Annotated in this window: 86 protein-coding genes (2 of these 86 cut by a window edge); 45 read left to right on the top strand and 41 right to left on the bottom strand. The window is 50.7% G+C overall.

All coding sequences use genetic code 11. From position 1 onward, the window contains the following. Both Kalk_RS17920 and Kalk_RS17925 read left to right on the top strand, forming a co-directional pair. Positions 1-728, top strand: the 3' portion of a protein-coding gene (locus Kalk_RS17920; RefSeq protein ID WP_101895554.1) for a sugar phosphorylase. It extends 1,009 nt beyond the left edge of the window; only the last 728 of its 1,737 coding nucleotides appear in the window; the start codon falls outside the window, past its left edge; its stop codon occupies positions 726-728. A gap of 53 nt (positions 729-781) precedes the next feature. Continuing rightward, positions 782-1,918, top strand: a complete 1,137-nt coding sequence (locus Kalk_RS17925; RefSeq protein WP_101896387.1) for a BaiN/RdsA family NAD(P)/FAD-dependent oxidoreductase — start codon at positions 782-784, stop codon at positions 1,916-1,918. A gap of 30 nt (positions 1,919-1,948) precedes the next feature. Here the strand turns inward: Kalk_RS17925 and Kalk_RS17930 are convergent, their stop codons facing one another. The 3 genes from Kalk_RS17930 to Kalk_RS17935 form a co-directional block, all read right to left on the bottom strand. Beyond that, positions 1,949-2,587: a TetR/AcrR family transcriptional regulator gene (locus Kalk_RS17930; protein WP_101895555.1), complete on the bottom strand. Its 639-nt coding sequence runs from the start codon at positions 2,585-2,587 to the stop codon at positions 1,949-1,951. Between the two features lie 64 nt (positions 2,588-2,651). Further along, entirely contained in the window at positions 2,652-2,954 is a 303-nt protein-coding gene (locus tag Kalk_RS21545; RefSeq protein WP_233716700.1) for a hypothetical protein, read from the bottom strand. Between the two features lie 119 nt (positions 2,955-3,073). After that, positions 3,074-4,234 (bottom strand): bifunctional 3-(3-hydroxy-phenyl)propionate/3-hydroxycinnamic acid hydroxylase, encoded by a 1,161-nt coding sequence (locus Kalk_RS17935; RefSeq protein ID WP_233716702.1) that lies wholly within the window; start codon positions 4,232-4,234, stop codon positions 3,074-3,076. Between the two features lie 114 nt (positions 4,235-4,348). Between Kalk_RS17935 and Kalk_RS17940 the strand changes: the two genes are divergently transcribed. The 4 genes from Kalk_RS17940 (at position 4,349) to Kalk_RS17955 (ending at position 8,157) form a co-directional block, all read left to right on the top strand. Then, on the top strand, positions 4,349-5,443 hold the full coding sequence (locus Kalk_RS17940) for a VOC family protein (RefSeq protein ID WP_407656784.1): 1,095 nt from the start codon (positions 4,349-4,351) through the stop codon (positions 5,441-5,443). 14 nt (positions 5,444-5,457) lie between these two features. Next, on the top strand, positions 5,458-6,420 hold the full coding sequence (locus tag Kalk_RS17945; protein ID WP_101895557.1) for a fumarylacetoacetate hydrolase family protein: 963 nt from the start codon (positions 5,458-5,460) through the stop codon (positions 6,418-6,420). Positions 6,421-6,618: 198 nt separating this feature from the next. Beyond that, the gene (locus Kalk_RS17950) at positions 6,619-7,059 is read left to right on the top strand and encodes a carboxymuconolactone decarboxylase family protein (protein ID WP_267892402.1); all 441 of its coding nucleotides are present in this window, start codon (positions 6,619-6,621) and stop codon (positions 7,057-7,059) included. A 39-nt stretch (positions 7,060-7,098) separates the two neighbouring features. After that, positions 7,099-8,157 (top strand): amidohydrolase family protein, encoded by a 1,059-nt coding sequence (locus Kalk_RS17955; protein ID WP_101895559.1) that lies wholly within the window; start codon positions 7,099-7,101, stop codon positions 8,155-8,157. Here Kalk_RS17955 and Kalk_RS17960 read toward each other — a convergent pair. Continuing rightward, positions 8,154-9,014, bottom strand: a complete 861-nt coding sequence (locus tag Kalk_RS17960) for a PA4780 family RIO1-like protein kinase (protein WP_101895560.1) — start codon at positions 9,012-9,014, stop codon at positions 8,154-8,156. The two genes, Kalk_RS17955 and Kalk_RS17960, sit on opposite strands and share 4 nt — an antisense overlap. 154 nt (positions 9,015-9,168) lie before the next feature. Then, positions 9,169-10,305: a zinc-binding dehydrogenase gene (locus tag Kalk_RS17965; RefSeq protein WP_101895561.1), complete on the bottom strand. Its 1,137-nt coding sequence runs from the start codon at positions 10,303-10,305 to the stop codon at positions 9,169-9,171. A gap of 282 nt (positions 10,306-10,587) precedes the next feature. On the opposite strand from Kalk_RS17965, the gene Kalk_RS17970 reads away from it, so the two are divergent. Next, complete coding sequence (locus Kalk_RS17970) at positions 10,588-12,408, top strand: PilZ domain-containing protein (protein ID WP_101895562.1); 1,821 nt, start codon at positions 10,588-10,590, stop codon at positions 12,406-12,408. 7 nt (positions 12,409-12,415) lie between these two features. Here Kalk_RS17970 and Kalk_RS17975 read toward each other — a convergent pair whose 3' ends face one another. Then, positions 12,416-12,847, bottom strand: a complete 432-nt coding sequence (locus Kalk_RS17975; protein WP_101896388.1) for a group I truncated hemoglobin — start codon at positions 12,845-12,847, stop codon at positions 12,416-12,418. 5 nt (positions 12,848-12,852) lie between these two features. Then, on the bottom strand, positions 12,853-13,707 hold the full coding sequence (locus tag Kalk_RS17980) for a DUF3034 family protein (RefSeq protein ID WP_101895563.1): 855 nt from the start codon (positions 13,705-13,707) through the stop codon (positions 12,853-12,855). Positions 13,708-14,076: 369 nt separating this feature from the next. Between Kalk_RS17980 and Kalk_RS17985 the strand changes: the two genes are divergently transcribed. Genes Kalk_RS17985 through Kalk_RS18000 form a run of 4 tightly spaced genes read left to right on the top strand, consistent with a single transcriptional unit; the run spans position 14,077 to position 18,353 of the window. Then, entirely contained in the window at positions 14,077-14,769 is a 693-nt protein-coding gene (locus Kalk_RS17985; RefSeq protein ID WP_101895564.1) for a DUF3348 family protein, read from the top strand. After that, positions 14,766-16,898 carry a DUF802 domain-containing protein gene (locus tag Kalk_RS17990; RefSeq protein ID WP_101895565.1) on the top strand — a complete coding sequence of 711 codons (2,133 nt, stop codon included), beginning with the start codon at positions 14,766-14,768 and terminating at the stop codon, positions 16,896-16,898. Before Kalk_RS17985 ends, Kalk_RS17990 begins: the two co-directional genes overlap by 4 nt. Continuing rightward, positions 16,898-17,539, top strand: a complete 642-nt coding sequence (locus Kalk_RS17995) for an OmpA family protein (protein WP_101895566.1) — start codon at positions 16,898-16,900, stop codon at positions 17,537-17,539. The genes Kalk_RS17990 and Kalk_RS17995 overlap by 1 nt, the downstream gene beginning before the upstream one ends. After that, the gene (locus Kalk_RS18000; RefSeq protein ID WP_158643566.1) at positions 17,532-18,353 is read left to right on the top strand and encodes a DUF2894 domain-containing protein; all 822 of its coding nucleotides are present in this window, start codon (positions 17,532-17,534) and stop codon (positions 18,351-18,353) included. Before Kalk_RS17995 ends, Kalk_RS18000 begins: the two co-directional genes overlap by 8 nt. Here Kalk_RS18000 and Kalk_RS18005 read toward each other — a convergent pair. The 4 genes from Kalk_RS18005 to ppnP all read right to left on the bottom strand — a co-directional run bounded on the left by Kalk_RS18005 (position 18,350) and on the right by ppnP (position 24,398). After that, entirely contained in the window at positions 18,350-20,695 is a 2,346-nt protein-coding gene (locus Kalk_RS18005) for a bifunctional diguanylate cyclase/phosphodiesterase (protein WP_101895568.1), read from the bottom strand. The two genes, Kalk_RS18000 and Kalk_RS18005, sit on opposite strands and share 4 nt — an antisense overlap. Continuing rightward, positions 20,685-21,353, bottom strand: coding sequence for a cupredoxin domain-containing protein (locus Kalk_RS18010; protein ID WP_101895569.1), 669 nt, complete (start codon positions 21,351-21,353; stop codon positions 20,685-20,687). The genes Kalk_RS18005 and Kalk_RS18010 overlap by 11 nt, the downstream gene beginning before the upstream one ends. Positions 21,354-21,467: 114 nt before the next feature. After that, a complete protein-coding gene (locus Kalk_RS18015; RefSeq protein ID WP_101895570.1) occupies positions 21,468-23,777 on the bottom strand; it encodes an efflux RND transporter permease subunit in 2,310 nt (769 codons plus the stop codon). Positions 23,778-24,116: 339 nt separating this feature from the next. Beyond that, positions 24,117-24,398 carry a pyrimidine/purine nucleoside phosphorylase gene (gene ppnP, locus Kalk_RS18020; RefSeq protein WP_101895571.1) on the bottom strand — a complete coding sequence of 94 codons (282 nt, stop codon included), beginning with the start codon at positions 24,396-24,398 and terminating at the stop codon, positions 24,117-24,119. A 154-nt stretch (positions 24,399-24,552) separates the two neighbouring features. On the opposite strand from ppnP, the gene Kalk_RS18025 reads away from it, so the two are divergent. Then, on the top strand, positions 24,553-25,794 hold the full coding sequence (locus Kalk_RS18025) for an NADH:flavin oxidoreductase/NADH oxidase family protein (protein ID WP_101895572.1): 1,242 nt from the start codon (positions 24,553-24,555) through the stop codon (positions 25,792-25,794). A gap of 89 nt (positions 25,795-25,883) precedes the next feature. Here Kalk_RS18025 and Kalk_RS18030 read toward each other — a convergent pair whose 3' ends face one another. Both Kalk_RS18030 and Kalk_RS18035 read right to left on the bottom strand, forming a co-directional pair. Then, positions 25,884-26,663: a DUF481 domain-containing protein gene (locus tag Kalk_RS18030; RefSeq protein ID WP_101895573.1), complete on the bottom strand. Its 780-nt coding sequence runs from the start codon at positions 26,661-26,663 to the stop codon at positions 25,884-25,886. 75 nt (positions 26,664-26,738) lie between these two features. Continuing rightward, positions 26,739-27,584, bottom strand: a complete 846-nt coding sequence (locus Kalk_RS18035) for a crotonase/enoyl-CoA hydratase family protein (RefSeq protein WP_101895574.1) — start codon at positions 27,582-27,584, stop codon at positions 26,739-26,741. Positions 27,585-27,697: 113 nt separating this feature from the next. Here Kalk_RS18035 and Kalk_RS18040 point away from each other — a divergent pair, with 113 nt between their 5' ends. Then, positions 27,698-28,513, top strand: coding sequence for a DUF2797 domain-containing protein (locus Kalk_RS18040; protein WP_101895575.1), 816 nt, complete (start codon positions 27,698-27,700; stop codon positions 28,511-28,513). A gap of 51 nt (positions 28,514-28,564) precedes the next feature. On the opposite strand, the gene ccoM is transcribed toward Kalk_RS18040, so the two are convergent. Both ccoM and Kalk_RS18045 read right to left on the bottom strand, forming a co-directional pair. Further along, entirely contained in the window at positions 28,565-28,696 is a 132-nt protein-coding gene (gene ccoM / locus Kalk_RS21710) for a cytochrome c oxidase subunit CcoM (protein ID WP_324772560.1), read from the bottom strand. Positions 28,697-28,770: 74 nt separating this feature from the next. Beyond that, the gene (locus tag Kalk_RS18045) at positions 28,771-30,660 is read right to left on the bottom strand and encodes a golvesin C-terminal-like domain-containing protein (RefSeq protein WP_158643567.1); all 1,890 of its coding nucleotides are present in this window, start codon (positions 30,658-30,660) and stop codon (positions 28,771-28,773) included. Positions 30,661-30,703: 43 nt separating this feature from the next. On the opposite strand from Kalk_RS18045, the gene Kalk_RS21270 reads away from it, so the two are divergent. Continuing rightward, a complete protein-coding gene (locus tag Kalk_RS21270; RefSeq protein ID WP_158643568.1) occupies positions 30,704-30,952 on the top strand; it encodes a hypothetical protein in 249 nt (82 codons plus the stop codon). 118 nt (positions 30,953-31,070) lie between these two features. Here Kalk_RS21270 and Kalk_RS18050 read toward each other — a convergent pair whose 3' ends face one another. The 3 genes from Kalk_RS18050 to Kalk_RS18060 all read right to left on the bottom strand — a co-directional run bounded on the left by Kalk_RS18050 (position 31,071) and on the right by Kalk_RS18060 (position 35,071). After that, positions 31,071-32,363, bottom strand: a complete 1,293-nt coding sequence (locus Kalk_RS18050; RefSeq protein WP_101895577.1) for a PilT/PilU family type 4a pilus ATPase — start codon at positions 32,361-32,363, stop codon at positions 31,071-31,073. Positions 32,364-32,510: 147 nt separating this feature from the next. Beyond that, complete coding sequence (locus tag Kalk_RS18055; RefSeq protein WP_233716705.1) at positions 32,511-34,460, bottom strand: MFS transporter; 1,950 nt, start codon at positions 34,458-34,460, stop codon at positions 32,511-32,513. Then, on the bottom strand, positions 34,457-35,071 hold the full coding sequence (locus tag Kalk_RS18060; protein WP_101895579.1) for a TetR/AcrR family transcriptional regulator: 615 nt from the start codon (positions 35,069-35,071) through the stop codon (positions 34,457-34,459). Before Kalk_RS18060 ends, Kalk_RS18055 begins: the two co-directional genes overlap by 4 nt. Before the next feature lie 94 nt (positions 35,072-35,165). On the opposite strand from Kalk_RS18060, the gene Kalk_RS18065 reads away from it, so the two are divergent. Both Kalk_RS18065 and Kalk_RS18070 read left to right on the top strand, forming a co-directional pair. Continuing rightward, positions 35,166-35,825, top strand: coding sequence for an esterase/lipase family protein (locus tag Kalk_RS18065; protein WP_101895580.1), 660 nt, complete (start codon positions 35,166-35,168; stop codon positions 35,823-35,825). A gap of 21 nt (positions 35,826-35,846) precedes the next feature. After that, positions 35,847-36,341 carry a CYTH domain-containing protein gene (locus tag Kalk_RS18070; protein WP_101895581.1) on the top strand — a complete coding sequence of 165 codons (495 nt, stop codon included), beginning with the start codon at positions 35,847-35,849 and terminating at the stop codon, positions 36,339-36,341. Here Kalk_RS18070 and Kalk_RS18075 read toward each other — a convergent pair. After that, complete coding sequence (locus Kalk_RS18075; RefSeq protein WP_101895582.1) at positions 36,338-36,712, bottom strand: hypothetical protein; 375 nt, start codon at positions 36,710-36,712, stop codon at positions 36,338-36,340. The two genes, Kalk_RS18070 and Kalk_RS18075, sit on opposite strands and share 4 nt — an antisense overlap. 75 nt (positions 36,713-36,787) lie before the next feature. On the opposite strand from Kalk_RS18075, the gene Kalk_RS18080 reads away from it, so the two are divergent. Further along, entirely contained in the window at positions 36,788-37,834 is a 1,047-nt protein-coding gene (locus tag Kalk_RS18080; RefSeq protein ID WP_101895583.1) for an AraC family transcriptional regulator, read from the top strand. 25 nt (positions 37,835-37,859) lie between these two features. Here Kalk_RS18080 and Kalk_RS18085 read toward each other — a convergent pair whose 3' ends face one another. Beyond that, on the bottom strand, positions 37,860-39,221 hold the full coding sequence (locus Kalk_RS18085) for a cytochrome P450 (protein ID WP_101895584.1): 1,362 nt from the start codon (positions 39,219-39,221) through the stop codon (positions 37,860-37,862). A 292-nt stretch (positions 39,222-39,513) separates the two neighbouring features. On the opposite strand from Kalk_RS18085, the gene Kalk_RS18090 reads away from it, so the two are divergent. Then, positions 39,514-41,325 (top strand): S8 family serine peptidase, encoded by a 1,812-nt coding sequence (locus Kalk_RS18090; protein ID WP_101895585.1) that lies wholly within the window; start codon positions 39,514-39,516, stop codon positions 41,323-41,325. Positions 41,326-41,337: 12 nt separating this feature from the next. Here Kalk_RS18090 and Kalk_RS18095 read toward each other — a convergent pair whose 3' ends face one another. Then, entirely contained in the window at positions 41,338-43,623 is a 2,286-nt protein-coding gene (locus Kalk_RS18095) for an efflux RND transporter permease subunit (protein ID WP_101895586.1), read from the bottom strand. Between the two features lie 92 nt (positions 43,624-43,715). Here Kalk_RS18095 and Kalk_RS18100 point away from each other — a divergent pair, with 92 nt between their 5' ends. The 9 genes from Kalk_RS18100 to Kalk_RS18140 all read left to right on the top strand — a co-directional run bounded on the left by Kalk_RS18100 (position 43,716) and on the right by Kalk_RS18140 (position 74,134). After that, complete coding sequence (locus Kalk_RS18100; protein WP_101895587.1) at positions 43,716-44,489, top strand: thioesterase II family protein; 774 nt, start codon at positions 43,716-43,718, stop codon at positions 44,487-44,489. A gap of 362 nt (positions 44,490-44,851) precedes the next feature. Beyond that, positions 44,852-46,966: an AMP-binding protein gene (locus Kalk_RS18105; RefSeq protein ID WP_101895588.1), complete on the top strand. Its 2,115-nt coding sequence runs from the start codon at positions 44,852-44,854 to the stop codon at positions 46,964-46,966. A 94-nt stretch (positions 46,967-47,060) separates the two neighbouring features. Then, a complete protein-coding gene (locus Kalk_RS18110; protein WP_101895589.1) occupies positions 47,061-58,118 on the top strand; it encodes a type I polyketide synthase in 11,058 nt (3,685 codons plus the stop codon). A gap of 67 nt (positions 58,119-58,185) precedes the next feature. Beyond that, positions 58,186-62,829, top strand: a complete 4,644-nt coding sequence (locus tag Kalk_RS18115; RefSeq protein WP_101895590.1) for a type I polyketide synthase — start codon at positions 58,186-58,188, stop codon at positions 62,827-62,829. Next, complete coding sequence (locus tag Kalk_RS18120; RefSeq protein ID WP_101895591.1) at positions 62,826-69,059, top strand: condensation domain-containing protein; 6,234 nt, start codon at positions 62,826-62,828, stop codon at positions 69,057-69,059. Before Kalk_RS18115 ends, Kalk_RS18120 begins: the two co-directional genes overlap by 4 nt. A 24-nt stretch (positions 69,060-69,083) precedes the next feature. Beyond that, positions 69,084-71,471 (top strand): hypothetical protein, encoded by a 2,388-nt coding sequence (locus Kalk_RS18125; RefSeq protein ID WP_158643569.1) that lies wholly within the window; start codon positions 69,084-69,086, stop codon positions 71,469-71,471. Beyond that, positions 71,464-71,916 (top strand): hypothetical protein, encoded by a 453-nt coding sequence (locus Kalk_RS18130; protein ID WP_101895593.1) that lies wholly within the window; start codon positions 71,464-71,466, stop codon positions 71,914-71,916. The genes Kalk_RS18125 and Kalk_RS18130 overlap by 8 nt, the downstream gene beginning before the upstream one ends. Beyond that, positions 71,888-73,348 (top strand): hypothetical protein, encoded by a 1,461-nt coding sequence (locus Kalk_RS18135; RefSeq protein ID WP_101895594.1) that lies wholly within the window; start codon positions 71,888-71,890, stop codon positions 73,346-73,348. Before Kalk_RS18130 ends, Kalk_RS18135 begins: the two co-directional genes overlap by 29 nt. A 12-nt stretch (positions 73,349-73,360) precedes the next feature. After that, positions 73,361-74,134: an outer membrane lipoprotein-sorting protein gene (locus Kalk_RS18140; RefSeq protein ID WP_101895595.1), complete on the top strand. Its 774-nt coding sequence runs from the start codon at positions 73,361-73,363 to the stop codon at positions 74,132-74,134. Positions 74,135-74,196: 62 nt separating this feature from the next. On the opposite strand, the gene Kalk_RS18145 is transcribed toward Kalk_RS18140, so the two are convergent. Beyond that, positions 74,197-75,270 carry an AraC family transcriptional regulator gene (locus Kalk_RS18145; protein WP_101895596.1) on the bottom strand — a complete coding sequence of 358 codons (1,074 nt, stop codon included), beginning with the start codon at positions 75,268-75,270 and terminating at the stop codon, positions 74,197-74,199. 464 nt (positions 75,271-75,734) lie between these two features. Between Kalk_RS18145 and Kalk_RS18150 the strand changes: the two genes are divergently transcribed. Then, positions 75,735-77,162, top strand: coding sequence for a WS/DGAT/MGAT family O-acyltransferase (locus Kalk_RS18150; protein ID WP_101895597.1), 1,428 nt, complete (start codon positions 75,735-75,737; stop codon positions 77,160-77,162). 173 nt (positions 77,163-77,335) lie between these two features. Further along, on the top strand, positions 77,336-78,511 hold the full coding sequence (locus tag Kalk_RS18155) for an esterase/lipase family protein (protein ID WP_101895598.1): 1,176 nt from the start codon (positions 77,336-77,338) through the stop codon (positions 78,509-78,511). Here the strand turns inward: Kalk_RS18155 and dinB are convergent. Further along, positions 78,508-79,566 (bottom strand): DNA polymerase IV, encoded by a 1,059-nt coding sequence (gene dinB / locus Kalk_RS18160; protein WP_101895599.1) that lies wholly within the window; start codon positions 79,564-79,566, stop codon positions 78,508-78,510. The two genes, Kalk_RS18155 and dinB, sit on opposite strands and share 4 nt — an antisense overlap. A gap of 127 nt (positions 79,567-79,693) precedes the next feature. Between dinB and lexA the strand changes: the two genes are divergently transcribed. After that, complete coding sequence (gene lexA / locus Kalk_RS21715) at positions 79,694-80,329, top strand: transcriptional repressor LexA (RefSeq protein WP_324772600.1); 636 nt, start codon at positions 79,694-79,696, stop codon at positions 80,327-80,329. A gap of 131 nt (positions 80,330-80,460) precedes the next feature. On the opposite strand, the gene Kalk_RS18170 is transcribed toward lexA, so the two are convergent. From Kalk_RS18170 to Kalk_RS18180, 3 genes are all read right to left on the bottom strand, one after another. Then, on the bottom strand, positions 80,461-81,477 hold the full coding sequence (locus Kalk_RS18170; protein ID WP_101895600.1) for a response regulator: 1,017 nt from the start codon (positions 81,475-81,477) through the stop codon (positions 80,461-80,463). Positions 81,478-81,665: 188 nt separating this feature from the next. Next, positions 81,666-82,538, bottom strand: a complete 873-nt coding sequence (locus Kalk_RS18175) for a response regulator (RefSeq protein WP_101895601.1) — start codon at positions 82,536-82,538, stop codon at positions 81,666-81,668. 93 nt (positions 82,539-82,631) lie between these two features. Beyond that, positions 82,632-83,003, bottom strand: a complete 372-nt coding sequence (locus Kalk_RS18180; RefSeq protein WP_101895602.1) for a DUF4112 domain-containing protein — start codon at positions 83,001-83,003, stop codon at positions 82,632-82,634. 73 nt (positions 83,004-83,076) lie between these two features. On the opposite strand from Kalk_RS18180, the gene Kalk_RS18185 reads away from it, so the two are divergent. Further along, positions 83,077-84,231: a serine hydrolase domain-containing protein gene (locus Kalk_RS18185; protein ID WP_158643570.1), complete on the top strand. Its 1,155-nt coding sequence runs from the start codon at positions 83,077-83,079 to the stop codon at positions 84,229-84,231. Here Kalk_RS18185 and Kalk_RS18190 read toward each other — a convergent pair. The 4 genes from Kalk_RS18190 to Kalk_RS18205 form a co-directional block, all read right to left on the bottom strand. After that, a complete protein-coding gene (locus Kalk_RS18190; protein ID WP_101895604.1) occupies positions 84,228-84,512 on the bottom strand; it encodes a CDGSH iron-sulfur domain-containing protein in 285 nt (94 codons plus the stop codon). The two genes, Kalk_RS18185 and Kalk_RS18190, sit on opposite strands and share 4 nt — an antisense overlap. Continuing rightward, complete coding sequence (efpL, locus tag Kalk_RS18195; RefSeq protein ID WP_101895605.1) at positions 84,505-85,071, bottom strand: elongation factor P-like protein EfpL; 567 nt, start codon at positions 85,069-85,071, stop codon at positions 84,505-84,507. The genes Kalk_RS18190 and efpL overlap by 8 nt, the downstream gene beginning before the upstream one ends. A gap of 74 nt (positions 85,072-85,145) precedes the next feature. Next, a complete protein-coding gene (locus Kalk_RS18200; RefSeq protein ID WP_101895606.1) occupies positions 85,146-86,366 on the bottom strand; it encodes a hypothetical protein in 1,221 nt (406 codons plus the stop codon). Positions 86,367-86,651: 285 nt separating this feature from the next. After that, positions 86,652-87,887, bottom strand: coding sequence for a DUF445 domain-containing protein (locus Kalk_RS18205; RefSeq protein ID WP_101895607.1), 1,236 nt, complete (start codon positions 87,885-87,887; stop codon positions 86,652-86,654). A gap of 323 nt (positions 87,888-88,210) precedes the next feature. Between Kalk_RS18205 and Kalk_RS18210 the strand changes: the two genes are divergently transcribed. Continuing rightward, positions 88,211-88,954, top strand: a complete 744-nt coding sequence (locus Kalk_RS18210) for a DUF1418 family protein (protein WP_158643571.1) — start codon at positions 88,211-88,213, stop codon at positions 88,952-88,954. On the opposite strand, the gene Kalk_RS18215 is transcribed toward Kalk_RS18210, so the two are convergent. Both Kalk_RS18215 and Kalk_RS18220 read right to left on the bottom strand, forming a co-directional pair. After that, entirely contained in the window at positions 88,955-89,311 is a 357-nt protein-coding gene (locus tag Kalk_RS18215) for a hypothetical protein (protein ID WP_101895609.1), read from the bottom strand. Positions 89,312-89,315: 4 nt separating this feature from the next. Further along, on the bottom strand, positions 89,316-89,684 hold the full coding sequence (locus tag Kalk_RS18220) for a phasin family protein (protein ID WP_101895610.1): 369 nt from the start codon (positions 89,682-89,684) through the stop codon (positions 89,316-89,318). 230 nt (positions 89,685-89,914) lie between these two features. On the opposite strand from Kalk_RS18220, the gene Kalk_RS18225 reads away from it, so the two are divergent. Continuing rightward, entirely contained in the window at positions 89,915-90,325 is a 411-nt protein-coding gene (locus tag Kalk_RS18225) for a YkvA family protein (RefSeq protein WP_101895611.1), read from the top strand. A gap of 101 nt (positions 90,326-90,426) precedes the next feature. Next, complete coding sequence (locus Kalk_RS18230; RefSeq protein ID WP_101895612.1) at positions 90,427-91,239, top strand: ParA family protein; 813 nt, start codon at positions 90,427-90,429, stop codon at positions 91,237-91,239. A gap of 8 nt (positions 91,240-91,247) precedes the next feature. Here the strand turns inward: Kalk_RS18230 and Kalk_RS18235 are convergent, their stop codons facing one another. Beyond that, a complete protein-coding gene (locus Kalk_RS18235; protein ID WP_101895613.1) occupies positions 91,248-91,988 on the bottom strand; it encodes a lipoprotein intramolecular transacylase Lit in 741 nt (246 codons plus the stop codon). A gap of 182 nt (positions 91,989-92,170) precedes the next feature. Between Kalk_RS18235 and Kalk_RS18240 the strand changes: the two genes are divergently transcribed. The 5 genes from Kalk_RS18240 (at position 92,171) to Kalk_RS18260 (ending at position 97,414) form a co-directional block, all read left to right on the top strand. Next, positions 92,171-93,184 (top strand): alpha/beta hydrolase, encoded by a 1,014-nt coding sequence (locus Kalk_RS18240; protein WP_101895614.1) that lies wholly within the window; start codon positions 92,171-92,173, stop codon positions 93,182-93,184. Positions 93,185-93,288: 104 nt separating this feature from the next. Further along, a complete protein-coding gene (locus tag Kalk_RS18245) occupies positions 93,289-93,801 on the top strand; it encodes a hypothetical protein (RefSeq protein WP_101895615.1) in 513 nt (170 codons plus the stop codon). 92 nt (positions 93,802-93,893) lie between these two features. Next, on the top strand, positions 93,894-95,564 hold the full coding sequence (locus Kalk_RS18250) for a TIGR03545 family protein (RefSeq protein ID WP_101895616.1): 1,671 nt from the start codon (positions 93,894-93,896) through the stop codon (positions 95,562-95,564). Between the two features lie 4 nt (positions 95,565-95,568). Continuing rightward, a complete protein-coding gene (locus Kalk_RS18255; RefSeq protein WP_101895617.1) occupies positions 95,569-96,459 on the top strand; it encodes an ATP-binding protein in 891 nt (296 codons plus the stop codon). A 412-nt stretch (positions 96,460-96,871) separates the two neighbouring features. Further along, positions 96,872-97,414: a 3'-5' exonuclease gene (locus Kalk_RS18260; RefSeq protein ID WP_199767959.1), complete on the top strand. Its 543-nt coding sequence runs from the start codon at positions 96,872-96,874 to the stop codon at positions 97,412-97,414. Between the two features lie 138 nt (positions 97,415-97,552). Here the strand turns inward: Kalk_RS18260 and Kalk_RS18265 are convergent, their stop codons facing one another. Next, positions 97,553-100,501: an insulinase family protein gene (locus tag Kalk_RS18265; protein ID WP_101895618.1), complete on the bottom strand. Its 2,949-nt coding sequence runs from the start codon at positions 100,499-100,501 to the stop codon at positions 97,553-97,555. A gap of 151 nt (positions 100,502-100,652) precedes the next feature. Between Kalk_RS18265 and Kalk_RS18270 the strand changes: the two genes are divergently transcribed. Then, positions 100,653-101,528 (top strand): metallophosphoesterase, encoded by an 876-nt coding sequence (locus Kalk_RS18270; RefSeq protein WP_101895619.1) that lies wholly within the window; start codon positions 100,653-100,655, stop codon positions 101,526-101,528. A 2-nt stretch (positions 101,529-101,530) separates the two neighbouring features. Beyond that, positions 101,531-102,157 carry a type 1 glutamine amidotransferase family protein gene (locus Kalk_RS18275; protein ID WP_101895620.1) on the top strand — a complete coding sequence of 209 codons (627 nt, stop codon included), beginning with the start codon at positions 101,531-101,533 and terminating at the stop codon, positions 102,155-102,157. Here the strand turns inward: Kalk_RS18275 and Kalk_RS18280 are convergent. Continuing rightward, a complete protein-coding gene (locus Kalk_RS18280; protein ID WP_101895621.1) occupies positions 102,154-102,858 on the bottom strand; it encodes a hypothetical protein in 705 nt (234 codons plus the stop codon). The genes Kalk_RS18275 and Kalk_RS18280 overlap by 4 nt on opposite strands. Positions 102,859-103,127: 269 nt before the next feature. Next, positions 103,128-103,778: a Crp/Fnr family transcriptional regulator gene (locus Kalk_RS18285; protein WP_101895622.1), complete on the bottom strand. Its 651-nt coding sequence runs from the start codon at positions 103,776-103,778 to the stop codon at positions 103,128-103,130. Between the two features lie 174 nt (positions 103,779-103,952). Between Kalk_RS18285 and xthA the strand changes: the two genes are divergently transcribed. The 3 genes from xthA to Kalk_RS18300 are packed head-to-tail and all read left to right on the top strand — an operon-like array spanning position 103,953 to position 107,761. After that, complete coding sequence (gene xthA / locus Kalk_RS18290; RefSeq protein WP_101895623.1) at positions 103,953-104,762, top strand: exodeoxyribonuclease III; 810 nt, start codon at positions 103,953-103,955, stop codon at positions 104,760-104,762. A 5-nt stretch (positions 104,763-104,767) separates the two neighbouring features. Beyond that, positions 104,768-107,239: a DNA polymerase II gene (locus tag Kalk_RS18295; RefSeq protein ID WP_233716707.1), complete on the top strand. Its 2,472-nt coding sequence runs from the start codon at positions 104,768-104,770 to the stop codon at positions 107,237-107,239. Positions 107,240-107,284: 45 nt separating this feature from the next. Then, entirely contained in the window at positions 107,285-107,761 is a 477-nt protein-coding gene (locus Kalk_RS18300; RefSeq protein ID WP_199767960.1) for a chemotaxis protein CheX, read from the top strand. Here the strand turns inward: Kalk_RS18300 and Kalk_RS18305 are convergent. The 5 genes from Kalk_RS18305 to Kalk_RS18325 all read right to left on the bottom strand — a co-directional run bounded on the left by Kalk_RS18305 (position 107,758) and on the right by Kalk_RS18325 (position 113,783). Next, complete coding sequence (locus Kalk_RS18305; protein WP_101895624.1) at positions 107,758-108,621, bottom strand: acyl-CoA thioesterase; 864 nt, start codon at positions 108,619-108,621, stop codon at positions 107,758-107,760. The two genes, Kalk_RS18300 and Kalk_RS18305, sit on opposite strands and share 4 nt — an antisense overlap. Before the next feature lie 104 nt (positions 108,622-108,725). Beyond that, positions 108,726-110,813 (bottom strand): TRAP transporter large permease subunit, encoded by a 2,088-nt coding sequence (locus Kalk_RS18310; RefSeq protein ID WP_158643572.1) that lies wholly within the window; start codon positions 110,811-110,813, stop codon positions 108,726-108,728. 340 nt (positions 110,814-111,153) lie between these two features. Beyond that, complete coding sequence (locus Kalk_RS18315; RefSeq protein ID WP_101895626.1) at positions 111,154-112,173, bottom strand: putative solute-binding protein; 1,020 nt, start codon at positions 112,171-112,173, stop codon at positions 111,154-111,156. A gap of 113 nt (positions 112,174-112,286) precedes the next feature. Then, on the bottom strand, positions 112,287-113,222 hold the full coding sequence (locus tag Kalk_RS18320; RefSeq protein ID WP_158643573.1) for a hypothetical protein: 936 nt from the start codon (positions 113,220-113,222) through the stop codon (positions 112,287-112,289). 342 nt (positions 113,223-113,564) lie between these two features. Further along, on the bottom strand, positions 113,565-113,783 hold the full coding sequence (locus Kalk_RS18325; RefSeq protein WP_101895628.1) for a hypothetical protein: 219 nt from the start codon (positions 113,781-113,783) through the stop codon (positions 113,565-113,567). Positions 113,784-113,873: 90 nt separating this feature from the next. On the opposite strand from Kalk_RS18325, the gene dinG reads away from it, so the two are divergent. Beyond that, positions 113,874-115,343 carry the 5' portion of an ATP-dependent DNA helicase DinG gene (dinG, locus tag Kalk_RS18330; protein ID WP_101895629.1) on the top strand. It continues 666 nt past the right edge of the window, so 1,470 of the gene's 2,136 nt are visible here — the first part of the coding sequence; it begins with the start codon at positions 113,874-113,876; the stop codon falls past the right edge of the window.

A 115,343-nucleotide genomic window follows, 5' to 3' on the forward strand; every position in this document is an offset into this window, starting at 1 on the left:
TCAATTTTATTGCGTCCCACGATGGTGTGGGCTTGCGGCCAACCGATGGCCTGCTACAAGATCAGGAAAAGAATGAACTGATCAGCACCATGCAGCAGTTTGGCGGGCGCGTTGCCTATCGGCGTGCCAGTGAAGGCGTCGATAAACCTTATGAGATGAACATCAGCTTATACGATGCCCTTAAAGGCACCATTGAACACGGCCCGGATAAATGGCAGTTACAGCGGTTTGTGTGTGCTCATGCGATTATGTTAGCGTTAGAGGGTATACCTGCTATTTATATTCACAGCATGTTGGGAACGGAAAACGATTACGCCCGCATGGAAAATACCGGCCGAAACCGTTCTATAAATCGTAGTCAGTGGGATGTCGGCCAGTTGGAAGAGGCATTGGCAAATAAGTTCAGCCATCATAGCAAGGTGTTTGAACAGCTTAGTAATTTGATCACCATTCGAAAAAAACAAACAGCCTTTCACCCCAACGCCACCCAGTTTACTCTGCATCTTGGTTTGCAGATATTTGGCTTTTGGCGGCAAAGTATGCGTCGTGAGCAGTCCATTTTCTGTATTTTTAATGTCAGCTCTGAAACCCAGCAGATAGCCTTAAGTGATATCAACTTGATTGGTACAGATAACTGGACCGATTTGATCTCAGGGCTAGAAATAGAGGATCAAGCAGGAATGCTGACACTAACCCCATATCAGGCCCTGTGGTTGTCGAACAAGTGAGCAAAACACATTCCTATGATGTAGTGGTGGTGGGTGGCGGTGCCGCTGGCTTAATGTGTGCTGCTCTGGCAGCCCGGCGAGGCAAGCGAGTAGCGGTGTTGGAGCGCACCTCGAAAGTCGGCAAAAAAATCCTCATGTCGGGGGGAGGGCGCTGTAACTTCACTAATATGTACACCGAGCCCGATAATTATATCTCTGCCAATCCGCACTTTTGTAAATCGGCTCTCAGCCGCTATACCCCCTGGGACTTTATCGGGCTGGTCTGTCAATATGACATTCCATATCATGAAAAAAAGCTCGGTCAGTTGTTCTGTGATAATAGCGCCAAAGACATTCTTGATATGTTGTTAGCAGAATGCGCCCAGTTCGGAGTGGATGTTCACACCTATTGTGAAATTCATTCGTTGCAGGAGAACAACGGTTTTCGAATTGACAGCAATCGGGGAACCTACTGCGCTGAAGCCGTTGTGATCGCCACCGGAGGGTTGTCTATTCCCACCATGGGGGTGACGCCGTACGGATACGAGGTGGCGGTGCAATTTGGGCTGTCGGTCTTGCCAACCCGAGCCGGACTGGTGCCCTTCGTATTCACCGATGCCATCAAAACCCTGTGTAATGAACTCAGTGGTGTGTCTCTGGACACTCTCACCAGCAACCAGCAGGCCGCTTTTAGAGAGAATATCCTGTTTACTCACCGTGGGTTAAGTGGCCCTGCCATACTGCAGATATCGTCTTACTGGCTGCAAGGGGAGACGGTGGACATTAACCTGCTGCCTGATGAAAGTGCGGATGATTGGTTAACTCAGTACAAAATCAGTGATCCAAAGAGTCTGTTGAAAACAGTGTTGGGCCAGCGCTTACCAAAAAAACTGGTCGCTGAGTTGGAAAAGCAATGGTGGCCCCAGGATGCCCGCAAGCCACTGGCTGAATTCTCGAATCAACAATTGTTGCAAATTCAGAAGCAGCTTCAGGGCTGGGCCTTGAAACCGGCGGGCACTGAGGGGTATCGCACCGCCGAGGTAACGCTGGGTGGGGTGGATACCGATGAGCTTTCATCAAAATCCATGGAGAGCAAGAACAAAAGCGGACTGTATTTTATTGGCGAGGTAGTGGACGTGACCGGTCATCTGGGCGGGTTTAATTTTCAATGGGCTTGGGCATCGGCTTATGCGGCTGCCATGGATCTTTAATAAAGGGTGAAAGATGAAATGGCGCCATGATCAAGAGGATGGCGCTTCGGCTTGTCTGGGTAAGTTCATGGCTGTGATTTTGTCTGCAGATGATGTGCTCATCCCGAGTCCCATTAAAACCATTTTAACTATGATTCGCTCAAAATTCGGTGCAGCTAATCCATCCACAATGGTGGTCATGGCGCCAATGGTGACCGATGCCACCAACGTCATGGCCGCAGCCTCGCACTCATAAGTGAAAAGTTTTTGATTTTTTGCTGTCTGCAAATCCTTTCTCAGGTTAAATGCAACGGCGGATCTCATTCCGCGGTCCAATTGGAAAACGCGGATGACGGATCGTGCCCAGTCGGCATCCTCCTCTGCTTTGCGCATAAATACTCTGATGCCAATCGAGACTCTGTGTGCCCCATTTTCAACAGCTTCACTTAGTATGGAAATCTGGCGTGAGAGGTCTTCGGCCAACTCTAACCCTACAGCCTCTAGCACTTCTTCGCGGGTGCGAAAATAGTTATACACGGTTCCATTCGAGACGTTGGCTTCGATAGCCAGCTCTTTAAGTGCCAGCTCACCAATTCCTTTTTGCGCATATATACGCAGTGCCGCTTCCACCAGAGCCTGACGGGTACGGGCCTTCTTTTTGTGGCCGCGGGTCAGTGGTTCTTTTGCCACGGAGTTACCTCTGGCGCATTCGCCGCTAAAAATTCAAAGCTGTCAATATTGACACATTTTCACTTTAAAGCATATCCAGGCTTTCAGTAATAATGGCTTTTGCATGGTGTGGTTGCCCCATATGCATTACAACGCGGTCGGGTCTAACCACGACTAAGCAGCCTTGAGGTGTGTCGGGTAAAAGCCCGTTACCTAAGGATTCGGCAAAGGGTGTGGATGCGTTGTTCGCTTGTCCGCGCATGCCCAGATGTAGAAATTCGCCACCGGCCGCTTCCCATTTCTGACGCGTTGTACTATCGAGGCCCAGGCATGGATCAACCCCCAGACCTACCAGTGTCAGTGCATCGCCAAGTGCATCATCACTCAAGCAAATTGTGTGATTTTTCCGAGTATAGTCCTGGGGTAGCTGAGCTCCAGAATGCAGTTTGCCCATTCTACAGCCCGGTTTGAATAAACCCTGTTTGAAGCGATTGGCTGGTTTGATCCTTAGCTCTTCCAGGTAGCTGCGAGCGGGGGGAAAATGTTAATTGTACGCATCATGCCGTGGATCGCCATGGCGCGGGGTTTGTTGCGTGGCATGACCAGTTGTCCCATCATCTTTGCCAGGTTGATCATTTGATTGGCGTGTGGACGTCGCTCCTGATCATAGCTCATAAGGATGTGTGGTCGCGCTTGTTCCTTTATGACCCAAGCCAACTTCCATGCAAGATTGGCCGCATCCCGCAGGCCAGCCACAAGCCCTTGTCCAACAAAGGGTGGCGTAATATGAGCGGCGTCACCGATGAGAAAAGTACGATCCAGCTGGAAGCGGCTGCAGCAGCGAGCATGGAATCGATATACCGCCTGCCGCTCAATGGTCAACTCTTCGGAGGGGATCCAGGGTGACAGCAGTTCTGCCAGTTTTTCTGGCCGTTCCATTTCCGCGGCGGTTTCGCCTGGTTGTAACATGAACTCCCAGCGTTCACGCCCGCCGGGCGCAGGCATGTGTGGAGTAGGTCGTCGCGGATCGCAATTGAATTCCACATGATCAATGGCTTTGTTTTCCCTTCGGTTGGCATCGACAATCAGCCAGTCCTCTGAGTACGTTTGTCCTTTGAAATCCTGCCCGATCAACGTGCGGACGGTTGAGCTGGCCCCATCTGCTCCCACTAGATATCTTGAAGATACGGTTTGGGCGCAGCCATGGGAATCCAAAATTTCGGCGGTCACTGCATTGCTGGACTGTTTTAGGCTCACCAGCTCCACTTCACTGCGAATTGCTACGCAGTCGTACTGGGAAACCTGCTTGCGTAAGGCCTGCTCCAAGTCCGGTTGATAAAACGTTATCAGTTTGGGGTGTCCATCTATCGTGCCGCCGGTGTTAACCCGTCCAAACTGTCCGATATAAGGGCAGTGCATTTTGACTTCCTGAATACCTATACGCCCAAAGCTTTGATCGTTCAAACCGACCATTTGCAGGATTCTTAAGGCTTCGTTATCCAGAGCAATAGCCCTTGGCATGAGAACAATATCTTTTGTTTTGTCGATTACCAGTGTGCGAATGCCGTAACGGCCTAAGAGCGCAGCGATCGCAGCACCAACAGGGCCGTATCCCACGATCATGACGTCAAATAGTTCGGAATCAGCGTTGGGAGAGAGAGTATCCATAAAAAGTCCAATCAGTAGTAACGGTAAGCTGAGATGGTATGCATTGTTTGTATATTGACATTAATCTCAATATTGATCAATATGTCATAAATTGGTGCGGTAGATTGCATCCAAATGAGAAAGGGACATGAAAATATGAATCGGTTTACTACGCCTCAGCCCTCCAGGCACAACAGTCCTACCACGAGGGCACAGAAGCTCGCGTATCTGAAATTTGAGTGCCAAGATCTTGATCGTGCGGAGCGGTTTTTGACAGATTTTGGTCTGAGTGTTGCGCTAAGAACGCCGGAATTGCTTTATATGCGCACCGCAGATTCTGAACCATTTTGTTATGTGGCGAAAAAATCGGATAAATCCGCTTTCACTGGTTTTGGTTTGCACGTGGCCTCTCGGAGCGACCTAATAAAACTAAGCCACCTCGATGAGGCATCAGCTTTGACTTGGACAACCCAGCCAGGTGGTGGTGAAATCGTACAGCTACAAGATCCTTCTGGTTTTATTGTTGATGCCATTTACGGACAAGAGCCGGTACCAACACTGACGCACCGGCCTGCTTTGAGCTTCAACTTTGAACAAAAGATGGAGCGAATCAACAACACTCAGCGCCCCCCTGTATCCGTACCGGAGGTTCTGAAGCTTGGCCATGTCGTGATGGAAGTTGCGAAATTTCAGCAAAGCTGTGGTTGGTATACACGGCATTTTGGCTTCATTCCCAGTGATGTGCAGCTGCTTCCGGATGCAACGCCAGCTGTGGTGTTTTTACGGCTGGATCTGGGTGACACACCTACCGATCATCATACCCTCGCCATAGCTCAAGGCTTTATGCCAGCGTATAGCCACAGCGCATTCGAACTAGTAGATGCAGATGCCGTGGGAATGGGCCAGCGCATTCTGCGTGAGCGAGGCTGGCGCCATGCCTGGGGAATCGGTCGTCATATACTTGGGAGTCAAATATTTGATTACTGGCAGGATTCTTGGGGTAACAAGTTTGAGCATTACTGTGATGGTGATCTGTTTACTGCAGATGTTGAGATGGGCATTCACCCGGTAAGTCGAGAAGCAATGTCGCAATGGGGGCAGCCTATGCCCCGAAGTTTTACCAAACCTAAACTGACACCTAAAGCGATAAGAGCACTGATTCATAATGTTCGTTATAGCCCTGATCTCTCAGTGCGCAAATTGATTTCACTTGCCAAAATTTTTACTTAAGTTAGGAGTGTTCTATGCCCACCAATATCGTGAGGTTCGAAGCTGGAGTGAATAGTAAATGGGGGCTGCTACGAAAGGGTAGGGTCCATGAGCTTGATATTCCATGCACAACAACAGCTGAATTACTATCACTCGGTGTGGAGACCATTCATCAATCGGTAGTTGGAGGGGGGAGCGGTGTTGATATTGAAAAGCTCAAACTGTTGTCTCCCGTCACAGCCCCTGCAAAAGTGCTTTGCCAAGGTGCGAACTATCGGCAGCACATGATTGATTCTGGAATGGATCCGGATGAGAAAACCTACAACATGTTTTTCACCAAGTCCACTGCGTCAATAACGGCACCTGTCGGCGTGATTTCGAAGCCAAAATTCGTTCGCTTGCTGGATTATGAAATTGAATTAACGTTGGTGTTGGGTAAGAAAACTAACGGGGCCCTAAAGATAAATAGAGAAAACCTGCATGAATATGTCGCCGGAATTTGTATCGGTAATGATGTTTCTGCTCGTGACGTACAAATTCCCCAGATGCAGTTTCATAAAGGTAAAAGCTACCGAACATTCTGTCCTTTGGGCCCTGTGCTTTGTCTGCTTAGTAAGAATGAAATGCACTATCTAGATGAATTGCAGCTCCAACTTACGGTAAACGGTGAAGTTCGTCAGCAGGATTCCACCGCTAACTTGGTATTTAAACCAGCGGATACCTTGGAGGAATATTCACAGATCCACGATTTTGAACCGGGTGATGTCCTGCTGACAGGAACACCATCCGGTTGTGCTTTGGGGCTTCCATCGCCGACCTTGGTAAAGGTTTCTGGTTTGTTGCCAGAGGCAAAGCGCTGGGAGCTATTTTTGAAAATGCAGCTAAAAAGGCCTCAATACCTGAGCGTGGGCGACAAAATTGAAAGCACTATTAAAAGCAGCGATGGGGTTATAGATTTAGGCAGGCAACAACATGTAGTTGAATGTGCTTATGATTAAGCCAAATTTTGGTTGTTGGGGATGTAGATGAGTGTGAAGTTCAATAGTCAGATGGCGCCTCCTGGGGGGTGGGTATCACATGATTCAGCCAGGTTGCCTCCTGTATCTCGTAAGGCAGCCAGGCCTTCTATAAAGGTATTTATATCCGCAGTTGAGAAAATAGGAAAACTTGATGCGGAAAACCTTTGGTTGATGTTAATGCATAACCCGCGGGTGCTGCGTGGAATGATGTATATGGCGTCGAAACTAATGCCTTTTGGTGAGTTGGATCGGATCGATACAGAGCTTGTGATTTTACGAGTAGCCTGGAACTGCCGATCACGTTATGAGTGGGGGCAGCATGTTGATTTAGGGTTGCGCGCGGGCTTAACCATCGATGACATCATATGCATTGCAGAGGGCCCAGATACTATGGGCCTTGGCAAAAACCAGGTTGTGTTATTGCAAGCGTGCGATGAATTTCACAGGGATAGGGCCATTAGTGATGCAGTGTGGTTGAAATTAAGTGAGCGTTTCAATAAAAGGCTCATGCTCGAGCTGTTGTTTCTTATGGGGTTCTATGAAGGATTGGCCGGAGTGCTCAACAGCACCGGGCTGGTTTTGGATGATTCTCTGGAATCAAAGTTAAACTCGCTTTAGATGAACCAATAATAAATTAAAAGCGTGTGAGGGGTGGGCATGAATAGGAGAGAATTATTCAAAACAACGTTAGCGGTTGGGGCGGTCGCAACGCTTGATTCTAACCTGTCCGGTTGTTCTGGAGCAGGTGCAAATAAGATTGATGTTCATCACCATGCATTGCCTGATTTCTACTTGCGGGAGCTGCAAAGGCGAGGGGTATCGAATACCGGAGTTGCTTTCCCCAATTGGACTCCGCAAAAGTCTCTTAACGTCATGGACTTCAACAATATAACGGCTTCTGTTTTGTCGCTGTCCGCGCCCGGTACCTATTTTGGTGATGCAGCTGGCGCATTGAGTTTGGCACGCCAGGTGAATGAGTACTTGGCAGGTTTGACAGTTAACAATCCTGCAAGATTTGGTTTCTATGCAACGTTGCCGATGCCACTGGTGGATGAATCAGTGAATGAGGCGGTATATGCGTTAGATGTATTACAGGCTGACGGAGTGTGTTTGTTAACAAATTCTGATGGGGTTTACCTCGGTGATTCTACCCAGGATGACATTCTGGCCGTGTTGAATGATCGGGGTGCAACAGTATTTGTTCATCCTAACAACCATACGACGACTGATTTGTTGGGTTTGGATGTGCCGGTTTTTGCTGTGGAGTTTGTTATCGATACGACCCGAGCGGTGTCAAATATGGTATGGAATGGAACATTCGAAAGATTTCCGAATATAAAATGGATACTTGCCCATGCTGGTGGCACCATTCCTTATGTGGCTTGGAGGCTGTCGCTACTTGATCTTAAATTTCCTGAACTCCGTGAGCGTTCACCGCAAGGATCACTCAGCTATCTGAAAAAACTGTATTTCGATACGGCGCTATCGCCAACTGAAAACTCGCTTTACCCGACGATCAATCAGTTCGGAGTCGATAATATTGTGCTCGGAACGGATTACCCTTTCGCGCCAGCAGCGCTGGTTCCGGTTGAACTCGCGGAGTTGAATCTTTCAGCCGCTAAACTCAAGGCACTCCAAGGTGGCGGCCTTGCCAAGATATACGAGAACGGCTACAAGCTGTTTCCTAGGTTACAGAGGAGACATTTTGGCCCTTAGTCTCTTGCTTCCGAATCTTCCCGTAGTCGTTCCTGACGTTCCCGTTCTTCTTCCAGAGCGGCTTTGATGGCGAGCATCACGCTATCTACATCAGCAGCGCCTTCGTCGTCCATATGCTCCCCGCTTAGTTCAAGTTCCGGGGTGAGTTCCCCAGCCTCAAACAGTGACCACATTTCCTGGGCGTAGCGAGTGGAGGTCAGTTCCGGTGCAAATTGGGCGTAATAGCCGGTGATGTTGTTTACGTCCCGCTCCAGCATGGTTTGGGCATTGTTGTTGGCGGCGGCGTCTACGGCCTGTGGTAGATCAATGATTACCGGGCCATATTCGTCCACCAGTACGTTGAATTCAGACAGATCACCGTGTACCAAACCTGCGCACAGCATCAATTTGATGTAATGCATCATCAAGGCATGATCCTCCCGAGCTTGTTCGGCGCTCATGCTGACATCGTTCAGGCGGGGGGCTACATCACCTTCGGCGTCCGTTACCATCTCCATCAATAGCACGCTGTCAAAACATCCGAATGGCTTGGGTACTCGTACTCCCGCCTCGTCCAGGCGGTATAGAGCGTTGATTTCAGCGTTTTGCCAGGCTTCTTCCTGTTGGTCGCGGCCAAATTTGGAGCGCTTTTCCATGGCCCGAGCCTGGCGGCTGTTGCGTACCTTGCGGCCTTCCTGGTACTGAGCAGCTTTTTTGAAGCTACGTTTGTAGGCTTCCTTATAAACTTTGGCGCACAAGACGTTTTCACCGCATCGTACGGCGTAGACACTGGCTTCTTTGCCGCTCAGGACAGCATAAAGCACTTCATCGACGATGCCATCATCGACCAGGGGTTGGATAGCTTTTGGGGTTTTCATGCCGCACTTTATACCTTACTTGGGTGCGGGGTTACAGGGGCTGCCCAAAAAATTCGCATCTGCGCAAGGGGTTGAAGGTCAGATTGGGTGCAAGGGGGAGGCAGAATCAGCAACTGGGGATGTGCCCACTGCCTCCGTTTAACACCGGTTTTGGCTATTTTTGCGGGGTTATCAGGTATTTTTCTCCGGTAGCCTGTTTGGTGTAACCCAGGATGATTTCCTTGTTGAGAGTCTCTGCTAAAGAGATCTCCTGGGTGTAGTGGCTGGCGAACGTGGTGTTGATCTCGTTGGCAACGCGCTGTCTTAACTGTAAGAAGCGTTCCATTCCCATGCGGGTGATAAAGGGGGTCAGCAGCCAGCCACCCACACCCCACGCCATACCAAAGGCCCGGTTCAGCACGATTGGGCTTAGGTCTAAGCCACCATACACATACACTTGTTTGTGCACGGATGAGCCGTAGCGGCTGTATTCCTTGGCGTCGTGGTTGATCGCGATCTCCATGGCGGTAAGGATTTGGCTGGCAAGCTTGCCCCCTCCGATGGCGTCAAACGCCAGTGTCGCTCCGGTTTCAATCAGTGCAGTTACTAAACTCTGCATGAAATCAGGTGAGCTGGAGTTACAGATATACTGAGCCCCCAATTGTTTGAGTATGGCGACCTGCTGTTCGTTGCGCACGATGTTTACCAGCGGGACGTCGTCTGCCTGACAGATTTTTACCAGCATTTGCCCCAGGTTGGATGCAGCGGCTGTGTGAACCAGGGCTTTATGGTTTTCCATGCGCATGGTTTCTACCATGCTCAGTGAGGTCAGCGGGTTAACAAAGCAGGATGCTGCTTCTTTGGCGGTAGTGCCTTCGTTCATCACCAGGCAGTTTGTTGCCGGAATGCATCGGTATTGGCAATACATGTCTCCACCTGCTATGCCTACCGTTTTACCCAGCAGGTGGGAGGCCTTTGCTCCGGCAGTTACCACTACACCAGCAGCTTCATTACCTACAGGCATTGGTGTATCCAGGCGCTTCGCCATGGGCTTTAACAGGCTTTCAGGTACATCCATGGTTATGGTTGGGTTGTCCTGAGTGCCACTTGCCTGCAGGGTGCTGATATCCGCAGGGCCCACCAGCAGAGCCAGATCCGATGGATTAATGGGAGCTGCCTCTATGCGTACCAAAACCTCATGCTCAGCAGGTTCGGGCACTGGAATGGTTTCCAGGCTCAATATCAGTTTTCCTGCGCTGGTTATATTTGAAGTCAGTCTCAGTTGAGTGCTGGGGATGCTGTTTATTGTCATGTCGGGCTCTCAATGATGAATTTGTCGGAGGCAGAGTAAGCGCTGTCAGTATCTTGCCCCTGTTAGCCAGTCGGTGCAATGGGTTGCGACACTTGAGCGAGAAGTGCTTTAGGTTGTTGATTGAACGATGACGGTGTAATTGTCTCAAAGTTTGCGGTTTAAAATCTTTAATAATGCCAAACGGTGATCGAAGTCTTGATGTTTCAATGCATTGGCCTACTGTCAAAGATGGGCTGTCTTCTTCAGGGAATATGAATAAGGGATAGACAAAGGGATAGTGCAATGGAACAAGTGGTTATATGGGATTATTTATTGTGTGGAGCCGTACTGGCATTAGTAATATGGCCTCGCTTTAACCGTTGGCCTGCTTCTGAGCAGGGTCAGTTTCAGGGGCAGCCGAGAGATTACATCCATGATCGAGTGTTTATAGGCTATGCATCTGTTTATCTCTTAACGTTTGTACTTCTTGCTTTCTCAGTCAGTAGATTTGAAGAGCTGCGTAAAATGGTGACGCAGTGGCTTTCCTCCGGTGCTGGCTCACTCGATTCTGCAGGTATCCTGGATAGACTCCATGCTTTGTTCGGCCCGCAAAGTTTCATTCTGTATTTGGCTATCATCGTTGTGTTATTGCAGATTCCTTATGTGTCCAGGATTGATGAGCGCTGGCGTAGTGTGCTGTTGACAGCAGCTCGAGTGCCCAGAGCTGCTTTAGGGTTGAAGCTGCAAATTGTCGATGCTATTCAAAATGGAGGGCTTGGGTCAGATTTCACGAAAAGCGTGGTGCAATCTTTATCAGATAAGGGCTTTTCGGAGTTTTGGTGTGCGGTCGGTAAGGGAGGCAAAGGTGGTGTAGGCGTTGATCAGGCGCTGGCAGCAGGGCAGATGCTGGTGTATGCCATGTACTTGTTAAAATTGAATAAGCAGTTTGAATTTCAATACCCTGGCGCAAATGATTTATATCGCATAGAGACAAGGCTGAATGAAATTGCTGCTGTGTTACCCGCCCAAAACCAGGAAACGGATATGTTGGCGGTGCAGGGGTATTGCCGTGAGCTGGAAAGCTCAGTGACGATGCTGGCTGAGATTCTAGCGAAAAACTACGTCAAATCCTATCCTGATAGCGTTGCACGGCAGTCAACATTGGCTCAGTTCGGTTTCAATTTGGAATTTGTTGATCAGAAGGAGTTCAGGATTTTATTGCCTACTGTGTTAGTAGTGGGTGGTTTGTTGGTTAGCTGTGTTTTGATCATTATGTTGTTCATGCTGTTGTTTGATGTCGTTGGCGTATCCGCTCCTCGTGGTGGGCAGTGGTTCACAGTGGATAGGATATTTTTCTGGTCATTGGGTGGCTGGGTTTCGTATGCAGTGGCAGCTTGTTTAGGGTTGTTCTTTAATGAGGCTCTTAAAGGCCCCCTTGGTGAACGGAATCTGGCAACGTATGTGTTGGGGTTTGCGTTTGCCACACTGGGATCCTGTGTGTTTTTTTTGCTATCCAGAGAACAATTCAAACCTCAGTATCTGTGGTTGGCAATCAATTTCGGCGTTTTGGCTTTGGCGGTTATCCGCAGCAGAGGGCGATATTTTACCTCTCAGGAAGGTGTGCAGCGTAAAGCCATTCAGATCGGCGGGCAGTACGCCTTGATTTCAGGTGTACTGCAAATGCTTATTCACATATCGTTTCGTGGGCTGGATACGACAGCACTGAATCTTGTCATGTTCTTTTTGTTTGGTGCGTGTCGGGGTTTTGCGGTCGCTTTCCTGGTTTCTTACATTTTGATGGATTTTGAACGCATTCAACAGCAAGGCTCTCGTCGTCGCTTCCCGAGGGTCTCGTTCCGTCAGTCTATTAAGGGAGAAATAGCGAACCGTCCTGTGGAAGTTTTTGTCAGGGATATTTCAGAGCAGGGTGCGATGCTGCAATTTCGGCGAGCCATGGGAGTGAAGTTGGGTGACCCAGTCTCATTACAATTTGAGTTTGGGCGTATGCAGGGGCGAGTGATCTCTACGCAGAACCACTTCGTTCGGGTTTGTTTCGATATGGATAACTCGGCAGCCGATGAGATTCATCGCTATATTAGTGACGAGATGGGGCTGGCGGTGTAGCGCCCGTTTACTGGTAGATGATATCTGGCCGCATAGGGGCCAACTTTGCCAGCAGTTTGTTTTGTGTTGTATGGGGTATGCCTGTTACGTTCATCGCCGAGATCAACAGGTCTACTGTGCGATTGAATTCCGCTTCGCTAATGTTCATTTTCTTGTGCACATCCAGCATGGTGTCGCCACTGTATTGGCACGGGCCGCCACTTACATCACACAGTTGTTCGATAAGCTTGTTTCTGAAACGTTCAAGGTCGGTATCTGCAAAGTGTTTTACAACGTTGCGGTCGAGACCGATCTCGTAGATAAACTCGTCGGTGATTTTAGTGATACCTTCCATTCCCCCCAGCTCATCAAACAGGGTGTTCCGGGGCGGTGATATTTGGCAAGCAGATAACCCGGTTAGAAAGGCCACTAAAACGGTAAAACGTATGATTTTTGTCATGGTGATCACCATAGGTAGCCGGTGAGAGAAACGTAGGCGCCGGTCTGATCATCTTCACCGGCAATGGTGCCTAAGTCAGTCCAGGCGACGGTAATATTAAAATTTTTGTTGGGAATATAGGCGAGGAAGATATCAAAGGCATCTTCTTCCTCCAGTGCGCTGAGGTTGTCTGGTTTCTGGCGGAACTCAATTCCCAACGCTAATTGACGGCTGAAGAGGGTAGCGAGGGATGCTTCTACCATCATCTCGTAACTGTCGTTATTGTCGCCGCCATACCCCAGCAGGCCGAACTGGTTGGCCTTTGTGGCTCTCAAGGTCAGATCCCAAACCAGGTTGTAGCCCATTAAGGCACCCAAGTGCGCTTTGCTGGCTGCCAGATATATGTCGGTACCTGAGTTGGTATTTTCAGCGCCAACGGCCGAGGCGATCACCTCGTTTCCCAGTTCTTTATATTGAATACCCAAGGCAACTTGGGGCCAGGCACCATAGACGATGTCGCCATACAGCCTTCCCTTAAGCCCTAGAATCTGCTGGTTGATTTCGCGCTCACCAAAAGGAACATTTTTCAGTTCAAACGTCTGCCTGGCAAGACTGATTTCGATCCGATCGTAAACGCTGGCACTGGCTCCGAATGCTTGCAATCGATAGTCCGGCAGGCTAACTCGGGTCATAAAGACGCTGCTGGACCACTCATCCCGACTGTCATAACCGCTTAAGGTGGCCCATGGCACCAGCCCACCGCCGCCACTGCCTTCCAACTGAGTTACGCCAGCCGTTTCTTGAAGTTTACCCGATCCACCATTGGCGAAGCCGGACGTTGTGGCCAGCATGGCTATGAAACAGAGACGAAGTGAAACCATAATGTTGGGGCTCCCAGCGAGGCTTTCGTCACCAGTATAGGATAAATACCTGATCGTGCTGCTCTGGTTTGCTCGAATATCAGGCAGTTATGCTGTGCCGTTCAGCTAATGTATGAGTTGTATCCGGGAACCCTTTGAAGCGCGCCGAACCACGACTTTTACCCACGACGGCTTGCCTTGAATATTCTGCTGGATTGGCCATAATGCGCCTTTATAAAAATACCAATCAATGCCACGGATGTTCGTTTTTTCCTTTCAGTTCATAGCGTTAAGCGTCTGATCTGACTCGTTATTCTGCTTCAGCTCTACAGGGCTGCCTGCATCCATTCGCAAGAATCGTGGTGTTTTTTTCGGATTATGTGATCGGTTATGAATCAAGCTTCATCGGCTACCCCACACCGGCATTCCAGGCTTGTCAGGTTGCTTTCGGATTTTGCCATGGTTGACGACGATTGGGCCTACCGTGATTTTGCAGATCGTCTGGGCCAGATGTTGAGTTTCAATGACTCTATCATCCTGTCTGATGCCCACAAGGCCAAGCCCGAGAGGGGCTTCCAGCGCCACACCGAGTCAGCGGAAGATGTAAAGCAGGAGGTGCTGCGAACCAAGGCGACCCTTGTAAACAACGTGATTCAAAGCTGTACCTCAGGCGATGGAAAACCTCGTATCCGTTGGCCCGTGGTGGATGCAGAATCGGCATCGGGCTATGAACCCTTTTTGCGATTTTATTCGGCCCACCAGCGCGAGCAGGATCTTGCTATACGGGTAGTGCGCTCGGCAGCAAGGGATGCTTTGTCTGCCTGTTCGCCCGCCTTGAAGAAGCTCGCTCTTTTGGATCAGGCTTTAGACGATACGCTTTGGGAGCAAATACGGCGTTTTTACGGTGTGATTCCACGCTTGCTGGAGAGGCGTTTTAACCTGTTGCGGGATCAGCAGCCGCTCTGGCTTAACCAATTCAGAAAGGATATTCAGGCTTTGTTGTTAGCAGAGCTCGACTTGCGTTTACAGCCGGTATTAGGACTGGTTGAGGCTTTGGAAAAAGAGGTAATTCGAAACCCATGACTCGTATTTTGTTTGTGGTGGCTTTTTTATTGGGCGCGTTGGCTGTTGTGTGGATCGGCGCTGATTTTGTAGGTAATGATTGGCTGGCGTTGGCGGTTACGATTCTGATTGGGCTGGTGTATGGCCTTGGTTGTGTTGAGATGCTGCAGTTTCGTCAGGCCACAGCCATGCTGAATACTGCTTTGCGTCATGTGCCAGGGGATTTGGAAAACCTGAACGCCTGGCTGTCGAAAGTTCATCCCTCATTGCAGAATGCAGTGCGTTTGCGCATCGAAGGCGAGCGCGTGGCACTGCCGGGGCCAGTGTTTACTCCCTATCTGGTCGGTTTGCTGGTGATGCTGGGTTTGCTTGGTACCTTTATCGGCATGGTCGTCACGTTGAACGGTGCGGTGTTTGCGTTGGAGGGAACCACGGAACTGCAGGCCATTCGAGCGGGTTTAGCAGCCCCCATCAAGGGGTTGGGGCTGGCTTTTGGAACCTCTGTAGCGGGTGTGGCTGCCTCTGCCATGTTGGGGTTGATCTCTACATTGAGCAGGCGTGAACGCATGATCGCGACTGGATTGCTTGATCAGTGTATAGCGAGTGAGTTTCGAGCTTTTTCATTACAGCACAATCGTCAGGAAACATTCAAAGCGATGCAGTTCCAAGCACAGGCGCTGCCTGAGGTGGCAGAGCGGCTGCAGTTGATGGCTGACAATATGGAGCGCATGACTCAGGCAATGACCACCGCCCTGACTGAAGGCCAGCATCGCTTTCAGGAAACCGCCACAGAGACTTTTTCTAAACTGGCAGCGTCGGTTGAAGGCTCATTGCAGGCCAGCTTATCTGAAAGTGGGCGTATGGCCGGTGACAGCATCAAGCCCGTGGTTGAATCCGCAATGAGCTCTGTGGTCGAACTGGCGCAGAAAACCCAGCAACATTTACAAGAGGTTGGTCAATCTCAGCTTGAGGCGCTATCTGGTCAGTTCAGCAGTACCGCACATGATGTGAGTGAGGCCTGGCGCACAGGGTTGGCAGGATATGAACAGTCACAGACTGAGCTGGTGAGTGCCGTGGAGACATCCCTTGTCCGCTTTTCCCAGAGTTTCGAAGCCACTGCTCATGATACGTTGCAGCGACTGGAGCAGGGGGATGAGCAACGTCTTGGCTTGTGGAGCACATCGTTGCAGAGCACAGCGGATCAGCTGACAGCTAGCTGGTGCCGACAGGGAGAGCAGATGCTGTCACAACAGCAGGCAGCATTGAACAGCATTCAGTCCTCAGCCAATGAGGTGGTCGAACGTTCCGATCGTACCAGCACCAAGCTGTTGGACGAATGGTCGCACGTACTGCAGCGGTCTGGCGATATGCTGCGTAGCCGAATGGAGACTGAGCAAACCTGGCTGGATCAACAAGCTGGCCGCATGGAAGGGCTGGTTTCCATGCTGCGGGAAGAGCTGAGCGCGTTACGCGGTGATGAGTCCGCCCGGGCAAATGCGGCAGTGGAACGTCTTTCCGACTTGGAAGCCGTTGTGGCTGGGCACCTGACTCAACTGGGCTGTGCCCTGGAAGAGCCAATGGCCCGCTTGGTGGAAACCGCATCGCAGGCACCTAAAGCGGCTGCAGAGGTTATCGAGCAACTGCGTCAGGAAATTTCCAATAATATTGAGCGCGATAACGGGCTCTTGATTGAACGGCAGCGGATAATGGAGGATCTCAATGCGTTGCTGATTTCCTTGGAGAAGGTTTCTACTGAGCAGCGTGCTGCGATTGAAAGCCTGGTAGCTGGCTCCGCCGCGCAGTTGACGCAGGTAAGTGACCGGTTTGGCCGTTACATTGAAGCCGAAACCGGCAAACTGTCTGATATGGCAACCAATCTTGAGAGCAGTGCTGTGGAGGTATCCAGCCTTGGCGAAGCGTTCGGTTATGCGGTCGAGTTATTCAGTGATTCCAATGACAAGCTGATTGAAAGTCTGAATCGTATTGAAGAATCGTTGGATAAAACCAGCACGCGTAACGATGAACAGCTTGCTTACTATGTGGCTCAGGCCAAAGAGATCATTGATCTCAGCATGATGTCGCAAAAAGAGATTATTGAAGAGTTGCGTCAACAGGCCGATAGCGAACCTGCAGCAGAAGAGGTGGTCTGATGGAGGAACTGGATGATGCGGTTTCTGCATCAACACCCATCTGGGCTATTTTTGGTGATCTGATGTCAGGCCTGGTAGGCGTGTTTGTGCTGGTGCTGGTTTGGGTTTTGGGCATTCAGCTCGAACTCACGCAGAGCCTTGAAGAGGAGGTTCAGAAGCGCCAGGCTGAGGAGCAGAGGCGTATGGCGTTGGAAGCAGCGTTGGCCGATCCCTTGGCGACGGGTCGAATAACGCTTAACAACGGACGTATTGGAATCAGCGGTAGCGTGTTGTTTGCGCTGAATTCAGATGAGCTTCAGCCGGAAGGCCGAGAGTTACTGCATACATTGGTCATGCCTTTGCAGGTATACCTGGGGGAGAGAGATGAACTGCTTATGGTGAGCGGTTTTACCGATGACCTCCCTATCCAAAAGAACAACTATCGTTATCAGGATAACTGGGAGCTTTCTGCCCAGCGAGCGCTGACCGTCACAAGAGCGCTGGTGGAAGAGGGTATGCCCTCTTCAATGGTGTTCGCTGCGGCCTTTGGTGCGCAGCAACCTGTGGCTTCCAATGCAGAGCGTGAAGGTCGAGCGCGTAATCGTCGCGTTGAAATGGCGCCGGTACCCAGAGCGGGAAAAGGGCTTCAAATCAATGACTGATGTTGCAGACCAAGTGCCACGTAATGCGGATACGCTGCGTGGGCTGCAGGATTCGTTGTCTGATCTGGTTGACCAGAACGCCCATCGTTATGAGCCTGTCAGGTTCCGCCGGATCGAATCTCTGGTGCGGCGGGCCCAAGAGAAGCGCCAGGATGTTGCATATCGATTACTGGAAAGAGCAAAGCAATTGCTGGCCGATTATCGCTGCGATTGGGCGCGGGTAAAACAACAGGCGCAGCATGCCCTTCAGGATATACAGAATGAGTATCCCGAAGGGCAGAATGATTTACGTTTTGGTGACATTAAAGCGGTGCTAAGGCACTCGGCACGATTACAGCGCCGGTCATCGGAATCGTCGTTAACGGAAGTTCTGGCGCATTTTGCTCGGCGTGCTGAATCCTGTGAGGATGCGGCCGAGGATCATTCCTTTGAAGGCTTGTTACGTAAGCAGGAAGTGGATGCGCTCAAGCAGTTTGAAGATGAGGATGCCGTTGCTGATCTGGATGCGTTGCTACCGGTCGGTGAGCTAAAGGCGCTGAAGGAATTCAGAGAGTCGTGGGCCAAGCGCAGTACAGAAAAAGCAGTATTGAAGGCGTTGGATGAGGCTCCAGAGGATGCCGGGCCGCTGAATTCCCATCGCTTGGTTGTGCGTTCCTTAATCGCAATGCAGGACATATCCCCTGAATATCTAGGGCGTTTTGTAAATCACATTGAAGCGCTGTTATGGCTGGAGCAGGCCGGTGCCTGTATGCTGGCTGGTGACGTGAAGCCCCAAAGCGGGAAGAGCAAGTCAGGACAAAGCCGCCGCCGCTAGTTGTTGGCAGCCTGATCCGGCTTGGCGAAGTTCTCCACCCAGGGGAGTACATCTTTGGCAGGTAACGGGCGGCTCAGATAAAATCCTTGCAGCCAGTCGCAACCCCATTCGCGTAGCAGGTCCATCGAGGCCTGATTCTCAACACCTTCTGCAACAACTTTCAGGTTAAAGCTGTGAGCCAGTTCAATGGTTGATTTCACGATGATCTGATCATCCGCCAACTGGTCTAGCTGCAACACAAAGCTTTTATCGATCTTAAGTTCGGTCACCGGCATGTGCTTTAAGTGTGATAGTGATGAGTAGCCCGTACCAAAGTCATCAATTGCCAGGTCGAAGCCAAAGCTGCGGAAGCGTATCAGCAAGTCGATGGCTTCCTTCGCGTCGCGCATAATTTCACTTTCGGTGATTTCAAATGCCAGGCTGTCACTGGGCAAGCTATAGTCGTCCAATAGCTGCTTTATGTTTTCCAATAAGTGTTTACGAGATAGATCCTTGGCCGATAAATTGATTGCCACTTGAGCCGTGAATTGGTTGGATTTCCATTCCGCGATTTGCGTTATAACGGCTTCTACGACCCAATCGGTGATGTTTGCAATCAGGCCCGCCTGCTCCGCCAGCGGAATAAACAAATCGGGTGGAATAAAGCCTTGTTCCGGATGTATCCAGCGAATAAGCGCTTCAAATCGAAAGTGCTCCTGGGTGCTAGCCAATACCTTGGGTTGAAAATACATTTGCAGTTGGCCATCGTTCTGAGCCAACGTCTTTTTAAGGTCTGCCAGTAACTGCAAGCGCTTGAGATGGGTTTGTTCCATATTGCTGTTGTAAAAGGCGATACCCAATTGTTCTCGGCGTGCCATATCCAGAGCAATACTGGCTTGTTGAACCAGCTGGTCTGCATCTGTGCTGTCTCTCGGCGCACAAGCAATACCCATGGAAAACTTCAAAGTGATTTCCAACTGCTGAATCATGTAAGCGCTGGATAGAGTGGCCAGCACGTTTTCGGCGGTGCGTTCCACGCTGCATGCCAGTGGAATAGCCACCAGGAATTCATCTCCACCCAATCGAGCGGCCAGGCAATTCTGTTCAGGCAATCCGCTTAAGCGCTCACCTATTTGTTTCAGACATTGATCCCCTACAAAATGGCCAAACGTATCGTTCACGATTCTGAAGTCGAGGATGTTGATGCAGATTACGCTGAGGGGCTTGTAGTCGATACTATCAAGATGCTCTTTGAGCCGAGTGATAATATGTTGACGGTTTATCAGGCTGGTGAGTGGGTCATGGTGAGCCTGAAATACGATGCGGGCTTCGCGTTCTGCCAGGCCAACCTGCATGGTTTCAAAGGCAGCGGCTAATTCGCTTACTTCACTGGTTGTACGTTGCACATCAACCTTAAGCCCAAATTCTCCTTTGGCCATGCGGCTGGCCGTCTTGGCCAGAGACCTAAGTGGATACGCCATGTTGCGGGCTATCACTATGCCGCCGAATGAGGCCAGTAAAGCACCAATGAACGTGATGACGATAATTCTGAGCTGTAATACATCGAACTCGTGAAAGGCTTTCTCAACGCTGTAGGTCAGGTAAAGTCCGGCCTCGCCGCTGTTGGATTGGTTCAGATCCAATTGGAGTGAAGCAAATTGAGGGCGTCCAAATAAAGGCAGCGAGTGCGTACTATAAGGGGTATAGGCCTCACTTAATGCTTTTAACCAAAGATCCGGGGGCAAGGTTGACGCGATCACTTTGTCAGAGGAGGATTTGTTGAAATAAAACGTAATATCCAGCCCGGTCAAATCCTTCCATTGTTCAGCCAGCTCCCGGTTCAGTTCAAACCCTACCATGGCAATGGCGATGGGAAGAGGCGCTTTTACCGGTAACAGTATGACTTGGTAGAGGCGTCCATTAACGGTCAGGTAGTCGGTTGCCCCCCCATTACTTAAGCTGGATCGAATAAAGAAATCTTGATTGAAATGCGCTTCAACCTGCTCGGTGTCGGAAGCGATGATTTTACCTTGTAAAGACAGCAGCACCATCAGATCCGCGCCGATTCGCTCGCCATGATTATGCAGTACGCTTTCCAATGTGCTTTTATCCTGGGTGGCAACCGCCTGTTTGAAGCCGAAATCCGATGTCAGCACTTCAGTTGAACTCATCAACTGTTGTTCTCTGTTTCTCAATAACTGCTTGAGCACGCTTTCTGCTATGGAGAGATTACTGTCGATTTGATTGTGGCTGTGGTTGGTGGTTGACAGCCAAACTGCGAGCGCAACAGTGAGGGCCATGCTGATGAGCAAGCCAAGAACAAAGCGAAGTAGGCGCTGTTGTAAAGATGCACTAACGGCCATGATGTTTAAACCGGTCTGAGCCGAAGCCGCGTACGGGCTCGGGCTTGGGAATGGGTTTCAACTCCAGCCGGAGTTCAATGTCGCGCTCAGTTGTAGTGGGCAGAATCCGCTCCTCGACGTCGTCGAAGCCACTGGCTTTTCGGGCGTGCCAGATGCGTAACGGTTGGTTTGCGGGCAGCTCCAGCTGCGCTTTGCCAGTCGCATCCGTTTGCGCCCAACTTTGGGTATCGCTCACGATGATGTAGCCGGTCATGCGATCGTGAATATTGCAGCCTAGTACCACAATGCCTGGGTTATTGAACGGAATCGGGTGTTCGGGTTGTTCCGCATAGAGTTTGAGTTCAAATACCTTGGGCTTCGAGAACGAATAAACATGATGGCGTATGTTGTCGCTGTTAGGAAAATTTACCTGGCGACCTTGTTCTACGATAAGTATTTGAGGAACAAAGGCTTTGTCTATTTGGTCCATCACCGCAGCAGGCCGCATTTGGGTATCAGCAGCATTGGCAGGGCGATAAGTCGGTGGCCCCATAAGTACCGCGCCTGAGACGGGTTCACCATGCTGGTCCAGAACCAGTATGCTGACAGCATCTGCGTGCGCGCGGGAGACCGAGAGCCCCACTGCTACAATGATGGCCAAAATGGTGGTTAGATGCAAAGAAGCCAGCCTGTTGTGAACTAAGTCCGTGAAAAATACCGTTAAATTCAGTATAGCAAAGGCTCGGCTACTGACTGGATAGATTGTATTTTGTTCGTTCTGTGCGTTAACACTCTATTCTATAACGGTTTTTGCGGTAGGACTGGGGCTGGTTTTTGCGATCCAAACCAACCAGGCCGGGATAACCAGAAGATCGAAAGCCAGCGCAAACAAGATGATTAAACCCGTTGCGGAACCTAGATCGCTGTTGAGTTTAAAGCTGGATGTGCCCAAAAGCAGAAAACCTGCGGTCAGCAGGATGCTGGTGATAACAATGGGTGCGCCTGAGTGAGCCAGCACCTGCTCCAGTGCGGGGGCCCCCTCCAATCCTTGCTTACGTGTTTTCAGGTAGCGGCTGAGCAGGTGTACTGTGTCGTCAACCACCACACCAAGGCACATGCCACCCACCAGCGCCATAGATAATCCCAGCTCACCCACCGTAAGGCCCCACAGACCAAACACCGCCATAATCGGTACAAGATTCGGCAGCAGGCTGAGCAGGCCGAATCGTACTGATCTAAAGGTAAAAGCCAATGCAATGGCTATCAGAAGCAGCGCCACTAAAATACCTGCCATCATGCTCTTGATGTTTTTCTGCCCTATATGGGCAAACATCAGCATAGGGCTGGAACACAATGTTTCCCACTGGGGGTATAGTGTGTTGATGTGTTGTTGCATGCGGGCTTCCAGATCCAGCATTTCCAATGATGATATGTTGTGAAGGGTAACCACCACCCGAGTTGAGCGCCGATCCATGCTCAATTTATCCGAAACATCCAGGCCGAAAGGCAGGGACATTTCATACATTAATAGATATTGGGATGCCAGGTCGGCCGAGTTGGGGAGTCTATATTGATCGCTGGAACCGCCGTTCAAATTCTGATTGATTTGTTTAAAGGTGTCGCTGATGCTGGCAACGTGACGTACTTCTGGTTGTGCCAGTAACCAGTTTTTGAATTCATCTAACTCGGCGAGCAGAACAGGGTCCGACGCTGAGGCGCTGCCTTTTCGTGAAATGGCGAGCTCTGCAGAGTAAATGCCGGTGAGGTGTTCATCGGTGTAATCGGTGGCGATGCGAAAGTCGGTACTGTGATCAAAATACTCCACAAACTCATCGTTAAGGCGATTGCTGCCGATGAAAAGCATCAGGCCAATGGTGCATCCACCAACCACTAGCAGAGTTAATACACTGCGTTGAGAAATCAGCCCCAGCACAGGTGGAATAAGGTAGCGATTAACGAACAGCTCCCGTTTTGGCGTTGCGTTAGTCATGTGCAGAAAGGCTGGAAGAAAGCTGAGAGAGAGCAGCGTGGCCAGTGTCACGCCCACAGACACAATATTGCCCAAATCATGGTAGGGGGGAACATCACTGAAATTCATGGTGATGAAGCCGATAAGGGTGGTGCCCCCGGCAATCATCATAGGTTTGAAGTTATCGGCAATGGTTGTATCTGCATTGTTGCTGCCCGGAGAGATCAGTTGCAGGCGTAGAAATGTGTTGGCAATGTGAACAGAGTGGGCCACGGCGATGGTGAGAATGATCATGGGCGCCACGGCAGAGGGTGACGATAACTGAATACCCATCCAGCCACCAGCGCCCATGCCACCAAGGGCAGAGAACACTATCACTAACACGATGCCCATGCAGGCCTTCCAGCTTTGCAGAAAAAAGCGTAGCCCCAAAATCACGATCAGCAGCATCAGGGGTAACAAGGTTGCCATGTCCGCCCGGGCACTTTCAGAGAAAGTGTTCGACATCATAATCATACCGGTTAAGTCAACGCGGGCACCTGGGTCTATTTGCTTGATCAGTGCTTCTACTTGATGCCCATGGGCGACTATGGAAGCGGCTTCGCGTGGCGAGTTACCTGGCTTGTTGATGGTCACCAGCAGACCAGTGACATCGCTGTCTGCTGAAATCAACCGGTTCACCAGGATGGGCTCGTTTAAGGCGTAAGTCCTGATTGCGGCCAAGTTATCTTGACTTAGTTCCAATCCCTCTGGAATCAGATCGTCTACCAGCAGCTCATCACCTTGCGCGCTGGTGCGCTGAAAGTTGCTGATGGAATCCACGCGGGTGGAATAGGGGGTTTTCCAAAGTTCTTGGGTGGCAGCCTGGACTGCATTTAAAGCCTGGGGTGTGAATACATCACCGGATGAAGGCGTGTAAACCAGAAGCAGTTTTTCGGAGGCGCTGAAATTGTCTTGGATGTGGTTGAAGGCCGCTAACTGGGGATTGTCTTTGGCGAAGAAAACCCGATAATCCACGTTGAATTTCAGTTGGCTGATACCGGCTGCACACACTAGTACCAAAACTAACGGAAGCAACAAGCTCGCCTTTGGGAAGCGCGCGACAGAAAGCCTCAACGTCCATGTCGTCTTCAAGGTGTATGCTCCTACAGCAACTTTCGCAGGTGGCCTGGTTATCTGATCCCCGGATCAGCCCTCGCTTTCCATGCGAAGCCGTGTCTATCCTTGTGACGAACCCATGCAAATTAAAACGAATTCAAGTATCAGGGGGCCTGCGTATCGATTCTGCGAGCGCGGGCCTGAAAACCTAATTAGCTTGGTTAATTCTAGCAGTATTGCTGAACAGAATGCATCCAAAGAATATTCGTAAACCTTGTTTACTTGGGGTGTTTTATGGGGGAGTTCTAAGAAGACATCACCGCAAGAGTTGGCCTGGCGAAGGTTGCGCAGGCCATGAGTCTTACGGGAAGATTACTATTCGTAGGTGCACAGGTAAGCGGTGTCTTGCTCCACTTTCAACTTGAAGCTGGTGTTGGCTTCTACGATAAAGCTGTCCGAGCTGCGATACGCCGTCCATTCTGACTCCCCGGGTAACTGCACAGTCAGCACACCGCTCACTACTGTCATTGTTTCTTTTTGGGAGGTTGAAAATTCATAGTCACCGGGAGCCATGACGCCAACGGTAGCAGGTAGCCGCTCACCCTGAAAAGCGATGGATTTTACTTTGCCATCGAAATATTCGTTCGTTTTAAACATGTTTGGTACTCCAGAAAAAAGTGGCGGGATTGTATCACGTCCTCTTACCGGGTCATTACTCTCTTGTGCGCGCGGCATTGATTGACTCGTTTGGCTTTATACGATAGTTTTACAATTATCGAACTATCATCTGGCCTATAAACTGGAGGCGCACTTGTCATCACTGGAATCTTTGGCCCAGCCACTTACCCTGCGCTGTGGTGTTGTGATCAAAAATCGTATTGGAAAATCAGCCATGAGTGAGGCCTTGGCCACCCCGGACAATCGGCCTACCGCATTGCTGACTAACCTCTATTCTGCTTGGGCCAAGGGAGGTACGGGGCTTGTGATCACCGGGAATATCATGGTGGATCGTTTGGCGCTTGGTGAGCCTGGTAATGTGGCGATTGAGGATGAGCGTGATCTGGCTATGTTGAGCCAATGGGCGCGAGCTGGTGCCCAGGAGGGTACGCAGATCTGGGTGCAGCTGAATCACCCAGGCAAGCAATCGCCCAAGATGGTGTCTAAACAGCCGGTAGCGCCGTCGGCTATTCCACTGCAGAAACGTTTTGAAAGTTTCTTTAATGCCCCCAGAGAGCTGACTGAGTCGGATATCGAAGATATTATTCAACGCTTCGCTACCGCGGCAGCAGTTGTGAAGAAAGCCGGTTTTACCGGCGTGCAGATTCACGGAGCCCACGGCTATCTGGTGAGTCAGTTCCTGTCCCCTCATCATAACCAGCGCAAGGACAAGTGGGGGGGCAGCCTGGAAAACCGTGCCCGCTTTGTGATGGAGATTTATAAAGCCATTCGTGAGCAGGTGTCGGATCAGTTTCCCGTGTCTATCAAATTGAACTCGGCTGATTTTCAGCGGGGTGGTTTTACCGAAGAAGAATCCATGCAGGTAGTGGAAATGCTGGATCAGGCGGGTATGGATTTGATAGAAATTTCCGGAGGCAACTACGAGTCACCGGAAATGACCGGCAAGAACGTGAAAGCATCAACGAAAGCACGGGAAGCTTATTTCATGGAGTATGCTGAAAAGATTCGCTCGCGCGTGAAAACGTCGTTGATGGTAACCGGAGGGTTCCGTACGGCTCAAGGTATGATGGAAGCACTGGAAAGTGGTGCTACCGATATCGTCGGCTTAGGCAGGCCGTTGGCGTTAGAGCCGGATCTCAGTGCGCGCATCCTCAGTGGCACTGCAAAATCCAGCCCTGTGAAACCAAAAATTACGGGGATCAAAACCGTTGACGACATGGCTATGATGGAAACGGTCTGGTATGCACGGCAATTGGAAAGAATTGCGAAGGGCAAGCAACCCAAGATTGATGAAAGTCCGTTTCTGGTGTTTTTTCGTCAACTGCTGATGTCCGGGTTTAAGGGATTTAAAACCCAGCGAGTCAGGGCTAATTGAGCAAGGCGTTAGGCTCGAAATAGGTATTCGGCAATTCAAAAAATGGGCTTTCAAACAGAATTGAAGGCCCATTTTTTGATAGTAGAGATTTAGAAGTTATAGACCAGCGTGGTTTTGTATTCGGTGTTGGTTTCGTAATTGTCTATGGGTGGGTCTGCATCCAGGTTTTTGGCTGGTTCGCTATCATGGGTCACTTTATAGTGCACCTTCAGATCCAGAGTGTCAGTCAACTTTACTGACAGCGCGGCATCCATAAGCGTGCGAAAATCACCAAAATCGTCAGTGCTGGGTTGGTAATAGGCGGTGGCGGATATAACAATCTGATCATTGAGACGGTGTTTGTACACAGCAAAGGTGTTCACTCTCCATAACCAGGTTTTATCCTCATAGGTGCCCAAATCCAACACCTCCCGCTCCCGAAAACCACCAAACCCCACCGCCAACGAGAAAACTTTATCGTCAGCAGCGATTACATAGCGTCCACCGCCGCCAACCAGTGAGCGTGACTCCAGGTTGTCAAACTCATCTTCTTCCCATTGAGCGAAGCCTTCAGCAGCCCACTTATCATTGAGGATGTGTATCCAGCGGCCGTGCAAAAAGCTGTCATCGGTGTCTTTGATGTCGCGAGTGGTGCCGTATTCCCGCTCGACAATGCCGAGGTAGATGTTGTTGCTTTGTCGGTTGGTTAGCTTGGCAGCACCGCTGTAGGTTTCTTCGCGCTTGTTGCCTGTCTTGCCGTCGATACCAAATTCGACGTGGCCGGTCCAGCCCTCGTTCGGCAGGCCTGGCCGCTCACTTTCAATATTGGATATGGCACAGACTTGAGTAGACAGTAATAGCAGTGCAAGTGCCTGTATTAATTTGAACATGGAATCGCCCCCCTACTGTTTTGGACAGGGGGGCGAGTATACGGAGTTGGAACTGGAATTTGTAGTGACTGTTTCTTATTCCTGGCTGAATGGCGGCCTTATTGGATGCAGCTCCTCAAAATCAGGATCGGTGTTCTGGGCCTTCGCTGCAAAGGTTTTCATCATGTCCTCAGGGCGGAACATGCCTGATTGCCAAGCTGCCATATAATTCAGGCTATCTTGAACGCTGTGATCACGGCTGTAATTAATCATTTCCTTGCACCCAGCAATGGCTAAAGGTGAGCGCTTACTGATGTCGGCAGCGATCTTCCTAACGGCATTGAGCATGCTGTCGTGATCTGGGTAAACTTCGTTAACTAATCCTATTTCTTTGGCCCGTTGTGCTGAAAGTTTGGCACCGGTATAGGCCAACTCACGCATCATGCCCTGAGGGATCAAGTGGGGTAGCCGTTGCAGCGTGCCCAGATCTGCGGTCATGCCTAAATCGGTTTCTTTGATGCAGAAAAACGCATCTTCAGTACAGTAGCGGCAATCTGCAGCGCTCACCATGTCTACCCCACCGCCAATACAGCCACCCTGTATGGCCGCAAGCACGGGTATACGAACGGATTCCAACACATTGAAGGTTGCCTGCAATTGCAGAACCAGTCGGCGAAGGTTTTCGGCGCTGCGGCCGGGGTCGCCCTGCAGGGAAATATTTTTGGGATTCATGAAAACACCAAGATCCATCCCTGCAGTAAAGTGCCTGCCGGTGGAGGCTAAAATGATCACCCGAGCACGGGCATCAGCATCGATTTCACGAATCGCAGTGGGAAGTTCCTTCCAAAAATCCAGATTCATGGTGTTAAGAGCGTCAGGGCGATTGAGTGTAACTTGGGCAATTTTATTCTCGATGGAAACGGTTAAGGCACGATACTCCATAGTGAAGCACTCTAAGATGGTGGGTGTATCTGGTTTGTAGCAATCGAGTTTGACCCCGTCAAGGATGATTGGTAGCTTAGCCAGCCAAGAGAGGCAAGAGTGAACAAGCTGTTATGCAAGGTACATTATCGAAGTTGAAGTCTTCGCTGCAAACACCAGTGGAATACGGATTACCCCTGGGAGATGGCAGGCTGGATTTGAATCCGTTGCTGGGATCAAAAATCCTGTTGCGTCATACCAATCAAATTTTCTGTACGCATTGCGGCCGTAAAACCAAAAAGAGCTTTGACCAGGGCTACTGCTATCCTTGTTTTCGCTCTTTGGCACAGTGTGATACCTGCATTATTAAGCCGGAAAAGTGTCATTTTGAAGAGGGCACCTGTCGCGAACCTGACTGGGCACAGAATTTCTGTTTTCAGGGGCATACTGTCTACTTGTCGAACTCATCTGGTATAAAAGTAGGAATCACGCGCAATGATCAAGTACCCACTCGTTGGATTGATCAAGGGGCGATTCAGGCTATACCGGTATTTCAAGTCAAAAACCGCTTCCATTCAGGGCTGGTGGAAATCACATTAGGTAAGTATGTGTCCGATAAAACCCGCTGGCAGGCCATGCTGAAGAATCAGGTGACGGAATTGGATATGCGTGAAGAGCGGGATAAATTGCTACAACAATGCAAGTTGGAGCTTGATGCCCTACGTGATCAGTTGGGCGATGAAGCTATTGTTGCCATGCCCGAGGCTGAGCCCGTCAGTATCAATTACCCGGTATTGGAATACCCCAGCAAAGTTACCAGTATGAACTTTGACAAAAACCCAACTGTGGAAGGTACATTACTTGGCATCAAAGGCCAGTACCTGATCTTTGATGTGGGCGTGATCAACATTCGTAAATTTACTGGCTATGAGGTAGAGGTGGCTCACTGAGTCACCTCATTAATTTGGATTCCTGGAATCGAAGGCCTTATATCAACTGAGCTATTTAACGCTGCCGGATTCGTCCTTTTTCTTATGAGCATCTTGGTATATAAACACGCCGATGCCGAACAAAAAAGCCAACGTTCCACCTATTACAATTAGACCAGCTACCACAACGTCATCTAAGAACATGAATATTCCTCCCCTCCGATGGTTTCAATATATCACCACGAAGAGGAGGGCTATTGACTCAAATCAAGAATGGGTTAAGGTACCGGCACCAGTTGAATGGCGTCGGCCACCACTGTGCCATCTGCGTTGATGTTGGTTATTTGTATGGCGTGGGTTCCTGCGTCGAACCAGTATGTCCCTAACGCCATCCACTGATTGCCGTCTTGAGTTTGATCAACTTGGACTTCTGTAACGATCTCACTTAAATCGGTCTCGTCTTGATGATGAACGCGGTAAGTTGCATTAGTGGCAAAGTTCGGGCCTTGAGGCCAGCGTGCATAAGCAGTGTAGTGGCCCGCCTGGTTAACCGTGGGAGACCATACGAAAAGCTTCTCTGGATCATTTACCGTGGCGTAGCGATAGTTGCTTCCATAAAATCCTGATCGGTATATTGATGGCCACCACTTACCCGTACGATCAGTGTTGCCTGTATTGTCTTCGACGATTGCAGCGGTGATCACCAGTTGGTCGTCTGACTCAATTACGGAGTCGTACCCGGTGGAAAGAATGTATTCAAATTCGCCATAAGGTACGACCCATGATCCACTGTATATGCCGTCGCCGCTGGTTAGGTCATCACCCAAGCCATCATCGTACAGCTCGAATGTGTCTCCAGAGGGGGACACGGTAACAGTTATGTGAGGCACGCCGGATGCGTCGGCACAGTTAAAACTCTGCACTTCAATATCGACGGTTTCGCCTGGTAAAGCAATCATACTGTTTGCTTTGGGAGCTTGACGCCGAGTAAACAGCTGGTTGTTACAGGTCAGTGCGCCCTTGCCGTTGGAGTCAGCCATCCGAACCAGCGCGCCGGATACGGTTTTGCTGAGGCCATCAGTCAGTTTCTTGCCGCTACTCATCAACAGTCTTTTAATGGAAAAGGCATCAAGCCCTTGGGTGCTTTGATTGGCTTTCAGAATAGCGATGGTGCCGGAGACATATGCCGTTGCCTGCGATGAGCCGTGGGTGACAACAAAGTCTGCAGACTCGGCTGAAAAAATTGGATAGGTTGGTGCAGTGCTGAGGATGTTCTCGCCTGGAGCAAGCAAATCTACGGACCAGCGACCGTAGCTACTGCCGCTCCAAAGATTACCCTGATTGTTCGACGCTGCAACTGCAATGATGTTCTTGTTATCAAACGATGCTGGAAAATAGGCCCTTTCATCAATAACCTGGTCGATGCTCCAACTGTTATTACCTGAGGCGGACACAATGGGGATATCGGCGGCCTCAATTAAATCGGCCAGTAAATACATTTCCGGCGTATTAAGTTGATAGGCATCGGCGACTAACGGATACATCAGGCCGTAAAGGTTGATGTGCTTTGACATGCCTCCGGATGCGTTGATTACCGCAATATTAATACCTGATTGCTTCAGGTTGTAGAAGTACCAAAGGCATTCCCGGATGGCTTGCTCGCGGGCTGCGGGTACAGATGTACCTGGTATTAATGGAAACACATCCGCTTCGAATTTTGCTGATTGGCAAGTGGCTATCTTGATGTTTGGTTCCAGCCCGGCGACGCCCACGATGCCACCGTGGTAGGTGGCGCTGGCATTATTGCCTTCAGCTATAATAACGCCCGCCATATTGGTCCCATGGCCTGCTGCGTTGTCCAGTGGGTCTCCGGCATCAGCATTCAGAGATCCATCTGGATTGGTTCTGGGAACTATTGTGCTGGCACCATGGCAGTCATTCAGGTATCCATTGTTGTCGCCATCGATGTTGTCCTCGCATCCATCATCAATGCCGTTGCCATTGGAATCGATGCCGGTGGCTTCTCCAGGATTTAGCCAGACTTTATTTTTTAGATCTGGATGGTTGTAGTCGATGCCTGTGTCAATCAGGGCAATGACAACCTCGCTCTGGCTCAAATTGGTTGCAGGAAGATAGGTGCTCCAACCTTCGACAGCATTGATATCCATGTCATCGACACCTGCGCTCGTGTAGCTGTTGCAGATGTAGCTGTTGTTGGAAATGGTTGGTCTTTCCGCACAAGTGCCAGTGTTTGAAAGTTCGGTTGATGAAATGTTGCTGGGAGAGTTCTCGGCCGTTCTTGGCGAGTTCTTGAGTGCCCACAGTTCGCTGGAGAGCAAATCGTTTGTAGGGCCGGTTGCGAAAGTATTTGAAGAAAATATTATGGCAAAAGCAGCCAGGGGGCCAATGGCCCTGATTTCAGTACTACTCATGTATTACCCCGTCATGATAACAACTTAAATATCTCGGGAGCGATGCTAGTAAGCATCGCTTACTATTCAGAGTAGACTATATTTCGAACGGTCTCGGTTTGATTTCGACTTTTCGGTTGGCTGCTCTCTGTAATTAATTTGATTTGTTATTTAGGCGGTAAACCGAAAGATGCACGTCCAGTAGGGGCTGGTTTTTCTTCTTCATCGTCAATCGGTTCTAACGAAAGGCCCGATAAACCTGGCGAAGCTGCCTTGGGTTGCGATGCAGGTTGTGGTGTTGGTGCCTGCTTTTGAGCGTTCGGCTCTGGTTTTTGAGTTGAGGCTTCAGCTGGTTTGGATGGATCTGATTTTGCGGGGGCAGGTGTATTGTTGGCAGTTGGGTTCTCTTCTAAAGTAATGCGCAGGCGAAGATTGTTCTTTGAGTCAGCATTCTTGAGCGCCTCATCCATGGAGATTTTATTCTCTTTGTAGAGTTTGTAGAGCGAGGTGTCAAAGGTTTGCATGCCCTGGGCTTCCGATTTCAGCATGACCTCTTTTATTTCATCGACCTTGCCCTGCTTGATAAGATCGCAAACTCGAGGAGTGCCGAGTAGTATCTCAATCGCTGCCGCACGCTTGCCATCAACGGTGGGTATTAGGCGTTGAGATACAATGCCTTGAATGTTAAGAGATAAATCCAGGAATAATTGTTTGTGGCGCTCTTCTGGAAAGAAGTTAATGATTCGATCCAGTGCTTGGTTGGCGTTGTTTGCGTGCAGGGTAGAAATGCAAAGATGCCCTGTCTCGGCGAAAGCAATTGCCTGTTCCATCTGTTCTGCGGTTCGTATCTCACCAATAAGTATTACATCGGGTGCCTGGCGGAGGGTGTTTTCCAATGCATCGTCGTAACAGTTGGTGTCCATGCCCACTTCTCGTTGGTTAACGATGGACATCTTGTGGTGATGAACAAACTCTACAGGATCTTCGATGGTTATAATGTGCCCGGCACTGTTGGCATTTCGGTAATCAATTAACGCTGCCAGCGATGTGGATTTTCCAGATCCAGTTCCTCCTACAAACAGAACCAAGCCGCGCTTCTGCATAATGAGCTTAGGTAGGATTTCTGGCAGCCCTAGATCCTTATAATTAGGAATGACGGTTTTTATGGCGCGGATGACCATAGAATACTGATTGCGTTGCTTGAAAATATTAACCCTAAATCGACCTACTCCGGATTCCGAGATGGCGAGATTCATCTCGGGCTTGTGCTCGAACTCGGCTTTTTGATCAGACGTCATAATCGCGTCTGCGATTTCCTTAACCCGCCCGGGCGGGAGCGGTTCCTTTGCGATTGGGGTTAGCTTGCCGTAGAACTTGGCGCTTGGTGGTGCACCGGTGGTTAGGTAAAGGTCAGATCCATCCCGTTCAGAGAAGTATTTCAGGTAGTCTAAGAATTCCATGCCGAACCTATGTGTTTGAAATGCCGAGCAATATGCGTTCTGTATAAGTAGTATAGTCAAGCTTGAAAAGACTGCTTTTTTTACTGCAGCATGGGTTATAGGCCGGTACGTGGATATAAGTATTCATTTTAAGGCAGCCTGTTGACATTATCTTCGGTTGCTTCGCAGGGTGGCGACTTTGTCATACAGCAGGGCGGCGCTGACCCGATTCGGTGCGATAGGGTCGCTTGCCTCCAATTCTACCCGAGACCAGAAGCGCCTCGGCATCCCTGTCAGAGCCTTACTGTCCTTGTGGCTGAAGAAACTACCCCACAACCCCTTCAGCGCCATGGGAACTACCGGCACAGGGTCAGCCTGGATGATTTTCTCGATGCCGGCTTTGAACTCGTCGATCTCACCATCCTGAGTCAGTTTGCCTTCTGGGAAAATACAGACGACTTCCCCATCCTTTAACTCCTGCGAAATTCGCATAAACGCGTTTTCATACGTTTCGGGATCTGAAGACTTGGAATGAATCGGTATTGTCTTGCCGGTTCTGAAGATGAAATTCAAAACAGGAAGATCGTAGATGGGTTTAAACATGACAAAACGCACCGGGCGTCGGCAGGCACCGGCAATAATCAGAGCATCCATGTAGGAAACATGATTGCATACCAGCACACATGCACCTTGGTCGGGGATTTTGTTGAGGTTGACGTGTGTGACTCGGTACATGGTGTGAGTAATAACCCAGATCAGGAAGCGCATTGCGAATTCTGGGATCACGGTATAGATAAACCATGCAACGGCCACATTCATAATGGCCAATACCATGAAGAATTCAGGAATGCTCAACTCCATTACTCCCAGCAGTAATATGCCGGTAGCGGCAGACACAACCATGAATAGGGCATTCATAATATTTACGGCTGCGATGATGCGCGAGCGGTGCGCTTCATCAGATCGCTCTTGAACCATGGCATAGAGGGGGACGATATACAGTCCGCCCGACAGACCTATCATCATGAAATCAAAAAGCACGCGGTAGTTTGTGGAATCTGATAAAAATGCGCTCAGCCCGATCAGCTCATTTTGCGGAGCCGGATGGGTATGAAAGTAAAGATCTAATCCAAACAGCGTGAGCCCGATTGAACCCAACGGCACTAAGCCCAGTTCAATTTTGTGGCCAGACAGGCGTTCACACAGTAATGAGCCAGCGGCAATGCCGATTGAAAATGCAGACAACAAGCACATAACAACACTCGGTGCTCCGCCGAGATCAATTTTGGTGTATTCGTAGATCTGGGTGAGGTAGGCCGCCCCTAGGAACCAAAACCAAGAGATGCCCATAATGGCGAGAAACACAGCTTTATTTTCGCGGCTGAATTGGATCGTGTGCCAGGTTTCGATAATCGGGTTAAAGCGTATTTTGATATCTGGGCTGGGCGCGCGTCCCTCTGGGATTTTGAGGCAGGTGAGAAAGCCGATTACAGATACCGCGATCACGGTTCCCCCAATCAATGCAGGGCCGGATTCCCAGTCACTCATGATGTTGGCGGCAATAGTTCCTATCAATATGGCTATGAAGGTGCCGGTTTCCACCAGAGCGTTGCCGCCCACTAGTTCACCTGATTTAAGGTGTTGTGGAATGATGCTGTATTTTACCGGGCCAAAGAAGGTGGACTGAGTGCCCATAAGGAACAATAGCAGCATCAGTCCCCAGGTTTGTTGGTAGATAAAACACAGCGCCCCCAGCGCCATAATCAGTATTTCCAGCGCTTTTATATAACGTATCAGAGAGGACTTTTCGTATTTGTCGGCCAGCTGGCCAGCCAAAGCCGAAAACAGAAAAAACGGCAGAATGAACAGCATTGCCCCCAGGTTGTTCATGGCGGACAATGAAACTTCAGTAGCCAATTCTGCACCGTTGTCTACTGAAGAGGAACCAATAGGCCACTCCCATGCTCGGCTCAGTACTCCAAAAGTAAGTAATGCCATCAATGAGTTTTTGAAAATGTTATCGTTAAACGCGCCGAAAAATTGAGTCCAGAAAAAAGGAGCAAAACGCTTTGTTTTGAGTAGTTCAAATTGGGAGTGGGTCTCGCCATTATCGCTCATGCTTTGCTTCCTTCTTGCACCCATGCGGTTAGATAGTTAGTAATTAGTGACTCTAATAATGCTTGTGGAGTAGCTATTTGATCTGAGTAGAGCTTGGCACCTATGTGCAAAATACAAATACCATGCACGCCGCTCCACAGTGTGCGCGATGCCAGCTTGATCTGCTTGTTATCGCGATGCCGCGCTAATTCTCGTACGGCGCGCTCAAGCAGAGAGAACAACGCATCAATACGAGCCTGATACCAATCAGGCATGACAAAGTCTCGGGGCAATGTGTTGCGGAATATAGCTGCCCATTGTTTCTCGTGGGTTTGTCCAAACTTGAGGTAGGTGTTGGCGATCAGAATGATCCGTTGCAATGGTTTCGGTTCCTTGCGAAATGCCTGCTCCAGTTCACTGAGTAGTTGCGTGAGGCTGAAGGCATTGGCGTGCAGAATAAGCTCATGGATATTCTCGAAATTCTGGTACAGTGTGCCAACGGTATAGCCAATCTGTTGGGCAACTTTGCGGGCGCTGACTCCTTCAAGTCCTTCCCGGCTGATGAGAGTATGAGTGGCATCAATGGCCATTCCCTGGATTTCGTCGCGTGAGTGTTCGTTGCGGCGTGCCATATCCGTTCCTGTGTTATGGTAGAGGCGAACTGGTCTTTCTGTTATTGTCCGAAAAGCATAATTGAACAATGTTTACTATTCAAGGAGCTGGACTATGTCGGCAGACACAGTGGTACTGTTGCATGGCTTGGGCCGTAGCCCCTTGGCGATGAGAGGGCTGGCACGTTTTCTGACCCGGCAGGAATTTACCGTAATAAATATGGGCTACGCTTCGCGGAGCGGTTCAATTGCGGAGTTATGCCAACGTTTGTTCCATGATCTGCTCCCTTTATTGCCTACAGAAGGCAAGCTTCACTTTGTTACCCATTCTTTAGGCGGAATTTTGCTGCGTTATGGGTTGCAGCATTGGAGTATTCCTGAGGCTAGGCTGGGTCGAGCGGTAATGTTGGCTCCCCCTTCGCAAGGTAGTGAGGTGGTGGATGTGCTTCGACATATACCTTTCGTGCCTAACATCATGGGGCCGGCCTTTCTTCAGTTGGGAACCGATGAGACCAGTGTTCCGTTGCAATTGTTGAAGCGTGAGCAAAAACAGCTGCCACTGGATGTGGGGGTGATTGCAGGGCGAACGTCGTATGAACCCTGGTTTTCACCGCTCTTTGGTGAAGATAATGATGGTAAAGTGTCAGTCAGTCGCAGTCGTCATCCGGGTATGAGCGATTTTCGAGTCTTGGAGGTCGGGCATACTTTTATAATGAATGACAAGCGGGTGCGGCAACATCTACTGCACTTTTTACGATTTGGTCACTTTCAATAATTGCGGTGAAGGAGGCTGGTTTTGGGCGTAGAAATAGAGCGTAAGTTTCTGTTGCAGAACAGTGACTGGAAAAGCCTGGAGGATGGAAGCGAATTGGTCGGCGTGCGATTCCGTCAAGGCTATATCCCAACTGAGGGTTTCACGACGGTACGGGTAAGAATCGAAGGTGATGTAGCCAAGCTCACGGTTAAAGGCAAAAACACAGGGTTGAGTCGGGCTGAATTTGAATACACTATTCCTGTTGCAGATGCCAACGACATGTTGGGTAACCTGTGTACCAAACCCTTGATTGAAAAGACTCGCTACTGCAGGGATGAGGCGGGGCTAAAGTGGGAGATCGACGTGTTCGAAGGGGATAATACGGGGCTCGTGGTGGCGGAGGTAGAGCTGGAATCGGAGCATCAACAGATCGAGTTACCGGCTTGGATTGGGCAGGAGGTGTCCGGTGATGCTCGGTACTATAATGTTAGCCTGGTGACCAACCCTTACCGAAATTGGTCTGAACAGAAGCTTTAGAGTACGTCGATTTCGGGCAGGTCCAGCTCTCCAAGGCAGTTCAGGCCTCGCAGTCCGTCCTGGTTGTTAGGGTATAGGCGTGCTTTGAAGGGTGAAATCAGTAAGGCTTTGCCATCTGTCAGGCCCACGTAGCCACCGCTGAACGTGGTTATGCAGCGGCCGCCCTGAAATCGGATACGATGCTCTGACTCGAGGGCACAGAATGAAAGCAGGCCATTACCCAGAGGATCACGCAAGGATGCCTGATCGCGATAGCAGCCTAATGCAGATGCGCTAAGAGCAATGATCAGTCCATTATGAAGGCAGATCAATTCGCATGGCTCTTCTTTTATGATGTCCGAACGAATTTCGGCAATAATACTATTTGACATAATTCCTGGTTGACGCAGCAAGTGTGGTGGAATTGTCCACTAAATCAGAATCAAGATAAAGCTAAACAGACAACGATGACGACACCGAGATTACACGTAGCCATTGAGTTAATTGAAGCCATTGGTGAATATTTAGATACCATAGGCAAATCAGCAGAGGCCTTTTTTCAGCAGCAAGGATTCGCCGTCGATGATGACCACAATAATGGCTATTCGGATTTTGCGTTGTTTTCTTCCATATTTGAGGCCGCGGCGGAGTATGCCAATGATGATTATATCGGACTCAAGGTGGGGGAAAACTTCCTGGCCCGACATTGGGGGCGCCTGGGTTACCTGATTATGTCAGGCGAAAATGGCATGGAGGGTATTCAGTATATCCAGCGTTTTGCCACGATCGTTACGAATGCCCTTGAAATGAAATGGATAACTGACAGTGAAACCCTAAGCTGTGAGTTCAGTCTGCAGGATAGTCGGGTTAGCAGGCATGTGGTGGACTATTTTGTTTCCAGTAGTCTGGCGTTGTCGAGGGCAACCTCCAACGATCAGACGCGTTATTTGAGTGTGTGTTTCCAGCATGATGGTGGGCCAACGCCGCCTTTTTACGATGAGTTCCTGCAAACAAGCTGCTATTTCAATCAGCCCTGCAATCAGATTACGGTAGATATTGACGGCCTTCGTCAGGTTTCTGCATTTCGTGACCCAAGGCTTAAAAAGATTTTGGAAGAGCATGCCAATCAAGTGCTGGAGTCTTTGGCTGTTAGTGATGAGTTGGTGGAAAAAGTCCAGCGCTATATTGTCGAGGCTCTGCCCCAGGGTACGCCGTCTTTGAAACAAACCTGTGAGCATATCGGCCAAACTGAACGCAGTTTTCAGCGTGCTCTGGCCAAGCAAGGCATAAATTATCAGGAAATGGTTGATGACCTGCGTATGCGTATGGCTTTGGAGTACATCCGCAATGATTATAATTTTCTCGATATTGCCATGATGTTGGGGTATTCAGAACAAAGTGCATTTCATCGTGCGTTTAAGCGCTGGACAGGAATGCCGCCCTCCCGTTACCGGCGCAGCTTAACACAGTCTAACCACGAACAGAAACCGGGCGCTGAGCCCGGTGCAGAATAGTCATAGATGCAGTATGTTCTGTTGATCAGCTTAATGGGGTCAATGTACAAGGGAAGCCATCTTTAGGCACAGCCAAAGGTACAACCTGAGTTGGCATTTCATAGCCGCTACGGACTTCAACTTTATATTGTTTCAGGAAGTGAAACAGGAATACTTTGGATTGAATCTCCGCAAAATTCAGGCCCAGGCATTTATGATGCCCGCCGCCAAAGGGCACCCACTGATAAAAATGCTTCTTATGCTCGGCACGCTCAGCGTTGAAGCGTTCAGGGTCGAACTTATAGGGGTGGCTCCAATACTCTTTCATGTAATGTGTGTGTAGAGGAACCACGCCAACCGCCGCGTTTTTGGGGATCTTGTAGCCTTGAAATTCACAATCGTGAATGGCGCGGCGAGGAATAGTGGGCAGAGGAGGATGCATACGTAAGGTTTCGCGGAACACCAAACTGGTTTTTTCAAGCTTGTCCAGATCCTCATAAGTGACGTTATCTTTACCGAGACTGAGTATTTCTTCTCGCAGGGCCTCTTGCCATTCAGGGTGCTTCGCCAAACGATACACCAGCGAACAAAGGGTGCTGGTTGTTGTGTCATGAGCCGCGAAGAGCAGAAAGATCATGTGATCAATCACTTCCTGATCGGTTAACTCCTCGTTGTTTTCTCCTCGAGAGTGACAGATCTGGGTGAAGAAATCATTGTGCTGGCTGTTACGTTTTTCTGCTACCAGTGAACCAATAAACGTCTCCAGATAACGACGCCCCTGAATGCCACGCCACCAGGTTGTACCTGGTATCGGTAGTCGAAGGATAGCCAGTGAAGCATCCACGGCTGCTATAAACGACTTGTTTACCTTGTTGGCTTCTTTGCCCATTTTGATGCCCAGGAACAGCTCCGCCCCCGCATTCAGCAGTAATTCCTTGATGTTGTCGAAGAACATCATTTCCTTGTTCTTGGGCCAGTTTTGGATGCCACTGTCAAAACGAAGATCCATCTTTTCCACATAAGCCTGCATTGCAGGCTTTTTAAATGCCCCCTGCAAGATCTTGCGGTGGACTTTGTGGTTTTCAAAGTCGCGCAGCATCAAACCATTAGGGAAAAGCTCTTCCAGAATGATATCCCAGGCTTTCTTGCTGGAAAAATTGTGATCTGAATCTTTAAGGATAAACTCGTTGGCGTCAGGCCCGGTGAGGGTGATGACATCCTGCATCACCGCACGGTAGCGAAACACGGGGCCGTGCTTCTGCGCCATCCTGTTAACCAGGCCATGGAAGTCACGCAGAAACTCAAAGGTGAATCCGACCACGGGGAGCCCATTTTCACCTGGTATGTGGGTGACTTTACTGCTGGGTTTACGGGGCAGTTTTGAGGCAGATTCTGCAATAGTGGTCATCGTGTTTCCTCTTTGTCGCCGAATAAATTGCTATTGACTATCCGGGCTGCTTTTTATGGTGTGGTAAGCATATGTTGGTGACGCTTCAGTCATACATTCATTTAAGCACACCTGCCTTGTGCTGTTTTGACATTGGTATGGCCATCATTGTCGGGTGCGGTCAAACAGCAAGAAAATATACTTAGGCTCTGAGGGGGGGGTATACACGTTGAGTGCTAACAGAAGCATTTGTTATAAGCAAAACCCTGACTTAATATGAATACACTTATAACAATAACTAAAGGAGTGGATCATGGGGTTGCTGCACTGGCTGCATAGTGGAGTTATGTTGGTTGCTGGGTTAAGTGTGGTGGGATCGACACTTGCTGCTGGTCATGAGCAACTGCCATTCGACCGCTTTATTGTGAAATTCAAGGCAACGCCTACAGCGCTTGAAAGGGCGAACCCTCGCGCATTTCAGCGTATGCAGCAGGCCGTGGGGGTGCGGGCTGATGTCCAGCGCACACTGAATAATGGGGCGGTGGTAATACGGATGTCCGAGTCGCGTCGCTACCAGGATTGGTTCGATGTGATGACCCAACTGAGCCATGATTCTGATATCGCCTATATTGAACCTGATTTAAGGATGGTCCCTACAGCGGATCCTCTCTACAGCTCACAGTGGTATCTGCATTTTTCCCTGGGGGGGATTAATGCCGATAGTGCATGGAATTACAGTACTGGTGAGGGTGCTGTAGTTGCTGTGTTGGATTCCGGTATACGGCCTCATGTGGATCTGGTCGCCAATACGCTGCCGGGCTATGACTTTATAACGGATACGTTCACCGCCAACGATGGAGATGGTCGTGATGGTGATCCGCTGGATCCAGGTGATGGAGTTGTGGCAGGAGCCTGCGGCGGTGGAATGCCAGAAGCTGATAAGAAAAGCACATGGCATGGCACCCATGTTTCCGGCCTTGTTGCTGCAGCCAGTAATGGCATCGGCATGGAGGGCGTGGCTTACGATGCTGATATTGTGCCTTTGCGAGTTCTCGGGCGTTGTGGCGGCTATACCTCCGATATTGCTGACGCCATTTATTGGGCCTCCGGGTACAGTGTGCCAGGCGTTCCGGGCAACGCAAACAAAGCTGATGTTATCAATATGAGCCTTAGCAGTTCGGTTACTGGCAGTTGCAGTCAAACATATTCAGATGCAATTAATGCCGCAAATGCAGCTGGTGTTACGGTCGTGACGTCGGCTGGAAATTCGGCAGCGAACGCAACCGATTATGCACCAGGCAATTGTTCTGGAGTTATCAATGTTGCAGCCATTAACTATTATGGCGATTTGGCATCTTATTCAAATACTGGATCGGTGGTGGATCTGGTTGCACCAGGTGGCGTCATAAATACTGCAAACGATCCCAATGGTATTTGGTCGACATTGAACGCTGGTGTGTTTGCGCCTGCAGGCGATACCTATGGCCCCTATCAAGGCACGAGCATGGCTGCACCGCAAGTCGCTGGTGTGGTTGCGTTAATGCGCAGCGTCCAGCCGGAAGCAAGTCCGGCAGAGTTGGAGGCGGCACTGAAAGATACTACCCGTGACTTCTACGTTGCTTGCCCTGGTTGTGGTACGGGTATTTTGGATGCAGAAGAGGCTGTGAAACGAATCCTGGGATTGACTGTGGCAGATGCGATTGCAGATTTGCGTGTTGCGTTACAGGCGGATAATGGAAAATTTATTGATAGTGGCGATGGAACGGGCACTATCCAGTACAAGGTGCTCGTCAGCAATGATGGGCCAGATCAAGCGAGTGATCTCGTGCTCAGTAATATATTTCCGCCAGAGGTTAGCCTTGATATGGTAATGGCGTCACCAGGCGTTGTCTGCAGCTTAACAGATTACAGTTGCGCCTGGTCAGAGTTGGAATCAGGTGCTTCCCAAGCTATTACTTTTCGGGTGCGTACCAGTAATGATGCGAAGATGGACTTTTCTGCGAGCATTACTGGTGCAGATACCGATCCCGACATCAACAACAACTATGCCACTAAAAAGTTTGGTGGTGGTCTGGGGGGGATGATGTTGGCGATGCTCGCATTGATGTGGCGTCGGCTTCAGTAATAAACCAAAGAGCTACTGCAACTGCGCAGCAGGGGTGGTGGCTCTCAGTTTATAGTTGGAAAATAACCAACCGTCACATCGTTCCAGTAAGTCTGGCAGCATGATGAAATCATAAATTAGCGCTACGACGATAATACTGGCCATGAGAATGGCAGTAGTCTGATTCGGGCCAAATATAGATAGAGTCAGCACCATCATCCCTAATGAAAGAATGAACGTGGTCAGCATCAGTGCTGCCCCCACCTCTTCAAACGTTTTTTCGATGCTCAGTTGTGGCGGTAAGCCAGACTCCCGAAAACCGATATAGCGTTTTAATATATGAATCGTGTCATCCACCACGATGCCAAGACTGATGCTAAGAGTGCCTGCTGCGGCTATATCAATTACACCAACAGATGTTCCCCAAAGTCCATATACAACCCCGGCAGGAAAAAGGTTGGGGATCAGGCTTAATACACCTATGCGCATATTGCGAAGGAACACCCCAATTAACAATGAAATAACCATGGCAGAGAGTAATCCACCGATAAACATATTGCTGGTTAATTGCTTTCCTATACTGGCAAAGAGAATAGCGTGTCCTGTTACTGATATTTTGATGGCTGGCGCGTTATTGGTGAACCATTGATTAATGTCGCTTTGTAATTGGAGCAGCTGAGTGCTGCTGAGTTTAGGGATTCCAAGCGAGATCACAGCAGATTGGAAATGTTTGTCTAAGCCTAGCGTCTCGGCCGTGTTGTCCGGCGAAGCCATTTCATAAAGATTCCATAGATCTGCCAACTCGGATGACTGGTTGGGGCTGGCGCTCCACTTTAAATTGCCTTGGTATAGATGCCTTTTCAGCTGAGTTAACACCGAGCTGTAGCTGTTGTGGCGTGACACCATTGGGTGAGCATCAAGCCAGCTTTCAAACCCGTTTAACGCGTGTAAGAACTCGGGCGTAAATATGCCATCTCGATGATTTGAGTTCAGCTGTACCGTTATTGGGTGATGAATGCCGAACTCTGTTTCAGACAACGTACTGGCGTTGATTATGGGTGAATCTGATTCGAAGTAATCCAATGGATCGTTGTGATAGTCGTTCAGAAAAACGCAGCAGGATAGAGCGATGGTAATTAGATAAAACAGGCCATAATGATACGCTTTTAGCCGGGTGCGGCCGGCATTGATTGCAAGTGACCAGCGTTGAAACAGATCAGGCTCCTGATTGCGAGCATTGGTTTGTCTCCAAACCGCCATTGCGGATGTGATGGAAATAGCGGAGATAAAGGCGCAAGCAACACCGATCGCTGCGATATTCCCAAAGGTTGCGAATACCGGCGAGCTGCTTCCGTTCAAGCTTAAAAAGCCGATGCCAGTTGTAAGACTGGTTAAAAAAAGCGACATGAAATTGCTGCGCAATGCATTTAGCATGGCGGTTTGGGGTGGCAGATCTGGTCGTTGGTGAGTGAAACTCATCAACAAGTGTATGATGTCAGCCAGTGCAATAATGAAAGCAATGCAGAAGGCGAGAGCGGAGGTTTGATTGATGGTGAGCTTTAGAAGGCCAACTATCCCCGCGGTTAGCCACAACGCGATGATGATTGAAGTGGCACCGGACACCACCAGCCACCATGACCGCAGAAAATACCAAAGCACACCCAACCCCGTGATTAATACCAAAGGCATCAGGTAGAAGCCATCATGCATTAACGCATGATGCAGCGCATGCTTGATTTCAACTGGCCCCAGCATGTGCACCTCACCAAGGCCTGGTGTCGTGAACGCTGCATCAAGGGTGGAGCGGATCAGTGGATAAAGGGTTTCGATCTGCTCTGTGTCAGCAAAGTGGATTTGCAGGCTGGCCACGGTTCCGTTTTTTGACAGCAAGCTGCTATTGCTTACGTTGTCCGCCAATTGCCCCAATATCGGATCACTGAGATCGCCGCCATCTTTAATGTGGCGGTACAGTGAGCGGGTATCCTGTTGATTATTGCTGATGGCAGTAGAAAGCAAAGATTGAATTCGTTCCACACCATCAAGAGCTTGGATCTTGCTGGTGATTGTGAATAGATTGGATATGCCCTGTTCAGATAGCAGCGTACCGGTTTGAGAGTGCAATAAGATCAGCAAACTTTGCTGAACCCCAAAGTCTGCTTCCAGGTTGTGAAAGTTTTTAACTTCTGGATTGTCTTCGCGAAAGTAGTCTGTGATTTCGCTGCGATAGGTGATGTCTGGGATGTGTGGTGATAGCGCCACTGCAATGCAAAAAACAAATAGGGCGATCAGTTTAAGGTGAAGAAAACGCAACGGCTTCATTATTTTTATTCTGTGTTTTTATTCTGCTGTGCACCGCGTTACCATGGGCGCCTTTGATAAAAGCATCTAATCATCTTGCTCAGAGGTCTGCAATGATTTTTGGTAAAAATAAGTCACTGGCGTGTTTCAGCGCGAACCCCGCGGCTGAATATCGGCTGATCTGTTTCCCCTGTGCCGGTGGCGGCGCATCGATGTACCGTCGGTGGAGTGAATTCCTGCCAGATGCGGAGGTGTGGTCAGCCAATTACCCAGGTAGAGAATCCTTGCATGGGCAACCTTTTGCAAAGTCTGCCGACGAAATTGTCGATTTATTTATTGATCAGGCTGACTTTTTCTCAGCTAAGCCATTTGTTCTTTATGGTCATAGCTTTGGGTCGATGATTGCCTTCCTGCTGGCGCTTCGCTTGCAGAAACAGGGTGTTTACCCTCTGGGGTTGTGCGCAAGCGCCCGCAGGGCTCCACAGCTTGAATCTGAGTTTAATATTACCGACCTTTCAGAAGAGCAGTTTTTGAAGGAGTTGGAGCGCCTTGGCGGCTTGCCTGAGGCGATTCGCGCCAGTCAGGAAATGATGGATTTTTACATGCCGGTGATTAAGGCTGATCTGACACTAAATGACCATGCTGTCTCAGCTCCTGGTCAAACAATCAGCGCACCTATTTACCTTTATTCGGCAACTGAGGATAAAGTGGCCACTGCCGATGAGCTGAATGCATGGAAAAATGCAACCACTTCACGCTTTGAGCACAAAGCTTTTGAAGGAGGGCATTTCTTTATCCAAGATAGCGTCAACGAGTTCCTGGCCTCATTGAGGACGGTTTTGGCCACATTAACTCAAGGTGATGATGAAGAATTAATCGCATTCTAAATAGTGTTATAAAAAAATAACAAAATATACGGAATTGTCAGGGCCACAGACTGATTCGCTTATCCTTTCATCAAAACTTGTAGTTGTTGTGTTTGAATGTACACAGTTCGATTACAGACTGTCACTTATTTGGCCGTATCTTACAAGTTTTAGCGAGGAGCGCGAACTTAAACTGGCTCTGCCATTGGGTTGTGCTGATAAAAATAATAAAAGGCAGTTTAGGCAATACTCGACGTAACCGATAGGATTCTCAAAGGCTTACTTAGCCAGTCAGTGAATCGCCGGTATTGATCACGCCATTTATACCTATGAGCACACCTTCGTCTTGAAACACAGGGTAAAGACAGTAGGTGGAGGTAGACATGAAAGGGTTCCCAGAGTTTAAGAACCTGGTTCAAATGAGTTCCGAGCGCGCCGCAGGCAGAGGTGAGAACACCTTTGTATCTTTTCTTTCCGAAAGTGGAGCCCCAGAGGGCAATATCACGTTTTCGGGTCTGGATGAGGCTTCACGAAAAATCGCTGCTGGGCTGGTAGCGAAAGGTCTTTCCGGACGCAATCTCATGCTTTTGTATGTTCCGGGCTTGGATTACATCAAGGCCTTTTTCGGCTGTATGTACGCAGGCTGTGTGCCTGTTCCGGCCTATCCTCCCATGGGGGCCAGGGATATTGATCGCCTGAAGCGAGTGGTGCAGGATTGCGATGCGGGAGCGATTCTATCCTCCAGCATGCTAATGCCTATGATTGAGGCCTGGGTGGCCAATCCCACCAACGGTATGAATCTGGACTGTATCCCCACCGATACCTTGATGGCAGGCCAGGACACAAGCGGCTTTGAAGCATTTGATGCCGAGCCATCGGATATTGCATTCTTGCAATACACTTCCGGCTCTACGGGGCACCCGAAAGGGGTAATGGTCAGTCATGAAAACCTGATCGCTAATTTCCAGCAGATTGTATGGTCCTTCGCCCATTCTAATGACATGGATAATGTTCTCTCCAAGCTCAAAACCGTGATTTGGCTACCGCCATTCCACGATATGGGGCTCATTGGTGGGGTGCTGACGCCTATCTATGCAGGGACCGAAGTAACCCTGATGTCCCCGTTGACGTTCCTCAAGAACCCCTTTGTATGGTTGAAAACCATATCGGATATGGGTGCCATAATCAGTGGTGGCCCTAACTTCTCCTACCAATATTGTGCCCGTAAGATTACCGATGAGCAGATGCAGCAGCTGGATTTGTCGAGCTGGCAGGTTGCTTTTAACGGCGCCGAGCCCATTCAGGTAGACAGTCTGAATACCTTTGCCGATAAGTTCGGTGAGTGTGGGTTTAACGCAAGCGCGTTCTTGCCTTGTTACGGCCTGGCGGAGGCGACTTTATTTGTCGCTGGTTCTCCTGCCAGTCGGGGCGCCAAGGTAGTTAATGCGGATCTTGATCAGCTAGCCAAAGGCACCGTCAAGCCGGTGGAGTCGGCTAAATCCGATTCGGCACCTTTGGTCAGCTCTGGTGAGCTGGCCATTGAAACCGATGTGCGTATAGTGGATCCCAAATCCCATGAAGAGTGCGCCCCTGGCGATGTCGGTGAGATCTGGGTGAACAGTCCATCTGTGGCCAAAGGGTATTGGGATAAGCCGAGTTTCTCTGATAGCGTTTTCCGCGCCAGCATGAAGGGTGATGACAGCGGTAAAACTTATATGCGCACCGGTGATTTAGGGGTAATGCATGAGGGTGAGTTGTTTGTTACGGGCCGTATCAAGGAGCTGATCATTGTCGCCGGGCGCAATCATTATCCTCAGGATATTGAGTTCTCTCTGCAGACCTCTAACCCTACTTTCCGCAAAGGATGTGGTGCCGCTTTTGCCATCAGTGATTCTGGTAAAGAGCACCTGGTGATTATGCAGGAAGTAGCCAACATTGCCGGTGATCAGACTGATTTTCAGCAGTTGGCACTGGCGGGATCCCGTGCAGTGGCAACCCGTCATGGCATTACGCCAAAGGCCGTTGTATTAATTGCACAAGGTACGCTGCCTAAAACATCCAGTGGCAAGATTCAGCGCACAGAGGCTAAAAAACTCTATGAATTAGGCAACTTTGCCCCATTGCACACGATGGAGACCAGTTCATCGCAAGTAGTTCGCAAATCATCTGACCGTAAAGAAGAGGCGCGACCGTTTACTGATTGGCAAACTGAGCTGTATTGTGAAATGCAGACTTGGGTGAGCGATAAGTTAAATGTAGAGCCCCACCATATTGATCTGGGAGTCACCTTCTCGGAGCTGGGTGTGGACTCTATCGAAGCTATTGATCTTGTGGATCGTCTGCAGGATCGTATTGAACGAACCATTCCCGCTACAGAACTGATGCGCTATCCCACGGTGAAAGCGTTAATAGATCACTTTGCATCAGAGCTGATAGAAAAAGATCTCAAGCATGAGCAAAAAGAAGAAAAAGAGAATCTGACGAAGAACACCGCGTAGGCATTTCGGCGCCTACGCGGTGCATTTCCTTATATTTTCCAAATCTACAATTCGACCAATAAGAGAAGAAGAATAAACACTTCACGGGGTTACTATGTCCAATAATAACAGCACCGATACTGCTAAGTTACTCAAGCAGGCCCTCAAAGAACTGAAACGATCCAAGGATTCAGTTCAGCGACTGGAAAAAGAAAAGAACGAACCCATTGCGGTAATTGGCCTGGGTTGCCGCCTGCCCGGCGGTGCTAACAGCGCCGATAAACTGTGGCAGTTGCTGGAAAACGGTGATGACGCCATTGTTGATATGGTTGATCAGCGTTGGGTGGGTGATGATTTCTATGATCCAGATCCTGAAGCGGTCGGTAAGCTGTACACCAAGGCCAACGGCCTGGTAGACGATGTTGATCAGTTCGATGCGGATTTTTTTGGTATCGCGCCAGTGGAAGCCACGTTGATGGAGCCGCAACAGCGTCTGTTGTTGGAAACCACATGGGATTCTCTTGAGCATGCCGGTATAGCCCCCGATTCTTTGATGGGTAGTAAGACAGGCGTATTTGTGGGTATCTGCCATATGGGTTATTCCCACATGCAGGCGCAATACGGTAGCCTGGAAGACATCTCTCCCTATAATGGTACAGGTAACTCTCACTCTGTAGCGTCTGGCCGTTTGAGCTACTTGCTCGGCCTGCAAGGTCCTAGCCTGTCGGTAGACACCGCTTGTTCCTCTTCTCTGGTTGCAATTCACCTTGCAGTGCAAAGTCTGCGCAAGGGTGAATCCGATATGGCACTTGCTGCCGGTGTTAACTTAATTCTCGAACCCACCACTTCAATGATATTTGCCCGCGCGGGAATGCTTTCCCCTGATGGTCGCTGTAAAACCTTTGATGGCGATGCTAACGGCTATGTGCGTGGTGAAGGTTGCGGTACCGTTGTCCTGAAACGCTTGTCTGACGCTTTGCGTGACGGCGACAACGTTCTGGCAGTGGTACGCGGATCTGCGGTAAATCAGGATGGCAAGAGCCAGGGTATCACCGCACCCAATGAATTGGCGCAGGAAAAAGTTCTGCGTGCAGCGCTGGAAGATGCTCGGGTTAAACCCAATGAAGTTTCTTACGTTGAAGCCCACGGTACGGGCACCCCGCTGGGTGACCCGATAGAATTGGCAGCTCTTAATACTGTTTACGGTAAAGAGCGTACTGAAAAGCTGGTTGTTGGCTCCATTAAAACCAATATGGGGCACATGGAAGCAGCAGCGGGTATAGCGGGCTTTATTAAGCTGGTGTTGTCTGTACATAATCAGACCATTCCCAAGCATTTGCATTTCTCCAAGCCCAACCCATACATTGATTGGTCCAACATCGCCATAGAAGTGCCTACTGAGCAGCGTGAATGGAAAGCACCGGTTCGTATTGGTGGTTTGAGTTCTTTCGGCTTCAGCGGCACTAACTGTCATATCATTGTTGAACAAGCTCCGATTCCTTCTGATATTAATGATGAAAAGCCAGCAACCCAGTTTGCGCCTGAGTTGTTGACCATCTCTGCCAAGTCTAAAGATGCATTACAGGCGTATCTGACAAGTTATGCCGAGGCATTAAGCCTGCCATCGGTGCAAGGCTATGATTGGAATGATGTGTGCTTCACGGCCGCTACCGGTCGTAACCACTTCCGTCATCGCGCGACAGTTTTGGCAGGCTCTGCACAGGAAGCCGCCGATAAGCTGAATGGGTTGCTGAAAAATGGCGATGCCAATGGCATCAATATTACTGATGTAGGCACTAACCCTGCCAAGATTGCTTTCATGTTTACGGGCCAGGGTGCTCAGTTCGCTGGCATGGGGCAGGATCTTTATGAGCGCTTCCCGGTATTTAAGGATGCTCTGGATAAAGTTGCCGAGTTGATGAGTGCTGAGCTGGATCAGCCACTGCTATCCATCATGTGGGGCGACAACACAGCTCTGCTGGATGAAACCCAATATACCCAGCCGGCGATATTCGCTCTGCAATATGCACTGACTCAGCTGTGGACTTCCATGGGCGTGCAGGCTGCTTGCGTAACCGGACACAGTATCGGTGAATATGCTGCTGCAGTTTATTCCGGCGTTATGTCGGTTGAAGATGCAGTTAAAATGATATGTGCTCGAGGCCGTCTGATGGCCAGCGAGTGTGAGCGTGGGGCGATGGCTGCAGTATTTGCCAGCGCTGACGAAACCCGTAACGTGATCGAAACTTTGGACAGCGTGATTGATATTGCGGCTGTGAACGGTCCTCGTAATTGCGTTATCTCGGGTGAGAAGCCAGCAGTAGAGCAGGCAGTTGCCTTGCTGAGCGATGAGAAGATCAAAGCCAAGTTGCTGACGGTATCCCATGCTTTCCATTCTCCCATGATGCAGCCGATGCTGGATAAATTCAGCAAGGTGGTAGAGCAGGCCAAGCTGAAAGCGCCACGGATTCGTTTTATCTCCAGTAAAACCGGTAAGACAGCAACTCAGGATGTTAAAAATGCCCAGTACTGGGTTGAGCATGTGCGTGATGCGGTGCTGTTCCTGAATGCAGCTCAAGAGCTGGGTCAGCAGAAAATCCAAGCATGTGTTGAAATCGGACCTGGCGCTAACTTGGTGAAGCTGGCGCCGCAGTGCATTGAATCTGCACAACCAATCAATTACATGCACAGCGTGGATCGTGAGGTTCAGGAAAGCTCGCATTTCACAGAAGTTGTTGCTGGATTGCATTGTTCCGGCGCATCGCTGAACTGGAAAAACCTGTTTGTCGGTGGTGAACGTAAACGCGTTGATCTGCCTACCTATCCATACCAGAAGCATAGCTACTGGGTAGATAAAATCCGTATGGGTAACTACAGCAAGGCGGCAGGTATGTCCTTTGGCCGACTGCTTTACAACACGGATTGGTTCGCAGCTGCATTATCTGAAAGTAAAGAAGCTGATTTTGACGATGTGGTTGTCATCGGTGCTGCTCCAGCCTGGCTGGAAGTGTTGAAAGGTAAAACTTCAGTATTGGCATTGGATGCATCGGCTGATGCAGAATCAATCAAAGCCGCTGTTGCCCCATTGCAGGCAAAAGCTCAAGAGGCCGGTAAGGTGCTTCCTGTTCTGCTGGTGGCTCCCTCAATGCCTGCGCAACTCGGTGATGTTGCAGGCGCGGTTCACAGTCAGATCCACTCAGTTCTGGCAACGGCGAAAGGCATTATTGCAGGTAGCGATTCCTCCAACCCGGCTCGAATCTGGTGTGTTAGCGAAAACGCCTACGGCAAAGATAATATTAACCTGGCGGCGTATCCGATGCTGGGCTTTGCCAAGGGCTTCGCGTTGGAAGCAGGCGAACTGTGGGGCGGCATCGTCGACCTCAGCGGTAGTGCCGAAGATCAGGGGGCAGCGTTGCTGGCCGAACTGTGCGCCAACGCGCAGGAAGATGTGGTGAAAGTAGAGGGGACTGTCCGCAGCGTGTTGCGCTTGGGTCAGGATCGTCTGCCATCATCGAGTCTCATCAAACTGGATAGCGATGCTACCTATTTGGTGACCGGTGGTTTAGGTGGTCTTGGTTTGTACGTTGCCGATGCGCTGACCCGCTCCGGTGCCAAGCACCTGGTGTTGATGAGTCGTCGTGGCAACCTTGAATCTTTGGATGGGGATCGAGCTGAGCTGGTCGCCAAACTTAAGGAGCAGGGTGTACAGATATCTGTAGCCAATGTTGATGTTGCGGATGAGGCTGCGGTCGCTGATCTGGTGGGTGAGCTGGCACAAGCAGCAAGCCCGCTGAAAGGTATTGTGCATGCTGCCGGTATTAGCGATATCGCGCTGGCTCATGAGATGACCATTGAGCAATGGCAGCAAGTGACCCAGGCCAAATTGGAAGGAGCGTTGAATCTACACAACGCCACTGCCAAAGTGGATCTGGATATGTTTGTTGTGTTCTCGTCTATTGCCTCTGTTTGGGGTTCTGGCGGCATGGCTCATTACGCAGCAGCCAATCACTTCCTGGATGGCTTGGTGGATTTCCGCCGTTCACAGGGCTTGGCCGCTACGGGCTTTAACTGGGGGCCTTGGGGTGGTGCTGGTATGGCCACCGGCGATGCAGCAGAAGAAGCCGAGCGCCGCGGTTTGAAACCCTTCGATCCAGAATCGGCTATTGAGCTGATGACTAAGGCGTGGACTGGTGGCAACGCCCATCAGACCGTTGCCGATGTTGACTGGACCCGCTTCCGTGAAATTTTGGAAATGCGTCGTCCGCACCCCATGTTTGGCACGTTGGGCCGCAACCTGGCAGCTACTTCTGGCGTAACAGGTGAGAAGTCTGCGTTCTTTAAAGCGTTGATCCCTCTGGAAACCGAAGAGCGTGCTGAGAAAATAGTGGGTTATCTGCAGGAGCTGTTTGGCCGCGTTACAGGCAAGGCTGAAGGTGAAGCAGTTGATCCTGAAATGCCACTGATGGATTTGGGTATTGACTCCATCATGGCGCTGGAAATCAAAAAACAGGTGGAAGCTGATACTGGCCAAGCCATGAAAGCAACGTTGATTTTTGATTATCCAACCATTAATAAAATTGCAGAATACTTTGCCGTTAATCTTTACGGAGAAGAGAGCGAAGCGGCCTCTGTTGTTGCCGGTATGTACCATGGTGAGCCAATTGCCATCATTGGTATCGGTAGTAAAATGCCAATGGCACCCAATGGTCCGGGCGATTTTTGGGATCTGTTGAAGAATGGCCGTTGTGGTATTAACGATGAGCCGTCTGATCGTTGGGATATCAACCAATATCTGGATAAAAACGAAGATGCTCCCGGCAAAACCTACACCTTGTCTGCAGGCCTGATTGATGACATTGAGTCATTTGACGGTAAGTTGTTTGGCATAGCACCTCGTGAAATCGAGAGTATGGAACCGCAGCAACGGTTAGTGCTGGAAGCTTCCTGGGGATCGTTGGAAAACGCAGGGTATGCACCCAACTCATTGAACGGCACCCGTACGGGCGTGTTTGTGGGTGTCGGCGCGAATGAATATATCCGCTCCTGTGCTACCGGCGCTCGTGAAGAAGACATCATGTTTATTCCTACCGGTAATGCACTCAACGTTATTGCCGGTCGAGTAGCCTTTAACCTGGGTCTGCAAGGCCCCACCATGACGCTCGACACAGCCTGTTCTTCTTCTGCTGTGGCGATTCACCTTGCTTCGCAAAGCTTGCGTAATGGCGAGTGTGACATGGCTCTGGCCGGTGGTGTGAATGCCATGGTAATGCCAGAAACCTTTGTGGCATTGTCCAAGGCACACATGCTGTCAAAAGAAGGCCGTTGTAAAACCTTCGATGAAAGTGCAGATGGTTACGTGCGTGGTGAAGGTGTGGGCATATTGGCACTGAAGCGCCTGTCTGACGCCGAGCGTGATGGTGACAATATTGTTGCAGTGATCAAAGGCTCCGCGATCAATCAGGACGGCCGTTCCAGCAGCCTGACCGCGCCTAATGGCCCCTCCCAGGAGAATGTAATCCGCTCAGCGCTTGCTAACGCAGGGCTCACAGTGGATGACGTGGATTGGGTTGAAACTCACGGCACTGCCACGCCACTGGGTGATCCGATCGAAGTTCAATCGTTGGAAGCGGTGTACTGTACCAACCGTACCAGTGATAACCCGCTGATCATCAGTTCCGTAAAAACCAACGTGGGCCACTTGGAATCTGCAGCTGGCGTGTCCAGCGTGATGAAAGCCGCGCTCTCATTGCAGCATGGTGAAATTCCACCGCATTTGCATTTCAACAAATTCAATCCGCACATTGCCGTGGATGCTAGCAAGTTTACCATTCCAACAGAAAGTCGTGAGTGGAAGGCAGGTGAGCGCAAGCGTCGTGTGGGTATCAGTTCCTTTGGCTTCAGCGGCACTAACGTGCACATGATTCTTGAAGAAGCGCCGCAGCGTAAGGAAGTGATCAACGCTACCGAGCGCAACAGCCATGTTCTGACGCTATCGGGTAAAACCGAAGGCGCAGTACTGGGCTTGGCCAAGCGTTATGCAGAGTTCTTGCAAAACGACAATATGAATGCCAAAGAAGCCGCGTTTGCAGATATCGCGTTTACTGCCAATACCGCGCGCCAACACTTTGAGCATCGTGTAGCTGTTGTGGCGCCTGATGCTGCAGGTGCGGTAGATAAACTGAAACAAATTGCTGAAGGCGTTTCCGTAGCCGGCAGCTTTAAAGGTGAAGGTAGTGAGCCTGTCACAGGGCTGGCTTGGTTGTTCACCGGTCAGGGCTCACAGTATGCGGGCATGGCGAAAGAGTTGTATGACACCAACCCTGCATTCAAAGCGAATCTGGATAGTTGTGAAAAGCTGTTCGATCAGGAGACTGGTTCTTCCTTGCTGGAGCTGCTGTGGGGTGATCGTTCAGAAGAGATCGATAACACGCAATATACCCAGCCTGCTATTTTTGCCTTGGAATATGCGCTGGCCCGTCATTGGCAGAGCCTGGGTGTTAAGCCTGCGGTTATGGTGGGTCACAGTGTTGGTGAGTATGCTGCTGCAGTTATCGCTGGCATCATGAGCCCTGAAGATGCCATGAAGCTGATCGTCGCTCGTGGCCGATTGATGGTTGAGAAGTGCGAAACTGGCGATATGGCTGCTATCCTGACGGCTCAGGATAAAGTAGAAGCCTTGTTGGATGGAGTGACAGACGTACAGGTTGCTGCGTTCAATGCACCCGGTAACACGGTTGTGTCTGGTACCGCTGAAGGCATTGCTGCCATTATTGAGAAAGCGAAAGCTCAAGATATCGATGCGCGCTTACTCACTGTATCCCATGCGTTCCATTCCAATATGATGGAATCCATGTTGGCGGAGTTTAAAGCAGTAGCCGAAAGCATTGAATTCCAACCTGCCAAACTGGATATCGTTTCCACGGTCAGTGGTGCTCTCAATCAAGGCGAAATGTCTACCGCTGCTTACTGGGTTGATCACGTCAAGCGTCCAGTCAGCTTCGTTGCCGCTATAAACAAACTGCCAGAGCAAAAAGTTAATCTGTGTCTTGAGATCGGCCCCGGTTCTACTTTGACTGGTTTGGCTACTCAAATCCTGGGTACAGATAAGTGCCGCTTTGTACATACATTACGTGCCAAGCAGAACTCCGAACGTCAGTTTAACTTGGCTGTTGCTCAGATGTATGCCAATGGAGTCGATATCAAGTGGGCAGCCTTTGATGCTCCATTTGCCCGTCAACGTGTTGCGGCACCAAGCTATGCCTTCGACCGCAAGCGTTATTGGTTGGGTGACAACGATAACGGCATTGGCGCAGGTGGTGGCGGTGCGATGGGTGAGGTTACCGAAAACCTTCTTACCATGATGCACTCACCTATGAGTGATGATTATTACTTCGAGAATAACTTTGGAGTGGAGCATCCGTTTAACTTGGATGATCACCGACTCTACGAAGTAGTGGTTGCCCCTGGCGCATTCCATGTGGCAAACGCCATCCTCTGTGCTCGTGATGTGTACGGCGAAAAGCCGGTGAAACTGGATGATGTGGTATTCCCTGAGCCATTCATTTTGGAAGAAGGGCAAAAGCGCCGTCTGCACTATGGCTTCAAGAAACTGTCTGATAAAGACAAGGATGATTATGAAGTTAAGGGCTTCAGCCGTGATGATAAGGCCGGTGAAAAAGACTGGACCATGCATGCCAGCATGAATGTGACTGCCTGTGACGGCCCTGATGCAACTCAGGTGCTGACACCGGAAGACATTGAACAAATTCAGGGCCGTTCCACGCATGCCTATGATGGTGATATGTTCTACGGCGAAATGTGGAAAGTGGGTTATCAACTGGGATCTCAGTTCCGTTGGATAGCGGGCTTCTGGCGTCGCCCTGGTGAGACTCTCACCAAGTTGCGCTTGCCGGAATCTGCCATCGAACAGGGCAAATACATGATTCACCCTGGACTGATGGATTCCTGTTTCCAAAGCTCTGCACTGGCTGCCATGCATGATGACTTTGATGCTTCCAAAGTAGATGCGATCTATATTCCTTTTGCATTGGAGAATCTGCGCTTCTTCCGTAAGCCCACCACTGAATTGTGGTGTCACGTTAAGATCAAGAATCCGCCAGAAGATCCCAGTGAGGTAATGGAAAGTTATTCTCACACGATCCAGGTGTACGATGATCAGGGCAACATTTTGATCGATGTGGAAACGTTGCACAGCAAACGTGCTCCGAAAGAAGCGTTGCTGCGTGCCATCAGCAAAGATCCATTTGATGGTCACTACGAAGCACACTGGAAGACTCAAACTATTCCAGCAGATCAAGAGGTTAAACCGCTTACCGGTACATACCTGGTTGTTGGCGAATCCAGCAGCCTGACGACAGCCATCAGCGACGAGCTTGGCAACCGCGAAGGCGTAACTGCTTGGCAGATTCGTTGTGATGGCACGAGCTTTGAGCAAGAAGGCAACGGCATCACGCTGAACCCTGAAGATGGCGGTCAGTGGATGCAGGCAATCGGGGCGGTAGGCGGGCTCGCCAATGTGGCAGGTCTGATCTATGTGGCACCGGATGCCGCGCCAGATGGCGATGTAATGGGACTGCAGAAGCGTATTTTCTCACCCATTCTGAATATGCTTAAAGCACTGCAGCTGATGTCAGCCGCTGGCTCACCCCGTTTGTGGTGTGTTACTGAAGCTGGTGTGGCTGCACAGCGCAGTGATACCCATGTTAACCCGGCTCATGCTGCGTTGATCGGTTTTGGTAAAGTGTTGGATATGGAGCATTCCGAGTACAACTCTGTGCTGGTGGATGTGGATGCAGAAAGCGATGCTCGAGCGGCTAAATCATTAGCTCAGGAGATGCAACAGGCTGGTGGTGAGAAGCTGGTAGCTTATCGCCGCGGCGCAAGGATGGTTGCTCGCTTGGCGCGTACCACTCATGAATCTGCAGGTATGCCGATTCCAGAAGCTCCTTACCGTCTTATCATCGAGAAGAAAGGTACTTTCGAAGATCTGAAATTTGTACCATTTGAGCCGCGTAAACTGGGCTCTACCCAAATGGCAGTAAAAGTACTCAGTGCGGGTCTTAACTTCCGTGATGTTATGGGTGTTCTGGACGTATATCCAGGTGAAGCAGGCCCTCTGGGTGGTGAGTGTATCGGTGAAATTACCGAGCTGGGTACCGATGTTAAGGACTTTAAGGTCGGTGATGTGGTCATGGTGCCACTGACTGAATCCTGTATGAGTACACAGACAGTCACCGAAGAACTGCTGACCTGTCGTGTACCGAAGAACCTCTCCATTAATCAGGCCTCAACCATTCCTGTGGTGTACTGTACCGCTCTGCATGGCTTGAAAAACCTGGCCAAGTTGAAGAAAGGTGAGCGCGTACTGATTCATGCCGGTGCCGGTGGTGTTGGTTTGGCAGCAATCTACATTGCTCGTCATATCGGTGCAGAAGTGTTTGCAACTGCCAGTGAGAAGAAACGCGACTTCCTGCGTAAGATCGGTGTTGAGCATGTGTTCGACTCCCGCTCTCTGGACTTTGCCCAGCAGATCCGCAACGTTACCGGTGGTGAAGGCGTGGATGTGGTGCTGAACTCTCTGGCAGGGGAATTCATTACCACCAGCATGCAGCTGCTGAATGAGGGTGGACGCTTTATTGAAATCGGTAAGGCGGATATCTGGACTCAGGATCGTGTCAAAGCGTTCCGTGAAGATATCTACTACGAGGCCTTCGATCTGGTGGTTGTTACGCTGCAGAACCCCAATGCTCTGCGCGAATTAATGGATGAGATTGTAGAGAACGTAGAGGCAGGTCACTATCAGCCATTGCCGTACACTGTGTTCAAACACAAAGAGGCCATGGAAGCGTTCCGTTACATGGCACAAGGCAAGCACATTGGTAAGATCCTCATTAACCGTGATGATCCTGCCATTGCCGTGAAGGACGATCGCTCATACCTGATTACGGGTGCATCTGGTGGTCTGGGTATGCTGTTCGCGAACTGGTTTGCGGATCAGGGCGCTGGCGAAGTGATCTTGGCAGCACGTCGAGATGTTCGAGATGTAGACCCTGATGGTGTAAAAGCTATAGAAGCCAAAGGTACCCGTGTTACTACTGTGAAAGCCGATTCCGGTGATCGTGGGCAGGTAGCGGATATGATGGCCAGCGTTAAAGCGCACAGTCTGCCTTTGGGTGGTGTGATTCACGCAGCCGGTATCCTCTCGGATGCCTTCATCATGAATCAGGATATGGCCAGCTTTGAGAAGGTCATGGCACCGAAACTGGCAGGCGCCTGGTATCTACACGAAGAGACCAAAGACATGGAGCTGGATATGTTTGTCCTGTTCTCCTCGCTTTCTTCTCTGCTGGGAGCGCCAGGTCAGGCCAACTATGCTGCGGCCAACGCCTTCTTGGATGGGTTGGCGTACTACAGACGTGGTTTGGGTATGCCTGCAACCGCTATCAACTGGGGCCCATGGGGTGAGGTCGGTATGGCTGCTAACAGCCAGGTCGAAGCCAACGCCAAAGCCTCTGGTGTACATCTGATCGATCCACAGGTTGGTTTGGACTGGTTTAATATGGTCCTGCAGGGTAACCCTGTGCAACGTGGCTTGATGGTGATTGATTGGGCGGCGCTGGCGAACATGTCTGGCTCCATTCCGGCCTTCCTGTCCGAACTGGATGTTAAAGCCAGTGTGGGTGTGGATGCTGATTTGCAGAAAATGGCAGATGAGTTCCGCGCAGGCTTGGCAGACGCGCCTATCGATGAACGGACACCCATGTTGGTTGAGATGATTTGTGAGCAGATCAAACGGGTAATGGGTCTGGATGAATCCGATACCATCAATCCGAATCAGCCGCTGCAAGAGCTGGGTCTGGATTCGTTGATGGCGGTGGAACTGCGTAACATACTGTGTGCTCTGATAGGCAAACAGCTACCAGCAACATTGATGTTCAAATACCCAACGGTGTCCAGTCTGAGTACCTTCCTGATTCAGGATATGTTCCCAGATGAAATGGCAGACGCCGAAGAAGATAATGCACAAACAGAGAACACGGAGGCCTCTGCACAACAAGAACAGCAGGAAGAAGAGGATCAGTTGGATGACCTGTCTGATGACGAGCTGGCTGCAATGCTGGCTGCGGAATTAGGCGATGACGACGAAGACTGATCTGTAATATAGGAATGGCCCGATTCCACAGGATCGGGCCATTTCCTTTTTGTGCTCGGGGGCAGACATGAGCAAATCAACACAAGAATTGATGCTGAACGCGTTAAAAGAAATTAAAACGCTGAAGCGCCAGCTGGCCGGATATCAAAAGGCCGCCCACGAACCCATCGCAATCATCGGCATGGGGTGTCGCTATCCTGGCGGCTCCACCAGTCCTGACGCGTTTTGGGATCGACTTTACAACGGTGTAGATTGTATTACCCAGCAGGATAATAACGAACGCTGGAATATGGACGATCTGTATGATCCAAACCCGGACGCACCGGGAAAAATCTACAGCAAAGGACTGGGCATCATTGATGAGCCCGACTTGTTTGACACAGAATTTTTTGGTGTTTCTCCACGAGAGGCGGAAGACATCGATCCACAGCACAGACTGTTGTTGGAGGTTTGTCACGAAACAATGGAATCGGCAGGTTATGCACCCGGCCGACTGAATGGAAGCCGTACAGGTGTTTTCGTGGGAATTGCTTCGGCGGATTATGCCCACCTTGGCAGCATCTTGGGCAAGGCTGAAGATCTGACACCTTGGCAGGGTATTGGTAATGCCATGAGTGCGGCACCGTGTCGCATTTCTTATCTTTATAACTTCAAAGGCCCGGCGTTGGCACTGGATACCGCGTGCTCATCGTCACTCACTGCATTGCATTATGCCTGCCAGTCTCTGCGTCAGGGTGAGTGTGATACAGCGCTCACCGGTGGTGTGCATTTGGTGTTGAACCCAGCCATCTCTATCGTATTTGCTAAGGCGCGCATGCTATCGGAAGACGGCCACTGCAAAACCTTTGATGCTTCTGCTGATGGTTACGTGCGTTCAGAAGGTTGCGGGGTCGTGATGCTCAAGCGGCTGTCAGATGCGGTGGCTGATGGTGACAACATACTTGCCCTGGTAAAGGGCACGGCCTTGAATCAAGACGGTAAATCCCAAGGTTTTACGGCTCCCAATGAGTCCGCACAGGAAGATGTTATTCGTGCGGCCCTGGAACAGGCGCAACTCAAACCTCAGGATGTAAGCTACGTTGAGGCCCATGGCACAGGTACGCCTTTGGGTGATCCCATAGAGTTGGGAGCACTGAATACGGTGTATTGTGCCGGTCAGAGTCGTCGCCACCCGCTATTAGTGGGTTCTGCTAAGACCAATATCGGTCACAGCGAAGCGGCAGCCGGAGCTGCTGGGATGATCAAACTGATTCAATCGATTCAGCATCGCACCATTCCTCCCCATATTAATTATCACACGCCCAACCCGTATATACCTTGGAGCAAGATGGCCATTAAGGTGACAGATAAACTCACCGAGTGGGATCAATATGCTCCTGAAGATGGCAAATTGCGGGCGGGTTTGAGCGCGTTTGCGTTTACCGGAACCAACGTTCACGTAATTTTTGAAGAATACAAACCAAAACAGAAAGCTGAAGAATCTTCACCAGAGCCAGCCCCTTGGGTGCCGCCTTTGGTGACAACCTCTGCCAAACAGCCCCTGGCAGTATCCCTGTGGCAGGATGCAATGAAAGCTCACATGGACGTGACCCCTTCATTGACAGTGGATCAGATTGCAAGAACCTGCACAGCCGGGCGTGACCACTACAAATACCGCACGGTATTTTTGCCGAAAGACACTCATCATCTGAGCGAACTGCTGGGTGAAAAGCGTGGGCAAAATGATGCCATTCTGCGCGGAGTGAAAGAAAAACCAACTCACAAAATGGCGTTTCTGTTTTCGGGCCAAGGTGCGCAGTTTGAAGGTATGGGTAAAGAGCTTTATGAGCGAATACCTGTGTTTCGCCAGTTTTTTGATCAGGTGCTGGAGCAGCTGAACCCGTTGTTGGATCAATCCCTTACCGAGGTAATGTGGGGGGATCAGACCGAACTGCTGAATCAAACCCGTTATACTCAGCCTGCTTTGTTTGCGTTGGAATACGCATTGGCCAAGACCTGGATGCAATGGGGGATGAAAGCCGATTGTGTGGCCGGGCACAGTGTCGGAGAGGTGACGGCTGCAACCATTGCTGGCGTATTCAGCCTGCAAGATGCCTGTACTCTGATTGCCGCACGGGCTCGGTTGATGGGTGAAACTGAACAGGGAACCATGCTGGTTGTGTTTGCTGACCGCGAACGCACAGAGGAGCTGATCTCGGCTCACCCTGAGCTGGAAATCTGTGCTGTCAATGGGCCGCAGAATACGGTTGTCGGCGGTAATTCCGATCACATTGAAGCACTCAAAAATGCGTTACAGGCACAAGCCGTAGAGTGTCGTCTACTACCAGTACAGCACGCATTCCATACTAAGGCCATGGACCCTGTGCTGGAGCAGTTCCGCGCTGCCATAAAAGGCATCAAGTTTGTGACGCCCCGTATGCGTATACTGTCCAATTTGAATGGGCAGCATGTAGGCAAGCAGATGGCCGATGCCGAATATTGGGTGCAGCAGATTCGCAACCCGGTTAATTTCCTGGCTTGCGCCCAAGGCATTCTGGAGGCGCAGATGGATGTGGCCCTGGAAGTGGGCCCCGGCGCTGCCTTGGTGTCGATGTTACAAGATGCCCTGGCTCAGGATCATCGGGAAAATCACAGTGAAACTCGCTTGGTAACCGTGGCCAGCTTGCAGCGAAACCATAGTGGCCTGGATACCCTGACTCGCAGCATGGCCCAACTGTATGTTGCAGGTCTCGAGTTGAACTGGGGCCAGATCATGCCGGTTAAACACGTGGTGCCAGTGGTGTTACCCACCTATTGTTACCAGCGTAAAAGTTACTGGAACGAAACCCTGCGGGCTTACATGCAACGGCAGGAACTACCAGAAAAAGCCAAAAATTGGCTATACCAGTTACGTTGGGATGCAACCGAGACCCTGAACGAACTGCCCGTCGGGCAGGGTTCTTGGTTGCTGTTGTTCCCAACGTATTCCATTGCTGATGAATTTGCTTCACAGGTAGGAGCAAATGCTACCTCTGTCACCACTGGGTGTTTTGAGGTGAGTGATAGCGGCGCGGTTATGGAAATTGCACAACAGAAGGAAACAGTATCACCAGTAGGGGATGCTTCTGCGTTGCTGGCCAAGGCATTTGATTCTGCCAGTGAGCAGCAACCGATTAAGCTCGTCGTGTCCACCGCCGGTCTTGGTGCCCAGATATCGCCATCACAATACGATGCGTTGACTGGTATGATACTGTCCATCGCCAAAACGGTGCAGCAGTGCCCTCACGTACAGTTATGGCTAGTAACGGAATCAGCCACTGAAACACCAGGTCAGAAAGTTGAGGTGCAACCTGCACAAGCCATGGTGTTAGGTTTTGCCAAAAACCTCGCACTGGAGCTGGCCGGCAAGATGTTTTCGGTCATTGATGTTGAGCAGTGGAGTAGTACTGTAGCCAATCGATGTGCTGAGGTTATTAGTAAAGGTGTTTCTCAACCTTGGGTTGCCGTGCGTCAGCAGAAAATATTGGCGCCTTCCGTTGTCAGGGTTACAGCGGGTAGCTTATCCAATCGAAACCGAAAACTTAAAGACGATGGCTTTTACATGATCGCAGGTGGTACCGGTTCCTTAGGCTTGTCCATTGCTGAGTGGATGGTCAAGATGGGTGCCAGGCATATCGCATTGTTGAGCCGATCCGGTATCAAAGGTGATGCGGATGCACGGGTTGAAAACCTGCGCAAGCAGGGTGCTCAAGTAGTTGTGCCAAAAGTAGATCTTACTGATCGGGATGAACTGAAAGAGGTGTTGGGTTCCCTGCGTAAGGACAGAAGCATCTACGGTGTAGTGCATGCTGCCGGTTTATTTGAGCTGTGCCCCGTACAAGATCTTACTACGGAGCGTTGCCGTCAGCTCATGGCAAACAAAGTTCTGGGTATGCAATGGTTGGATGAACTCACTGCTGAAGACCCTCTGGAATTCTTTGCCGGTTATTCATCAATTGCATCGGTGTGGGGTTCTGCAGGTAACTTTCATTACTCTGCTGCTAACCAGGTGGTGGATGCCATCATTCAGCGTCGACGTCAGCAGGGCAAGCCGGGTATCAGCTTGAACTGGGGGCCGTGGGCCGAGTCCGGTATGGTTACCGATGAGTCCGGTGATCAGGCGGAAAAGCGTGGGCTGCTGCAAATGGATAAAACCATTGGTACCCAGGCATTCGGACGCCTGCTAAATAGCGATCAAGGCCAGATCATTGTGGCTGATATTGTCTGGAACCGATTCAAGCCTTTGATGGAAATCACATCAGTCGGTACGCTTCTGAAATCGGTGCAAGATCCCGTTGATCCCAGTGAGCTGCTGAGTGCAGAAGTAGAGCTCAATGCAGAAGATATTGCGTTTAAAGAAGAGTTGGCAGAATGTGCGGAAGATGAACGGGCAGAAAAACTGTTGGTTTATTTGAAGCAGCAATTGGCCAAAGCATTGCAATTAATGCCCGATGAAGTAGATGACACTCAGCCATTGATTGATATGGGTATAGATTCGCTGCTGGCCGTGGAATTCAAGAACCGTGTGACTAAAGTGACCGAAGTGGAGCTGCCAGTGGTGCGTATGCTGGGTGGTGCCAATCTTCGGGATGTATCCCAATGGATGGCAGAAGGATACGGCGCGCAAGTAGACGGAGCCTCAGCAACGGATCAACAGGACGAGGACGACGCGCTGGTTGAAGGTGTGCTATGAGTGCAGAGCATGCAGTGAAGCAGTTACTTCAGCCCCATCTGGATAAGGGGCTGGAGCTATGGCTGGAAGGAGACGCGTTACGCTTTAAAGCTCCCAAGGAGCTGATGACGCAAGACTTGGTGGCCATTCTGAAGGCTAACAAGCCTGACATTTTGGCATGGCTTCAGGATGAAGCCAGTCAATCTCAAGTGGTACAACAGGCAGAATTGATAGACGAATACCCCCTGGCGTTTACCCAGGGAGCTATCTGGATGTTGTATAAATTTGCTCCCAACAGCCCTGCTTACAACACCACCTTTGCCTGTACTTTGGCAATGGATGTAGATGAAGGTGCAGTTAGGCAGGCGTTTCATGCTTTGCTTGTGCGGCATCCGGTGCTGCGCTCTACCTTTACTGATACCGAGCATGGCCCGCGGCAAAGAGTGTGGAGCCACATAGAAACTCCGTTGAGCATTATCGACGGTAGTCAGTGGGATGCTGCGGAATTACAGCGACAGCTGGATCAGGAGGCAGATGCTCCGTTTGATCTTCAGAATGAATCCTGCTTGCGTGTTAAAATCATCAAGAACAGTGTTCAGGGTGACATCCTGATTGCCACCATACAGCATGTGGGCGCAGATTTATGGGCGTTGCTGGTGGTAGCGCAGGACATTAAAACCTTTTATGGGAAAGCGGCAAAAGGTGAGCCGCTTTCAGTGCAACCGGCAGCCGCTACATACCGTCAGCATGTGGAATGGCAGCAGTCATTCATGGACAGCGCTCGAGGAAAAAAAGAACGCTTTTACTGGAAGCAGCAATTAAACGGCGCGCCGTTAACGGTCTCTCTGCAACAAGACAAGCCTCGCCCACCCGTGCTGCAACTGCAAGCCAAGACCATAAAGCAGATCGTTGAGAAGGATCAGTATCAAGCGGTCAAGCAGTTTTGTAAACAAAACAGCATAACTCCTTTTGTCTTCGTGCAATCCGCTTTCCAGCTTTTGGTTCACCACCGATCCGGTGCCCAAGATTTTCTGGTAGGTACGCCGACCATGGGTCGTTCGCGTAAGGGCATGGATGAGGTCGTGGGGGATTTTGCTAACCCGGTGGTGCTGCGTGCATCGGTGCAGCCAACACAGACACTGGGTTCTCTTTTCAGTCACGTTAAAAAGACGCTTCTGGCGGCGATGGAGCATCAAGAGTGTCCATTCCCTATTGTGGTTCAGGATTGTAACCCACCAAGAGACAGTAGCCGTACGCCATTATTCCAGTTGATGTTTGTGTGGCATCAGGGCAACGCCGACATGATGCCCAAAGATGGTTTTATCAAAGATGTGTTGCCGATGTCGGGCCCCCGTGGAGCGCCGTACGATTTGATGCTGGCGGTGAGCGATCTGGGTGATCATTTCGAACTAAACTGGACCTATCAGACCAGTTTATACAATCACGATACGGTGAACCAGATAGCGCTGGATGTTAAGCGTATCATGAGCGTTTTTCTGCAGATTGATGGTGATACCTGCATCCACAGTTTGTTAAGTGATATACCTGGCAGCGCAGAGTCCAGTGATCGCAAGGCCAGAGAAAGTGCTCTGGATCAAGAGGTCGCCGCACTGGAACCAAGTCTTCAAGGCATGAAGTTCAGGTCTTTGTTGGATCAGGATATGCAGGGTGCTGAGTTCAAGCGTATCGTTGTTGAGTGCAGTAACCAAGTTGGCGCTTCGATACGTCCGGTGCTTCAAACCAGTTATCACGACGTTGTGTGTCTACCGCGGATGCCAACGTTGTCGAATGGCGATATAGACTATTGGGCGCTGCGTCAAATCAGTGCGGTGAATGTGCAGCGTTTGTCGCAGCAACTGGCAGACAAAGACTTGGGCAGTGATGATCTGATTGTTGTTCGCAGTCGAAAATTACTTCCGACCTATTCCAAGGATGATTTGGAGGGGCAAGCAGGCTCGAAGCCAGTGTCTACGCCTGTGCAGTCCATTGATTTGCAGAGTAGGCCTGATGCATGGATGGTAGGGGAGTCATTCCAACATGCAGAAGGTGCACCAAAGCATCTGTTCGAAGCTTTGCAGAATACGGCTAGACAATATCCAGAGAAAGGTTTTCTGTTTGTTGATGGCGACGGTCAGGAATCTCTCTATACCTATGCCCAGCTGGAGCAGGATGCCTATGCAGCGGCAGAAGGATTGCGGCGGTCCGGTGTAAATGCTGGCGAAATCATGTTGCTACAAATGCGTTTTGATCGCAGATTTTTTGCGGTGTGGTGGGGTGCTATTGTGTCAGGCATTCGCCCATTGGTGGTGGCCACGCCTGAGCACTATCACGAACGCAACGGTGTGGCACAAAAGCTCTATAATGTTTCTCACAATTTTGATCAATTGGTCATCGCGGCAGATCGAGAGCGAGTTGAAGATTCCCGTCGTTGGTTAGGTGAAAGCAAGCAGGTAATTGATGCGGATGCCTTGTTGGAGCATGAAGCTCAATACAAACCGGAGCGGTTGAGTACAGATCCGGTGGCTTTTCTACAGCTTACTTCAGGCAGTACAGGTACACCTAAGGCAATTCAGATTACCCATCATGGCATCCTTCATCATGTGGCGTCATCTGCCCGGTTTAATGGTTACAGCAGTGATGATGTCAGTCTGAACTGGCTACCCTTCGACCACGTGGTTCCGATTCTAACCACACATCTCAAAGATATTGTGCTGGGTATTCAGCAGGTGCAGCTGCCTACAACGGTGGTTTTGGCTGATCCGGTTCGGTGGCTGCACACCATGTCCCGCTATCGGGTAACCTTCAGTTGGGCACCCAACTTTGCTTTCCAGCGAATTATTGATGCTCTGAAAGGCTCGGCTTCTCTTCAAGGGCTGGATCTCAGTTCCGTAAAAATTCTGATGAACGCAGGTGAACAGGTTTTGGCACCGGTAGTGGCAAGTTTTACGGCTGCCCTAAAGCCCTTTGGGCTTCACCCCGATGCCGTGCAGCCTGCTTTTGGTATGGCTGAAGCCTGTACCTGTATGACCTACAATAATCACTCGTCTACGCAGTTGTCGGTGCATTTCAGGCCCACTAGCGATCTGTCCGTGGTTGATGTGGTAGAGGCCAATAACGCCAGTCATGGCTTTGTGGATTTGGGGCCAGTTATACCTGGTGTGGAAGTGCGCATTACTGATGACAAAAATCAGTTGGTGAAAGAAGGTGTCATTGGCCGTATGCAAATTCGCGGGCCTGTGATCACTCCAGGTTACCTGAATAACCCTGATGCAAATGCTGAAGCCTTTGTCGGTGATGCTTGGTTCAATTCCGGCGATCTGGGGTTTATCTGGAATAAGCGCCTGATTCTTACCGGCCGCGAAAAAGAAATGATCGTGGTGAACGGCGCAAACTTCTATTGCTTTGAGCTGGAGCAGGCTGCCAGCAAGGTTGCAGGTGTGTTGCCGACCTTTGTTGCGGCCACAGGTGTCAATCTCAATCAAGGTGGAAATGACGATTCGCTAGTGTTGTTCTATGTAGCGGATGATGACGCCGAGCGCACGGCGATGGAACGTCAGATCATTGCCAGGGTGGCGGAGAGCTTTGGAGTGGTTGCTCACTATGCTATCGCGGTGAAGCGAGACGAATTCTACAAAACGACAAGTGGCAAGATCCAGCGTGGGCAGTTTAAAAAGCTGTTCGAGTCGGGGTTTTATGATGATGACGTTACGGACTTTGATGTTCGACATCGCTCTGCGCAGGCCCTGGTTGATACCGTATTTGCCCTAGACACCTATGTAACCAAAGTGGATTCTGATGGCGTGGCTGCGCCAAAGGTGATGATGCTGGATGAAGCTGAATCCAACGGTTTATCCTTGGCTTTGCTGGAACCACTGATAATTGATTTGGGCGTATACGGCGGCGAGCTGGCTGGCGCGCCCGATTCACTTTTTGAATTCACACAATTGCTGAAGCGCGTTGGTGACGTATTGTCTCACGCGCAGGGTCAGCATCCGATATCCATCTGGCTGCAGTCTGATACTTCAGATGTGCTGAAGTGGATAAAACCATTGGTTGAGACCTTGCGCCAGGAAACCGGTATGGGGCAGCTTTCATGCTTGGTAAGTGCTGCCGCTGAAGTGCCAGTGATTCCCGCGCCGGGCACTTCGGTGTGGCAGGACAAGGGTTTGCATTATCAGCAGCTCCTGACCAACGTGCCGCAAAGCCCAATGCCCAATGATTTGATTGCACGTCGAGGCACCTACCTGATAACCGGTGGCTTGGGTGGCTTGGCTGAGCCTTTATGTGATTATCTGATTCAACAACGTAAAGCCTGTGTTTTACTGAGCGGTCGTACATCGCTTGAATCTGACCCTCGTCGCCAATCACGCTTCAATCAGCTAGCGGCACGATTCGGCGCAAGTAATATTCATTACCTGTGCCTGTCTGACTGGAATGTCTCCACTATAGAGCGTTCAGTTGCAGACGGGCTCAAGATTGCAGGGCGTACCCAGTTAGACGGAGTTTTCCATCTGGCCGGCCATATGGATATGGCTCCATTGCAATCTATAACCGCATCACACTGGTCAGGGGTCATGCAGGCCAAAGCTGAAAGTGCTTTGGCAATCGCCAGTTACCTGCAAGCCAACTGGCCGCGCAGCGTACTGGTTCAATATGGTTCACTCAATAGTTATTTTGGTGGGCAGGCGGCGGCGGCCTATAGTGCAGCCAATGCTGTGCAGTCAGCGGTTACAGATCATCTGAATATCAACACTTCGGTACGTAGCTGGTGTTTGAACTGGAGTGTATGGCAGGGTGCTGGTATGGCCGCGCAATTCACCTCAGCTGAATTGCAGATGGCGCGCAATAAAGGGTTTTTACCACTAAATACCCAGCAGGACTCCAAGCTAATACAGCGATTGCTGCAATTAGCACCCGCCAATTACTTTGTTGGTCTTGATCCGTCAAACCCCGAAATTCAGGGTCAACTCAGCCCGGCCAATCGATCCATTGAGCAAATAGATCTGTTTGCGGACGTTAGCCGTTGTCAGCAAGCTGATGGGGTGCGTTCGCTGTTACAGGCAATATCGCCTGTATTAATGCCCCATGCTCATACACCCCTATGGCAAGTTCATCTCACAGCAGAGCCGTTCGAGCGATCTGCAGACGGCGTGGTGTTAGTGGAGCGCTTGCAGCAGCAGTTATCCCAAGCAGATGAACAGGGTGAAGCGGCTGCCAACCAAATAGAGAAAGATCTTGCTGCAATCTGGAGCGATGTGCTTGGGCGCCCTGTCACTGATGTGTCCCGCTCGTTTTTCGAATATGGTGGGCATTCGATTAATGCGACCCAAGTTGTCTCGGCTATCAACAATAAGCTGGGGCTGCCGATTTCGGTGGCCAATCTGTTCCAGTACCCCACTATACGTGAGCTGGCGCAGATTGCTGGGTCATCTGTGGCAGATAACAGTTTGGCGCTGACCTTGAGCGAATGCATTAAGCGCGGCGACCGTTACAGGCTGGATGTGATTAACCCCGATGTGTCCAGCCCTATCAAATTGGTGTATTTACCTACGGCGTTAGGGTTATCCGGCGCTTATGGTCAAATGGTAGCAAATTTATCAGGCTATCAAAGCTATGCGGCCAGTATGCCTGCCGCAGATGCCTCCCAAGCAGAGTTGTCCCAAGTGGCCAGTCGATTTATAGAGTTGTTAGCCGGTGCTGGGCTTGTCGGTGAGCAAACGATCTTGGTTGGCTGGTCTATGGCCGGGGTCCTTGGTTATGAAATTCTGCGTCAGCTTTCAAAGGGTTACGATAGCCTGCCCAAGCTAATCATGTTGGACAGCGGTTTTGCCGATGGTTTGCATGAGATCACATTTGACGAAGACTTTCAGCGTTTGATGTTTGCAGTTGAGTTAGGGCTCAGTATTGATAAGTATGCTGACTTTAATCAGCAGGAGACCCACAACAAAAAGTTACAATGGCTGCAACAATATCTAGAAACAATTGCAATTGAAGTTACTGAGGAAATGTTGGTAGAGTGGTGGGAAGCCTATTATAAACGCTTGAAATGCTTACTCAGCTATCAAATAGAGGGTGAGTTGGTGGATGCGGACATAAGCTTGTTTAAAGCGGCTTTGCATACACATGGTCGCGATGACTTGGGCTGGAATGATAACAATAACCGAATCAAATGGACGTTGATTCAGGCTGATCATCAGGGCATTGTGAAGCAGCCTGAAACGTTCCAACGGATACGCGAACATTTGGCATAAGAGAGAAGGTCAATGGGAAACATTGTGCGACGATCTGGGAATCCCCTGAACTGGATAGCGAAAGCCTGTTCCATGCTGGGCATCGTTTTGGCTTCGTCTGTTACTGTGGCCGCTGGAATCTCACCTGCAAGCAGTTGTAATCCACTGGCAGTCGAAACATGCGGGTTGCCATTTCCTAGTGATGTCTTCCGAAATACAGTAGGGCGCTATAATTTCTCAGATACGATACTGGATAAGCGCACCAGTGGTAACGTGCGTACGTTGTTGCCTGCCCGCATTCAGTTTCCTGCATCATTTCAACCATCCAAAATCTTTAACGACAGCACCGGCTTTTCGGCATTGGGTCCAGTACTGTTTGAACTGAATGACTGGCCGCTGTCCGACATTCCGAAAGATGGCGAGGGTTACCTGCATGTGTATAACATGAGGACAGGTGCTCGCGTGCCTATGGTTGTCTCCTTGAGTGACGCCGCACAGCCTGAGCGCGACCTTCGTGAAACTCGACCAGTGATCATTGGCTGGCCTCGCAGCCGTCTGGAGTTCGGGGAGAAATACATTGCTGTGCTGTATAAATCCAGTCTCAATGCCGGCTTCTACAGTAACAGTGGAGTGGAGTTATTTACTCCGTCCGAAGGGGTTCAGAAAGCGCTTGCTGGCAATGCTGGCTGGCTCTTGAATTATGTGTACGGCACGCCCATATCGGCGATGGAAAGCATCGGTGTTGATAAGAACGATGTGCTGTCCTTTACCTGGTTCACCGTGCGTAAAGAAAGTGAAGTCGTGGATCCGATGATGAGCATGGTGAACGCCGCTTTGGCCTATCCCAATTACATCCGTAATTTGCAAGCGACCACCGCATTGGGCGATCCCGATTACGGCTTGGTGACGTTGAAAGGTGATGTGTCTCTGGTGAATTTCCGTTCACCGGATGGTGGTGTTTATCCTCCTTATCAATATATCCCAGATGCATCCCGTCGAGTGACTGATTTTGTTCTGACCCTGCCGAAATGGGACAAGGCCGAGCCAATCCCTATCTCTGTTTGGGGTCATGGCTTGGGTAATTTCAAGGAGTTGACTCGCTCGGGATACATTATGGGCGACCGCTTAGGTGTGGCCACTATCGCGATCGATCATCCGAATCATGGCTCTAGAGTGACAAACTTTGATTCGCTGAAAGAACCCCATATTTCCCTGGCGGTGACTTCGCCATTAACCATTATGCAGTTGTTAGGTATGTTTGTGCAGGCGACAGTGGATCACAATGTGGTGATCAGCAGTGCCAAGTACAGCCTGCCTCAGGTGTTGGCTAACTGGAGCAACAGCGATTATCCCAACATCCCTGCGCTTGATGGTTCTCGCATCATGTTTGACGGTATGTCCCTTGGTGCCATGTTAGGGGTGGCTATTGGTGCTACAGCACCGGAGCTGGATGGAGCCTATCTGGTAAACGGTGCCGGAAGTATGATGCAGATTTTCTCTGAATCCACTTTTTGGGATGATTTCACCAGTAACGTTATACCTCAGAATATGAGTGGTGCTGAGCTGACCTTCGTACTGGCAATGATGCAGCACTATGTGGATATCGGCGATGGTAATAACTTTGCGCATCTGTATCGCAACCCGCCGCAAGGTCGTAGCCCTCGCCCTATCGGAATGCACTATTCCCTGGGTGATGGCAGCATGACCAACGATGCTACTCGCGCTACAGCCGAGATCAGTGATTTGCCTTTGTTGAAAGAGGTAATTGAGGCAGAGCCAACCCTGCGTTTTGGCGATGAAGGCCTGGATGGTTTCGAAAATGGGTTTGGGTTGGTGCAAAGTGGCTTTGGCTTGGCAGCGGCGGATGAGACCCTTAATGCCTTGCGTGAATTCGATATTGGTAACACCTTGGGTTTGGATGATGTATCAGTGCTGAGTGGGCTGCTTGGTGTAGACGGCAATATCCCGGAAGGTGTTCCATTTGCCGATTACTTGGGGCCGCTGCTAGGTCAGAATGATGCCAACAGCATCGATAATATTGTAAGTGCCATCTATGAAGGCGAAGCTGATGATTTTCTGACCCACTTTAATCGTGGTGGTACGGCTGCCGTTCATCGTGCAATCGACTGGCGCTGTGAAGTGATGAATCTTGATACAGAGCGTTGCAACGCTGCAAAGCAGCTGGCAGTGGAAGATGCAGAAAATGGTGGTGGTCTGGGAGATATCATTCCAGGCGGAACCGGTGATCAGACGGATCAGATCGGTGATATGATCAATGAAGGTTTGAGTAATATCCAGGTTACAGAAGGCAGCGCCGGTGCTATTGAATGGGTTATGCTGATTATGCTGGGCTTGATCTTTGCGCATCGCCAATATCGGGCTGGGGTAGTGCCAGTTCGAGTGCGGCGCTCTGATCGAGGCGCTCGTGACTGATTCCCGTTTGGGAGTATTAGCCCAAGGCTATGAGAAATTGGTTGGCTCACCGCGGATCAGGGTAATGGCAGCGGCAATTGCCTCTGCTGTTACTTGGTTTTGTTGGGCTTATTGGGCTAACCGCGAAGATCCAAATCAGGCGTTGCTTTCAGGCTTGTTCCAAGGTGGCGTTAACTTTATTACCACCGCATTTGGCAGTGCGCTGCTGGAGGCGCTGTACAATCGAATTGGTGATCATTCCCAAGGGCGTGCGATGTGTGTGGTGATTGTCAGTTCAGGGTCGCTTGTGATGATGTTGTGCGCACACTGGCTGGCATCGACCCCCAATATCCTTCTTACCGTTCTTCCGGTATACACAGTTGTTATTCTCTATTGCAGCTCCTATATATTTGGCTTACACAAAATAAAAAATAAATATGAAACAGAAGAAGTGGCAGTGCAGTAAAGCGCTTTCTTGTTTTGGGTTGGTTTCACTACTGTATTCAACGCATTTACAGGCAGAAATAGGCGAATTTTCAGGTTGGCTCAACGGTCAGGGGCGGTATTACGCTGAGACAGGGGAGTCGGTTGAGGAACAGGCCTATCCTTCGGCGGCATTTCAGATTAACTATAATCAGACTCTTTCAGACAATGATCAGTTGATAGTCAGTCTTTTCGGGCGCGGCGATTCTGTGGACGACGAGCGGAACTACCTGGATGCCCGTGAGTTTCTGTGGCTGCACCAAAGTGATGATTACCAGTTCAGGTTAGGGGTGGGTCAAGTCAGCTGGGGCGTCAACGAGCTGTTTAAGATTACTGATCTTATTAATCAAAAAGATCGGGCAGAGTTGCCGTTTCAGCGTAAGCTTGGGCAACCTATGGCGTCGGTGTCCTTCTATTGGGGCGATGATCTGATCGAACTCTATACTTTGTATGATGTGCGAAAAGCATGGTTTCCTGGCGAAGATGGGCGTATGCGTTACCCCATTTTGGTTGATCCGGATGAGCAGGAGTACGATCGTGGGAAAACCGGGCGCTGGGACTTTGCTGCGCGCTGGAAAACCCGTCTGGGTGATATGGACGTGGGGCTTTCCCACTTCTACGGGGTCACCCGTGACCCTTATTTTATATTCAATTACGACTTTGCCGATCCTTATTTGATACCCGTTTACGAGAAAGTGAATCAGACCTCAGTAGATCTGGTGTACCCCTGGCAGGATGTGCTGCTCAAATTGGAGGCAACATATCAGACAGGGAACCTGGAGCAGTTTGAATCCGTGGCGGCCGGTTTGGAATATACATTTGGTGGTGTCTTTGATTCAGAGCTTGATCTAAGCTGGTACGTGGAGGCTATCTGGGATAGTCGTGATCATATTTATGCAAGCTTGTTCGATCATGATGTCGGTGTGGCTGCCCGTTTGGCATTCAATGATGCCAGAGATAGCAATCTGATTTTGGGTGTAGTGGCTGATTACGAGTACAGCGAGGCCTTTGGCTATTTGTTCTTCACCAGCAACTTTGGTGAGAGCTGGACGCTGAACGTGACGGGCCAGTATTTTATGGCGAATGAGCCAAGGCTCGATCCTAATGATTTCCCTGAATTTCAGGGCTTGGTTGATAACGTTGAGGCGGGTAATTACCCCATACCCGAAGAAATCATCAATGATGTATTGGCAGCCTTTGATGGCACATCGATCAGCCAGAAACAATATGAAATAATGGTAGAGCGGTTGGGCGAGATTTCTGCTGGTAATGGAGATTATTTTGACCAGGTGACAGATTACGATGCCGCCGCCCAAACGATATTTGATCTGTTAAGGATTTCAGATAATTCTCAGAAAATGAACCTGATTGAGCGGGATGGCTACATACAGGTCGATGTTTTTTACCACTTTTAGGGAGTGAGAATTATGATGCGACGCTTTTTGTGCCTAGCGGCACTGGTAGCCAGTAGTCAGTTAATAGCTGAACCCTTGACCGGGCTTCAGATCGTTGAAAAAGCCAAGCAGAATGGAAAAGGTTTTAAGGATCTTACTCATACTGTAAAAATGGTGTTGGTGGATGAAGGTGGTGATCGCACTGAGCGTGAGATGCTCATGAAAGCCATGACTGAGAGTAATGGTGACAGTTATAGCCTTTCCATTTTTACAGCGCCACAGCGTGAAAAGGGCATCTCTCTGCTGACCGTGGCCGAGAAATCGTCCAGTGATAAGCAGTATTTGTACCTGCCTTCTACTCGCCGTGTGAAGCGGATTACCAGCTCTAATAAAGGCTCATCGTTTCGAGGTAGTGAGTTTACATTCGAAGATCTATCCGATCAGAAAACAGAGGATTATCGTTTCGAGCTGGTGAAGGAGGAGCCTTGTGCAGCGCAGACCTGCTTTGTTGTTGATCGTTTCCCTAAATCTGATGATTCCAGTTACAGTAAAACTCAGCTCTGGATTGATTCAGAATATTTTAGGCCTATTAAGGCTGAATTCTATGATCGTGACAACAAACAGCTAAAAACCATGCAAACGGAAGGCTATGAGTTGTTTGAAGGGCAGTACTGGAATCCAAAACAGATAACCATGACGAATCATCAAACCGGTAAGAGTACGCAGATGATATCGCTGGAGTTGAAGATGAATACTGGGCTGCGCAGCTCTGAATTTACTGAGTTGGCGATGCGCAACTGGCGTTAAAATAGTAATTCCAGAACGCTGTATGTTCCTCTTATTTATGTGTTCCTTTGTGTAGGAGCGTCTTACTCGGAAGCTTCCAAGTGTAGATGCTCCATATCAAAGTCAATGTCCGTACTGTTGTTGCTTTGCGGGCCGTAGTTTTTCTTGAATTCTCTCGGCGATTCCCCTGTCCATTTCTTGAACGCTTTGCTGAATGCAGATGAATCGCAGAAGCCGAGCATCAATGCAATCTCTGTAATGCACTTATCACTTTTGGTGAGATAGTTGATTGCAAACTCTCTTCTCAGCAGATCCAGTTCGTTCTGAAAATTGGTGCCCAGGCTGTTCAGTTGGCGGCGCAGCGTACGGCCGCTCATACCGAGTTTGCGGGCAGCTGTTTCCAGTGAAGGGAATGCACCGGCACTTTGAATTAAAACCAATCGTAATTTTTTGGGTAGGTAATTCAGGTTGATTGGTGGCACTGTCTTTAAAAAGTCTTGTTCAGCCATGCGAGCAATACCTTTGTTGGCCAGCAGTAGCTCCCGTCGTGCCAGCTTCTTTGATACAGAAAAATCACAATGTTCCGCCTCGAAGCGGATTTTGCAATTGAAGTATCGCTTGTAGATCTTCTCGTATTCGGGTGCGGCGTACGGAAAGGCAATACAGTCTGGTTCGTACTCCTTACCTAAAAGGAACTGCAAAATGTTTTTGAAATTCACCATTATCGATTCAAAGAAAAAATGGGAATAGGGCGCAAGTGGAATACATTCTATGATCCGAATACCAACGGTGGATTCTGTTTCGTAGTATTCCATGGTGAACGGAGGAAATGCTTTTTCACACAGGCGACACGCTGCTTGCAAACACTCTGAATAAGTTGGCTGTGCCATAGCTGACACGCCCGCCATGCCGTGGCAGGTGAGCCTCATTTGCTGGCCGACTGCTAATCCGCCGTAGGGCATGTTCAACTCTTTGAGTGAAACTTCAACGAGTTTTAAAACTTCGTTGAGAGAGTATGGGCGGGAGTTGTCACAAAGGTTATCAAGGTCAACCCCTGACTTCCTGCTCAGTTCGGTGCGTTTGATGCCAAGCTGCTCTGGCAGTTCCAGATAAGCTGCAATGTATTCAGGCAAAACTATAGGTGTGTCTCTATCCATAATCTTGTTCTTTTTATTTGGACTTCAACATTAAGTATATGAGAGTTCGAGAGTTAAATGTTACTGCTTAAATGTATGTACTTAGTCATTCTATGTCTCACTTCCGTTACAAACCAACGTGCATTGTTAGCTTTAGTGGCCAATTGAGCCATTTTTATGGCCACCCTTATTGAACGGTTGCGTAGCTAGTATATTTGAAGTGGACGTGTTTTTAACGTTCTGATTTGATTGGTGATTAATATTTATATAGTTGTAAGCTATAAGGTGTTCAATGAGGAAGGCTGGCGCTGTGTTGGTGGCCGATTTTTACAACAGTTGCGCTGTTGGTGAGGGTGGTTACGTTCGTGTATTGATCTGTGCCGCTGTTTGGTTGTTCAGATGGTTGTACATTGCATGTCTCATAACGATTAAAACTGATTAGTAATTATGCAATGTTTCTTGGGAATCCTAATGAGGTTATGTAAATGAAAAAGTTATCGCTGCTGGACGATTTGTTCCTATGGCTTGAGCGAAGACATCAGCCTATGCATGTGGCGGGCTTGTTGATTTTTGAATATCCCAAAGATGCGCCTGCTAACTACGTTAGCCTGGTGGCCGAGCAGATGCGGGCCTGCAATGAGCCAACCTATCCTTTTGATCAAAGATTGATTGAGCGCTGGAGCGGCAACTGCTGGGAGCATGATCCAGCCTTCGATATTGATCACCATTTTCGTCATGTGGCTCTACCTAAACCCGGCGGTATCAAAGAGTTACTCCAATTTATCTCTATTGAGCACAGTAACTTGCTGGATCGCAGCCGCCCTTTGTGGGAATCCTATTTAATTGAGGCGATGCATGGTCGCCACTTTGCCATGTACACCAAGGTTCATCACTCCGTTTTGGATGGTGTTTCCGCTATGCGCACTACCATGCGTATGTTGGGGAATGATCCCGCTGAGCGGGACATGCTTCCGATTTGGCAAATGCCTCCGTCTCCAAGAATGCTGGGGGAGAAGCCAGCAGAGGGGCTGATGTCTACATTGCGGATGGCTGGTTCGGTGGTGGGTGGACAGTTATCCACCATCAAGCCGGTAGCGAGCGCGCTTTATGACACCATTCAGGCGGCCCGGAAGAATCCTGAGTACGCGAATGTGTTTAAAGCGCCAGCCTGCCGTTTAAACCAACCGATTACCGGTTCGCGCCGTTTTGCGGCTCAGTCATTTGAGCGCTCCCGGCTTAAGTCTATAGCTGAGAAAACCGGCTCGACCACCAACGACATAATCCTGGCAATGTGCGGTTCGGCGTTACGGCATTATTTGCAATCTTACGATGCGCTTCCGGATTTGCCGTTGGTGGCAATGGTTCCGGTGTCCTTGCGTAAGGACGACAGCATCGGTGGCAATCAGGTAGGGGTTATTCTGGCCAATCTCGCAACTCACTTGAAGGGTAGCCTGAATCGTTTAGGGGTAATCAAGCAATCGGTTGATGAGGCAAAGGATAAGTTTCAGCGTATGAGCAAGGAGGAGGCAGTCAACTACACGGCTCTGACGCTCGCCCCCAGTGGGCTGACGCTGTTGACCGGTTTGATGTCTAAATGGTTGGCCTTTAACGTGGTGATTTCGAATGTGCCTGGCCCATCTGGGCCACAATACTGGAATGGAGCCAAGCTAGAGCGTTTTTATCCTGTATCGGCCATTGTGAACAATATGGCTCTGAACATCACCATTATAAGCTATGAAGACAGGCTTGAGTTCGGCATAGTTGGCTGCGGTCGGACCTTGCCCAGCATGCAGCGATTATTACAGTATCTGGATGATGCCTTGATTGAGTTGGAAGCGGATCTGGGCCTATCCCCGCCTGCGAAACCGGTTAAAAAACGGGCTAGAAGAATCCACAAGGAGAGGGCTGAATAATTAATAAGTGACTGAATGTGCACTGAATTAGGTTTGCTGTAGATGTGATATGAAAGCCTTTTGTCTCGATCATATGGGCATATAAATTCAGTTGGTCAGTTGTATTTATTACTTGCGCTCCTGTAACCCCTCAATTACAGTGTACATATGTACACGGATATTGAGGGATTTACATGAATAATGAACTGGCTCCCAAACCATCTACTGAGCGGCAGTCTAAGTCAGGCTTATCGCCGACACACTGGCTGTTTGGCATATTTTCTCTGTTCCTGCGTTCCAGTGGTGAGCTGACCCGGGTGGTTGGCGAAATGCATCATACATGGCGCGATTCTCCGCTGCCTTGGGATCGCTCCCATGAGGCGGATATCAGCAAGGCGCCGAAGCCGTATCTGTGGATTAAGCTGCTGTTTGAACACAGTGCCAACAAGCTGCACAGCGCGCTGGATCATATTCCTACTGATCGTGTGTCCCAGCCTTTGCATCGCGTTCGCAGTGCCGTAAACGGTGTGATGGGGGATAAGTTGCAGGAGTGGAATCATCCTCTGGCACTGCATACTGAGCTGGTGGATGAGCATGGTCATGATGTGAGCCTGCCTGCGATTAAGGCACAAAGTCCGGCGGGTGTGGTGATTTTTATTCATGGTTTGTGTTTGAGTGAAAGCGACTGGCATGGCCATCATAATCGACAATTTATTTCAGAGCTGCGTGAGCAAGGTTATGGCATTGCATGGTTGCGCTATAACACCGGGTTGCCGATCTGGGAGAATGGGCGCTTGTTGGCTGAGTTTTTGGAAGGCCAGTGGTGCGAGGGTGATCAGGATAAGAGCCTGCGTCTAATCGGGCACAGTATGGGTGGGCTGCTGGTGCGCAGTGCCTGCCATTTTGCTGGTGAGTCCGGGCATCACTGGTTGCAGTCTTTAACCCATGCGGCGTATCTGGCGACACCTCATGACGGCGCGCCGATGGAAAAAATCGGCAATATGGCCAACTCGATATTGGGTGTAACACCGTATTCTCGCCCATTGATGGCGCTGGGCAATATCCGCAGCCTGGGCATTCGCAGCCTTCGACATGCCAATGTCACTGAGCCCCATGATGGAACCCATCAACAGCTGCCTTTGCCCTTTTATGAAAACTGCGAGCATCTATTGCTTGGGGCACGTAAGTTCTATGAGCCTACCAATCGCTGGCTGGGTGATGGTCTGGTACCAGAAGAAAGTGCCATGGGTGGGCCTCATTTCCCCGCTGAGCATGCACAGATACGGCGAATGATGCTGGATGATGTGGGTCACATTACATTACTGCAAGATGAACGTTTGTACGATCAATTGCGCAGTTGGTTGAATTAGAACTCAAAAGCAATTTGGTTCTGGGGTGCGGACTCGTGATCCCGGAATCGAACGCCGACGCCGAGCAGGCGTACAGCAAGCTGTTTGCGTTTAAAGGCTTGATCAAATAGTTCGCGGTATGTGTCCAGGGATGGACTGCCTGCGCAGCATTCCATGGTGGTGCTGGTGAAGTCGGAAAACTTCAGTTTAACAAAGGCCTTTTTAATGGGCTGATTGCGGTTGGCTTTCTTCAGGCGCAGTTCCAGTTTTTCTTTCAGTTCCGGCAGTTTCTTCTGGCAGGAATCGATGTCTGGCAGATCACTAGGGTAAGTGTGCTCAACGCTGACGGACTTGCGGGTAGAGCGCGCCTCTACCGGACGTTCATCGATGCCATGGGCCAGCCGGTGCAGATAATCCCCAAAGTTACCTACTTTTTCCACAAAGCTGAAACGGTCATAACGGCGAATATCCGCGCAGGTGCGGATTCCCATATTGTGTAATCGCTGCGCCGTTACTTTGCCTACACCATGGAGCTTTTCGATGGGTAAGTTCTGTATAAACTGATCGGTGTCTTTGGGTGGAATGACCCATAAGCCGTCTGGTTTATTCCAGTCGCTGGCAATCTTGGCCAGAAATTTGTTGGGCGCTATTCCTGCTGACACGGTGATGCCTACCTGAGCGCGGATCTGCTTGCGCATGGCCTCTGCCATGCGGGTGGCGCTGCCCTGATAATGTGGCTGCGCGCTGACATCCAGATAGGCCTCATCTAAAGAAAGCGGTTCAATGATGTCGGTGAAGCGGTGGAATATCCGATGGATCTGCTGGGAGACCTCTTTGTAGTAATGGATTCGCGGCGGGATGATGATGAGATCCGGGCATAGCCGTTTTGCGTAAGCAGAGGCCATGGCCGAACGTACGCCGTATTTCCTTGCCTCATAGTTGCAGGTAGCAATAACACCCCTGCGCCCAGGATCACCACCTACGGCGACGGGGCGCTGGCGCAGCTTGGGGTCATCCCGCATTTCAACAGCAGCGTAAAAGCAATCGCAGTCGATATGTATGATTTTTCGATTCATGGCCTGGGTATTTTTTCAAAAAATTCTTTGCCAAATGAGCAGGCTTGATATACTGTAAAAGTATACAGTAAAACTGATAAAGCGAAACCCATTTATTTCCGCGCCCAGAGGCCTTGGAGAGATCAATATGAAATCAGTCGGTTCGTCGATCGAGCAACAGCACCAACAACGTACTGTTCAGTTGTCTGATGTATCTCTGTCTCATGCGCAGTTTATGCATTGGATTGCGGAGTTTAATCAGGCGACGGGTAGCTGGCCTGATCTCGATCAGGTTCAAGCAGCGCCACTATTTGAGCAGGCGTTGTTGGATGATCTTCAGTGCTGGAGCCTGGTTGCTTGGGATGCAGAAGAGCACCTGGTAGCAGTAGAGCAGTGGATTAGCCTGCCGGTAGTGGGCTCTGTTGCGGCAGGAGTGCCTATTGAGGCCATTGAGAACCATCAGGGGCAGCTTTCGTTGCCGCTGAACCTGTTTCGCGAGCGGCCGACGTATCTGCTGCGTGTTCGTGGTGACAGCATGAAGGATGCTGGCATTTTAGATGGTGATCTGATTGCTGTTCGTAAAACAGAGAATGTTGGCGAAGGTAAGATTATTGTGGCTCGAGTGGATAATGAGGTAACGGTAAAACGGCTTAAGCTGGATGGCGGTCAGGTGGCGTTAATGCCTGAGAATGCGAATTATGAGCCTATTATGGTCGCACCGGAGGAGTTGGTGGTAGAAGGCTTGTTTGTAGGCGTTATCCGGGAGCGTAACCGTTTGCACTAAGGTGATGTGCAAACAGAACATTTTTCTCGCGCAGTAAAATCGACACCCATCAATTTTTACTGCCTCGTTAGGCTGCAGCCCACTGCAGCCTTTTTTTATGTGCCTGTTCTAGACCTCTGATGCTGATCGGACTACAGAAGCATCATGGCCAGTGCTGCTGCACCGCAAATCAGGCCTGCCAGGCCGAGCATTTTACTGGAATTGATTTTACTGCTGATTTCTTGTGATAACTGCTCGATAACATTGCCTTTCAGATCGCTGAGTTCTTGCTGGGCGATATCTTGAGCCACTACTCTGCTGACTTCCTCGGCTGCTTCTTTAGCGGTTTCACCTGCGGCTGCGGCCGATGTGAATTGGGCGATTTTCTTCACTTCTTCAATCAGCTCGGGCGAGGGGCGGCGAGTCGCTTCCAGCGCGTTGTCGATGCTGGTCTTGCTCTTGCTCACCATCTCGTTGACTTTCTGATTCACTTCTTCCAGGCGGTTGTCAATCATCTCCCCTGCTACGCGTTGGCAGAGGCTGGTGCCTTGTTCGCGGATCTGGCTGTCCAGGCGGTTGTTGAATTCTGCTCTTAGATCCGATTTGGCACGATCCAGCTCTTGCTTCATTTCTTTCAGAAGTGCATCGCGGATGGTGTCGGAAAGGGATTTCTGGAACGATTCAAATTTGTCCTCCAACACCTTGCGCACCATGTTCTCCACAACCCGTGTGCTGACACCAACGCTTTGGGATTGGGTGGGCTTCGCTTCGGCTGCCTTGGCTTCCTCTTTTGCTACGGTGCCAGGATCCAGCCGATTGAGTATGGCTGCCAGGGTGGCCGCTGGCGCGGGTTTGGGCAGAATGGCATAGGCGCCAATGGCAATGGCCTGCTGGGCGTAGTCGTTACCTTCTTTGGAGGTGCACATGATAACCGGGATATCTTTGGTATCCGGGTTGGATTTGATGGCTTTGGTTGCTTCGAAGCCGTCCATTCCTGGCATCAGGTGGTCCATGAAGATGATGTCTGGTGTATTACTGGATAAGTAATTCAGAGCGTCACCGGCGGATTCAGCAAAATCTGTTTTTATATCCTGCTGTTGCAGCAATTTTTTCAGAGAAAATCGGGCAGATTTTGAATCATCTACCACCAATGCATGTTTGATTGACATGGGCACTTCTTCTTAAGACGCATTGACGAAAAGGGCATACCTTCCAGTATATACGGAAATCCGGTTTCTGCCCGTCATGGCATTCAACTAAATTATTGTAAACTATGACAAACTTTGCCAGCGATGAGAATCAATTATGTCTATTGAGTAAGATTTTGGGGTTTGCAGGTGTCTCTGGCGAGGGTTGGCTACCCCGTGGGCCAGGAAAAAAGCGCTATCAGCAGGATGCCGCACGCTATCCATACCGGCAGGTTGCTCCAGTAGCTTGAGCGTAATCGGGTCAAAAGCTGTTGTAGCGGTGTGTCGGTGGAGGCTGATTTACCGACGGCGTCGGGCTGGGGCAGGCTTTGGTTTAGCTGCTGTTGGATTTCCTGCTGAAATGCCCGTTGTTCATCCTTCATATCCTGTAACAGCACGTCCAGCTTGGCGGTCATATGCTGGCGCAGTTCCAGGTTCATTTTGTGCAGTTTACTGTCGGTGATGGTGTGGATCAGGTTGGAAAGCGCTGGTGCGGGCTGGCTCTCTTGCTGGGTGTGGTTGCGTCTGATGGATTCGTCAACCTCCTTGAGTAGCTCGTCGTGGAGCAGTTCAATTTGTCGCTCCATGTTGAAGGACAGATGATCCCTTAATGATGACAACTCCTTATTGATACTGAGGGCCAGCTGATCCTCTGTGTCTTCAGTGGAATAGGGGGGCGGCACGATCTTCTCCAGAGCGTTGGCAATTTTGGTCCAGGTGGCGGGTTTGGGGATGATGCCTGAAGCCCCTTGATCCATGGCGAGCTGTTGGTAGTCGGGATCGCTTTGGCTGGTATACATGATGACCGGAATGGAGGCTGTGGCCGGGTCTTTGCGCATCACTTTTACCGCGTCCAGCCCCGTCATACCGGGCATGGTGTGATCCATAAAGACCACGTCAGGACGGTGACTGCGCAGATATTTCAGTGCAGCGGAACCAGATTCGATCATATGGACTTTGGCACCTTTGCGTTCCAGGAGCCGCTTTAACACGGTGCGGGCGGAGGGGGAATCATCCACCACGAGGGTTTGCAGTGCTGTCATAACCTGAGTGCCATTGTTTTTGTTATAGAGGCGTTTCGCCCGGTTACTGCTAGTTATTGTTCTACTGCACTTGCTTCAGTATGAGTCATGATGCTATTTGCGCAAGTTATCGTGATTTTTCTGTTCAATTGCGGCCAGCAGGAGCTTGATGTTCATGGCGTTGGCTTTGTAGCCTGCGTCTAAAAAATCACCCACTACAGGGATCAGGCCGATCAGAAAATCCACAATGATGTTGCCCAGCATTTTCCACATCACGCTTCCACTTATATTATATTTTCGGGCTGCAACCAAGATGAAAAGCGACATGCATGCGGTCAACAGGTCGCCGGCCACTGGGATTAGGCCAAGTATGAAATCCCAGCCCAATCGGATGCGGGTAAACGGTACTCTGAACTGGTCGTCCAGCAGGTAGGCGAGCTTTTTCAGTGAGTCCAGCGAGTAGATTCCTCCCGGTTGGCTTTGCATGTTGTAACACCTTGGTTTTTAATGGGCTGATTGCTTTATCATACCAATTTTACTGATGGTTACGGGAAGTGTTATGTCATCGATTGAAGTTCACGGAAGCTGTGATCCCCGCTTTGAAGCTCTGCGGGATGCCTTTGCAGGTGTACATGAAGAGTTTAATGAGCAGGGGTCATCCTGTGCTGTTTACTGGCAGGGTGAGTTGGTGGCTAATCTTTGGGCGGGTCAAAGAAATAGTGATGCAGAGCCGTGGCAGCAGGATACGTTGGTTAATGTGTTCTCTGTGAGTAAGGCGGTGACGGCAATCTGTGCGCAGCGGGCCGTTGATCTGGGGTTATTGGATCTGGACCGGCCGGTGGCTGATTATTGGCCTGAATACGGCTGCAATGGTAAGAAGCGAACTCTGGTTAAGTGGATGTTGAATCATAAGGCGGGTCAGCCTGCGATGAAAACGCCCCTGCCCGGTGAGGCGATCTATGATTGGGAGCGGATGGTGGAAACCCTTGCGGCTGAAGAGCCTTGGTGGGAGCCAGGTACTCAGCACGGTTACCATATGATCAGTTATGGCTGGTTGGTGGGTGAGGTGTTCCGTCGGGCCGTTGGCGTCAGCGTGGGCAACTTCCTGCGAGAGGAAATCGCAGGCCCGCTGGGGTTGGATATGCACCTGGGCGTTGCTGACGTGGATTTTCCTCGGGTTGCCGGTTTGCAGGCGGCCGCGCAGCTGCCGGAGGCGGGACGTGTGAGTTTGTTTAACCATGTTATGAGCAACCCCACAAGCATCACGGCGGCGGCGCTGACCAATCCCATGACCATTATGAATGGGGCGAATACTGATGAGTGGCGCAGAGCAGAGATACCTTCAGCCAATCTGCACGCAACCGCTTCCGCACTGGCTACGCTGTTTGGCAAGGTGGCCGGGCGAGAGGGTGTGATCTCGGATGCGGCATTAACGCGCTGCTATCTTGAGGAAAGTAATGGCGAAGATCCCGTGTTGCTTACCAATACTCGATTTGGGCCTGGATTCATGCTGCAGCAACCCGGCAGTGTGGAGGCTGAGTTCGGTCCGGGCAGTAATGCCTTCGGCCATCCCGGGGCTGGTGGAGCGCTGGCCTTTGCTGATCCCGATCAGGATCTTGGCTTTGCTTACACCATGAATCAATTGGGTCCGTACGTGCTGATTGATCCTCGTCCGCGCAAGCTGATTGATGCGCTCTATCGCTGTATCCGCTAGATATCGTCGGCAGGATGCTGGGCTGTAAATTGTTGATGGCTGCGGCCATCGCACAGCGGCCCTTTACTGCTGTGTTTACAGCCGCAAAAGAAGTAAATCTGATCTTTTGATGGATTGACTCTTACCGGAGAGAAGCCGGTATCTTTGTGGCTGCCATCGCAAAAGGGTTGGCGTGCGCTGAGCCCGCAGCTGCACCACCACAAATCCTGCCCTTTTTTGATGGGGGTGGGAAAGGGCAGCGCACTGGCTACCCTGGGGCTGAGTTTGTCTTGCTCAGGCACGGGACACGTACTTGCCCGTGACAGTGCTGACTTTGATGTGCTCCCCTGACTCAATGTATTCAGGCACCTGTACTTCCAGCCCGGTACTGAGAGTGGCGGGCTTGGTACGGTTGGTGGCGGAAGCATTTTTCATATTGGGAGCAGTGTCCACAATTTCCAGCACCACATGTTGGGGTAGCTCGATTCCGACACAGTGTTCTTCAACGATTAGCCCCTGAATGCCTTCCAGGTTGTCGGTCAGGTAGAGAATTTGCTCTTCGATGATGTCTCGGTCCAGGGGATGCTGGCTGTAATCCTCTTTATCCATGAAGATATAGCTGTCACCCTCTTGATACAGAAACTGTACCGCACGGCGGCTGAAATCCACCAGCTTGAGCATGTCATCACCGGTGAAGGTTTCATCGTGCTTTTGATGGGTCTGGGCGTGATTGAAACGCATTTTGTAGAGTGTGGCGGCACCGCGGGCAGACGGGCTGCGCACTTCGATGTGTTTGACGATATAGGGTTGGTCGTTAATGGAGACAACCGCTCCTTTTTTAATATCACAAGCCTTTGGCATGATGAGATCGCCTGTCTGGGTCGTTAGAGAAGGCCTGCGGCGAGCGCCGCAGGCCCGAATTTTTCAATGCAGAATCAGAGATAGAGTAGTAGCCATTGCAGGATACCCGCCAGTGCTCCCAGCCAGAATCCACCAATGCCGCCAATGATGGACAGCGGCTCCAGAATGCGCTTTAACTGAGCATAGAACAGGCGATCAGACATCCTGGCCAGGCGCTGCTTGAGGTGGATCTCCACAACGGCGGCGCGCTCCTGATTGAAAAGCTCTTCTTCAAGGGGCTCGATAATGGCGTCTGTCAGTTTGTCAGTGAGGGTTCGCTTCAGCTCCAGATAGCCGATGGGGCCAACCGTAAGCTGTACAAAGGTGCGCACGTTGATGTCTTCCACCAGTATCGATACGCGCTTGCGAATAATGGTGCGAGTGTGACGAGAGCGGCTGCCGTTCAGCAAAGCACCGAAAATATTCTGCACCGACAGTACGGAATGGGCGAGTAGCTTGGCCAGCTCTTCATCTTGCGCCTGACGAACCTTTGCGTAGGGGCTGCGAATCTTCCAGCGACCCAGTGTGATGGGCTTATAGGGGTAACGAATCCAGCGCTGGCATATCCAAAAGAAGAAAAAGACGCTCATGGCACCGCTTACCGCCCAATAATAAATACTGCTGGCCTGCACTAAAATGGCGATAACCACCTGGAAGCACCCCACGGTAAAGCCCATAACCGCGCAGAAACGGGCGATGCTGTCGAAGGTGCGCCGGCTGAGGATGTCGTAGATGCGTTTGAGGGTGCCGGGTTGCTGTTTTTCGGCCTGCTTCAGTAAGCGCTCATAGGAGAGAATGCGAGTCAGGCCGTCTCCCAGCTCTTCGATGATGTCATCGATGATGCGAGGCAGCAGGCGGTGTGCCCGTACGTAGAAACGATTTTTAACCAGTACAGGAAGGTTCTCCCACATCACGGCGTTATTTTCGTTCATCACATCATCAATGATGCCGTCAATCTGAGGGCGCAGGTTGCTGAGTTGGTGGGTAATGATCTTTTCGGGGCCGATATGCTCGAAGATTTGCTGCAGACCGGAGAGCTTTTCAAGCAGCTCTTTGGACCAGTGATTGGTGTACAGCAAGCTGTTGGCGTAAAAATAGCCTTGCCAGCCCATAACTGGCTTGATACCGACGAAGTATCGAGGCCATAGGGCAAGTAGACGGGCCAGTCGGCCAACGCACCAGCCAGCGGTTGCCATCAGTAATGGCAACAGCACAGGAACGTAGCTGATCAAGCTTTCCGGGGATAGCGCACTCATGCTTGCGCAAAACCTCCAGGTCTCATGGACTCTTCTCCTAATGTGTGCGCTCTTGGGATCGGGAGAGCCAACTGCAATGGAACCGGTGAGGTACCTATAGCTGAAATGGCGCGGCGCATCGGATGCCTGTAATTATGGTTATATTTGGCTCAGCAGGCGCTGATAGCCCGGTAAAGCCGGGTTCTTATATTACTTAAAAAGCCAGCGCATTGTAGGACAAATTTCGTGGCTAATGCGTTGGCTCCATTGTAGGTTTTTTGTGTCAAAAAGAACAATGCACCGTATTTAGACACCCGCGAACATGAAGAACAGCTGGGCGAATCCAGCCAGCAGACCCAGAACACCCCCCATTGTGATCAGAATCCACTCATCTTCCTGGAAGGCGGGCCGTAATAGCTCCTGAAACTCTTCAGAAGACATGGCTTGCATGCGGGTGCGGAACATCATCTCCACAACCTTGCCGCGTTCTTTGCTGAAGATGGGATCATCGAAAGAGGCCAGGGACATTTCGATGGTTTTTTCCTCAATGGTGCGTTTCAGGTCGACGAAACCTTCAGGCCCTACGGTGAGCTGGGCCACGGTTTTGACCATGCCGCCATCGATCACCGGGCGCATGTGCTTTTTCAGCATAGCTTTGGCGCGATCGGCTTTGGGGCCGCGGAAAATCTCATTCATGATATGCCCAATGGTGAGAATTTCGGCAGTGATGATTCGGCAAAATACCTCGGATACTGCGTTCTGCCTGCTCAGAAACAGGCCTTGCACGGTGGGGCCGAATGGCGTCAATTTGGTGGGATTCAGTGGGCGGAAGATCAGGTTCAGCGCCAGCCAGTTGGTGGCCAGCCCAACCAAAAGGCCAAAGGCAGGCAGAATCAGCCAGTCTTTGTTATGCCACCAGACGAACATCTGCACAACGCCGAACAGGAAACCGAAGAAGGCCCCGGAGTTGATCACGAATTTGAACTCGGTTTCGCCGCATTCCCAGAACACGCGATTCAGCATGTCCTTATCTTCGGAGAGCTTCTTGATGATCAGGTCTTTCGGGTCAATGAGATCTTCGATATTGGCGTGCATATCCTCGATCAGATTATCCATCATCTCGGGCAGTTGACGCCGGGCGCGATTATAGGCGCGGTTTTTAAGTACGTTGGGCAGGTTTTCCCACAATACGGCGTTGCGCTCGGCCATGATGTCATCGGTCAGTTCTTCGATGCGGGCGTCGGCCACTTTGATGATGTGGTGGGCAATCTTTTCAGGTTCGAACTCGTCGAAGATCTCCTGCATGGTGCTGATCTTATCGAGGGTGTTTTCCACCACGATACCAGCCATTTTCTTCCCTTTTTTGGGGATGATGCCCTGCCAGCCCAGCCAGGGCGGAATGCCGATGAATTTAATCGGATAGAATGTGAGCTGAATCGCTAACCAATTGGTAGTCCAGCCAACAATTGCCGCAACAAACGGAATGCTGATGTATTTCCAAAAATCGGGGTGATTTACAAACTCGTTGTAAAACTCAAGCATCGAGTGATGTTCCCTAACAAAGTGTGCTCAGGTGCAAGGTCAAAGCGACCCTGACGTCCCTGAATTCCCATACTGTAATTTTGTTAAGCCGACAACAAACTGACAACAATTGGCCTACTATAGACGCACATGCGAAAGTCAAATAAATGGCATAATGGCCAAAAAAACCGGCTTATTATACCTTGCTAAATGAATAAATCTTGAGATTTTTGAGATTAATTCACACAGCTTCGGGATGGTGGTAAAGTCGATCAATTGCCGATAAATAATAAAACAATCGATTGGGAAATAACTTGGCTATAGCGTCAGAAAACGAAGAATCCATGGTTCGTTACCTTGTGATGGAGGTGCTGGAAGCTGCTGTGAATCTGGCGCTGTCCCATGAGCCTGAGGCCCAGGAGCGCTTGCAGGATCACGTTGGCCGGGTATTGCGAATCAAAACCACTGCGCCGGACTGGATGGTGTTTGTGGCCGTCTGTGAGGACGGTGTGCAGTTGTTTTTGGAATACGAAGATACCGTGGATTCTCGCATTACCTTACCCACTTCGTTACTGACCCAATACGTTTTGGGCAGCAGTGCCGACAGCGTGCTGGAGGCGGAGGGCGTGCGGGTTAGCGGCGATCTGGAGTTTCTCAACGATATGCTGCATATCGCGTTGGAGTTCAGTATCTGGAGTCTGGCGAAGCGGGTGTTGAATGGCTGGTTGCCAGAGTTTGAAGGCTTTGCGGGGCTGATTGAGGCCTTAAAGAACAATGATCCCGCCTGGATCGTACGCTTGGAGCATTTGCCTCAGTTGGCCAACGAAACGCTGATGGCTGTGCGCGCCCAGGGAGAGTTACAGCAGCAGCAAATTCGTGAAATTGAAGCAATCAAGCAGCAATTGGCGGCCGATCGTCGGGCTAACCGTATCAGTACTGTGATTGGGTTTTGTCTGCTGGTTGTGGCGTTCCTGGCACATAACGGCTATTTGAAGGTGCCCCAGCTCGAGTCCATTTCCATGGATACGCTGGTGCTGGTGATCATTTCAATGGTGATTTTAATCCCTCGGATGATCAGCGGGCGCTGATCAATCATCGTCAAGCGGTGTTCCCCCAGGGCGGCGACCGGTGCCACGGGTACGGGCAGGGCGGGTGGCCATTTTCAAGCTATCACCCATGAGATCCAGCCCGGTTTTTGCGATGGTACGAGTGGTGTCCCGCAGCATTTCCTTTGATGGCAAAGATTTAAAGCCTTCCAGCACGCCCTGTTTTACTCTGGCTTCGATTTCCGGGCCCACTTCTGCTTTAAAGCGCTCGATCGCTTCGCTTACCCCCGCGTCGTAGTGGTGTTTGAGCCGTTTCTGAAAGATGAAATGAGCGATGCCCAGCGTCAGCAGGCTGCTGAGGAGGGCGGTGGCAATGATGGTGAGTAAGGTATAGGCCATAGTGTCAGTCGTCGTGATTCAGTTCGTCGCAGATCTTATCCAGGGCCGCGGCAAGGCGATCAATTTTTTCGTTCAGCAGATCCAGATCCGATCTGCGGCTGATGCCCAGCCTGCCGAGGGTGGAGGATACGCGCATATCAAAGGCGCGCTCGATACGGTCCATGGTCTGGTTGGCGCGCACCTTCAGCTCATCCAGACGTGAATCGGGTGCTACCTCAATATCCTTGGTGTGGTTGATGCGCTCAAAGACCTGCCCTTTGCCCACCAACTCTTCAAACGCTTCGCTACCTTGCTCCTGGATCATGGAATAGGCACCCAGACCGGCGAGCCAAATTTTATTGGAATTGCGCTTGATGTCGTCGGTTTTACTCATGGAATAATCCTTTGCTCCTGGAAAAGACGTTGCCAGTGTGAATCAGTTTCTTGTAGGGCATCGTTAATGGTAACACCGGAATCGCAATGGCGCTAAATTGGCCATTAAGGTGATTAGGCAATTTTATTGTTATAGTAGCCCTATAGCCGAAAAATGTTGGCTTGAGTTGGCTTATACGCTATTTGCAAAAGCCGCTTAGGTCAACTGCAATTGTTAATTGGAGAATCGCCATGGCAGTGGGTCAATCGGGCGCAAGCCCTGAACTGGATAAATACAGCAGTGCGTATTCCCCGGCACTGGTGTTGGCCTTGTTGCAGAAAGTTTGCTCCCGTGCCGGGCTGGATCTGGTGTCACGCGCACTGCAATTGTACTACCTGGCGCGTTCGCCTGATCTACCTGCTTGGGCTAAGGCCAGTGTTTTTGCAGCGCTGGGTTATTTCGTGGTCACGCCGGATGCGGTGCCCGACATAACGCCTGTGCTGGGGTTTGTGGATGACCTGGCTGTACTGACTTCTGCATTGGCCAGTGTCAGTGCCTACGTCAGCCCGGAGATTCGCGCCAAAGCATTGGAGCGTTTGCAAGCCTGGTTTGGCAGTGATGTGGAAATGCCTGCGGAAAAGTTCCCGATAGAGAAGACATAACCCCGAGCGTTCTATAAAATGGGCGCGGCTTTCTATTTAGAAATGGCTATTTGGAAATCGCCAACCAGTCACTATCAACAAAAAACTGCGGGGAATGGAACATGCGCCGAGTGGTATTCAATCAGAAAGGTGGTGTAGGTAAATCCAGCATAGCGTCCAATCTTGCTGCTATCAGTGCCCACCGCGGCTTAAAAACATTGCTGATTGATCTGGATTCCCAATGTAACTCAACCCAGTATTTGCTGGGGCGTGATTTCCAAACCGGTGAAACCGACATCGGTGTGTTTTTTGCGCAAACATTGTCATTTCGTCATCGTCACAAGCGCAACCTTGAAGATTTCATTACGCCATCCCAATTCGACAACCTGCATGTGATTGCCGCCAATCCAGAACTGGGTGAAATCATGTCCCAACTGGAAGCCAAACATAAAATATTCAAGTTGCGTGATGCTCTGGCAAAGCTCAATGGATATGACGCCATTTATATTGATACCCCTCCAGCGTTTAACTTTTATACGTTGTCGGCCCTGATCGCGGCAGACAGTTGCCTGATACCTTTCGATTGTGATGAGTTTTCCCGTCAGGCGTTATACAACCTGATCGAGAACGTAGAAGAGACGCGTCAGGATCACAATGATGATTTAGAAGTGGAAGGCATAGTGGTGAATCAGTTCCAGCCGCGCGCCAGCTTGCCTACGCGCATGGTGGATGAGTTGAAGGAAGAAGGCCTGCCCATTCTGGATACGTACATTTCTTCATCCGTGAAAATGCGTGAATCCCACGATACCGGTATTCCTCTGATTCACATGGCTCCCAAGCATAAGTTGACCGATGAGTTTGTGGCGTTGTTCGAATTGCTGCATCCGGGGTTTGCGGTATCGGTTGCCGAAAAGTCAGATAAAGAGCCAGCGTAACCTTTCGGTTACGCTTTCAGCAGTTTCAGTAAGGCCCACTGACCCAATCCAAACAGGCTTAATGCCACCACAGCCCATAGCGCGGCGATGAAACCAAACAGATCCGGTGCCTTCATCAGGGTGGTCATGAGTGATTCCTGATAATAGAAAAACCATTGGTGGTCATCCGGAAACACTTTGGTATGAAGCCAGTAAAAGGCGCTGGTGGGGCCAGCTATTAACAGCCCTAGGCCAATCACCGTCAATGCGATCAGCGTGCCAGTGGCAATGTGTTTCAGCGTAGGGGGCGGCTTTTTCTGCCAGCGATAAACACCTGCCAGTATCAGCAACAAAATCAGGCTACCCAAAGCGGTTTGGTTGAACAACGTAATCAGATTGGCTACATCCTGCAGATGTATCACCTCTGCCTCCCGGAGCAGGGTGCTGGTTGTCTGATCCGGGGTGGTGTAAGTGATCTGCGCCAGGCCTGCCCCACCTTGTTGAATGGCACTTACAATATCGGAGAACAGTTGCTGATGCTGATCGTATGAGGTGAGTTCAAAGTTGTCACGATAGCGGTTGCTCGGCCCATAGCGCTGTATGTGTTGATCGATATGCAGCATCTTGTAGCCAAGGGAATAACCGAAGTTGATTTGAGCCAGGCCATGCCAGCTGAACCAGAACGCAGTGATCAGACAGCTCAGTGTCAGTAGAAGCCCTAAAAGCCCTCCCGTCAGCGTGCCCACCCCTGTGGATTTTTTTGCAGTCATAAAAATGGAATTAGGTTGTTATTGTGCGGCACAGGATACTGCATGGTATGCCTGAGTGAAACCGGTTACGTATAGGAAGGGCGAATGCGTGCAGGGTAGACCGGTGGGTCAGCTTTGGTTAGGATGGGGCTGGTTGTGTGAATACTGTTCGATAATAACAATAAAGTGAGAGGGCGTGGGGCATGGGCAGGTTGGGAGCAATGGGGTTAGCCTGTTTGCTGATGGTGTCATCAGTGCAGGCAGCGTTTTGGCACAAGCCTCCAGGTGAACCGGAGCGCGGTTTTGGCTCGCGGGAGAATTACCTGACCGATACTTTTCAGGAGTATCAGTTTGGCAGCGCCAGTGAAGGTGATCAGGTCTGGTATTACGTTCCTGATCGGTTGAAATACGGCGCTAAGGCGCCTGTTGTGGTGTTCTTGCATGGCTTTGCCGCATTTATTCCCAAGCTATACCAGACCCATATTGAACACCTGGTTAAGCAAGGCAATATCGTTATTTTCCCCCAGTATCAAAAGGCAACCTTCAGCGGGTTTTTATCGGAAGCCGGGCTGTTTGCGCCAGCGGATCAATCGGTCTGGGCGCAGCGGGCCGTGGTGACTGTGGATCAGGCTTTGGATGAGCTGGGTGCTCAGGTGCAAGCGGATGAGATCTATTTATACGGTCATTCTTTAGGCGGCTTGATCGCGCTGGCGTGGCAGGCAGAGGGTGGGGTTCCCATAGCGGCAGGGGTGCTAAGCCATCCACAGGTGAATGCACAGGAAGGCATTCCTGCCTTTGTACGCGCATTTTTGGAAATCATTGAGATCCCCTGGCGTGAATATGCCCCTGATATTGCGTTTCCGGTGGTGATACTGAACGGTGATGTCGACACCATCGCGCCTCTGGAGCAAAGCCGGGAGATTCTTGCTGCTCTGGCATCTGCCCCCAGTCGTGAGTTGTACATCGCCCAGCGCGATCGTTACGGCTACCCGTCCATATCGCCCAACCACGGCGCGCCGTTGGACAAGATTCAAGGGTTACCTGCTCATTTCAGAATTTTTTCGGTTTCCGGTGAGCTGGATGGCCTGGACTGGCGTTATTACTTTGCCGGGTTGGACGCGGTGGTGGCAGGTTGGCGGGTTGCTATTCCATTTGATTTGGGCGTTTGGAGTAATGGGCGCCCGGTTAAACCCCTGCTGACGGAGCAGGCGCTCTGATTTTTATTCTGAGCCAGATCAACCTTTGCTGAAGCAGTGGTTGCATGCTGACCACATCCCTTCTTACTATGCAGGCATACTACTGTGTAAAGGGAAGATCATTAATGCGTCTATCTGCTGTTATATTGTTTTTTACCATGTTGACTGCTTGCGCCAGTGAGCCAGCACCGGAGCCATTAAAAATTGGTAACACGCTGGATTTTGCTTTGTTGCAGGATCAATACGCCAATCCATTTGTGCATGAAGATAACATGGAAATTCTGTTGTACGCTGACGACATGGATACCAGCCGTGATGTGCGGGATGCCATAGGGCGTGTTGAGCCTGCTTGTTATGAGCAGGGCAAGCTGGTGTTTGTGGCTAATGTCAGTGGCATGCCATCCTTGATTACCCGCTTGATTGCGCTGCCTAAAATGCGTGGGTATGGATTCCCGATTTGGCTGGATTACGATGGCGAGGCGACCGATGCGCTGCCTGTTCAAGAGAATTTCATTTCGGTTGTACGGGTAAAAGATGGCGCTATTATCAGTGTTGAGTATGTGCAGGGTATGGAATCGGTTATGAATGCCATTGTGCCCCTGTGTGGAATACGTTCCGAGCAGATGGCGCAGCTATAGCGGTTATCGACATTGTTTGTGTGTGGCCCCATCGTCAACTAAATCCCTGCCTGCTACCATAGCGCCACATTTATTGTTGCGGCAGGGATTTCATGAAAACAATCAAGCGCCTCTTTCTCTTTTTGCTGGTTATTATCTTCGCAGCGGGTGTTGCGTTGTGGGTGTTGCCTTCGCCGCTTATAAAATGGGCAATCGAAAACCTGGGGTCTGAAGCGGTAGGGGCGAAAGTGGAAGTGGATTCTGTATCGTTCTCCTGGTTCCCGACCAGTATTCGTCTGAACGACCTTGCCATTACAAACCCCAGCGAACCCATGACCAATGCGGTTGAATTTCATGCGATCGCCACTGAGCTGAACCTGATGGAAGCCATCGGCGGCAAGATCTATCTGGAAGAGGTACTGGTGGAGGGGATTGCACTGGATACCGCACGCGAACATTCCGGGGCCTTGCCGAATCGAGTAGAGCCACCACAACAGGATTCATCATTTACCATGCCGGATCTGGGGCTGCCTGACCCTTCTGCGCTGGTGGAGAAAGAAAAAGCGCTTTATCAGAGTAAAATAGATGCGTTCAACACCGAAATCGATGCGCGTCAGGCTCGTTGGGAATCGGTGCTGCAACAATTGCCCAGCGAAGACAAGCTGGCTCAGTATGAGGCCGACTGGCAACGGGCCAAAAAAGCAAACGCTCTGGAAAAACTCAGTCAGGCCAATAAAATCTCCAAAGCCCTGCAGCAGGACATCGACAAACTGAAAGCCGGTGAAAAGCAGTTAAAGCAGGAGTACGCCCAACTGCAGCAAGACTATAAAAACCTGGCAGGGTTGTCGGGAAAATCCATTGACCAGATCATCAACGAACTGGGCTTGTCCGATTCCGTTATCGCCAATCTGGGTAATCAATTATTGAGTGGCAAGGTGCAGCAGTGGCTGCAAACCGGTAAGGGGTACTATGAACTGCTGCTGGGAGGTAGTTCCGACTCGGTTGATGCCTCCCAGCAGAGCGTTGCCGAGATTCAGACCTCGCCTGATTTTCTGGTTAAGCTGATCCGCCTATCCGGCCCGTTTGAGCATGCAGGGCGCAGCGGCATCATTAACGGAGACATCAAAAATCTATCCGACGCGCCAGCCCTGTGGTCACAACCTGTCAGTATTGATGTCAATGCGGTGGGGGATGCGCTTGGAACCATCAAACTGCAGGGGTTACTGGCACACCAGAAGGGTGGGTCTGAACAGGATAGCCTTTCACTGTCGGTAAGAGACAGCCGCTTGCAACAGGTTGCTCTGTCGCAATCAGATAGCTTGGGACTGTTGGTGAACAAAGCACGTTTAAATCTGGAAGCCAGCGCCAGCATTCAATCATTCAGTCAGCTGGATTTGAAGTTGGATGGGGTGTTTTCTGATCTGGATATGGCCCTGAATCAGGGGGGCGACCAAAATTCAGGCCAGGCCGATTGGCAAAAAACGCTGGCCGCGAGCCTGTCATCTTTGCAAAAACTCACGCTGGCGGGAACGGCTAAGGGCCCGTTGCAGAACCCTGATCTGAAGGTGTCTACTAACCTGAATGGTATTCTGAAAAATGCGCTGTCGGCCGAGCTGAAACAGCGCTCCAATGCCCTGCGGCAACAAGTGCAGGGACAACTGGATCAAGCCCTGCAGCAGCAGATGCAACCTCTGCAGGCCAAGCTGGGCGGTTTGGGTGGGCTTTCAGGTGAAGCCGATGCGCGACAAAAAGAATTCGAATCCATGTTGAAGAAACTCAGGTGATCGTGTGAAACCATTATTGTTACTGCCTCAACTGGTGGCGAAGCTGGATCGTGTTCTGGAACGGGTGGAGCCGTTGTTGCCAAAGCCCAGCAAACCGGTCGACTGGACCAACACCCACGCGGCGCTGTGGGTGAGGCAAAGTTACAGTGGCCATTTACAGGCAGTGGGCAACACCGGGCGTATTACACTGCAAGATGTCATCGGTGTGGATACCCAAAAAGAAAAAGTGGTGAAGAATACCGAGCAATTTGTGCGCGGTTTGCCGGCCAATAACGTGCTTTTGACCGGTTCCCGTGGCACCGGGAAATCGTCTTTGGTGCAGGCACTGCTGAATGAGTACAGCGCGCAGGGTCTGCGGGTGATTCAGGTGGATAAATCCGATCTGGCGGATTTGATGGCCATCGTTGGAGCTATTGCCGGGGAGCCGTACCGATTTCTGCTGTTCTGCGATGACTTATCGTTTGAGGCTCAGGATGAGGGCTATAAGGCGCTGAAAAGTGCACTGGATGGGGGCATGTACCAGTCACCGGAAAACCTGGTGATATACGCCACCTCCAACCGTCGTCATCTGATACCCGAGTACATGTCGGATAATGCTGGCGCCAGCAACAGCGAGACAGAGATTCACCATGCCGAGGTGGTAGAGGAAAAGGTATCGCTGTCAGACCGGTTTGGGTTGTGGGTGTCGTTCTATCCGATCAACCAGCCCATGTATCTGGACATTGCCCAGCATTGGTTACGGCGTCTGGCGGAGCCCCATGGTATCCAAATCCCGTGGACAGATGAGCTGCAGGTTCTGTGTGTACGCTGGGCAGACAATCGGGGCACTCGCAGCGGTCGTACCGCGTATCAGTTTGCCCGTCAGTGGGTCGGTCAGCAGTTACTTACGCGCTAAGGCAGGCACAATCAGAAATTTAATCAACAGAATTTATAATTCTAGAATGCGTTGTCATGAAATTGACATTATCTGTGGATGAATAGTGTCAGGCACCTAACATGCTGTTTTCTAATCAGTAAAAAGCTGATCAAAAAACAGGCAGTGGGCGCATCCCCGTGATAAAACAGGCTCTGTAGCAATTTAACCCAAATCAATCCCCAAAGTTATCCACAGATTTTGTGAATAACACTGCACACAATTTGGTGCAAAAAACGATATACTCTTACGCTTACAAAATAAGCATGTCTTATAAGCCAGTAAGGTTCGGTTTCAGAGCGAAAGCGCATGTTATGTTTACTCCATCTTCGCGGCGAGATGAGAGCTTTTACCGCCCATTAGATAGAGCGGGATATCGAAGGCAAGAAGGTTTGTGGAAACACCCATTATTTTAGATATTGAGGCCTCCGGGTTTGGATCTGGCAGTTACCCTATTGAAATCGGTGTGGCTATGCCTGACGGTGCCTTGCATGTTTGGCTGATCAAGCCCATGGAAGATTGGACGCATTGGCAGGAATCCGCCGAAAGCGTTCATGGTATTTCGCGGGATCAGTTGCTGGCGGAAGGGCAGTGCCCTCGTTTGGTGGCCGATGAGCTGAACGAATTGCTGGAAGGCAAGACCGTTTACAGTGATGGTTGGGGTGTTGATCGTACCTGGCTGGCGTTAATGTTTTATGAGGCTCATGTATTGCAGGGCTTCAAGCTGGACTCTATTTATGGCTTGCTGACGGAGTCGGAGCTGGATCATTGGGGTGAACAGCGTGATGAGGTGTTGCGACTCACGGGGATGGTGCCTCATCGTGCTGGGACTGATGCGCTGGTGATTCAGCAAACCTTTGTTCATATTAAGAACCCTTCAATTAAGTTGAGTGACGCCAACTGCATTAAGATTACCAACCATACCAAAAAACCCTGATCACCCCTGTCATACTCCTGCCCAAATCCGACTTACAAGATGATTCCAGTTTCAGGCAAAGCCCCACGTTATCGGAAGCACCGGAGCATTCCCAAGGGTAGGATGCTCCGGCCTTTATGTGCTGGTTGGTATCAGGTTTTACACATGAAACAAATCAAAGCCCTGCAATGCTGAAGCCTCCCACGCGGGCTTGTGTGTGATGACTGCAGTGCTGGCCTGGTCGGGTTGCAAATAGGTTTGGGCCACCCGTTTCAGGTCTGCCTCAGTGGTGGCCAGAACCCGCTCCCGGAAGCGTTGCTGGAACTGCGCATCTCGCCCGAACAGCCTGCTTTGGAAGGCTTGCTTGGCTTCGCCTGCCGGTGAGCTGGGTTTATCCAAGGCCCCGATAACACCCAGGATCGCTTCTTCCAGCGGTTGATAGCCATGCTCTTTGCTCAGCAACCAGTCGATGGATCGATCGAAATCCGCCAGGGTTTCTGTCAGGCGTGGATCGCGATAGGAGTAGAAGCGGAACGCTGCAATATTGGATTCCTGGGATGCTCCTCCGCCATAGGCACCACCTTGTTCCCGAATCGCCCGGTGTAGATAGCCGTTGCGCAGGAATCCACCCAGCACGGATAACACAGCAGAATCAGGGTGATCTGACGGCACCGTTGGATAGGCTTTGGCGCAGAAGTTTACCTGGGTGCTGGTAAGCCAGGCTTGCTGTACCTGCTGGCGAACTTCATCCAGCTTCAGATCAGCGCTGCCACCCGCGGGTTTGCTCTTCCAGAATGTATCCAGATAACTACTGCTGCTGGCGATGGCGTCTTGTTCTGCGACCACCAGAAACTGGCGCTGGCCGCTGCGCAAGGTTGATGACAGGGCTGCCAGATCATCGCTTAGTTTTTGCAGATTATCGGACTCATTCAGATGATGATCCAGATCCTTAATGGCGCGAATGCCTGCCAAGCCACCCACTTGGTGGGACAGCAGAGCGGCGGGGTTCATGCCACTGCTGGCGGCCATCATGGCAAGACTGTGGCCTTGTCCGGTGATGCTTTGATCCAGTTGTGCCCGTTGCTGGGCCACCAGCTCCCGCAGGTGCTCCAACTCATCATAGCGGGGCTGCTCAATGATGTTATGCATCAGCTCCGACAGGGGTTCGCTATTGCGTTTCAACGCCTTGCCGGAAAAGGCAAGCACGCCCTTTACCGCCTGCTCGTTGTCGATAGCCCCCCGTAACACAGAGAAGCCGAATACGCCGCCGGTGACTTCGCTAAGACGCTCTTGTATTCGCAGGTAATCCTGATCGCCAGCCCCCAGTTCGCCTACGCAGCGGGTGTAGATGGGTAACAGCTGCAGTTGTTGTTGGCTCAGTGGTGGCAGATCGTAAATGACCTGTTGATAGACCAGGCCGTTGGTGCCCTGGGCATATTGAGTGTGCTTGCCGCTGGCCAGGGTCTGCTCGCTGTAGGCAGGCATGGGGATGGCTGCGGGCACATCTTCCAGCCCTACTTTGGGCAGCACGGATTCATCCTCTTCCAGCTGCTGGCGGGCTTCCAGTGCGTTGGCCAGGTCGATTATTTGCTGCTTGTCTTCTGCACTCATGGCGGCTTTAAGCTTGGCCAGTTTGGCTTTGGTGTAGGCTTCCTTGACCTGCTCCAGGTTGGCATCGGGCTTCATCACCAAGCGTACCCGATGGGGGTTGTCCAGCAGACACTCTTTAACCAGCTTTTGAATGAAGTCCGGCTGTTTGATCTCTTCACGCATTTTTTCCAGCACGGGATCAAGATTCAGCAGGGCAATGGGGTCGCCCCGGTGCATGGCGGTGGAGATGGCTCCCATCATGATTTGCAAACCATAGGGGTAATGATCGCCGCCGATCTCCCGCTGGCTCAGCTCCAGCTGGTGCAGAGCGGCCTCCAGCCGTGATTGGCTTACACCGTGGTCGGCTACATCCTGCAGCACACTCAGTATTTTTTCTTCCAACTCGGCTGCATTTTGGGGGGAGCTGCCTTCCAACCCACACATGAAGGCCATTTCTCTGTTGGAATCCTCCAAGCCACATAAGGGGGAAGGGGAGGATCCCAAGCCGCAGGTTTCCAGCAGTTTACGCACAGGCGCGGCGCTGTTGTCCAGCAACACATCGGTCATCAGCTCGGCTTTCAGCTGGCTTTCCAGATCGGTGCTGTGGCCCAGTAGCCAGGCCAGTACAATATGGGTTTTGTTATCAACGCTTTCACCCTCTTCCAGATCGGTGGGGTAGGCGCTTTCTACGCGCAGAGGGGCTCCGTAGCGTTTTTCGTCACTAACGGAGATGGTTCGATCCAGCGCTTGAAAGCGGTGCAGGGCGCGTTCTTCGAAAGCCTGCTGCAGCTCATCGGCGGGCATGTCGCCAAAGGTCATGATCACGGCGTTGCTGGGGTGGTAATGGGTTTGATAGAAGGCTTTGAGCTGCTCATAGCTCAGATCCGGAATGGTTTCCGGGTCGCCGCCGCTGTTGTGGTGATAGGTGGTGGATGGGAACAGGTAGCTGCCCAGTTGCTCGTACAGTTCGCTGGTGGGGGAACTCATGGCCCCTTTCATTTCGTTGTATACCACGCCTTTATACACCAGCTCGGACTCGGGGTTGCCGGGTTCTGCGAAGTCCAGACGGTGGCCCTCCTGGGCAAAATCCAACGGATCGAGGCGGGAGAAAAATACCGCATCCAGATACACCGAAAGCAGGTTGTCAAAATCCTTACGATTCTTGCTGGCAAACGGGTAGGCGGTCCAGTCGCTGGCGGTAAAGGCGTTCATAAAGGTGTTGAGGGAGCGGCGGATCATCATAAAAAACGGATCGCGTACGGCGTATTTCTCGCTGCCACACAGAGCGGTGTGCTCCAGAATGTGCGCCACACCGGTGGAGTCGGTGGGAACGGTGCGCAGGGCCACCATAAAGACGTTCTCATCGTTATCGGCGGCGATATGATAGTGCATGGCACCGGTGGCTTTGTGGCGGTATTCGGATACCACTACATTAAGGGATTCAATGGCTTCGCTGCGTAACCACTCGAAGCTGCTGTGGCATTGCTGTTGTCTGGCAAGATCTTGGTAACTGCTCATGGTGCCTCTTAATTGGCTTGGCTTTCATCAAATCATAGTATTTCACGGCGTGCCTTGATTGCAAACGGTGTCAAAGTCGTTAACCTGTGGCTAATTCGATAAAAAGCACGCTGAAACCCATCGCAAAACAACCTGCAGGGCCCGTAGTATCATGATTCCTTCCCGAGTTTGGGTGATTTCCGACGTTCATATTGATTATCAGGAGAATTTCGACCGCTTGGTGGAGTTTGCGGAACGGGGCCACCTGTCAGATGCGCTTATTGTGGCGGGGGATGCGACCGATCGCCTGGATCGCCTGCAGGAGCTGTTCAGTGTGCTGGCGGAGAACTTCCGACATGTGCTGTTTGTGCCCGGCAATCATGAACTATGGGTGCGTCGCTCCGGGCATGAGGATTCTTTGGAGAAATTCTACGCTATTAAGGATTTATGCCAGCGTACCGGGGTAAAGACCGAGCCGGTATTGATGGGCGACTTTCAGAAAGTATGGCTGGTGCCGTTGCTGTCCTGGTATGACGATAAGGATCAGCCTGAGCATTCCCTTTATGTTGAAAAGGATTACGCCGAAGACCGTACGGATGAGATGTGGGGTGATTTTATCCACGCTCGGTGGCCAGACGATCTGGATCAGCCTCTGGCGCAGCTGTTTGCAGATGAAAACGAGCGCCACCTTCGACAGGAGTTTGATCATCCCATTATCAGCTTTAGCCATTTTCTGCCGCGACAGGATCTGATTTTTCATAAGGATCTGGCGGCAGCGTTGGAGTTGGCACGTAAGTTTGATCCTTTGCCCGAGTTTAATTTCAGTCGGGTGGCGGGCTCTGCGCGCATCGAGGCCCAATTGCGTCGTTTGGGCAGTACCTTGCACGTTTATGGCCACCAGCATCGTAATCGTCAGCGTTGTCTTGAAGGCGTCACCTATTTGTCACATTGCATGGGGTACCCTAAGGAACGGCAGCGGGGCCACGTGGCTGCAGAAGCGATTCATCCTAAATGTGTGTGGCGAGATGACACAGGATTCACGTTGTAACCATGTCTAACGCGCTCTTATTGCTGGCCGATAGCCAGCTGTTGTTTCGGGCCGCCAGCGCACCTGCGCTGCACAGTCGTATTCGCAATCGTTTTGATGCACCGGTTGAGGCAGCCTACATCGGCGCGGCCAATGGCAACGATCCTTCTTTTTACGATTTTGCTTGTCAGGCGATTGATACCCTGCTCGGGCGCAAGTGCAACACGCGCTTTATCTGCCATGAAAAGCAGTTGCCGCTTGAGCCCAGCCCTTTGGTGGTGCTGGCCGGTGGCAGTGTTTCCCAGGGCTGGGACTTTATAGGCACGCCTGCGGTGGTGGAGTGGTTGCAGCGTTGTCGATCGCTACCGGGTGGTTTGATTATCGGTGTGTCTGCCGGGGCGATTCATATGGCCCGAGGGATCGATCCGGAGCAGCCAGCATCAGGGGCGAGGCATTATCTTAACTGGTTGCCAATGGATGTAGCGGTGCATGAGGAGCATCAAGGCTGGCCTTCGTTGCTCAATAAGCCCGCGCTGGGGATACCGATGGGCGGGGGTGTTTGGGTGGAGCCAGCAATGGAGAGTGTAGGCACTCAGTGTTTTCTACTGCGGGAGGATGGGCAGCGGGAACATCTAACTACGATGGATTAATGTGAATCCTGCGCCTCATCCAGCGATCCCGGTAACCCATTCCTGACTTTCAACACCCACAGCAACAAACACAACCATGCCACTATGGTCATTAACGTCATGGCAGAACTGAATAGGAAGTAGCCTGACAGCGTCATCAGTGTTGCCGGTGCCAACAATAAGGTGGCGGCACAGAATGTTTTGCCGAGAAAACCCTGATTCCACAGCAGCGGGATCAGGCAAAGCATGGATATACTGATCATTAAAAACTTAGTACTTACGTACAGGCGCATCAGCCAAAAATCAGGCGCGCTTGCGCTACCCAGCAGGGCATCGGTAATTTGCATCAGTTGCAGGTTTTCGGCGCAATCAGCACTGGCTGCGATACCGGCGGCGATAATGCCGATCAGGCTCAGGGTGCGGCGCTGGGCATACCAGCCGCTCAGGTTGGCGAAGGCCAGAAACGCACTGTAGGCCACCAAAAACAACATATCCAGTTGGTGTCCGGTGTGGAAGCGCTGGATGAGGGCGGTGTTATCGTCAAACAAAAGGCTGGCGTCAGAAAATGAGGAGGAAAACTCCAGCGCTATGATGGAGGCACTGAACTCTTGTGGGATGTTTCCCGCTCCAGCCGGGTAGAAAAAACTCAACAAAATGGCCAACAAGATGACAATCAAACCTGCTGCACCGGTAAAGCGAAATCCTTTAGTCGCCGAAAACATAACTCAAATTCCCCAACGCGTCCCTGTAGCTCTGATTGATTTCTGATTATTGTTGGCCTTTGGCAGCGTATTACAGTAACTGCCGATGTTGTTCCCCAAAACAACGTGGATACAATAACATAAATTTACATTCAGGCTCAAAAATGAACACACTCATTGGCTGATTTGTTGAATTTATTCTGCGTTAACCTGCGTGAGGTTTCGCATCAAAAAAGGCTGGCCCGGTGCTTGGGTCAGCCTTGTTTGATAAGCGTCACGAAATGACTGAATTAATAGCTTTCAGGCAGTTTCTTCAGCAGGCGGAACTGCTTGCGCTCGATTTCGATGTAGCCACCAGTTGCCAGATCCTTAAGGATTCGAGCTACCATCTCTCGCGATGAACCAATGCGGTTGGCGATGTCCTGCTGGGTCAGTTTTTCCTCAATGACGGTTTCGCCATCTTTATCAATGGATAGATCCATCAGGGTTTTGCGAATTCGACCATAAACATCCTGTAGCGCCAGAGTTTTTACGTTCTCGGTCAGTTTACGGATGCGGGCAGCCAGGTTGCGCAGCAGTACCAGAGCAATATCAGGGTGGTTTATTACGACCTTGCTGAAATCTTCTTTGTATAAAATAGAGAAGGTGGATTTGTCGGTGGTGATGACGGAGGCAGATCGGGTCTCATCATCCAGTAATGACAGCTCCCCGAAGTATTCCCCAGGCCCCATGGAGTTGAGCACGAATTCACGTCCGTTTTCATCGCTGACGTAAACTTTTACTTTGCCGCTGGTGCAGATGAACATGGCGTTGGCCTGATCACCTTCGTTAATAATGACAGTGTTCTTTGGATATGTGCGAGTAATACAGAGATCCTGGAGAGCGGATAATTCCGCGTCAGGTAGGCCTTCAAAAATAGAGATGTGGCTAAGATCAGTCATTCAGAGCACCCTGTAGGTGATTTTTTAATCAGTTTTTTCTTCATCAGTGACTCGTCGAGCATTTATGTCGCTCAGGTGACGTTGGACATTGTAGTGCCTTCGTATGGTTAAAGAAAGGCTGCTTGGTTACTGGTAAACTGTTGCTGTGATTAAGATTCCGCTTGTGAGGAAAAAATGAAGTTTGTTTCGTTCAATACCAATGGTATTCGCGCCCGTTTGCACCAGATTGAAGCGCTGGTTAAAAAACATAACCCCGATGTGATCGGCATTCAGGAAACCAAGGTGGAAGATGCTCTGTTTCCTCATGGAGATCTGGAGGCCATGGGGTTGCATGGCGAGTGGTTTGGTCAGAAAGGGCATTACGGCGTGGCGTTGTTATCGCGGCAGAAACCCAACTGGGTAAAGAAAGGCTTTGATGGCGATGACGACAGCGCCCAAAAGCGTTTGATATTGGCCGAGTATGAATTTGATGGTGAGCCTGTAACGGTGCTTAACGGTTATTTTCCGCAAGGTGAAAGCCGGGATCATCCTGAAAAGTATCCAAATAAGCAGCGTTTTTACGCTGGTTTGCTGCAGCAATTGCAAACGGATTATTCCCCTGAACAGAATCTGATTGTGATGGGGGATATGAATGTGGCACCGGTGGACGAAGACATCGGTATTGGCCCTGACAATGCCAAACGCTGGTTGCGCACGGGTAAATGTTGTTTTCTGCCCGAGGAGCGGGAGTGGTTGCAGCGGGTGATGGACTGGGGGCTTAGTGATACCTTTCGAGTGCAGAAGCCGGAAGTGGACGATCTGTTCTCGTGGTTTGATTATCGCAGTAAAGGCTTTGAACGAGAGCCGAAGCGAGGCTTGCGTATAGATCTGATCCTGGCCACCAACCCGCTGTTGAAACGTTTGCGGGAAACCGGAATTGACTATGAGATTCGAGGGCTGGAGAAGCCCAGCGATCATTGTCCGGTGTGGGCGGAGTTCGGCTGATCCCGGTGACGACTGCAAACAGCGTGCTGTCGGGGTTTGTGCTGACCCGGCAGTGGCGGGAGCAGGCAGATGGTCTGCGGCTTATATATTGGGTGTATTCTGATCAAGGGCCGGTGCAGGTTACTGTTACAGGGCAGGAAACGGTCAGTTTTTTCCCCGCCGGGCAGGTACAGCGAGTAAACGACTTACTGCGCGGCTCAAAAGCAGGTAAAGGCTGGCGGCTGCGGCCACTGGCGTTGAAATCTTTTTTTAATGAGCCGGTGCATGGTTTGTATTGCTCTGGCCAGCGTACCTTGGCGCAATGCCGAGACCTGTTCGACGCCCACGGCATTCCTTTGTGGGAGGCGGATATCCGCACCGTGGACCGTTTTCTCAGTGAACGTTTTATTACGGGTGATATTGAGATTCACCTGGCATCGAGTGGCCAAGTCACGGCGCTTACCAACCCCCCATTACGTCGCGGTGAGCGCAATCCAGTTGCGTTGCGCTGTGCCTCTGTGGACATCGAAACGGCCATGGACGGTTCGCAGCTGTATTCCATCGCAGCACACTGCTTTGGCGGCAGGGGCCAGGAAGTAAAGCGGGTGTTTATGGTGGGTCAGGCGCAGCCCTGCACTGATACCGATGTGTTGTGGTTTGATCACGAAAAGGCCCTGTTGCAAGCGTTTCTGCGTTGGTTTCAGCAGGATGACCCGGATGTGATTCTGGGTTGGAATGTGGTGAACTTTGATTTGCGGTTCTTGCAGAAACGCTGCGATTTGTTGCGGCTGCAGTTCAGTCTGGGGCGTATGCAGGAGGCCCCGGAGTGGCGTCAGGCGCGGGATGAAACTCAGCACTATTTTGTACTGGTGCCTGGGCGGGTGGTGCTGGATGGCATTGATACCCTGAAAGCCGCCACCTGGAATTTTGAGTCTTTTTCGCTCGAATATGTATCCCGCCAGCTGTTGGAGCGGGGTAAGTTGGTTCACGATGTGGATAACCGGGGTGATGAAATCACAGAGTTGTTTCACAACGACAAACCGGCTCTGGCCCGCTACAACCTGGAAGATTGCTGTCTGGTGTCGGATATTTTCGCCAAAGCCGACCTGTTGAACTTTGCGCTGGAGCGCTCTCGCCTGACTGGTTTGCCGATGGATAAAGTGGGCGGTTCTGTGGCGGCGTTCGAAAATCTGTTTTTGCCGCGCCTGCATCGAGAAGGCTACGTGGCCCCGAATATCGGCGAGTTACAAAGCGATATTACGGCCCCCGGCGGCTATGTGATGCAGTCCGATCCTGGCCTGTACCGCCACGTGTTGGTTCTGGATTTCAAAAGCCTGTACCCCAGTATTATCCGTACCTTTTGCATCGATCCCTTGTCGTTACTGAAGGGGCGCTATGAGAGTGATTTGCAGGCAGTGGTTCCTTATGTGTATCAGCGTCCTGATAATGCTGCTGGCAGTGCGAATAGCGCGTGGATTCCAGGCTTTAACGGCGCGGTGTTCAGCAAGCAGCAGCATCTGCTGCCGGACATCATTAAAACGCTGTGGGATGCCCGCGATCAGGCTAAGAAAGTCCGCAATGCACCACTTTCCCAAGCCATCAAGATCATTATGAATTCGTTTTACGGCGTGCTGGGAACACCGTTGTGCCGTTTTTTTGATCCGCTGCTGTCCAGCTCCATTACCTTGCGTGGCCACGACATCATGCTGCAGACCCGACAGCTTATTGAGCAGCAGGGGCATCGGGTGATTTACGGTGATACGGATTCGGTGTTTGTGTGGCTGGAATCCGCCGAAAACGATGAGGAGGCAGAGCAGATTGGCACCCGGTTGGCTGTGTTTCTGAATCAGTGGTGGCAACACTATCTGGATCACACATTTGGCCTGGAATCTTTCTTGGAGCTGGAGTTTGAAACCCACTACCAGCGGTTTTTCATGCCCACCATGCGAGGCTCTGAAGCGGGCAGTAAAAAGCGTTATTGTGGCATGGTGCGTCAGTTGGACGGGGATTCAGGCGAGCAACAGGACAAGCTGATATTCAAAGGGCTGGAGAATGTGCGTACGGACTGGACGCCGCTGGCTCGCAGGCTGCAATACGATGTGTTTTGGATGATGTTTCACGATGAAAGTCCAGATCTGTATTTGGAGCAGGTGGTGCAAGACCTGCTGGCAGGCAAGCTGGATGAGGAATTGGTTTACCGTAAACGTATTAGGCGACGCCTGGTGGACTATCAGAAGAATGTTCCACCTCACGCCCAAGCCGCCAAGAAAGCCGATGTCTGGCTGCAGCAGCAGGGGCGCGCCCCACGCTATGAAAGAGGGGGCTGGGTGAGCTATGTGATGACCGTGAATGGGCCTGAACCTATGGAGCATCACCCATCTGCCCTTGATTATGATCATTACTTGACCAGGCAGCTGGCACCTGCGGTGGACGGCATCCTCCAGTGTGAAGGCCGTTCACTGGAATCTATTTTGCGCTCGCAAATGACATTGTTTTAGAAATTCTCCATAGGCTGCCTATACTTTAATCTCTAAGGAGGGTCTATGAAGAAAATCAATGTTGATATCGTCAATCCATTTTTGGAGTCCATGTCAAACGTGCTGGCCACCATGGCTATGCTGGAACCCCAGGCGGGACAGGTGGCCATTAAGGATGAGGATATTGCCTGTGGTGAGATTACCGGCATCATCGGCTTGGTGGGGGATAATTTTAAAGCGTCTTTGGCGGTCAGTTTCTCTCGCCCTGTGATTTTGGAAATTACCGCTCGTATGCTGGGTGAGGAGATAACCGACATTGATGACACGGTCATTGATTTGGTGGGGGAGATCACCAACATGGTGACCGGTGGTGCCAAAAACCTGCTGGATCAGAAGGGATATTCCATCGGCCTTTCAACCCCTATGGTGGTGACCGGTGTTAATCACAAGGTCACCCACAAGGCCAAAGGGCCGCGCATCGTGGTGCCGTTTACCCTTGAGGCCGGTGAGTTTTTTGTCGAAGTCTGCTTTGAGGGTGTTTAGGTCTTTCTTACCCGCATAAGGCCTTCCTGGCACACGGAGGCCACCAGTTTGCCATGCTGATATATTTGCCCGCGGTTAAAGCTGCGCGCATTCATCGCACAAGGGCTTTCCATGTCATACAGCAGCCAGTCATCCATGCGCAAAGGATGGTGGAACCACAGTGTGTGATCCAGGCTGGCCGCTTGTAGATTCGGATCGATAAACGATAACCCGTGAGGCATCATGCCGGTACCCAGCAGGCCAAAATCCGATGCGTAAGCCAGCAGCGCCTGATGCATGCTTTGATCATCGTTCATGCTGCCAGAGGCCCGAAACCATACTTGCTTACGGGGCGCTTTGGCTTGTGGATTCAAAAAATCCAGTGGATCCACTGGACGCATTTCGATCGGGCGCTTCTGCAGCAAGACCGGGCGCACACGCTTATGAACCCGTTCCGCGATTTTAAGCCTTAGTTCATATTCTGATTCCAGGTCATCCGGGGGTGGTACATCCGGTAGATCCGCAGCCTGGTGTTCAAAGCCTCGTTCCACAATTTGAAATGAGGCGGACATGTTGAATATGGCTTCACCGTGCTGAATCGCCATCACACGGCGGGTGGTGAAACTGCCGCCATCTCGAATTCTGTCCACTTCGTACACAATGGGCGCTTGCATGTCGCCGGGGCGCAGAAAGTAAGCATGGAGGGAGTGACACTCTCTTTGCTCCTCCAGCGTCCGATAAGCGGCAACCAATGATTGACTGATGACTTGGCCACCAAATACGCTGCGTCCACCCACATCGCGGCTTTCGCCCCTGAACAGATTCAGTTCGATGGTTTCAAGATCCAACAGATTAATCAGTTCATCCACCAGGTTGTTCATCTACTTCTCTCCTGAAAGTGGGTGTATGGAAACGAAGAAGGCGACTTAATGTCGCCTTCTCAGTATAGGGCAGAGCGTCTAACGCGTTGGCCCCGTATGCAGTTTTAGAACATTTCCATGTAGACCAGCGGACCGAAAGCCACCAGAACCAGAGCTATCGTCATGACCGTCAGTGGCAGAACGTAGCGCTCGTGCCGCATCCAGAAGTTCATACCTCTGGTTTCTTCCTTGGCTTTTTCGATCTCTTCTTCACCAACCACTTGTCGGGTCAGTAGATGGTTTACCGCCACCGGCGGGCTCAGGTAACCCAGTTCGAATGCCACCAGGGTGATCATCCAGAAATGCAGAGGGTTGATGCCCTGACTGTAGGCGGCCTGGGCCAGGGTGCCAGACACCAGGATGATGGCGCCAAACGGATCCATGATCATGCCGATGATGACCAGTACAATAACCAGTGCAATCATGGCGCTCCAGACACTGCCAAAGAAATCGCTTTGGGCGGCAACTTGGTCGAAGATACCGGAATCTTCGATGACACCACCCACTGTCAGACTCAGGGCCATGATGGATAGCAGGGCACCGATGTGCACGGTTGTATCAGTGGTGGCGCGACGTACGGACATTTCCAGTGACGAGGCGCGCTGTTCGCCCTCATAGGTTTCGTGGGGCTCTCGCTCGGCGTGTTTGATGGTGTATTCATACACCAACAGAAGCAGGATGATCATGGGCAACACGACTGGTGCTGTGTGTTCATCCAAATGGGCGTCCAGCAGGAAGGCATAGGCTGCCGCAGTCACGACAAAAATCAGGATGTAGGGAATAAGAGGGCGGAATGCGTTGAGGCTGGGCATCAGCGCTTCGGATACCGGCGCGACTTTCATCGGGCCCTGTTTTGCGAGCAATGATACCAGGAAGAACAGGAACGACGTCAGCAGGAAGACTTTGATACCCCAACCGTACATCATGTCGGTGGTGACTTCCTTATTCAGCATGGCGATTAATAGCACCAGCAAACAGGGACGCAGTACCACACCCAAACTGCCGCTCATGGCAGTGGCGGCCAATGCCAGGTTGCGACGGGCACCGACGCGACGCAGCTCTGCGTATACCACTGCACCCATGGCGATGATGATGATGCCAGATGCACCTGTGTAAGCTGTGGGAACCGCCATGATGACCACGGCAACAAAGGCCAGCAGCTCAGGGGGCAGTTTCCAGGGTTTGAATACCCGGAAAATATACTCGCCCAGATAGGTTTGTTTCAGCAGCATACCGACCCAGATGTACAGGCCAATATTCAGGAACAGGGATGCCTGATCCATGATCTTGTCAACGAACAACACCATTCCCTGAGGGTTGTCGGTTTCAAAAATGAAAAAGCGAGCCGAGCTGATGGCCATGTAGGCAAATAGGGGTACTGATAGTAAGGCTTTACCAATGGTGCCGCCGGGTTTGGCATCTTTGGGAATGGTGAGCATTCTGAACGCGGTTGCCAGGGTCAGAGTCGCGAAGCCAAATAGATAGAACCAGCGTATGTGCTCGTTTTGTATCAGGGTGCCTGAAGCCCAGCCGTTGGTCAGGTAGCTGTAGGAGGAGTAGGTTAGGGCAATGTTTGCCACCAGTTGTGCGGACAGACCAAAACGATAATCCAGCACGGTCTGCATAGGGCGCAGGCCAATATGATGATGGGTTAGGGTGGCGGTGAGGGCACAGACAAAGAATACGATGGCAAGAAAGATTTGATTGTTGTCGCGGCGGAACTGGGACAGGGCCGATAGCGCCATATCCACCGAAACGAATTTAGCCAATTGAGGCGTTTTTTGTTCCAGCGTTTTCTGGGCTGCTTCGTGTTTCATTTTGCACAAAAGCACTTGTTTACCCAGAGATTCTCGAATAGCGCTTTCGTTTATATCGTCACCGCCAAACATGCCGCCGAAGGGGTCGTTGGCCGCCTCCTGCTGCTTTTGGGCGACGATTCTGGTTACTTCGCTTTCCAGATCTATGTTCGGGTCACAGGATGGTATGGGGACATCAAGTCTGAGGATGTGATAGTCAGGCCAGATATGGTTGCCCAGTTTGTTGAGCTGAGAGTTCAGGTTCTCTCCGATACTGAGTAACAGTACCCCCAAAAGCACTACGAAAACGGGTAAAGAGGACAGCCACTCGCGCAGATTGCGTCCCAAAAAATTCATGTTCATGTCCCACCACATCTAATTTTTGTGATTTAAGCTTGTTGTAATTGTTGCTAATGCTGCTAACTAGACTGGGCTCCAGTAAAAATATTACAGGGTCTGAAGCAAAACAGTCGTTATCCCTCTCGTTAATGGCAGCAAGACAAGCAATACAAGTAATGTCGAAAAAAATAAAGCAGCAAATTATAAGAGTGTCAGCCATTGTGTGCCATACATCACACAATGATTTCCCAAACTTTTACACTAATTCGATTTGTAATGTAAGGATGATTGTATTTTGGGGCATAAAAAAAGCAGGCTGACTTAAAAGCCACGCCTGCTTTTGTCTCTCCGCTGCGGCTTATTCGCGATCTTTCGCGGTGCATTCCGCCAGAGCTGGGTCTTTTTGACAACGTACCTTGCTTAAGAAGGACAGCATTTTGCCATCATACAGGCCTTGATCTCGCAGGGTCAGGCGTGATTGACGGAACATTTCCATGTAGCCTTCTTTGTCGCCCTGGGGCAGATCCAGCCAGTAGCTGGGCTTGATGCTTTTTTCAGCGGCGTTTACGACTTCCATAGCGCGGCTGTATTGGTTCCAGGCGTATTCACGCGAGCTTTGACCAAAGCCTGCCGGGAAGCGATCATGTCGTGCCACGATCTGAGCGGTGAGTTGCAGGATGGAGAAGTTAATCACAGCGCCGTTGTCGCCCAGGCCTTTGTAAAGCTCCAGAGCGTTGTAGGCCACCGCAGGAGCACCGATGATATCAACGCTGCCGTTGTTGAACATGGAGCCAAAGTTGGTGAGTGATACGGATACAGGTGATGCACCCACGGACTCGATCATGATGGCTTGCGCCTTATCGAAATCCATTGCTGCGAACTTTTTACCGGCCAGCTCAGCAACGGTATCAATGGTGCGATCGTTGGTGAACAGGTAGGCGGCACCACCAGGCAGGATGCCGGTGATTTCATATTCGCCAGAGGTCATCAGTTTAGCCAGCTTGGGATCTGCCAGATATTGCAGAACCACTTGCATGTGATCCGATGAGGGGATGGAGCCAATGGAATCCAGAGTGCCCGTGAAGGAGTTGAATTCACGTGCCCGCAAACCAGTGATGCCAGCAGCGTCACAGGCGCCAGACTTCAAGTCTTCGGCGGCGATCTTTTCATCAGTGTAAACTTTCAGCTCAAGATCTACACCCCACTTGATAGCTTCCAGACGATAATCTTCCATCTGGCTGGCAACTGGGCCGGACTTGCCGACGATATCCCATACACACAGAGTTCGCTTGGGCAGGTCAGCAGAAAAAGCGGAAGTGCTCAGTGCCATGGCACCGGCGGCGATTGGGGTAAATACAGATTTTAGCAGTTTGTTCATAGCCTCATCCGGAAGTTATGGTTTTTATTGTGGCGATAACCGGGGCTGCCTGAGCAGCCCCTTGTGTATCACCAAGTTGGTGTCGATGTTGTGTAGATAGTTTCTTTATTGTCTTAAAGGAGATCATCCAGCAAGTTCTGGTCGAGTTTTATCTCTTTCTTTTTATCATCCCAGAAGGTGCCGTAAGCGCCGATGGGGGTGCGGGTACCGGTGGCTTCAGTCCACATGCGATCAGATAATTCCAGCAGAATATCCGCAGCCATCACGTCCATCATACGATACTCTCGGTTTGGCGCGGTGGACTTGATTGAGTTCGCATGTTCGCGAATGATTTCACGTACGCGGCGATTGTTACTGTCGTTATAGGACACCAGAGCATCCAATGCGGATGCCAAACGTACGCCTTCATCCATACCCAAGTGGCGGGCTTTGGTCAGCTCGGCCCAGGCATCGGTGCCAGCTGGTGTTACGCCGGGAATAATGGTCCACAGTGCAGAGCGAATGGCTTTGGGCAGGCCCCACCATTTTTTGTTGTGCTTGGCGTCATCCAGACAGGCAGCACCACGTTCTGCTTTGGGGGCTACATTGAAGGGAACGCCTACGGCCATGTCTGCTTGTACGTCAGACAGTGCAGCCTGCAGGCCGGCAACCGCACCCAGCATCCAAATCAACTGTTCGAAGTCATTATCAAATAAGGGGCATTCTTCGCCGGGCTCGCCCAGGGCGCGTACCAGTGCTTGATAGCTGTGGTAGTAGCGGGCGGCTGCCATTGCATGCCAGCGCTTGGATTGAATGCGAGCATCTTTAGCTTGCGTGATGCGCTTTTCGCCTGAGAACCGAATGTATTCAAGTTCGTGTTGGAACGCCCGTTGAGTGGCGCAGGTTCCACCCACCAAGCCCAGCAATACTTCCAGTTGATCTGGTGGTGTGGTGACGGTAGAGAATGAGAGCAGCAGCGGAGTCAGTGCTTCGCCGGATGCACAGGCAATCTTTGAATCGTCGGTTGTCAGCAAGTAGGGAACCATTACATCTTCTCCGATGTTGGTCATGGTGTCCCCTGTTACTTTATAGATTGCAGCTGAACAGCCGCTTAACAGAACTATCCCAAATGCTGTCGCTATAGTAGCCAATTTTTTGGCCAAGCGACCTTTAAAAGTAAAATGCATGTGTAGCTCCCTACATTTTATTATTGTGGTTATAACGTTTTTGTTAGTTTTTGCATCGTTTAATAAGAGTCTGAAACGCCCATACGGTACATCGCTCATACCTTATAGGCAAGTTCCTATCAATAAATAAACTTTTAAAATTACACAAAAAAACAATATAAATGTTGCGCCTTGGGTTTTGGGATTTAAGACATTATTTTGTATACGTCTCAGGCCGAACGTTGATCAATTGAACTGATCTTTGATGGCTTTCCCGGCATCTTCGATGGCTTCACCGCTTTGTTTAAGCAGTTCACTGCCGGAATCTTTCATGCGGGTGTTGATGCGGTTATCGTTGAAGGGGTTGCTTAATACCGGCTGGTCTCTGCCGATGTTGACGCCAGCGGCGACTCCCAAAACGCCTCCTACGAAAAGTCCCAAAATCAGATACTTAATGGCTTTCATCTCAGCTCGCCCTCTGTTGTTTGCTGATCGGTTATTGCGGCTCGCTAGTGTAGAATAAGCGCTCATTATTATCCATTGGCACCGCGGCAGATGTTATCAGACGAACTCAAGCAACAGATTCAGCAGGCATACAGTACATTTCTGGACAGAAAAAGTTTGAAGCCTCGCTATGGGCAGCGTTTGATGATTGCCGAGATCGCCAAGGGGTTGGCCGCTATTGAGCAAGACAGCGAGGCCAAGCGTACCAGTGATAATCACATCGTGGTGATTGAGGCTGGCACCGGCACCGGCAAGACCCTGGCTTATTTGCTGGGGGTGATGCCAGTGGCGAAAGCCATGGGAAAAAAGGTGGTGTTGGCGACGGCCACGGTGGCGCTGCAGGATCAGGTGGTTAATAAGGATATCCCGGAAACGCTCAAGCAGAGCGGATTTTCGTTCACCTATGCGCTGGCCAAGGGGCGTGGACGCTATTTATGTCTGAGCAAGCTGGATCGGCTGATGACGCCGGGTCAGGATGCGGGCTCTACATTGGCGCTATGGGATGATTTTCAGCAGTTTGCGGTGGATAAGCACGAAGCTGAATTATATCGGGCGATGGATAAGGCGATTGAGGCCCGCGACTGGGACGGAGATCGGGATCGCTGGCAGGATGCGGTGGAAGACCTGACTTGGCGCAGGGTGACCAATGATCATCGCGGCTGTACTGGTCGCAGCTGTGGGTTTTATGAGGATTGCCCATTCTATATGGCCCGCAACGATATTTATCGGGCCGATCTGATTGTTGCAAATCACGACCTGGTGCTGGCAGATCTGGCCATGGGCGGGGGAGTGGTTTTACCTGCGCCGGAAGACACTATCTATATCTTCGATGAAGGCCATCATTTGCCTGATAAGGCGCTTAATCACTTTTCATGCTCTTCGCAGGTGCGCAGTACCCTGGGATGGTTGCAGGATTTGATCAAGATGCTGGATTCGCTGGTGGACAGCTCTGATGCCCAGGGTATGGCGGCTAATGTTGCGGCTACGGTAAAGGATTTGAATGAGGGATTGTCGGAAAGCCTGGGTTTGCTGCTGGCAACCCTGACGCCTTTGGCAGAGCGTACCGATCAGCTTGATTCTGATCAGGGCAAGCTGGTGTATCGCTTTGAGAACGGAGTGGTGCCCGAAGCGCTGCGTGATCAGGCCGCGCAATTGGTGCAGCCCTCGCAGGAGTTGGTAAAGCAGTTGCAGCTGGTGGTGGATTGGCTGCAGGAGGGTATGGAAGGCAAGCGTTCGGATATTGCCAAGCCTGATGCGGAGGCCTGGATGCCGCTTATGTCCACTCAGCTGGCGCGAGCAGAGGCGTTGATGACCGTGTGGATGCGCTATCAATTGCAGGATGAAGACAATCGCGCTCCGGTTGCACGTTGGTTGAACTTCACCCAGACCGGGCAAGGCCTGGATGTGGAGTTGTCGGCCTGCCCGGTACTGGCCAGCGATGTGTTGGCCCGTTACCTGTGGCACCGTGCGTTTGCTGCCGTAGTGACCAGCGCCACACTGACGGCTCTGGGTACGTTTGAA

This window comes from Ketobacter alkanivorans (genome assembly GCF_002863865.1).
In the GTDB taxonomy this organism is placed as follows: Bacteria; Pseudomonadota; Gammaproteobacteria; order Pseudomonadales; family Ketobacteraceae; genus Ketobacter; species Ketobacter alkanivorans.

What these genes read in the sequence shown, in the direction of transcription:
- Kalk_RS18085 (WP_101895584.1), bottom strand. Translation starts at nt 39,221, where the DNA reads ATGACCACTATTGCAGAATCTGCCTCAAAACTGCCCCGTAAACCCAGC.
- Kalk_RS18280 (WP_101895621.1), bottom strand. Translation starts at nt 102,858, where the DNA reads ATGTTTTCGGCGACTAAAGGATTTCGCTTTACCGGTGCAGCAGGTTTG.
- Kalk_RS18270 (WP_101895619.1), top strand. Translation starts at nt 100,653, where the DNA reads ATGATTCCTTCCCGAGTTTGGGTGATTTCCGACGTTCATATTGATTAT.
- Kalk_RS18245 (WP_101895615.1), top strand. Translation starts at nt 93,289, where the DNA reads ATGCGTCTATCTGCTGTTATATTGTTTTTTACCATGTTGACTGCTTGC.
- Kalk_RS17960 (WP_101895560.1), bottom strand. Translation starts at nt 9,014, where the DNA reads ATGAAAACCCCAAAAGCTATCCAACCCCTGGTCGATGATGGCATCGTC.
- Kalk_RS18175 (WP_101895601.1), bottom strand. Translation starts at nt 82,538, where the DNA reads ATGACAGCACTGCAAACCCTCGTGGTGGATGATTCCCCCTCCGCCCGC.
- Kalk_RS18285 (WP_101895622.1), bottom strand. Translation starts at nt 103,778, where the DNA reads ATGACTGATCTTAGCCACATCTCTATTTTTGAAGGCCTACCTGACGCG.
- Kalk_RS18275 (WP_101895620.1), top strand. Translation starts at nt 101,531, where the DNA reads ATGTCTAACGCGCTCTTATTGCTGGCCGATAGCCAGCTGTTGTTTCGG.
- Kalk_RS18235 (WP_101895613.1), bottom strand. Translation starts at nt 91,988, where the DNA reads ATGACTGCAAAAAAATCCACAGGGGTGGGCACGCTGACGGGAGGGCTT.
- Kalk_RS18210 (WP_158643571.1), top strand. Translation starts at nt 88,211, where the DNA reads ATGGTTCGTTACCTTGTGATGGAGGTGCTGGAAGCTGCTGTGAATCTG.
- Kalk_RS18240 (WP_101895614.1), top strand. Translation starts at nt 92,171, where the DNA reads ATGGGCAGGTTGGGAGCAATGGGGTTAGCCTGTTTGCTGATGGTGTCA.
- Kalk_RS18100 (WP_101895587.1), top strand. Translation starts at nt 43,716, where the DNA reads ATGATTTTTGGTAAAAATAAGTCACTGGCGTGTTTCAGCGCGAACCCC.
- Kalk_RS17975 (WP_101896388.1), bottom strand. Translation starts at nt 12,847, where the DNA reads ATGACAAAAATCATACGTTTTACCGTTTTAGTGGCCTTTCTAACCGGG.
- Kalk_RS18050 (WP_101895577.1), bottom strand. Translation starts at nt 32,363, where the DNA reads ATGGAATTCTTAGACTACCTGAAATACTTCTCTGAACGGGATGGATCT.
- Kalk_RS17940 (WP_407656784.1), top strand. Translation starts at nt 4,349, where the DNA reads ATGAGAAAGGGACATGAAAATATGAATCGGTTTACTACGCCTCAGCCC.
- Kalk_RS18215 (WP_101895609.1), bottom strand. Translation starts at nt 89,311, where the DNA reads ATGGCCTATACCTTACTCACCATCATTGCCACCGCCCTCCTCAGCAGC.
- Kalk_RS18120 (WP_101895591.1), top strand. Translation starts at nt 62,826, where the DNA reads ATGAGTGCAGAGCATGCAGTGAAGCAGTTACTTCAGCCCCATCTGGAT.
- Kalk_RS18040 (WP_101895575.1), top strand. Translation starts at nt 27,698, where the DNA reads ATGCAAGGTACATTATCGAAGTTGAAGTCTTCGCTGCAAACACCAGTG.
- Kalk_RS18060 (WP_101895579.1), bottom strand. Translation starts at nt 35,071, where the DNA reads ATGGCACGCCGCAACGAACACTCACGCGACGAAATCCAGGGAATGGCC.
- Kalk_RS17985 (WP_101895564.1), top strand. Translation starts at nt 14,077, where the DNA reads ATGAATCAAGCTTCATCGGCTACCCCACACCGGCATTCCAGGCTTGTC.
- Kalk_RS18090 (WP_101895585.1), top strand. Translation starts at nt 39,514, where the DNA reads ATGGGGTTGCTGCACTGGCTGCATAGTGGAGTTATGTTGGTTGCTGGG.
- Kalk_RS18200 (WP_101895606.1), bottom strand. Translation starts at nt 86,366, where the DNA reads ATGAGTGCGCTATCCCCGGAAAGCTTGATCAGCTACGTTCCTGTGCTG.
- Kalk_RS18080 (WP_101895583.1), top strand. Translation starts at nt 36,788, where the DNA reads ATGACGACACCGAGATTACACGTAGCCATTGAGTTAATTGAAGCCATT.
- Kalk_RS18185 (WP_158643570.1), top strand. Translation starts at nt 83,077, where the DNA reads ATGTCATCGATTGAAGTTCACGGAAGCTGTGATCCCCGCTTTGAAGCT.
- Kalk_RS18180 (WP_101895602.1), bottom strand. Translation starts at nt 83,003, where the DNA reads ATGCAAAGCCAACCGGGAGGAATCTACTCGCTGGACTCACTGAAAAAG.
- Kalk_RS18055 (WP_233716705.1), bottom strand. Translation starts at nt 34,460, where the DNA reads ATGAGCGATAATGGCGAGACCCACTCCCAATTTGAACTACTCAAAACA.
- Kalk_RS18220 (WP_101895610.1), bottom strand. Translation starts at nt 89,684, where the DNA reads ATGAGTAAAACCGACGACATCAAGCGCAATTCCAATAAAATTTGGCTC.
- Kalk_RS18145 (WP_101895596.1), bottom strand. Translation starts at nt 75,270, where the DNA reads ATGGATAGAGACACACCTATAGTTTTGCCTGAATACATTGCAGCTTAT.
- Kalk_RS18135 (WP_101895594.1), top strand. Translation starts at nt 71,888, where the DNA reads ATGAAACAGAAGAAGTGGCAGTGCAGTAAAGCGCTTTCTTGTTTTGGG.
- Kalk_RS18105 (WP_101895588.1), top strand. Translation starts at nt 44,852, where the DNA reads ATGAAAGGGTTCCCAGAGTTTAAGAACCTGGTTCAAATGAGTTCCGAG.
- Kalk_RS18170 (WP_101895600.1), bottom strand. Translation starts at nt 81,477, where the DNA reads ATGTCAATCAAACATGCATTGGTGGTAGATGATTCAAAATCTGCCCGA.
- Kalk_RS17990 (WP_101895565.1), top strand. Translation starts at nt 14,766, where the DNA reads ATGACTCGTATTTTGTTTGTGGTGGCTTTTTTATTGGGCGCGTTGGCT.
- Kalk_RS17950 (WP_267892402.1), top strand. Translation starts at nt 6,619, where the DNA reads ATGCATAACCCGCGGGTGCTGCGTGGAATGATGTATATGGCGTCGAAA.
- Kalk_RS17925 (WP_101896387.1), top strand. Translation starts at nt 782, where the DNA reads ATGTGTGCTGCTCTGGCAGCCCGGCGAGGCAAGCGAGTAGCGGTGTTG.
- Kalk_RS18225 (WP_101895611.1), top strand. Translation starts at nt 89,915, where the DNA reads ATGGCAGTGGGTCAATCGGGCGCAAGCCCTGAACTGGATAAATACAGC.
- Kalk_RS18005 (WP_101895568.1), bottom strand. Translation starts at nt 20,695, where the DNA reads ATGGCCGTTAGTGCATCTTTACAACAGCGCCTACTTCGCTTTGTTCTT.
- Kalk_RS17945 (WP_101895557.1), top strand. Translation starts at nt 5,458, where the DNA reads ATGCCCACCAATATCGTGAGGTTCGAAGCTGGAGTGAATAGTAAATGG.
- xthA (WP_101895623.1), top strand. Translation starts at nt 103,953, where the DNA reads ATGAAGTTTGTTTCGTTCAATACCAATGGTATTCGCGCCCGTTTGCAC.
- Kalk_RS18095 (WP_101895586.1), bottom strand. Translation starts at nt 43,623, where the DNA reads ATGAAGCCGTTGCGTTTTCTTCACCTTAAACTGATCGCCCTATTTGTT.
- ppnP (WP_101895571.1), bottom strand. Translation starts at nt 24,398, where the DNA reads ATGTTTAAAACGAACGAATATTTCGATGGCAAAGTAAAATCCATCGCT.
- Kalk_RS17955 (WP_101895559.1), top strand. Translation starts at nt 7,099, where the DNA reads ATGAATAGGAGAGAATTATTCAAAACAACGTTAGCGGTTGGGGCGGTC.
- Kalk_RS18315 (WP_101895626.1), bottom strand. Translation starts at nt 112,173, where the DNA reads ATGAACAAACTGCTAAAATCTGTATTTACCCCAATCGCCGCCGGTGCC.
- Kalk_RS17935 (WP_233716702.1), bottom strand. Translation starts at nt 4,234, where the DNA reads ATGGATACTCTCTCTCCCAACGCTGATTCCGAACTATTTGACGTCATG.
- Kalk_RS17980 (WP_101895563.1), bottom strand. Translation starts at nt 13,707, where the DNA reads ATGGTTTCACTTCGTCTCTGTTTCATAGCCATGCTGGCCACAACGTCC.
- Kalk_RS18265 (WP_101895618.1), bottom strand. Translation starts at nt 100,501, where the DNA reads ATGAGCAGTTACCAAGATCTTGCCAGACAACAGCAATGCCACAGCAGC.
- dinB (WP_101895599.1), bottom strand. Translation starts at nt 79,566, where the DNA reads ATGAATCGAAAAATCATACATATCGACTGCGATTGCTTTTACGCTGCT.
- Kalk_RS18140 (WP_101895595.1), top strand. Translation starts at nt 73,361, where the DNA reads ATGATGCGACGCTTTTTGTGCCTAGCGGCACTGGTAGCCAGTAGTCAG.
- Kalk_RS18045 (WP_158643567.1), bottom strand. Translation starts at nt 30,660, where the DNA reads ATGGATATCAATGCTGTCGAAGGTTGGAGCACCTATCTTCCTGCAACC.
- Kalk_RS18300 (WP_199767960.1), top strand. Translation starts at nt 107,285, where the DNA reads ATGAAGAAAATCAATGTTGATATCGTCAATCCATTTTTGGAGTCCATG.
- Kalk_RS18115 (WP_101895590.1), top strand. Translation starts at nt 58,186, where the DNA reads ATGAGCAAATCAACACAAGAATTGATGCTGAACGCGTTAAAAGAAATT.
- Kalk_RS18075 (WP_101895582.1), bottom strand. Translation starts at nt 36,712, where the DNA reads ATGTCAAATAGTATTATTGCCGAAATTCGTTCGGACATCATAAAAGAA.
- efpL (WP_101895605.1), bottom strand. Translation starts at nt 85,071, where the DNA reads ATGCCAAAGGCTTGTGATATTAAAAAAGGAGCGGTTGTCTCCATTAAC.
- Kalk_RS18325 (WP_101895628.1), bottom strand. Translation starts at nt 113,783, where the DNA reads ATGAAAGCCATTAAGTATCTGATTTTGGGACTTTTCGTAGGAGGCGTT.
- Kalk_RS18150 (WP_101895597.1), top strand. Translation starts at nt 75,735, where the DNA reads ATGAAAAAGTTATCGCTGCTGGACGATTTGTTCCTATGGCTTGAGCGA.
- Kalk_RS18035 (WP_101895574.1), bottom strand. Translation starts at nt 27,584, where the DNA reads ATGGAGTATCGTGCCTTAACCGTTTCCATCGAGAATAAAATTGCCCAA.
- Kalk_RS17970 (WP_101895562.1), top strand. Translation starts at nt 10,588, where the DNA reads ATGGAACAAGTGGTTATATGGGATTATTTATTGTGTGGAGCCGTACTG.
- Kalk_RS18030 (WP_101895573.1), bottom strand. Translation starts at nt 26,663, where the DNA reads ATGTTCAAATTAATACAGGCACTTGCACTGCTATTACTGTCTACTCAA.
- Kalk_RS17965 (WP_101895561.1), bottom strand. Translation starts at nt 10,305, where the DNA reads ATGACAATAAACAGCATCCCCAGCACTCAACTGAGACTGACTTCAAAT.
- Kalk_RS18000 (WP_158643566.1), top strand. Translation starts at nt 17,532, where the DNA reads ATGACTGATGTTGCAGACCAAGTGCCACGTAATGCGGATACGCTGCGT.
- Kalk_RS18110 (WP_101895589.1), top strand. Translation starts at nt 47,061, where the DNA reads ATGTCCAATAATAACAGCACCGATACTGCTAAGTTACTCAAGCAGGCC.
- Kalk_RS18230 (WP_101895612.1), top strand. Translation starts at nt 90,427, where the DNA reads ATGCGCCGAGTGGTATTCAATCAGAAAGGTGGTGTAGGTAAATCCAGC.
- lexA (WP_324772600.1), top strand. Translation starts at nt 79,694, where the DNA reads ATGAAATCAGTCGGTTCGTCGATCGAGCAACAGCACCAACAACGTACT.
- Kalk_RS18250 (WP_101895616.1), top strand. Translation starts at nt 93,894, where the DNA reads ATGAAAACAATCAAGCGCCTCTTTCTCTTTTTGCTGGTTATTATCTTC.
- ccoM (WP_324772560.1), bottom strand. Translation starts at nt 28,696, where the DNA reads ATGTTCTTAGATGACGTTGTGGTAGCTGGTCTAATTGTAATAGGTGGA.
- Kalk_RS18320 (WP_158643573.1), bottom strand. Translation starts at nt 113,222, where the DNA reads ATGACCAACATCGGAGAAGATGTAATGGTTCCCTACTTGCTGACAACC.
- Kalk_RS18065 (WP_101895580.1), top strand. Translation starts at nt 35,166, where the DNA reads ATGTCGGCAGACACAGTGGTACTGTTGCATGGCTTGGGCCGTAGCCCC.
- Kalk_RS18305 (WP_101895624.1), bottom strand. Translation starts at nt 108,621, where the DNA reads ATGAACAACCTGGTGGATGAACTGATTAATCTGTTGGATCTTGAAACC.
- Kalk_RS18155 (WP_101895598.1), top strand. Translation starts at nt 77,336, where the DNA reads ATGAATAATGAACTGGCTCCCAAACCATCTACTGAGCGGCAGTCTAAG.
- Kalk_RS18205 (WP_101895607.1), bottom strand. Translation starts at nt 87,887, where the DNA reads ATGCTTGAGTTTTACAACGAGTTTGTAAATCACCCCGATTTTTGGAAA.
- Kalk_RS18310 (WP_158643572.1), bottom strand. Translation starts at nt 110,813, where the DNA reads ATGAATTTTTTGGGACGCAATCTGCGCGAGTGGCTGTCCTCTTTACCC.
- Kalk_RS17995 (WP_101895566.1), top strand. Translation starts at nt 16,898, where the DNA reads ATGGAGGAACTGGATGATGCGGTTTCTGCATCAACACCCATCTGGGCT.